A 115,343-nucleotide genomic window follows, 5' to 3' on the forward strand; every position below is an offset into this window, starting at 1 on the left:
TTCGTCTTCTTCATTGATTCAAAGTTAAACGATTGAATAATGATTTTTTCATTTTGTGGTTTATCAAGATTACGTTCTTTTAATGCTTCTGCCACTTGTTTTTCAATCCCAGGGTAAAGCTCTGGAGCCTTTAATTCTATTAATATTCCAACCTTCCCACGGTAACGATCAAGAATCTCATCAAATGTCGGAATGGGTTCCCCTACATATTGTTCCCCTTTCCAGCTGCCCGCATCCAAACTTCTAAGCTGTTCTAACGTTAAATCCCCTACTTTTCCCGTTCCATCTGTTGTACGATCCACTGTTGTATCATGAATCAAGACTAATTCACCATCTTTACTTCTTTGAACATCGATTTCAATATAATCAGCTTTCATATCAACCGCTAGATCAAAAGCAGCAACCGTATTTTCAGGTGCATAAGCTGTTGCACCACGGTGCGCTACATTATCCACTTGTTTTCTTTCACCTACTGTTGGCTCTTCTGCAAACGCCTGACTGATCGGGCTGAATAACAGTGTAAAAGCTACCCCTGTACCTATTAATAATTTGTTTCTCATGTGCTCCATCCCCTATCTAAAATTGAATTCCACTATATTCTAGAAAAGAGATGTTGAACTAGTATGTAGATATATTTATAGCTTTATAAAGAATACGTTAACAAAATTCGATCCTTTTTCTTACGTTTTTTTACAAATTTACTAATGGATAATAGAATAGAAATACGTTAATCATTCATTTTACCTAGAAATTCAAATAGAAACCGCTCCATTGAGTGAGGCTTCTTCGCTTTAGCTTCCCTATTGAGTAAAATGATAACGAAGAATATATCATAAGTTAAAAGGAGTTTATTCATGAACAAAAAAATAAGACATTTCAAATGGTCCTATTAGGGATACTTTCTGCCATCATCATTATTCAAACGACTATCCCATTTTTATGAGACAGCAAGTAAGAACGTAAGAGAATATTATTAGTAGGCGATACCTACACGTGATTTTATATAATTGTTACTTTCAATCTGCTTATATGTAAATTCTGCTGTATCCGATACATTTATTTTAACTCCATCTACTGGCAAAAAATCACGTTCCACACGGTATTCACCTAATCTTTCTCCATCTGGTAAATACGTTGGACATACAATGGTCCATTCAAGTGTTGATTGTTTAAGCAGATCATACACCTTATGATGTTCTTTCGCTGCACGGGTTGACTTCCGCTTTGATTCACTTGATTGATAACGCAGAGAATTTGGCGTGGTTCTACTTTGCAGAATACCCGCAGTTCCTATTGTTATTATTCGTTTCATACCTTCATTTTCCATCGCTTCGATAATAAGTGGCATACTTTCTGATAGAGTGGTTGTGCCATCAGTATTCAGCGCACTAATAACTACATCAATCCCATGCATTGCACATACTAAATCATCTTTATTTAAAACATTCCCTTGAATAATGGTTAAATTTTCATTATTTATTTGAAACTTCTCTGGAGTGCGAACTAATATAGTAACATGATGTCTGTCATGAAGGGCATAAGTCACTATTTGACTTCCAACTCGTCCAGTTGCACCTAAAATTAAAATATTCAAAAGTAAAATCCTCCTTTTTACGAATACAAATATTACACTACACTACAAATGCTATTATTTCGTCTATTTTAACTTAGGCAAGATTACTTTAAGTATATAAATTCAAACTACTTAAATTTTGAATAGCGAACTAATTTTCTTTAATAATGTCGCACAACTAAACTGCTTCTTTTCTAAAAAATCCAACAAACAAGTGGCATCAATCATTCTTGTGGACGCCCCCCTTACAAAAATACCAAAACAATTTGAATGACAAACTAATAAGAATCTCTAAAATTCAAATGCAACGGTCATTCCTATTCCTCCGTAAACTACTTTTTCCCTTAATCATTACGTAAATCATTCGTATATACTTCTACATCATAATAACCTTTTAACCAAAAGACATCTTCTTTGTCTATATACGTGTAAGTCATATACGGTTTCTCAATACTCGGGTCCTCAAATACTTTCGCACGTATTTTAATAAATTCTCCTAGCCCATTAAAGAATAACTCTTTCTGTGGATTAATTAACTTATCCCCTCTGATATACACATACTCCCATATGTCTCTATCTTTTTCTTCTTTATAAAGTATATTTTCCATTGTTTGCTGGTTACTCGATCTTCTACCTACCACCGATACCGAATCAAAATACACCTTTTCTTTCCCATTCTCTATCCGCTCAGCCACTGACCCATCTTTATTCCATTCCTTTATAATTTCTTCTGCCCGATCATTATAATAAGGTACCAGTGTCACTTGTCTAATAATAATAAAAAGAACCAATGTGACTATCAACACATTAAATATATGAAAAATTCGTTTATTTACGGCCTTCCCCTTTTTGTCCTCTTCCTCTTTAATCTGCTTATCCAACAATTTTATGTATCGAGGCCATTTCTTTAATAAAAAAAAGAAACCTAGAAACAACAATATGACTACTAAAAAACTTTCAAACTCATACTCTCCAGTTACACTAAATAATTTACTAACTAAATCGTACATACATTCACTCCTTAGTCTATTTCAGAGAGCCATTCTCTAAGTTAATATATAAGTATATAACTACCCCCAAAAACATTGAAGTTACTATTGCTTCTTTCTTTGTATTTAGTATGACCCAGGTATATTAAAAGGTCCATTCACTCTAAGAAATCCTTCTTCCGTAACCCCCCCTTTGGTTCAATAAGCTCAACCAAAAAAAGCATTAATCCTTCTTGGATCAATGCCCCCCCTATTTTCAATTAGACTTTTCATCATCTAAACATCTTGTTTACTTACACATGGTTCTCTTTCAGTCGGTTAATATCTACTCGAGGCGAAAAGCCAAACATACGGGAATACTCACGACTAAATTGCGATTGACTTTCGTACCCCACTCTAAATGCAACATTAGCTACATCTTTCGGGTCAGCTAATAACAAGCGCCTAGCTTCTTGCAACCGCAATTGTTTTTGGAACTGAATAGGACTCATAGCTGTTACTTCTTTGAAATGTCGATGCAGAGACGACACGCTCATATTGGCGATTTCAGCGAGCTCTTCAATTCGAAAGGGTTCTTCAAAATTTTTGATAATATGGTCGATCACTTCTCTTATTCTAGCCGCATTGCTACCCTCTAGTGCTATTTGTTCAAGTGCCCCTCCATGTGGGCCTTGTAAAATCCAATAGATTATTTCTTTCTTAATTAAGGGAGCAAGGATAGGAATGTGCTTTGGATTTTCTAATAAACAAGCTAATCTTAACACCGCATCTAACAAAGATGGTTCTACTTCGCTAACAAACATAGCTCGTTTTGGATGTTTTCTCTGATTAAACGGAATATCTGTCTCATCAATAACTTCTAACACTTGTTCCGTTGTAAATTCAAGCTTGAGAGCTAAATAGGGAGCTTCTGTTGTGGCCTTTCTTACTTGCCCTGTTACCGGCAAATCAACGGAGGCCACGATATAATGACCCGGACCATACACATATCGTTCCTCCCCCAATAATACTTCCTTCTCCCCTTGGAGAATTATGCAAAAAGATGGCTCATTTACTCTAGAAATAGGTTCAGTAATAATGGATTCACGAATGAGGAATAAAGAGGGAATCGAGGTAGGATGGACACCATCCTGTTTGGATAATCGCTCAATAAGGGAGGAAAGCTCTAGTTTCTGTTTGTAAATTTTCTCTGACATGATTCATTCTCCTTTATCTTCACCTTCAGTCATTATAACTGATATTCATTTATTAGGTAAACAGGGTTAATAGAATTAGGCAAAAACTTGATAGGAATGTGCTAAGTGATTCCTAATTATTATGACATAATAAATTATTAACATAGGCAGCTCGAAAAAAAGACCGTTTATCTTTATATTTGAGGTGAAAAAATGATTAAACAGCAGTTAAATATTATTAAGGAAACTGGATTTGCAAGACCCGCAACCCTCTTAGTAAGTTTAGCTCATAAATATAAATCAGATATTTTTCTAGAGTACAAAGGAGAAACTATTAATCTAAAATACTCAGTCAAGTCTATCATGGATATTCTAGCATCAGGAATTAAACCTGGAAGTAAAATATATATAAAGGCTATTGGAACTGACGAAGTATGGGCCATACAATCCATAGAAGATTGCTTAATTAAAAAGGATATGATCAAAAGTTAAGGAGATTTTCAGCTTACCTATTCCATATTTTTTCATATAAAAAAAGGATCACCTTAGTGTAAGGCCTTCACTTAAAATGCATGATACATTCTGTTATAAAGCTGATGTTGATTTCACTGTGTTTGATAAATAAACGGATAAATTCCGTTTAAATTGGGAAATACCCATATTTCCTTAAGAATAAGCGGAGTTTTTCCGCTTATGTGATCCAAATCTTTGAATTTTAGCTTATTTAGAGCAGTTAACCGGAATTCCTCCGCTTATTTCTGCTTCTTAAGCTTCCTTTATATACATTAGCCGGAATTTCTCCGTCTATTCATTCTCTTACCTATACGAAATCATCAATGAATCATTACAGAGTCAAAGTCAAAAGAAAAACATGGTTTCTTGCAGTCCCATTTGCGTGGTAACAGAACTCTCTGTAACCTTACAAATTGGACTACAGTTTTACGCCTATTTTTATCATTATTCGCGTTATATCAATAAAAAATGACCATCAATTTCACATACAACTTGATGGTCATTTTAATATACATGTTGATTTTTTGTGACAGGGAACAGAACCCCATTTAACCGTAGCGATCCTTTTATAGCAATATCCTATTTAGCGATATACGAATGATTTACTTCCACTTCTATACGTTCCTTTTTAATCACTACTACAAAGAGACTCGCCAATAAACAAAACATTCCAGCTAAAGCAAATGCCCAGGTATAGGAGTTAAACATTTTGTATAGTATTCCTGCTCCTCCTGCAGCTACTGCTGAGCCTAATTGATGGGCTGCGAAAATCCATCCGTATACCACTACACTTTTCTCTATTCCAAAAATTTGCCTTGTAATATTAACCGTTGGTGGGACAGTAGCAATCCAATCTAAGCCGTAAAACACAGAGAAGATGATTAGAAAAATATAGGAACCATCAGAAAGCGCAAATGGGAGAAACAAAAGCGAAGCTCCTCTTAAACCGTAATACCAAAACAACAACCAACGATTATCAAAGCGATCGGAAAACCAACCAGAAAGAGTGGTTCCTATTAAATCAAACACCCCCATTAACGAGAGCATGGAAGCGGCCGTTACAGCAGTAAAACCAAAGCCTATACAGTAGGAAATAAAATGCGTTCCAATCAGCCCACTAGTCGAAAGACCACAGATAAAAAAACTCCCTGCTAGTAACCAAAATTCCTTTACTTTGATCGCTTCAAATAAGATTTGAAAGGCAATGGTTATAGGATTTTCCTTTTTCGCCACCTTTTTTAAAGCTGAAGCCTCTTCTTGCCCATATGGAAGAAGCCCCGCTTCCTGAGGTGAATTCTTCATAAATAATAAGATCATAGCCAGCATTATGAGGCTAAGGATCAGAATTAAACCCATCGCCCATTTCCAGGAATGTGTTTCAATCAGTATTGCAAGTAATGGGAGAAGAATTAATTGTCCTGTTGCTGTGCTTGCTGTTAAAATCCCGAGAGCAAGTCCTCTTCTCTTTTCAAACCATTGATTGGCAATATAGGGACTAAGTACGGTTAAGAACAAACCAGAGCCCAAACCAATAATGATTCCCCAAATTAAAACTAACTGCCATGGCTTCACCATAAAAAAGGTAAGTAAAATACCCACTAACAATGTGGTCATGGCTAAGATCATCATTTTCTTAAGGCCCATCACCTCTATTAATGCAGCCATAAATGGACCTGATATCCCGTATAGAAGAAGACTAATCGCAAAAGCAAATGAAATGGTTGACCGATCCCATCCAAATTCATTTTCAAAAGGTACGATGAACACTCCTGAGGAGGAACGTATGATACCCGCTGTTATGATAGAAAAAAACGCAATAAATAAAATCACCCAACTATAATGAATACGTTTCAAGCCTTCACCCCTCATGTATTAAAAGCTAAATCTAAATCCCAATATTAATTTCGGCTTCTGAATATAAAACGGCTCTTCCAGCCATCTTTACTCGTGTATCCTCATGTTTACAATAAAGTGTGCCACCTCTACTTGATACTTGTCTAGCCACCATTTCCTGCTTTCCTAGTCTATTTGCCCAAAACGGAATTAGGCTACAATGTAAGGAACCTGTTACGGGATCTTCATTTACTTTTAGCTTAGGAAAAAATCCTCTGGAGACAAAATCATATTCGCTTCCTTTGGCCGTAACACAAACACCCAATCCTTCTGGCAATGTTTCTAATGCGGCAAAATTAGGACTTACGTTTCTCACTTCTTCCTCAGATTCTAGGATAAATACAAGATCTCTATTTAAGTAAGCTTCTTTTGGCACAATTCCCAGAGCGCTGATCATTTGCTCCGTAACAGAAATTTCTTCTGAAGGAACAGAAGGAAAATCTAGTTCATATAAATCTTCTTGTTTATTTACGATTAACTCTCCACTGATTGTATTGAACTTCACACGATTCAATTGCTTCTCATAATAATTGAGGATGATAAATGCCGTTGCTAACGTGGCGTGACCACAAAGATTAATCTCTCCTCCAGGCGTAAACCATCTCAGTCGATAAGAACTTACTTCTTCTTTTACTGCAAAAGCCGTTTCCGATAGTTATTTTCAATGGCGATTTTCTGCATAAGTTCATCTGATATCCACTCATTCATGATACATACTCCTGCTGGATTTCCTTCAAAAACTTTTTCTGCAAAAGCATCAACTACGAAGTATTTCATCTCATTTCCCCCAGTGTTATAATCTGTTTAATTATTTATCGATAGTTTACATCTGTTTGTGTATAACACTCAACACCCGTGTATAACACTTAAAGGAGCTTAAGTCATGTACATTGAGATTCAACGTCATGCTGACATATCAATCACACAGCAAATATACGATGCAATCCTTAGATGAAGAACCTAGAGATAAATCTCTATCAATCTTAATAAACTAATAACACAAGAGTTCCCCATTATTTGTTATAATTTTCTAAAAAGTGAAATTCGACTAGAGGTGAATCAAAATGTATTGGACTCCGTTATTTGAAAATGATGTACCAGTCGTCCCTTGCTCTTAATGGAGTGAAGGTGACTACATCTCTCCGTTAGGGGCATTCTCGACCTAATTAAAAGACGGAGGGTACAGAAAATGAAAAATACCTTATTAGGTTCTTTATATTTGATATTAGCTTCAAGTATTTGGGGCGGAATGTACGTTGTGGTAAAAGTGGTAGTAGAGGTGATTCCTCCACTAGAACTTGTGTGGATGCGGTATTTAGTCGCTATTGTTGCACTTCTCATTATCGGCTTGATCACCAAACAGAAATGGCGAATTGAAAAACAGTATTTTTTAATAATCATAGCCATTGGAATCATTGGCAATGCTATTTCAATCGTAGCTCAGGAAACGGGAACGATGCTATCCACAGCACAAATGGGCGCGATTATCACTTCTTCAACACCAGCATTTATGGTTGTATTTGCTCGCTTAATCCTTAAAGAGCGATTAACGTTAAGAAAGGGAATCTCCGTTGGTTTGGCCACCATTGGAGTACTTCTCATCGTTGGAATTGGCGATGTAAATATGTCCAGTTCGCTTGGAGGCATCGCCCTATTTATTGCCGCTCTAACATGGGCGTTCATGTCTGTACTCATCAAGCGATTACCTAGTGATTATTCACAAATTGTGGTAACAACCTATTCCATTTCGGTCGCTCTGTTCGTGCTGACTCCTTTTGTTCTGCCACGGTTACATGAAATGAATATCGCTCAACTGACTGACCCGACCATTTGGGGAGGACTCTTGTATTTGGGGATTATTTCAACCGCATGTGGATTTCTACTTTGGAATCGTGGATTACAGATGCTCAACGCCTCAAGCGGGGGGATATTTTTCTTCTTTCAGCCTTTGGTGGGAACATTACTTGGATGGCTTATCCTTGGAGAGACACTAGGTATAACCTTTTGGATCGGCTCTATCCTAATTCTCACAGGTGTCTTATTTGTTATCATTGAGAAAAAATAGTATGAATAAAACCCCTTCAACTTTACTGAAGGGGTTCGATTTTGAAGTACAAAATTAGAACGAACCTTGCTATTCAAACGGTCATTCACACGCAAATGAACAGGCAATTTGATATGCAATGCTTGGAACATTGTGTCTCCAAGCATTTTTTATATTAATTTGCACTCTACAAAATAATAGAACATCGATTTCACTAAGTTTGAAAAATAAACGGAAAAATTCCGTTTATTTTGGGAAATACCAACATTTCCTGCAATATAAGCGGAGTTTTTCCGCTTATATGAACCTAATCTTTAGATTTAGTTATATATAGAGAAGTTAATCGGAATATATCCGCTTATATCCGCTTCTTGAGCCCCTACTATACACATTAACCGGAATTTCTCCGCCTATTAATTCCTATACCTCCGCGAAAATGCTAATTTGTTTGCTAATTAGATTTTTGTACTATAGTACCGAACCCGTTAAACTTTCTGAAAGGTTATTTTTTGTACAGCAATCAATGGATTTATGAAATCCCAACAATTCACCCGGGAGTTTTGAATAAACTAGTAAACATCTAATATTGATGAGATATTAAGCAACATGATTGATAAAATAGATAATTGTTCAGGTTAGTATTTTAATCAAAATATTGAAACGAGCTTAACATCCCATCCAAATGCGTTATCATACAGTGACATATACCCCTATTCAAAAGTTATAAACCTCTCTTAGTCACTATTTATTTATAACAATAGATAATTTGTAATTTGCATGTTTGTTCAAGCTTATTAAAAATTCGTCTAATTCCTTATTGGACGGAAATTTACATTCTAGAAGATAACAACTATCTCCACTAATTTTATAGTTATTTATTACATATTCTTCTTGTGAATTTATGAAGGTCAGGTATGGTTCATGAAAAGTGCTTTGAGTAAAAATACTTATCATTGCGTGAATAACGTACCCCATCTTTACTTGATTAATGTTAATCGTATACCCTTCAATAATTCCACTATCCTCTAACTTCGCCACTCTTGCTGAGGTGGCTTGACCAGTCAAATGGACTTTTTCACCCAACTGCTTCATAGTAATACGACTGTTTTTAGTTAACTCATCTAAAATAAGCAAATCAGTATGATCTAACACATGAACAACTCCTTTCATTAATCAAGTAAAACGACCAAAAGACTTGAATTCATCTATGTAACTGTTTATGGCACATAGTATAAACTATATCTAGATTTATGAAAAGGAGATAAAAACTATGAATATACAACAAATCCGCAATGCAACAATCGTTGTCCATTATGCAGGAAAGAAGTTTTTAATAGATCCATTTTTAGCCAAGAAAGGAACTTATCCTCCTTTCCCAAATTCATTAAGACAAGATCAAAACAATCCTTTAGTAGGCTTACCGGTTTCAATTGATCACCTCATCCATAATGTAGATGCGGTCATTCTCACCCATTTGCATTTGGATCACTGGGATGATGCTGCCAAAGAAATACTGCCAAAAGAAATGAAAATGTTTGTACAAAATGAGGAAGATGCGAAAGTAATTCACAGTGCTGGTTTTCAAAATACAGAAGTATTACAGGAAAATACACTATTTGAAGACATTCAATTGATCAAAACGAAAGGCGAGCACGGAAGAGGAGAAATCTTAAAGCTTGTTGGGCAAGTGTGCGGCGTTGTCTTTAAACATATTAATGAACAGACCCTATATGTAGCGGGTGATACCGTTTGGTATGAAGGTGTTCAAGAAGTCATTAACACACACAAACCAGATATTATTGTGGTAAATGGTGGAGATAATCAATTCCTAGAAGGCGGATCTCTTGTAATGGGAAAAGAAGATATTTTCGAAGTTTATAAGACAGCTCCTGACGCGAAAATAATCTCTGTTCATATGGAGGCTGTGAATCATTGGACATTATCTAGAGAAGAATTAAAATGCTTTACGAAGGAAAAAGGAATCTCCTCCAACGTTCTTGTGCCAGATGATGGAGAATCTTATACATTTTAAAGTCAGAACCAGTCACATCAACAGGGAAAAAATCCTTGATATGACTGGTTCTTTTTTATAGATTATGTGAAATCACTTTATATTACTAGATATAAACATGGAGGCATCTTGATTCATAAAAATACGGTTTCCATAATGAAAAGTCTTAATATTAATTGATTTAAATCCAGCTTCAGATAATTTTTCTTTCAGATCTTCATGCGAAAAACCGTTATGAACCTTCGGATGATTTATTATGTCATTTTTATCAAAATCAATAATAATTAGCTTCCCACCCTGATTTAATATGTTGAACAATTCTTGTAAAATTTTTTTAGTATCTGGAATATGCAGAAGAACTAGTGACAATAACACGATGTCTGCCTTAAGTTCAGGAGTGTCTTGAGTAAAATCTGAATAAAGGACTGTTGCGTTAGTTATTCCTTTGTGAGAAATCTTAGCTTTTGCAACGTCCAACATTTGTTTTGATGAATCAACCAACAAAATAGAATCTACTAAATCTGTTAGTTCTAGGCTCACCAGACCCGTACCACTTCCATAATCAATTAATGTCTTCGATTGACAATTTTGTAATTCGGGTCTTACTTCCTTAACAATTACTTTAGCCAATTCCATTCTGTCTTCTGTATCATATCTTTGGGCCATTTGTTCAAAAACGTTATTTTCCATATTCCACTCCCCTATCCAATCACATTTAATTTTATTTCTACTCCATAATGATCAGATACGACTGATTTATTTTTGTTATTAAATATGACATTGGAATAAATCACTGGAACTGGGTGACTGGTGAGAATTAAGTCAATTCTTTTTTTCAAAACATTGCCTTCCCATCCAGCAATTTCACCTTCTACCGTCACACCCTCATCTTTATTCTCTGCAAGATGATAGGTGTCAATTAGTCCATGACTGAGTAAATATTCATAGCCCTCCCCATCAACGAAGGCATCGTTATTAAAGTCACCCATAAAAAAAGCTATATTATCCATATTTGCATATTTAAGGAGGTTATCTGCCTGATCTTTGAAGGGTTCTTCTTCATCATGCCACCACCCCATATGACAAGAATAAAAAGAAAGTGGTTTATCGTCGTATTGAATGCTTGCACCAACAATCATTCTTGTCTTCCAATTAGCTGAATCCAAGCTATTTGAGGCATAGAAAGAGTGTTCTTCTATCACAGGATGTTTTGTAATGATGGCCAAACCTTCTTCAAAGTTTTTATACAAATGGGAAAATCCCCAAACAAGTGAGTATTGATCTTCCCCTAGTTTTTTCAGATCGTTTATTAAGACTAAAGCAAAATTATCTTTTCTTATATTTCCGTATACAATTTCTTCTTCCACGGTCTGGTTTACCTCTTGTAATGCTATCACATCATAAGAATGTTCTTTTATCGTTTCGACCAAAAGCGTTATTTTCTCGTATTGATTATCTTCCTGCCATGAATGACAGTTTAACGTTAGTAATTTCATAACTTCTTCCCTCAAAATTATGTATTTGCTGTTGAACTGATGTTTCAACTCTTTAGTAGGGTAACCAAGCTCTCTATTTTGGAAACGCCCCTTGTTTAGATACTCTGATCATCTCACTAGGAAAGTAACTTGTGAATAATAATATCTTTTCCTAAATTTACTATATCGAGGACTACGTATGTTCAATTAAACGATCCTTAAGCAAAGCCCTTCATCCATACTCCTTTTTCAATGATTAGAATATCTTTTGTGTAATGCTTTAACAGCTAGGTGCTCATCCTCTTTTTTTACATATATATCAAATTGTGTATGATCCTTAAACCGATCAACTCGATTATCAAAGCCTCTGTTTGGAATATGGGTTCTATATTTCAGCCCTTCTGCCTTTAATTTTGCAACGATACCGAAATACTCTTCATTACCATATGCAGAATAAATCAATGCCCAATTCTTGTAATATAGAACTCATCCTATGGAAATACCCATGAATATGAATACTAGAATACCGATGGCTATATACATTGATTTCCTCCTCGAGCTAATGTTAGAGATATTATATTCGGTAATCATTTTGTAATTCCTTATTTAACTAACCTTATTTGTTTTTAAAACTCACTAATATCAACAATTACACTTTTCAATATATCGATAGATTTTATTGGATCTACATCGAGCTCTAAACTGTGATTTCCGCCATCAACTATTTTGCATATAAGATTAGGATTATCTTTCAATCTTTCAAAACGTTCCGCAATAAAACAACTATCTTCATCTCCAATAATACAAAGTCCCTTATGATCACTATTAACCATTGCGTTAAATACAACATCTCTTTGCAGCAATGGGGTCAGCCATACTACTTTCGCGTCTTTAAACATCGTATCATTTAAGAGATGACTTAAAGCAATTGTTCCAATTGATTTAGCCACTATATAGTAATTACTATATTTTTTGCTCTTAATTGCATTCCTAATAACTAGCTGTACATCTCTAGCGAAAACCTCTTCACTTAGCTCAGATAACTCCTGCCTATTAAATGTATAGTTAATATGTAAGACATCAAAACCTTTATTGTAGAATACGCCCGTTGTAAATCGTAACAATGGAGCCTGTGTGGTGTAACCCGCCCCAGGTAAGACAATAACTAAATTATTTGTTACTTTCTTTTGCTCTATCAGACTGAATGGAATCATTTTAAAAAACACCTCACTTCTTCTACCTTTTAGGTGTGTATTCTCTACTATCAGATAATATTCCTTCTTCATGAAACTTTGAATATTTATGGCCGTCATCAATATTCATACTGAAGAAAATTTGCTAATATCAAAAGCAAGAGATCTTATTTGTAGAATGATAACAGAGAATATATTATCTAATAAAAAGGAGTTTATTTATGAACAAAAAAAATAAGACATTCCGAATGGTCCTATTAGGGATGCTTTCTGCTATCATCATTATTCAAACGACCATCCCTTTTTTAGGATATATTCCGATGGGACCTCTTAGCTTGACGTTTATTCAGGTTACGGTCATTATCGCAGCAATCGTCCTTGGAACGAAGGAAGGAGCTATTGTGGGAGGCATCTGGGGACTTATCACATTCATCAGAGCATTTGTCGCCCCTACAAGCGTAATTGCACCCATTGTTTTCACGAATCCGCTTGTATCAATTTTACCTCGAATTTTAATTGGTGTAGTTGCAGCATTTGTGTTCCATAGATTACTCAGCGGGAAGCTCAATGAAACAGTAAGAATGAGCATTGCCGGAGTGCTAGGGTCTTTAACAAATACTGTTTTAGTACTTGGACTCATTTATTTATTTTATAGGGAGCCATATGCGAACTTTTTGAAGTTAGACATAGAGCAGCTCTTGCCTGCCCTACTTACCATTGTAGCCACTAATGGAATTACTGAAGCGATTCTTTCAGGTGTGTTGACGCCGATTATTTCAAAACCGTTAGTTAGATGGAGAAAAAAATAGAAACCTCTACTGCTTAAGGCTGTCGACAAACTAATGTGTTTTAAGTTTGTTGGCAGTCTTTTTGTCCAAGTATCACTTTTTTTAAAAATAATGAACATTTTTTTCAGTTTTGTTCATTAATATACATATTCTTCTTAATTAACAATTGTAAGAAACACATATACTTTTATACTAATAATAAATGAATAACAAATATGGAAAGTGAGGAATTTTTCAAATGGAATATACCAAACTTGGTAACACGGGATTAGATGTATCTAGAATTTGCCTTGGTTGTATGGGTTTTGGCGTGAAGGAACGTTGGATGCATCCTTGGGTAATTGATGAAGAGAGCAGTCGCACAGTTATTAAAAAAGCTCTTGAGATGGGAATCAATTTTTTCGATACTGCAAACGTTTACTCAGATGGAACGAGTGAAGAATTTCTCGGACGTGCCCTTAAAGATTTTTCAAACCGAGATGAAGTTGTCATTGCAACAAAGGTTTATTTCCCGTTAGGCAAAGATTTAAACAGCAAAGGTCCGAACAGTAAAGGATTATCCCGAAAACATATTATGAGCGAAATTGATAAGAGCCTCAAACGACTTGGAACGGATTATGTAGATCTATACCAAATTCATCGATGGGATTACAACACCCCTATCGAAGAGACGATGGAAGCCCTCCATGATCTAGTGAAGGCTGGAAAGGTAAGATACATAGGTGCATCTGCCATGTATTCATGGCAGTTTTTGAAGGCGTTACATGTAGCCGAGAAAAATGGGTGGACTAGATTTGTATCCATGCAAAATCACCTTAACCTCATCTACCGTGAGGAGGAACGGGAGATGCTGCCACTATGTAAAGAAGAAAAAATTGGCGTAATTCCATATAGCCCTCTAGCATCAGGTAGATTAACTCGTGATTGGTCAGAAGACACTCTCCGTTCTGAAACGGATGCAACGCAAAAATCTAAGTACGGTTCAACAGAACATAACGACCGTTTTGTTGTCGAACGAGTTGCAGAATTAGCAGATAAACATGGTGTGCCAAGATCCCAAATCGCACTTGCTTGGCTGCTTCAGAAAGAACCAGTAACCGCTCCTATTATTGGTGCTACGAAAATTTCTCATCTTGAAGATTCGGTCGGTGCTTTAACGGTTAAGTTAACCACTGAAGAAGTTGGATATTTAGAAGAACCTTATGTTCCACATCCCGTGGTTGGTGCTTTAAGTTCGAAGTAATATTGTTTCAGCTAGCTTTTCAAAAGTAAAACCCTGATTTCCTACATAAAGCAGGAGATTAGGGTTTTATATGTTATTGGATTTTTAAAACCGTTGATAAGTTTTAACGTTAATTCTATTATTGTACGGGCTCCTTTATTTTTTGATTCCCTCTTCTTTCAATTAAGTTAATTCTTTACGAAACCAAAATACAAACTTTTTTAAAATCCATAACAAAATAAAGTTAGCGCATACAGCTATGAACCAATTCCATTTCTTAAATTCAATTAATGACGTGAAATGTTCCACTATTGAAGTATAGGATGGAAGTGCTGCTGAAAAAATCAGGTAATGTAAAATTCTTCTGTATAAACCCTTTTTCAAAGGATATAAGAGTATAAAAAATACCCCAAAAGAAGGTAACACTATATAGTGAAGAGAAAAACTCATTTTGGTTGCATTGTGAAATTCTCTAAAAGGAAACTCTACCAACTCAAAATGAACTTGAATAAATTCAAATATCCAAGCAAGAGTTTGACTCATTAATAAAGAGATGTGGGCTTCTCTTAGCCTTTCCCTTGGAACATATTTAAGTAAGCAATATATTGAAATGACCCATGAAACTATGATTACAATAATTTCTTTAGTCATGATGAGACCACTGTCAATCTCTTTTTAAACCATTCATAATATTTATGATTTAAAAATAACGTAATTATTAAAGTAATAAGTGTCCAATACCATTTCCATTCATCGTATTCCACGAGCCTAGTTGTCTTCTCTAAAATAACTTCCAATATGGTAAATATACTTGCAAATAGGAAGAAATATAGAAACTGACCAATTTTAGATACGACTTTTGAATAATATAAGCTAAATACAACAGAGGTCATAGGGAATAAAAAGAATTCATACGTAAAACTAGCCTTATTATAATCATTTGCTTTTGCAAGTAGTTGAACAGGATATTTAATCCAACCCATTTCCACTGCAAGCAAACCCGCTGGCCATGTAATCATTCCCATAGATAAAAAAAGTACCCAAGCTTCTCTTGCTTTTTTCTTTGGAACCATTCTCAAGATTATTATCGTACTAGTAGAAATAATTCCTACTAAAATCCATCTATCTAATATCATAAAGCATCACCATTGGAAGAGACTTAAAGATAATTTATCCCAAGTGAGCTCTTTATATTCTTAATATCACCCCTTCTCCTTTTTCAATAATATCCTCTCTTCTAAAAACTCCACTAAAATCACCAAATTTAAAAAGAAGGAGCCTCAGTCAGAACCTGAAACAAAGCCGATGGATTACTCCATCGGCTTGTCGCGAGACCTTTGCCCCATTAGATGGCAATGCCCTTCTATCATTTTATCAGCTTACAGGGAACATAATCATAGCACCTATGCATAGCGCAAGAATACGGAATAAGTACATAGGTACGGAGAATAACCAGAACTGTGGAAGCTTATATTTACCCATACCTAAAATCATAGCAGGCATACCATCGACTGGCATGTACCCTCCGTTCCATCCAGATATTACAACAGCAGTTGCAGCAGCAACAGGATTAAGTCCCAAACTCATGCTGGTAGCAATAGCAATTGGCGCAAAGATGAATACAGAACCCATATTGGAACCAGTAAAAGTAGCACAGGTACTAGTTAGAAGTGCAAAGATAAAGATAAGAATGAATGGGCTTACATTATTGCCCAATGAATTCGCCACAACATCACCGATCATCACTGTGAATCCTGAGTTAGCTAGAGCGTCAGCAACACCGATAACACCAGCCATCATAAGGATTACAGGTGCCCCCATATTATCTCGAACTTCTTTGAAATCAAGCACATTGATCATTAGTAAGAATGCACCTGCAAGGCCAGGGATTACATAGGCAGCATTGCCTATCACACTCATTAACATCATACCAACAACACTAATGATAAATACAGCGATGGTAGAGTATTCTTTCCACGCAGGCAAAATCTCAATCTCAGTCGTAGCCGCCACCTCATCATATTCAGAAGCTTCCGTAATTGGATGATCCGGTAGAAGACGATAAGCAATTAAACTCCATACCAAGAAACCAAGAGCCAGGATGAAATTGACTACAGCAAATTTCGACATTGACAGCCCACCGGTATAACCTGCCGTTTCCAGTACACTGACAGTAACACCATAGAAGAGTGCTACATTGAAAGGAAGTAAAGGGTGATTAGTAGCAAACCCCAAAGGCATCATCAATTTGGATGTAGGCATTTTTTTATTGTAAGGGATAGTAGATATTAAGGATAAAATCAGTACATAATAACCAGTGGAACCAGACCCTACTAAACTGGCACCAAGCATGACTACCACGAGCAAAAGAGCATAACTTTTATAACCGCCCTTATTTACCAAAGCGAGCATAGAGGACTGAACCTTTCCAATCAATCTAGTCTTCATTAGTCCCGCCATTACAACCATAAAGCCTGCGATCATGATAACGCTTGGGTTCACAAAGCCTGCGAAAGCCTCCTGAACAGTGGAAAGACCGACGACTACTAGCAAAAGGCAAGCAAGGATTGGTGGTGCGCCGAATGCCATTTTGTCTGACATAATCAATCCAATCATCAGGATTAAGATACCAAGGGCAAGAATCATTTCGATTGTCATTTTTTGTTTCTCCTCTCTCTTTCAAAACCAAGTTAACTAGATATTTAGTTAACTTGGTTTTATCCCAAAGTGGCTATCAAAATACAATTATGCGATAACTTGATATCTAACTTATTTCTCCAGATGTAGGATTGTAAACCCCTTCATTTTCACGCTTTTCACCATAGATATCTTCAACTGAAAAACTATTATATTTCACACATATTCTATTCTTATATGCGTATACTAAATGCAAATGTCCTTCCGTATCTTGATAAATAGTAGGATATTCAAATTGTGAATTATTCGTTTTATTCTCTGCTCCAATGAAACCTTCTGCATGTTCAATAATTCGGCCGATTGGCCAAGTATTTCCGCCATCTTCAGACACCGAAACCACTACCGGGTTTCTTAATCCTGGCCAAGCTACTTTCCCTTTTTCAGGATTATTAGCAGAGTTTGCATTATACGCTATAGCAATTGCACCGTTATCCAGTTTGATTGCACTTATACTTGAATTATTATTTGGTAAGACGGTTGGCTCAGGCACTGTCCAAGAATCTCCATTATCCGTTGACTCACTTCTATAAATATAATCCGCAAATCTACTTCTCATAAATGCCACTAAATGACCATCTTCTAATTCAATCACATTAGCATGAACTCGTCCGTTACTATCAGGCATGCGTACTTCTTTCCATGTTAGTCCTTCATCATCTGACACTTGAAATACTGTAGGATCATTTGTAAGACCTAGTTCTGAATCTTCACATACCCACGTGCTAAATATCCATCTACCATTACTTAATACTTGAATCGTTTGTCGAACAAATGTACCTGGCTTGCTAAATAATACTTCTGGTTCAGTCCAATTTTCACCGTTGTCGTATGTTTTCTGATATTTAATAATGGACGTAAACTGCATATTATCTTTATCCGGTCGTCGACCTTCCTGAGAAGTATATATTAACCATACTGATTGATCAGGAGCCTGGAAAAATGATGGGTTTTGCTCACTACGTGTATCATCCTGAGAGACAATCTTCGGTTCATTCCACTCCCCCGATTCATGACTAAATTTTGATAAAACAATTGAAATATCGGGACTGCCTTCAAATGAACCTGCAAACCATGCACATAATAAATCTCCATTGTCTAACTTAGTAATAGTTGGTGCATGTGCGGTTGGAAAAGGACCAGATGGAATTAAAGAAAAATCAATATTTGTATATTCATCATGATATAATTTTCCGTTTGGAATGGACTTGTTAATGACTAATTTATTATTACTCATACTAATCACCCTAATCACCTTAACTTTCTAATTAAATTTTTATCAAAATATATATCTCTGGGAACTTCTCAAAATAGCTCTCTACAATAAGTAAGGGGTTACATTTTTCGAATATACTTTCCCTTTTGAAAAGCTTGGACCTGAGATTTCAGGTCCTATCCTTATGGTCTGTGTTTTCTCGGGGAACTTAAAAATATTCCTGAGTGTTAACTGCCCGAATGACCCTTAATCCATTCACACTACACGAGGAATTTTTCTTTAAGCCCCCTTAAAACTCTTTTTACATCAGATTCTTAATTGAAAACTTCTTTTGGAGACAAATCAGCAGCAGATTGGATGGCTGCAAGCATACTTCTTTCATCAGCTATATTTTTACCGGCAATATCAAATGCAGTGCCATGGTCTACAGAGGTGCGAATCACACCACCATTTAAACCAACCGTGATATTAACCCCCTCTTCCAAACCTAATACCTTAATTGGCACATGGCCTTGATCATGATAACAGGCAACAACCAGATCAAAATCACCACGAACCGCTCGGAAAAAGACGGTATCTGCAGGGTGTGGACCGCTTACATTTATTGCTTCAGCCATGGCTTGCTCAATTCCTGGAACTAGTTTTTCTTCCTCTTCCCCTTCTCCAAACAAGCCATTTTCACCCGCATGTGGGTTAATTCCGCAAACCGCGATTCTTGGATTTGTATAGCCTGCACGTGTTAATGTTTCGTGGGCAAGCTTCACCACTTTATACGTCCGTTCTGGAGTAATAGACTGAACCGCTTTAATCAGGCCAACATGTGTGGTCAAATGAATGACCTTTAATTTGGGTGAAGATAACATCATCGAATAATCCACCGTTTCCGTTAATTCTGCAAGGATTTCGGTATGTCCTGGATATAGATGTCCTCCCTTGTGGAGGGCTTCTTTATTTAATGGCGCAGTACAGATCGATTGAATCTCCTTATTCTTCGCCAGTTCAACTGCCGTCTTTAAATATTGAAAGGCAGCATCTCCTGCTTGTGGTGATAATTCTCCAAAAGGCAGGTCAGCAGGTAGTAAATCCAGATCAATACAATCAATTCTACCAAATTCAAATTTGCTTTCAGTCACAGATGCAACCGCCGCAACGGTTAATGATGATTGAGTGATACGAATCGCTCTTTCGATCATTTTCGCATCACCAATCACAACTGGTCTACATATTTCGTAAACAGATGGATGGCTCAAGGCTTTCACGATGATCTCAGGACCCACTCCTGCGGCGTCGCCCATGGTAATCCCTATAATCGGTTTCATCATAATTCCTCCCATGAAGTTTATAAACGGCTTTCAACATGACTTCCTTTGAGCCAAAGTTCCCAGCCTTAGTGACAATAAATAACTCTTTGTCTGTGAATACCCGACCAAGCGGGATACCGGATTCTACTTCGTCCAGTAAAATAAATTCATACGCATTTAATTGAAGGAACACTTGCTGAGCGGTATCTCCTCCAGTTAAAAATAGATACTTTAAATCATGAACACAGATCATTTCTGCCGCAAATTCACCTAATACCATTGAAATGATATTACTGATTTTAACCGCATCGTATCCCAGTTGCTCTCCGATTTTACGAGTTTCAATCACATTATTCGAAGAGTATAACACTACATTTTTCCCTTGCAAAAAGGCCTCTTTAGCCCCAGACAGAATTCGCGTTAATTCCCTAGCTTTTACATCTTCATCCAGCAAAACTTTTGCCGAATCCATTTCCAGTCCAACCGTATCCGAATAGTTCAAAAGATGCTGCAACTGGGACCTCCCTGTTGCACTAACACTGCCAACAACCAAGAGAACAGGTTCATGATGAACAGGCAAAGGAATCGTTTTTGGGACTTGTCTCATCCCATAAGTCTCCGGTAAATAATTCATTAAACCGGCAGAACCCACCCAAACGACGGAGAAATTGGTCTGGTGAATCAACTCTACTAACTTTCTCAAATCAGACTCTTGAGCAGAATCAACCGTAATATAAGAGATCCTATTTTTCTTACATGAAGCTAGTTTATCCATGATCGTGTCATACCCTTGATGGATCTCTTGAAATGTAATATGCTCTACCTTCCGCTTCGATTGATTCTCTATTAATCTTTTAATCTCTGAATCCCTGACAGGTGTTTTTGGATCTTTTGCCACCTCTGTATTCTCCAATTTAACGGAGTTCAGATAATGAACCCCATTGATGACTTTACGCCCATTCACCGGAAAGGCAGGGGCAATAATCACGAAATCCGGGGAAAAAGAATCATAGATGGCATTGATTTCCTCACCAATATTTCCCCTCATGGTTGAATCAATCTTTTTATAGATCAGGTCAATTGGACCGGATTTTATCGTGTCACATACCTTTTTCACTCTTTCGTAAGCCTCAACCTCGCTTACAGAGCGACTATCTGTATTGTAGATAACTGCATCATAATCATTAACTTCCTTAGAATTTTCTTGTACCACAACGGAAACCTTTAAACCAAAACGGACTAATTGCCCCCCACAATCACTTGCCCCCGTTAAATCATCCGAAATGACTGATATTTTCATGATCTGGCGTTATAGCAGCTGGCGATAAATCGCTTCAATATCTGCTAAACTCAATTTCTTCGGATTATTATTTAATAAACGGGTGACTTGTGAGGCTGACACAGAAATTTCCGGTACTTCTCCTTCTTTAACACCATAGGTTTTAAGATCTTGAGGGATTTCTAACACATTGGTCCACTCAATGATTTTCTCCACCACTTTTTCTGCCAATTCGCTATTTGAAAGGCCCTGAACACTGATTCCCATAGGCTCAGCAACTAAAGCCAATCGGTCCGTTATTGCATCCATATTGTATTTCATGACATGTGGAAGGAGCATAGAATTTGCCACACCATGAGGAATTTTATATTTTCCTCCTAATGGATAGGCCAACGCATGTACGGCTGCAGTACCTGCACTCGTTAATGCCATCCCGCCATACATGGACCCGACTAGCATTTTTTCTCTTGCCTCGATCGATTCTCCATTTTGATACGCTTCCACAATGCTCGAAGAGATTAACCTGATCGACTCTAACGCAAACATATCACTGATCGGATTTGCCTTTATTGAAATAAAGGATTCTAAAGAATGGGTAAAAGCATCCATCCCGGTTGCCGCGGTGATTGGCTTCGGTAATTTCACTGTGAGAATAGGATCAAGAATAACAAGTGTTGGAAGTAAATATTTGCTTACAATACCTACCTTTAATTCTTGGTCCGGCAGGGTTACAATCGCATTTGGAGTGACCTCTGCACCTGTTCCGGAGGTTGTTGGAATCAAAATCGTTGGGATCCCTGGATTCGCCACAAGGTCAGTTCCCAATAATTGTTCCACCGAAGCATCATTGGTTTTTAACACGGAGAGAATTTTTGTCGTATCAAGCACACTGCCTCCGCCAATACCAATCAATACATCATAATTCTTACTCACCGTTGCTTCAAATACTTGTTCAATGTTTTCTAATGTCGGTTCTGGCAGAATGTTCGTATTCGTATCAACCGAAATCCCTTTTGCCTCCAATTGGCTAACTATTTGTTCGACAAAGCCCAAATCCACCATCGGCGGCTGTGTAATGATCAGTGCTGATTTAACCTCCACTCCCAGTAAATTCAACTTTTCTCCGAGCAATTGGAGTGAGTTTGGTCCTGCTACAATATTCTGTGCGGTTTGAAATTGATAAATCGTTTGCATTTCCATCCACCTTTCTAATTCTGTTATGTTGTGATTGACCGATCGTTATTGAAATATTGATACTTTTTGTTGTTTATAGAATTCCACCATTTCAGCGACCTTGACTAGCGCATCTCCTGATATCTCTGATACAGGCATCTTTGGTGGTCCTACTGGAACACTATAAAGTTCTACCGCTTTCTTTAGTACAGAAGGCAAGGTACCGTATTTAAAGGTGTCACGAAGAGGCTCTAATTTTTTCTGATTTTCCTCCGCGGCTTCTATATTTCCCTCTAACCAATTGTTGTAAATGGCAACAACCACATCTGGAACCATATTGGCTGTCGCAGCAACTGCTCCTGTTCCACCTGCTTGTAGGGTTTGGAGGATTAAAGAATCTGTACCGGCAATTACTGAAAAATCTTCATCCGTTGTTGCATGGATGTAATTTTCAATGTTGGCAAAGCTGCCGCTGCTATCTTTAATTCCCACAATGTTTGGCACTTTAGCTAGTCTTGCAACAGTTTCAGGTTCAAGATTAACCCCTGTTCTGGCTGGGATATTGTATAAAATAACAGGAAGAGAAGTGCTCTCAGCAACTTTTTCAAAATGAACCGCTATTTCTTCCTGTGTTGGTGCAATAAAGAACGGAGTAATCAAGGATAAAGCATCAGCGCCAAGCTGCTCCATTTTTTTTGATAAATCAATGGTTTCTTCTGTGTTATGTCCACCCGTACCAACAATTACAGGTACTCTTTTATTTGCTTCCTCGATGACAATCCTGGCAACTTCTAATTTTTCCTCTGTATTCAGTAGGTGAAATTCCCCGTTTGTTCCAAGAATGAAGAGTCCATGTACACCTGAATCAATCAAATGGTTTGTTAATTGTCTTGTAACAGATTCGTTAACCTTTTGTTCCATCGTTAATGGAGTTAACATAGCTGGAATGATTCCTTTTAGTTCCATATCCTTACACCTTTCTAAATTAAATTGTTTATTTTTTAAACAGTTTATATTTTAAACAGTTATAATATCGCTTACATTTAGAATTATAGATTAATATGTTTATTTTTACAACTATTGAACTCAACAAAATTATTAAAACACCAAAACTGTTTAATTTTGAAACAGTTTTGGTGTTTTATCTACAGTTCCTTTAATTTTCTCCATAAAGTGGTCCGGTTAATCCCCAGCCTTTCAGCCGTTTTGGTTTGATTCATACCTTCCTCCAGCCAAACCTGCCTGATGATTCTCTGTTCGATTTCCTCTAGAGTACCTGTAATTTCCAGCTGGGACATTTCCGCTTCCTTTAACTTTGTTTTTAAAATATAATGGATATCTTCTTTTTCAATAAAAGGTCCACTTGATAACACCACAGTTTCATTTATCACTTGTTTCAATTGGGTTATGTTTCCCGGCCAGCTATAATTCTCTAACTCCCCAATGGCTTCATTCCGAATCCCGGCAATTTGCTTCCCGTATTTTGTATTAAATTCATTAATAAAAATACGTGCAATATGATCAATATCTTCTTTTCGCTTAGATAATGGCGGAAGACTTAAGGTCAATTGGGCCAGCAGATAATACAAATCATTTAAAAAGGCACCGCTTTCAATCAAGTTCAAAATATTCTCACCTGATGATGCAATAATGCGGGACTTTGAATTATTCTTTATGAGATAGGACAACAATTCCTTCTGATTGGATAAAGCAAGGGAATCGATATTTTTGAGAAAAATCGTTCCATTATTATTAGAGGCAAGCAGGCCTTCTTCTTCACTCAGCAACAAGTTCCACTGTTCTGCCGCTAATAGAGAACAATTAATCGTCATTAGGGGAAAGGAGCGTTTGGAACTGCGATAATGGATATAATGAGCTAATTTTTCCTTCCCTGTCCCTTTTTCGCCGCTGATCCAGATCGATTCTTCTTTTTCACTATATCTTTCGGCTGACTCTATAACCATTTTCATCTGGTTACTTTTTATAAAAGAAGATTTAATCGGGCTGGAATTCATCAGTGAAGAAATAATGTTTATACCATCGGAAAGCGTTTTTTGATTGGACTCCACTCTTTGTAATCGAAACAAAACCAGCGGTATTTCAAATCCTTGTAATTTAGTCCCCTTTACCTTCCAAAAGACGTTGTTGTTTTCAATTAAAGATGTATATTCGCCTTTTGAAGTAACTTCTGTCACGGCCTCTTCAATGTTGATTGAAGCCTTAAATGTTTTATTTAATTGTTCAGTGAAACATGTATTGGAGTAGACACTATTAAATGTTTTATCAAACACCACAAAGCCTTCTTCTTCTTCTTGAAGAATTTGTTGCGCAATCGATAATTTTCTTCTAAGTATGGAAAAATAACTATGCATTTTCTTAGCATTTTGAAAAGCCTTTAGGATGCTTTCTTTTCCCGAAGTAATTAATACTCCATTTAATCCAAGATTTTCTGCTTCCTTCACGGTAATAACATCACCAATAATGACTTCATAGCCATTCTCAAGCAACTGTCTTAAAGTTGGTTTGACTTCCTCTTCTTTTGAAATAACAAAGGGGGAAATATCAATTTCAAGTAGTTGACAAACGGTTGCTGCCCCTTCTGATATTGGTGGAAAACCGACAATCGCGGCCTTACCCGGATAGTCTTTTACAAGGGTTAACACTCGGAGCATATCATATCCGGAAACTTCAATTTCAATCACAGGAATGGATACTTTCTTTTGGATGAGCTCTGCAGTTCCCCCACGGCTAATAATAATATCAAACCCCTGATCTGCTGCACGGCTGGCGAGTTCAACTCCTTTTTCTAAATCGCCAACCTCCACATGTAACTCAAAATCTTGATTACGTCCTAATTCTATGATTGATTCTTTTAACCCCTCATAGGGGGCAATCGCAAAAACCTTCACTTTTATTCACCTTCTGTTGCATTATTAAACAATCTATATCTTTACTATACCAAAAATAATTCAAACTGTTTATTTATTAAATCATTTTAGCAAATCACACGGTACGATCCAAGTTCCATAAAGTTCCATAGTGATGGTTTTCGTGGTTTTTCAAGACAGTCCCCTTGATCATCTATGCTCTTGCAAGGCTTGCTAGTTTACGTCCTCTTATAGTGCTTCTCTCCCCTAAATTTAAAAGCCAGGCAGATGCCTGACTTTTGTGTATTTGCTATATTAATCTCTTGTCTTTTCCCCTAGTTGCCACATGAGCCTTACTCTTATGCTATTTTACTTGTACTTCTTCAACAGTTTGTTCTACTTCCGCTCGTGTTATTTTTTCACGACCTTCTTTCAAAGCGGTTAGGGTTTTATGAGCTAAAGCAAGTGGTAGACGGCAGAATAATAAAATACTTCGCTTATGGAGAGACTTCATATATTCATCTGCCTTTGCTAGGTTTTCATCCGCATATTCGAAAAGCTCCATACGAGTCCAATTATCGGGTACAAAACTTACACCACGTTTGTCTAAATCTTCCTTCTCATTACGCAAAATGTTAACAGCTTGAAGCCCACGACCATAACCGATGGCCAATTCCCTATCAGTCTTTATACCAGCACAGTGCTCCCAAAGATTTGAAAGCATTACTCCAACCAGTCCAGCAACGTAGTATGTATAATCATCTAAATCTTCACGTGTATGGATTTGCCAGTTTGCTTTTGCCCATTTTGCCATACCAGAAGCCATTTCGCGGGCGGCGTTCATAACAATTGGTAGAGTATCCTTTGGACAAGTTTGTAGCCAATCTTCTAGACGAAGAGTAACCTCAGGCATTCTATCTTTTATTGGTCCAAGAATTCGCAAATAATTTTCGTTGTTAAATGGCTGTTTAAATAGTTCACTTACTTGCATTAAGATCATGTATTTTTCATTATTGTCTAATTCTTCATGATCTTCAATTTCATCAATGGCTCGGAAAACTAAATATGCAGATGCAACCGTACTTTTTAACTCCTTTTGTAAAAAGGTAATCGGAATATAAAATGTCCGGCTTGTTTCTTTTAGTACAGATATTGCATCTTTTGAAAAAGTCTTTTCGTTCATTTTAAAATTCCCTCCATCTTTGGTGCTGCCTTTTATAAGCAAAATGTTTTGTTAGAATTTTACCATAGTTAGATTATTCAAGAATGGAATAGAATTTACCTGCTAAAAACAAGTATATTCTACAAACCCGTCCCTTTTCTACAATAAAAGATTCCATAACAAAAGGCATTAATCCTTCTAGAATCAATGCCCCTTTTTTAAAGGATAACATCTGAAAAACTACCTCGCAGTACTTCTTTTCCTTGTAAAAAGACTTCAATCAAGACAATCGTTAAAAAATCTGATGAGCGATTGCCCATCAGATTTATTCAAAGATTACTTATAAAATTTAACTCTATCTTTCATCTATAAAATCAAATCAAACCTCTTCTGAGAATCTCTTTTTTTGGTTATCACTTTGCTAAGTCTTATTGTTTCACATTTTCCATTTATTCTTTGATCATTTCCTTTGTACTTCTCACTGTATCAATTGGACGAACTAGTTTTTCTATTTCTGTACGTTTTGGCTCCAGGAAAGGTGGCAGGGATAATTTTTCCCCAAGCGTTTCATATGGTTCATCACCCATAAAACCAGGGCCATCCGTAGCAAACTCAAATAAAATCTGTGGAGCAACTCTTGCGTATAATGACTCAAAAAAGTGGCGATTAACATAACCAGAATTATTTAACCCAAAACTATTTAACCGCTCAATCCACTCATCTAATACTGCGCGATCTTCTACTCGGAATGCCGCATGGTGCACTGTACCATAACCTTGTCGAGCTTGAGGAAGAATCGCATTATATTCAACAATGACTGAGGCACCATTCCCACCTTCCCCCACTTCAAATAAATGGAGAGATCCTTCCTGATTAGTCTCTTTAAATAATAGTACTTTTTCCATCATTTCTTTAAAGTATTCAAAGTTCGCTATACGAATAAAAACAGGTCCTAATCCAGTAATCGCATATTCCAGTGGTATTGGACCTTTTTGCCAAGGTGTACCAGACTCCACTCCTTTATTGAATTCATCTGAAATCAATTGATACTGTTGATCATCAAAATCAACAAAAGAGAGAGTTTTCTTGCCAAACTGTTCTTTGATCCCAGTATGCTTTACTTCTAGACGATCAAAACGTTTTACCCAATAATCTAATGCTGCATCACTTGGTACTCGGAAAGATGTTTTTGAAATCTCGTTTGTACCGTGTATACCTTTTGGAATACCCGGAAAGTCAAAGAAAGTCATATCTGTACCTGCACTACCTTTATCATCGGCAAAGAATAAGTGATAGGTTTGAATATCATCTTGATTTACCGTCTTTTTAACCAATCGCATCCCTAAAACATACGTGAAAAATTCATAGTTTTTTTCTGCACTACTTGTAATCGCTGTTACGTGGTGTATTCCTTTTAGATGGTTCATAATAATTCCCTCCAAGGTGCTAGATTTATTTTAAAATTAATATCTTTAATTAAAATATCTTGAATTCAAGATTTATAATAATACTTATGAAGTCTTATGTCAATCTCTTTTAAGTTTTTTTATCTACCCGAGCTGTTCGTTCAATCAGTCTTCAACGGTATTGTTATAAAACTGATGTTGATTGCACTGTGCTTGAAAAATAACCGGAGAAATTCCGTTTAAATTGGGAAATACCCCTATTTCCTTAAGAATAAGCGGAGATTTTCCGCTTATGTGATTCAAATCTTTGAATTTTGGCTTATTTAGAGCTGTTAACCGGAATTCCTCCGCTTATCTCTGCTTCTTAGGCTTCCTCTATCTACATTAGCCGGAAATTGTCCACTAAATAAAAAATGACCATCAAATTCACATACAAGTGGATGGTCATTTTAATATATATGTTGGATTTTTGTTCATTAGTAACGGGTGACATTATTGTATTATATTAAAATCATATTTCTAGTAAGCACTGGTCCCTGTCTTCCCTTGGACAATCGCCACACTAGAGCTTGCTCCAATACGGGTAGCACCTGCTTCTATCACGTTTTCTACTACTTCACGGTTACTAACACCACCTGAAGCCTTCACTCCAATTTCTGGACCAACCGTTTCACGCATGAGCTTAATATCCTCAACCGTAGCTCCACCTGTTGAGAAGCCTGTTGATGTTTTCACATAATCAGCTCCTGCTCTTACAGCAAGCTTACAAGCCCGGACCTTTTCCTCTTCAGTGAGCAAGCTTGTTTCGATGATCACTTTAACTAGCGCTTTACCATCTGCTGCCTCCACTACGGAACGGATATCTTGTTCAACAGCAACATCATCTCCATCTTTTAACTTGCCAATATTTATAACCATATCCACTTCATGAGCACCTTTTTGAATCGCATCTTTTGTTTCAAAACTCTTTGTCTCAGAAGTGGTTGCTCCTAATGGAAATCCTATTACTGTACATATTTTTACGTCAGAATCCTTTAAGTACTCGGCTGCCGTTTGGATCCAAGTAGGATTTACACAAACGGAGAAAAATCCATGTGTTTTCGCCTCTTGGCAGATCACTTCCACTTGATCCTTTGTGGCATCAGCTTTTAACAGTGTATGGTCGATCATGTTTGCAATATTTTTCGTCATTTGTCTCACCTTTCCTTTTGGAACCTATTTGTTTATGTTAAATCCTCCGGAGAAAACGCGCCTGGCAATAGTTCTTTAACCGTCAATTCCTCTACGTCTCCTTTTAAGTTCGTTAAAATCACCGTCATATCTGGATGACATAGCTCTGAAATCACTTGGCGACATGCCCCACAAGGTGGAACCGGACGATTGGTGTCTGCCACAACAACAAGTAGATCATATTCTCTGTCTCCATTTGCATAAGCACTAAAAAGGGCTGTACGCTCAGCACAATTACACATCGAATATGCTGCATTTTCGATATTGCAACCATGGTATAGCTTCCCATCTTTTGTTCGTAGGGCAGCCCCCACCTTAAACTTTGAATATGGAGCATATGCCTTCTCTCTTGCTTTCTTCGCTTCTTCAAACATGAATGAATTTTTCATCCTTCAACCACCTTCCATTGAAAATTCGTTGTTTATGAGTTTGAAAAAGTTTTTAAAATAAAATCAAAAGCCACCCCACCGATATACACACCGAATACCCCTAGCACACCTGAAAGCACAGGTGGAGCTGGTAAGGGAAGACGCATAAATTTAAAGACAACTCCTATCGCAATTCCTGCTAATATACTTAATAGTAACTCCTTCATTTTTCATTCTCCTTTTTCGTCAATTACCTACGTTAATGTTGTAGGATGTCTAACCTCTTAAATATAAAAGTTAGGCCCACTTATAGGACCTGTTTATTATTGATAAATAATGTCATAAACCAAAGGGTTCAACTCGACACTGTTTTGCGAAATATGATAAGCATCATAAATTCGATTGATAACTGTAGTAACATCTTGAGTATTGCTATGAATGGTTACAAGTGACTCCCCTTTTCTAACGGAATCACCAATCTTTTTATTTAATACAAGTCCAACAGCAAGATCAATTACTGAGTCTTTTGTTGCTCTTCCTGCTCCTAAAATACTTGAAGCAACCCCAATCTTATCAGCAATGATTTCTGCAATATACCCATGCTCTTTCGCTTCCACTTCGAAAGTAAAAGAAGCGGTTGGAAGCCTTGATGGATCATCGATAATAGAATCGTCTCCACCTTGAGCAGCAATAAAAGTTTTAAACGTTTCAATCGCTTTTCCTGTTTGGATGGATTGCTCTAACATTTTCCGTGCTTCTTCCACATTTTCTGCTTTATCTGCTAGATAGACCATTTTACTTCCAAGTGTTAAACATAGCTCATATAGATCTTCTGGTCCTTGACCCTTTAGTGTGTCAATCGCTTCCTTTACTTCTAGTGCATTGCCGATCGCAAAACCTAACGGCTGATTCATATCCGAAATCACCGCAATCGTTTTACGGCCAGCACCATTACCGATTTGCACCATTGCATGGGCAAGTTCCTTCGCACCTTCTAAATCTTTCATAAATGCGCCTGACCCTGTTTTGACATCTAACACGATCGCATCTGCACCAGAAGCTATTTTTTTACTCATAATCGAGCTTGCAATCAGCGGAATCGAATTAACCGTTGCTGTTACATCTCGTAAACCATACAGCTTTTTATCAGCAGGTGTTAAATTTCCACTCTGTCCAACAACAGCAATTTTATTTTTATTTACCAGCTGATTAAAGGTTTCCCCATCTATTTCAACTTGAAAGCCATTTATGGATTCCAACTTATCAATCGTTCCGCCTGTGTGCCCAAGTCCACGTCCTGACATTTTAGCAACAGGAACACCGACAGAGGCGACTAGTGGTGCAAGAATCAGTGTTGTTGTATCCCCCACTCCACCTGTACTGTGTTTATCGACTTTAATTCCTTCAATCGAAGAAAGGTCAATTTGGTCACCTGACTCCACCATAGCCATCGTTAAATGTACACGTTCTGAAATCGTCATGTCTTGAAAGAAAATTGCCATTGCCATGGCTGACATTTGATATTCGGGGATATCTCCATCTGTATACCCCTTAATCATAAAACCAATTTCTTCTTTAGTTAGCTCATGACCATCACGCTTTTTTTCTATTAAATCTACCATTCTCATGATCTCTCATCCTTAAACATTAGATTTTTAAAATAAGGGGAGGACTCCCCTTTCACCTAAATAAATATGCCTGCAATTGCTGCACTTAGTAAGGAAGCTAACATCCCAGCCACTACTGCACGAAGTCCAAGCTTTGCAATATCCGATCGACGGCTCGGAGCTAGTCCACCTAAACCACCTAAAAGAATCGCCATTGAACTGAGGTTTGCAAAGCCACAAAGGGCGAAACTTACTACAATAACCGTTTTTGGACTTAATTGGTCAATTTGTGGTGCAAATGAAGAATAAGCAACAAATTCATTTAAAACTAGCTTTTGACCAATAAAACTACCTGCCGCTACTGCTTCAGACCACGGTACACCCACAGCAAACGCGATTGGTGAAAACAAGATTCCTAAAATCGCTTGAAGTGATAATCCTTCAAAGCCAAATAATCCACCTAGACCAGCTAAGATCCCGTTGATTAATGCAATTAATGCAATAAAAGCAATTAACATGGCACCTACATTTAAAGCAAGCTTTAATCCGTCTCCAGCACCACGAGCAGCTGCATCGATCACATTAACGGATTCTGTATCTTTTTCCATTTTCAACTCATGAGATGTTGCTGATTCTTCCGTTTCAGGCATCATTAATTTAGCCAAAACCAATCCTGCTGGAGCTGCCATGAAACTCGCAGCTAATAAATATTCTAGCGGTACACCTAAAAGAGAGTAGCCTACAAGAACGGAACCCGCTACAGAAGCTAGTCCACCAGTCATAACAGCAAACAATTCTGATTGAGTCATTTTTTCAATAAATGGTCGAACAACTAGTGGAGCTTCTGTTTGCCCTACGAAAATATTAGCCGCTGCCGACATGGACTCCGCCTGACTTGTACCTAATAGCTTCGATAATCCTCCGCCAATAATTTTAATAAACCACTGCATAATCCCTAGATAATATAAAACCGAAATTAACGATGAAAAGAAGATAATAATAGTTAATACTTGGAAGGCAAAGATAAATCCAAATTGATCAGATCCTGCTAAAGGTCCAAAAACAAAGGAAAGTCCTTCGTTCGCATAATTAATGACATCTTGAATTCTCATTGTGAACCATTGTAAGGCCGAACGCCCGGCTTCCCATTTTAAAACAATAAACGCAAACGTAAGCTGTATCGCTAAACCTCCGAAAATCGTTCGATAATTAATCGCTTTCTTTTTATTGGATAAAAGAAAGGCTATTCCTAAAACAACAAAGATCCCAAAAATTCCCCATAATAAATTCATGTTGGTCACCTCTATAATGTAGTGTAAAACGTTAAATTCTAGAAAGCGCTTACTAGTTTCTATAAAAAATTTTCATTAATAGCTTATTTGAAGGACGTATGTTATCAGACGTCAGACAACTATAAGCAAAAATAGTATGATTAGATGAAAAAGTAACTGACTATTTTCGTCTTTTGTATCCCCTTTCATTTTGGTTAACGACTTCTCTCCCACATTATAAAGGTAAGAGGTCTAACAACTCAATACTTTTTTTTTGTAAAATAACAACCGGTTTGGAAACAGAGACCTATTGTTCACACAAAATTCCAAATTGAAACCCTACTACTAGATTAGAGTGGTCATTTTACTAGGTCAAGAAAAGCACGCAAAACTCCCGTTACATAGGGGTTTCGCGTGCTTTCTTCATGTTCGTGCGTGTTATTCCAACGAAATTTTCACTACATCGTTCAAATATTTCGTTGTATTATACCCAGATATATCAAGTCTTTTAGGGACCATGTTGTTGGCGTCTAACCTTAAGATTTGAACGGTTTCAAAATGACGTGGTTCCTCAATTTCATCATAGGAGAATGAAGTTGTATTCGAGTCGTATATGACTCCATTTTTGTCCACAAGTACTCCTTCTGTCTCCATCCCCATTGAACTAGGTGCATGCTCATCTTCTCCAACAACGTTGATATGAAGGGATTCATATGCTCGATTTTTAACTTCATGATTACTTATAACAATCGTCGTAGGCATTCCCACCTCTACTTTATCGATGCTAATCGTACTTCCTGCATATTCAAAGGTTTGAGGATATTCCTGAGTCACATCAAGTGGGATACGTTTATCGTCTTCATATGTTAAATAAGCAGATGTAAATTGAACACTTATATCTTTTGGAGTTTCCCCTATAAGAGTGTCAAATTGTGCTTGAAAGGTATACCAATTCATGTCTTGCTGTGTGTTCATCGGCACGCCACCAAACATATCCACTTTTAAGATCTTATCATTAACTCCTAGGTTGTCAAAATTAAGGAAATCTACCCGTTTCTCCGTCTGTTCTCTATTAATACTATATTGTAAGGAGGTTGCTGTTGGTGCAACGATTAATTTCTCAAATCGAACGGGGATCCCTTCGATTTCAGTTTGTCCACTTAATGCATATTCAGTGGAAGATTGTTTGGTAACAGGGATTTCGAAGTTCCATTCCCCCGTTTGATATTGATTGTTCCCGTAACCCCAGTATTGATCCGCCACAGAAGAGGCTCGATCGATCTTCAGAAGTTTATTGATCTTCAAATGGATGGTCTCGTTATCCGTATTGAGCGGCAGCAGACTAATTTTTCCCTGAAAAACGTTCTTTTGTCTCTTATTTACCTCCGATTCAAGATCAGGAGGAAAGTATTTCGGATACGTATCATGATTCATGATTTTATACCTGTTCTCCACAATAACCCCATCATCATAATTCATAAAATATTGATTATCTTCATTGGTATCTTCTATTTCATAAAAAACAAGCGTCTGAATATCATCAGCTACTACACCCTTAATCTTTACAATCACCCCGTCGCTTTCCGCTTCAAGATTGACCCTTTGACCTAAGTCACGCTGTAAAAAGGTACGCAGCTGCTCGTCTTCTTCTGTCCATGTATAGTAGAGATTAGGAAAAAACCCTGTTAAAAAGCCAATACCCATGAGTACGGTGAAGATACTCGCGAATACGACACCCACTTTTTTACGTTTTTTATTTTTTTGACGCCTTTGATTCTCTCTTTCTACTAGTCTCCCTTTGACATTCTCCATGAACCCTGGGGGCACATGAACATCTTCCATTCTATCGGTATGGTTTAAGAGGGATAACCTGACATCTTGAAAGGTAGCCAGATCTTCCTGGCATTTTTCGCAATGATAAATATGTATTTCAAAATCGACCCTCTTCGGCCGCTCCATCGTTCTTTCTAAATAATCAATATAATTCTTATGGTATTCTATACAGCCATTAAAGGATTCACCACTCTCCGTTTGTTCCCTAAGAGACCGAATTCCGGAAAACAGATGACCTTTTATTTGATCCTCTGAAATTTGGAGTATTTTTGCCGCTTCCTCCTGAGAAGATCCTTTTACATACCTAAGGATCATGGCTTCTTTTTCATCTTCTTTTAGTTGGTCAAATGCTTGTAGTAATTCCGGACGTGAATCATTTTCCTCTCCACCCTGTGGGCCATGATCCCGGGAAAGCTCTCGGCAGTTTTGTATGAAAAGGGATGTAACCCACATATCGAAGGATGTGTCATGTTTCAATCGCGGCCATTCCTTGTGAACGTTTAAAATAGTCTGGTAAAATAGCTCTTCTATTTGCTGCTGATGAGTAAGATAGAACCGCCCTAGAGCATAGAGTGAGTGTTTATGCTGCTCGAACCAATGGACGACGGATTCTATGCCTTTCTCATTTATCGTCATGATAAAAGTAGAATCTATCTTTGTCGGGATCATACAAGTCCCCCCTCTAACATTTTTTGGAATGCTATATACTTATTCTAATTCTTTAGAGGCTATTTATCTATTCGAAAAACGATAAACGAAAAAAAATTCAATCAAACGTTTGATTGAATTTTTCCCGAAACAGAATAACCTTCCCTATGTACTTGTATCCCTGCTCAATCTTCCTCAATTACCCTAGCTACATCATTCCCGCATTTTTTACATTTGCCTTTTAACACAATACCGAAATTATGCTCTTCTACTGTGAAACCAGTAATGGTTGTTACATCTGAGCAATTCCCACACCAAACATTACTTAGTAGACTCTTTCTCATCTCTTTTGGTATGGCAAGCCACTTTTTGTTTGCGATCATTGAAAAACCCTTTCTATCAAGTGATTGGAATCTTATCGATTTACTTTAAAACCCCTTTTAATACTTGTTCATTTAAGATATTGGCCGTAGATTTCATTACCCTAAACTTTTGATGACTAATCATGTTTCGTGTTTCAGCAGTTAAAGGGACCGTAACGCACACATAATTGGACACTTTCAATAGTTCACTAAGTTCCTTGCTATATTTGGCTCCATATTCTTGTTCTGCTTCTAAGTCCCTATTTTGCTTAGTATAATACACATTCATGTCAAATCTAAAGAGGCTCTTTTCGCAAGAGCTCGCCCGATCCGACCAAGTCCAACAATACCAATCGTACGATGATGCACATCGATACCAAATTGTTCCTCACCTATAGAATTGTCCCACTCCCCATATCGTACAAATGAGTCTAACTCAGTAATCCTTCTTGCATTTGCTAACAAGGAAGCAAAATATAAATCAGCTACAGTATCTGTTAAAGCATCTGGAGCATTCGTAGCGATGATTCCTCTACTCGTTAATTCTTCTAAATCAAAGTTAACATACCATAACTGTTCATAAATCCGTCACACCTATTCAAATATCACCCTGTCCTTTTTAACCACCTCTCTCTATATAAAAAATAAAAGGATGGTGCAAAGGAATGAGTTTTAAAAATGGTGGTATTGAACAATTTGAACAGTATTCTCAATTTTCTTCTTTAAAAGAATTTAATACTCATATGGAAATGTGGTTGGCTGTACATAAGGATGATTTTTCAAAAGGAGAGCTAGTCGGGTTGAAGCGACTCGTTCGTTTTGCTGCGAAGATTCCTGGCGTTTGCAATGCCAAAATTGGGACCGTGTTAAAAGCAATTTATGATGACCACAACGGATATGGCATCTCACGTTCTACGTTCAAACGGATGATTCAAAAGGCAATTAGTTTAGGTCTGTTGATCGTTCATGAAACCGAAAGAAGTAATGGATCTCAGTCTAGTAATCTGTATATATTTCAACCTTTTCCTACAAACGGACTACCCAAGGAAGATGATTTGAACCACCATAATAAAACTAGTAACCTTTCTAAAACTAACAATATAAAAATTAAAGAACGTAAAGAAACGGATTTACTCGAACCTACTGAGAATAAGCCTCTTGATTACACTTACACAAGCGATCGTGTTCCTTACTCCTTCTCTCAAGTTGTCAGATACTTCTTTCCAGAAGCGAAGCAAATTGAGGAATTCTGGAAAATGGCCAAAATTTCCGCCTATCGCAACAATTGCGAAAGTAAAACCAATCTCGTGGTAAATATGGCCGTTCACTGTTTTAAACAAATGATTAGTAAGCTTAAAGTAAGCAGCATACAAAAGCCTATTGCCTATTATTACGGAATCCTGAATAAAAAATTTGAAGAGCTGTATTTTGAAGGGTTATATGAAATGGGGTTTTGATGGAGTAGGGTTCTGATTTCCCTTGAGTGCTTGAAAAAGAGCTGAATGGTAATCAATGTAGGGGGTTAGTTTCCTTAAGCACTTGAAAAAGATCTTAACGGGAACCTAAGTAGGAGTTTAGTTCCCGTGAGCACTCGGAAAAGAGCTCAACGGGAACCTAAGTAGCAGTTTGGTTCCCTTAAGCACTTGAAAAAGAGCTCAACGGGAACCTAAGTAGGCCTTTGGTTCCCGTGAGCACTCGGAAATGATCTCAACGGGAACCTAAGTATGCCTTTGGTTCCCGTGAGCACTCGGAAATGAGCTCAACGGGAACCTAAGTATGCCTTTAGTTCCCGTGAGCACTCGGAAATGATCTCAACGGGAACCTAAGTAGGCCTTTGGTTCCCGTGAGCACTCGGAAATGAGCTCAATGGGAACCTAAGTAGGAGTTTAGTTCCCGTGAGCACTCGGAAATGATCTCAACGGGAACCTAAGTAGCAGTTTGGTTCCCGTGAGCACTCGGAAATGAGCTCAACGGGAACCTAAGTAGGAGTTTAGTTCCCGTGAGCACTCGGAAATGAGCTCAACGGGAACCAAAGTGGCATTTACGTTCCCATGAGCGCTTAAAAATAAATAAAAAACCTCCAATTGCTATTTCTCCCCTAACAATTGGAGGTCTAGTTCCACCTAAACCGGATTAATTTAACGTACGCTTCAAGAATTCTCTTGTACGCTCTTGGGTTGGATTAGAGAAGATTTGCTCTGGAGTGCCTTCTTCTGCAATTACTCCTTGGTTCATGAAAACCACTCGATCGGATACTTCTTTGGCAAATTCCATTTCATGCGTAACGATCAACATCGTCAGACCAGATTCTGCGAGTTCCTTCATGACTTTCAAAACTTCTCCTACCATTTCTGGGTCAAGAGCTGACGTTGGTTCATCAAATAACATTACATCTGGATCCATGGATAGAGCTCTAGCAATCGCCACACGTTGCTTTTGGCCACCCGACAGTTGCTTGGGCTTTGCGTTAATGTATTTATCCATTCCAACAACCTTTAAGTACTTCATCGCTACTTTCTCAGCTTCTTCCTTGGAGCGTTTGAGTACTTTTACTTGTCCTACCACACAGTTCATAAGGACGTTGTGATTGTTAAAAAGGTTAAATTGTTGGAACACCATACCTAAATGCTTGCGGTATGCCGCTACATCGTGCTTGTCATCTAGTATATTTTCACCATGATAAATAATTTTTCCGCCGCTTGGTTTTTCTAATAGATTCACACAACGAAGAAGAGTTGATTTACCAGAACCTGAGGAACCGATAATGGTGACTACTTCCCCTTTATTCACGGAAAAATTAATGTCTTTTAATACTTCATGAGTTCCAAAGGATTTGTTTAAATGCTGTATATCGATAATCTTTTCCATAGTCTCTCCTCCTTCTCTCATTATTTTTGAGCTACTTCTACTTGTGGGTCGTTCCCAATAACCGTATAGCTCTCAGAGCCATCTAATTTCTTTTCAATATAAAGCAAGATTCTTGTCACGATAAAGGTCATCACAAAATAAATCAAACACGCAACAAAGAACGATTCAAAATATCTAAAGTTATTACCTGAAATCGATTTGGTCACGAAAAATAATTCGGTCACGGAAATGACATTCAGGACGGATGTATCTTTAATATTAATGACAAATTGATTTCCTGTCGCAGGTAAAATATTTCGAATGACCTGTGGCAAGACCACATTCCACATCGTTTGTAGATGATTCATTCCGATTGCATGTGCGGCTTCAAACTGCCCTTTTTCAATTGAAACAATTCCACCACGAACAATTTCCGCCATATAGGCACCTGTATTAATCGATACGACAAAAATTGCAGCTACAAACACATTCATATCTATTCCAAAAGCTAATGCTGAGCCATAGAAAATAACCATTGCCTGTACAATCATCGGTGTTCCACGGAAGAATTCAATATATATGGAAAGAATTAGATTAATTAATTTTAATAGTATCTTTTTCGCACCACGTTCAGGTACGGGAATGGTTCGAATAACGCCTGCTAATAATCCAATCATTGCTCCAAAAATCGTTCCAATAAGAGAAATCAAAAGGGTTAAACCAGCACCACGTAGGAACATTGGCCAGTTTTCCGAGATGATTTTTATGATCCACTCAACACTCATCTTTTCTCCTCCTTACCGTATAAAACCGACTGTATGCATATATACAGCCGGTTTCTCTATCTTATTTTGCTGCTGGTTGATTCTTAATAGCGGCATCCATAATGCTTGTGCGATCTTCCTCTGAGATCCCTGCTAAAATTTCATTGATTTTTTCTGTTAAGTCACTGTCTTTTTTCAAACCAACAGCGATTGCTGTATCATCTTCTGATGTTTCGAAGCCATCTTCAAATTCAACCATCACATAGTTTTCATTTGCAGCTGAAGCACTAACTCCTTCTGGACGTTCTGAAACGTACCCATCAATGATCCCTGATTCAAGAGCAACTCTCATTGCTGGAAAGTTGTCCATCGCTGTTTTCTTGTTTACACCTTTGATTTGATCAATCACATTGTAATGGAATGTATTTAATTGCGCTGTAATCTTCGCACCTTTGAAATCTTGGATAGAAGTAGCACCTTCATACTTGCTTCCTTTTTTCACAACCATTACTAAATTTGATTTATAGTAATTAGCTGTAAAATCGATGGTTTCCTTTCTCTCAGCTGTTGGTGACATACCTGCGATGATCGCATCAATTTTACCTGATGTTAAAGCTGGTACTAAGCCATCCCACTCTGTTTTAACAATAACTAATTCTTTTCCTAAACCTTCAGCGACCTTTTTAGCGATTTCCACATCATATCCACCTGCATACTCTGCAGAACCATCAATTTTCACTCCACCGTTAGAATCGTCGTTTTGAGTCCAGTTAAAAGGAGCATAACCCGCTTCAAGACCAACCTTAAATGTATTATCCTCTGATGAGCCAGAATCAGAACCATTACTTGTCCCACATCCTGCTAATAAAAGAACCGATGAAACCAATAAAACTATGAAAAATGATAACTTGCTTTTCATGATGTCTCTCCTCCTGTTATATTATGGTACTAGAACAACAAAAAACGACCTGAGATAAACTCAGGTCGCAATATGCATAGTAGCCCAAAGTCCCCTCTTTTATCCCAAATGAGATAGCACAACTCAATAAACGAAACCGTTTATCGAGACAGTCCTGCAGCTCTTAACTACAGACCCAGCATGTAATACTGAGAGTATTACAAACTTCGGCGACATTTCCTTCTCCTTAGCATCATTGCTTCTCAAACTCCACTAAAGACTGTTAAATATCGCGCCTCTACCTCACCGTTAAAAGTGAGGTCCTATTCAATTATCTTCTTATACTACAATACTATCTCTGAATTCGTCAACCGGGTTTTTCTGGTAACAACGATTCACTAGCGAATGAACCCTTTCATTCTGTTTAATGTCAACTAAGTGCTCCTTTAATTTGCTACACTCTCGCATTTACTCCATATCTACCGTTCACAAAGGAAATTCACCTTATTCTACTTTGACTAACTAAATCCAATTTTCTTTGTAATCCTCAATATATTTTCTTATATTTGTAGGCTTTTTGCCTGTTACTTTTTCATAATCATGACGTATTCCTTTTGCTAGTCCAAGCTTTGTTGGCATATGTACACCAACTACAACATTTACAAATTCTTCATCTTCTCCAATTGTCCTCATATATTGCTTAAATTCTTTAACTGAAGGGTTTGTATATTCTATTTTAACTTTGAATACCTCAGTCATTATCTTTGCAACATCAAAAAAGTCAAGGGCTTCTCCACCTGTAAGGACATAGGTTTTGTTTATATGTTTCCCCTCATCAATTAAGGATAAAGCAGAGACTTCAGCTAAATCTCTTGTGTCAACAAAACTTGTTTTTCCTTTACCAGCCGGTATAAAGATACGGTGACTATCCCTAATTTCCTTGCAAAGAAAGTCGTTTAAATTTTGCATAAAATACCCTGCTCGAACGAATGTATAAGGGATCTTGGAGCTCTTTATGAGCTTTTCCATTTTGTAATGGTGAATAAATGGCATAAATTGCACGTCTTTTAAAGATAGATACGTAATGTGTTTAATCCCTTTTTCTTTTGCCTTGTATAGAAAGATATCAAACTGAAGATTTTGACCTGGTGGGTACATCAAAAAAATACGGTCTACATTTTCTAGTGCTCTATCAAATGTGTTTACATCCGAAAAATCTAGACTCACGTATTCATACGTATCGCCAAAATTAGCTTTACTTTTTTCGGGATTTCGAACCGCACATACTATCGGTATATTCGTTGCCTGTAAATAGCAAGCGACCTGATATCCAACTTTCCCTGTAAAACCAGTTACTAAAATCTTCATGATAGTCCCTCCCGATTTGTATAACTATCAATTCTATCTGAGATTTTATTTAACATATGTATTGTTTTTAGTAATTCATCTTCAGAAAAATCACTCAAAATGTACTTATACAATTCAACATGTTCTTTCTTCTTATCTTGCACCAGCTTTTTACCATTTTTAGAAAGACTTAAAGTGACAACTCTTCGGTCTGTTTCACTTCGATTTCTTTCAATTAACCCTAAACTCTGTAATTTATCGGCAATACCTGTAGCTGCACCTGAAGTCACACTAAAGTGCTCCGAGATATCACTTGTTTTAATTTCACCTTTGTTATGAATCATAAAAAGAAAGATCATTAAACCATGATTTATTTCCCCTTTGTCTCTAGGTTTCATAATAGATACACTCACATCACTTGCTCTATTTATTGACATCAACAATTCTTCAAAGATGTTCACTATCATAATCCCCCTAACGAAAAATACCTTAGTAACTAAGATAATTTATTACTAAGTATATTATTATATAAGGTAAACTTCAAGTGACTGATATGCGAACAACCCCTGCTCATAATGAAAATAAAATGTTAGAGGCATGACATCCATTATGTTCAGAAGCCTAGATATGCTATTATTGATAATGAATATCCACTGCAAAATTTGATAAAGGCGTGTTGTATTTTGAGTTTCGTAACTGGTAGTTTTGAAAGAATGAAGTCACAAAATCAATCTATTGTTTTGAATATGATTCGGTTAAAAGAGCCTATATCAAGAGCTGAGATTGCTAAGTTAACCAATTTAACACCGCCGACTGTCAGTTCTTTGGTAGGTGAATTAATCGAGAAAAATCTGATCACTGAAGAACAATCGACCAATTCGAAGATAGGTGGACGGAAGCCGATTTTACTTCGAATTAATTACACCGCTCATTACATTATTGGCGTATACGCTGCCGCAGAGGTAGTCCGTGTAATACTTACTACAATGGATGGCAAAATTGTTTCCGATTATGTTAAGGATATAACCGAACTTCCTTCTAAATCTGAATTCACAAAATTAATCATTGAGAGTATTCAGTCCATTTTTGATCAAACCGATGTTAAAAAAGATCTAATTCTTGAAATTGGTTTTGCGATGCACGGGTTAGTAGATCCAGAGCGGGGATTAGCCATGTTTTCTCCTCATTTACATCTTGAGAACATCCCTATAAAGGACATATTAGAAGAAGAATTTGATATTCCAGTTATCGTTGAGAATGATGTACGAGCTCTAGCCTTGGCTGAAAGTTGGTTTGGGCAAGGTCAAGGTGTCACTGATTTTATTTGTATAAGTGTTGGTAGAGGCATTGGCTCAGGGATCTTTATTAATGATGAAATCTATACCAGTTCCTTTAATACAGCTGGGGAAATAGGGCATACGATTATAGATATTAATGGACCCAAATGCCAATGTGGAAATAATGGTTGTCTAGAAGCTTACGCATCCGAGTCTGCAATTCTTAACAATGTAAAACAGGAACTCCCTAATCATCCGGATTCCCTTATACAGGAATGGATAAAGAATGGTCATGAACTTTCAATAAAAATGGTATTTAAAGCTAGCAAAGAACACGATCCCTTCGCTATATCTATATTGCAAAGAAGCGGTAACTCCCTTGGTCTAGCAGCAGCCAATATGGTAAATATCCTTAAACCCTCTAAAATCATACTTGAAGGAAGTATTTTCGAAGAAGGAGATATTGTATTATCTCAAGTTATAGAAATGATACAAAAATACACCTTTAAAAGTTCCAACGAGGAAATTAAAGTTGTCCGCTCTACATTAGGTAAAACAGGAATGGCCTTAGGCGCTGTTGCATTGGTACTACGCAAAATGTTTAAAACCCAAACTTAAAAACAGTATCATAAAGCAGGTCGGGGAGTTATTCCTGACCCTGCTTTGTCACCAAGATACGTCTCTTTTAACCTTTCCCTCACCTTTCACGGGAAAAGGCACCTTTTCGTGTGAAAGGTGCCTTCAATCAATATTATTCTGTTGGTAATCAACTTAAAGTTTAACTACATTAGGGTGCCACATATTGTTGATTTCCCTTATTTTTATCAAATCACATTTTGGTTCCCTGTTATACGTTAATAATCCGTTTATCTCTTGTTCCACGTCTGTTAACTGTGTATAACAATAGCCATGTAAAGCTTTTGAATTATATACAGCTTCCATTACCCTTTGGTAATCTTTCAGAAACTCTTCTTTGTCTTTAACGGATGTATATCCCCAACCGTTATCCTCCCCAACTTTAAACCCAATACCACCAAATTCTGTTAACAAAATGGGTTCACCTTTGTGCTCAAATCCGTCTGCATAAATACCTCGGTTGGCTGGCTTAGAACTTAAAAGAGCTTCTTTTGTAGCTAAAACTTCTTTAAAAGCTTCATACTTTGAGGTTTCTATTTCAGATCCGTGGTTATAGTTATGAATTGCACAAATATCCGTTTCCGTAAGCTCCCAACCATCATTTGAGATGACTAAACGAGTAGGATCCAGTGAATGAATAAGGTGATACATGGCTAATGAATGATGTTGCTGCTGTTTGTTTCCTTTGATGAATGGAACTCCCCAGCTTTCGTTTACCGGAACCCAAGCAACAATTGATGGATGATTATAATCGCGTTCAACAATATCAATCCATTCCTTCGTCAGCCGTGCAGCTGCCTCTTCACTATAAGATGGCGATGCCGCACATTCTCCCCATACAAGAAATCCCAATTTGTCTGCCCAGTAAAGGAAGCGGGGATCTTCTACCTTCTGATGCTTTCTACAGCCATTAAAGCCCATCTCTAAAGCCAATTCTATATCCTTCTTTAAATCATCATCAGTAGGAGCGGTTAATAACCCCTCTGGCCAATAGCCCTGGTCTAGTACTAGTTTTTGATAGTATGGCTTGTTATTTAGATATACCATTCCATTTTCAATATGGACCTTTCTCATTCCGAAGTATGAGTCTACTTCATCTAACTTCACCTGGTTTTCGTCATCTATTATACTCACTTGAATATCAAATAAATTAGGATTTTCAGGTGACCAATTCCATCCGTCATGATGGAAGGATGTTCTAAAAATCTGTCGGTTATAGAGATTAATAGAGCGTTTATTGTATGTTTCATATACTTCAATCGTATCCTTAGCAACCTTAGCACCATTAAAACTAATTTCAATGTCTACCTTTTTGTTTAGATAATCACCTAACACATCAAACTCCACAATTATATCCCCTCGGTCAATATCAGGGGTTAATCGTAATTTGGAGATACTAACATTGCTCACAGGCTCCAACCACACGGTCTGCCAAATTCCAGTTGTTCTTGTATACCAGATAGAATCGGAATCTTCCACCCAAAATTGCTTTCCCCTCGGAATTGTTTCATCTGTCGATGGGTCATTTACTCTTACCACAACATTTTCTTTTTCCCCGGTTAAATATTCCGTAATATCTAGTGAAAAGGATACATGTCCCCCTTCATGGAAACCAGCATACTGACCATTAACATATATCCAGGCACGATAGTCCACTGCGCCAAAATGCAAAATTACTTTCTGACCGTTCCACTCTTCAGGTACCGTAAAATCCCGAGAATACCAGACATAATCATGGAAAGATGTGTCATTAATACCACTTAACTTCGTTTGGTAGGCAAAAGGTACATGAATCTTCTCATTAAAAAACTGTCTATTTTGAAACCATTTCTCTTGTACTCCAGTATTTTTATCATCAAATGCAAAATCCCATTCACCGTTCAAATTTAACCATTGTTTTCTAACAAATTGAGGTCTAGGGTATTCATTACGAGGTATAAACATATACTCATTCCTTCCTAACTAATCCTATTTAATTCCAGTTTGGTTTACACCCTTAATAAAGGAGCGCTGCCCAATAATAAATAATAAAACAGCCGGGATCGTGGCAATTGAGGTTAAGGCCATCAATCTGCCTGGTGAAGAAACAAAACTACCTTGTTGCATAATAGCAATTCCGGTAGTAATCGTTCTCATCTCCGGTGAATTCGTTGTTACCAACGGCCATAAAAAGTCGTTATAGATACCCATAAATGTAAAGATAGCTAGCGTCCAAATCACAGGTCGTGCGGACGGTAGTACTACTCTAACAAATACCTGCCATTTGTTAGCACCATCAAGGAAAGCCGCTTCCTCCAATTCTTTAGGAAACCCTCTGAAATATTGATATAAAAGGAAAACCCCAAAGGCGTTTGCAGAATAAGGAAGTATTAAAACTGCATAGGTATCTAGTAAACCTAGTACATTAAATTCCATATATAAGGGTAGAAAAGTAATTACCCATGGAATCATCAAGGATCCAATGAAAATACTAATAAGTAATTTTTTAAAGGGCACATCTAGTCGGGCAAGTCCGTATGCTGCGAGTGTATCAACAATTAGAACAATGAGTGTTCCTGTTATACCAACAAATAGCGAGTTCGCCATCCACTTCATTACTGGTGTATCTGAGTTCCCAACTAACGTATACTGGTAATTCTCGAGAGTAAATACTTCAGGGATCCACTTTATTCCAGCTGTAAAGGCTTCTTGGTCTGTTTTAAAAGAAGTAGCAAGCATCCATAGGATTGGCACGATAAATAATAAACCAATTATTACGGCCACAATACTTATTGAAATTTTAAAACTTCTACTTTGCATGTCATTCTACTCCTTTCTATTTGATATACGAAATTGAACGATTGAAATAGTTATCATAATTAATGCCATCAATAAAGACATGGCTGCTGCATTTCCAAGTTGACGCTGTTTGAATGCTTCATCTACAATATTCATTAATAGCACCTTCGTCTCGGTACCTGGTCCACCACGTGTCATCAAGTATGGCTGGCCATAGATATTAAACGAGGCTATTGTAGAGGTAATTACTACAAATAACATTGTTGGTTTAATGCTAGGCAAGGTAATGTGTATAAAACGTTGCCAGCGTGACGCACCATCAAGTGAACCAGCTTCATAGAGTTCCTCTGATACATCATTTAAAGCATTAATAAAAATGACCATGTTAAATCCAATCGTCCACCATAATGTTGCTTTTACAAGTGAGATCCATGCCCATGGAAGATCTGTCAGCCAAGGAATTATAGGTACATTTAACTTTTGTAAATATTGATTAATCAAGCCACTATTTGTATCTAGTAACCATAACCAAATGATTGCTACAACAGAAACCGAGACTGCATAAGGAATAAAGTAAACTGTACGAAAAATCCCTCTAATTTTCCCCGGTAGTGTATTCACTAACAACGCTAACCCCAAGCCTACTGCCACTAATACTGGAACACTGTAAACAACAAATTGAGCTGTATTTTTTAAGCCTTCAAAAAATAGATCATTTAGATAAGAATTCGGGTCAAAAATCTTTTGGTAGTTTTTTAAACCAACAAATTCATGGACAGGGTTTAATAAATCCCAATTATGTAAACTCATCCATGCTCCATACCCAATTGGTATTAAAAGGAAAACGATGAACAATAACAAGTAAGGGATAACAAACAGACTAGAGGTCAACTTTGATTTCCAACTTGATTTAGTCATTCAATTTCCTCCTCTCGATATGATTTAATAAGTAAGGAAGGTGGCGGGTTCATATTCCACCCGACCACCTCCTTTTAATAATTACTTATTTAGTACTTGTTCCGCCTTCTTGTTTGCATCTTCTAACGCTTGTTTAGGGTCTTTTTTCCCTAGAAGGGCGAGATTTACTTCTGCCCATAAAGGTTCAGATAATTGACCCCAGTTTGCTACAACAGGAGCAAATTTTGCGTATTCAAACTCTGATGCTACGATCGGTTGTTGTTTCATAGCTTTAAATTCTTCATTTTGTTCATAAATAGCCTTTGATGCTGGAGCTTGACCGGATTTAGCCCACTCCATCGTATTTTCAGCAGCAAATTTTAAGAAATCAGTAATTCCATCTAGTTTCTTAGAGTCCGTAACAGAGGCAGGGATAACAAAGTTATGTCCATTTGCATATACTGCTTGTTGCTTTGTACCTAGCTGTGGAACTGGAGCTACGCCATAGTTAATTCCCGCTTTATCCCACTGCTCCATCATCCATGGACCATTTAAATGCATGGCATTCTTACCTTGCAAGAATAATGTGACTTCTCCATCCTGTTGAACATTTTCAGGGGATACTTTTTCCTTATGAATGAGGTCACTATAAAACGATAATGCTTCAACTGCTTCAGGACTGTTGTAATTTGGCTTACCATCCTTCATTAATTCTCCTCCATTTTGGAATAAAATAGTTGGGAAGATAAACTGGTTAGGCCAAAGAGTTGGAACAACAAATCCATATTGATTTTTACTAGAATCCGTTAGTTTATTAGCAGCTGCAAGGAACTCCTCACGGTTTGTTGGGGGTTGCTCTGGATCTAAACCTGCCGCTGTAAATAGGTCCTTATTATAGTACATAACTAATGGATGGATATCCAAAGGAATTGAATACTGTTTATCTCCAATATTCCCAGCACTCCAGGCTGTTTCAGAATAGTCCGATTCTTTCATTCCTGTATTTTCAATCGTATCATTTAGGTCTTTTAATAGGTTCTTATCTGCATAGTTTTTTAGTTGATCTGTATGCATTACCAATACATCTGGTGAGTTCCCTTGACCTGAGAAGGCAAGATCAACGGTCTTATAATAGTCTGACTGAGGAACGATTTGAAAATCCACTTCATATTTATCCTGCGATGTATTGTAGTCTTCAACAATCGCCTTCATCCTAGGACCATCTGCACCAGAGAAAGGTGCCCAATAGGTAATTTTCTCTCCTTTTCCTTCTACGGTTTTACTTGTTTCCTCACCGCTAGAACAAGCAGCCAAAGATCCAAGTGTAAGAGCAGCTGTTAATGCCATCTTAAGCCATTTTTTCTCCATTGTTACTCCCCCATTTTTCTATCATTTTTATAAAAAAACAATAATACATAAATTAATAGTTATTAAAAGTAAGAATTTAATTATCTACTGTTGATGATTTGTTCCTTTGATGTTGGTCCGTCAACCTTTAACTTACCTTTTTCAAAAAAGAGTCTGTCTATATTCATCTGTCGATTTCCACTTGGGACTCCTGGGAATGTATGTGTATGGTAGACTATGTAAAGAGTCTGACCATCTGGACCAACCGTAACACTATTATGTCCAGGACCAGATATGCCACCCTCTACATCCTTTGACAGAACAGGATTTTCTGATGCCTTCTTGAAAGGACCTAGTGGATTGTCGGCTATTGCATATCCAACTCCATAATCTGCACTAGCATAGTAGTTAGCAGAATACATAAGGTAGTATTTCCCATCCTGTTTCATTACAAAGGGGCCTTCATTCCACTGATAATCACCATTTAACCCTTCCCATTCCTGGTCTGGTTCTAACAGTAACTTTGGCTCTCCTATCAAACTTGTAAGCTCGTCATTCATTTCTTGGACATAAATTTGACTAACATGTCGTCCCTTTATAATATTTTCAGAACAGTCTTTAACATAGTAGAGGTAAGGTTTCCCATCATCAATAAAAATATGTCCATCAATATAGGAGCCTTCCTGGTTAATAATCTCCGTACTTATGTCCTTGAATGGACCGGTCGGATTTTTACTAACAGCAACTGAAATCTGTAGACTTCCTTTATGATTCCGGGCACTGTATGTCATATAAAATTGATTGTTATACTTGATCACTTCAGGAGCCCAAAAATCGCCTGTTGCCCATTGGTCAGTCTGTTTGTAAATATCATATACAATTTCTTTTTCTTCCCAATCAACCAAATTATTTGATTGCCATGCTCTAAAGCCATAGGTAGCCTCAGAAGTAGCGTACATGTAGTATTGATTCCCATCCTTTAGTACGAATGGATCTCCTATGTTTGTCATACCTCCGACAGGATTCGTGTAGGTGATTGTCGTTTTGCTATTCATTGAAACAAGCCAACCTCCTACCCCTATCAATACTAAAATCATAAACATAAGCGGTAAGAATTTTGGAATTTTCATTCTCATATCGTTCTGCCAATCCCTCATCTCCTTAAAATACTCACCTATTATCCTTTAAAATATTAGCGAATAGTTTGCTTCTACAACTTAGGTGTATACGCTTTCATGCACATTCAAAAAAAGAGTGAAGGATAAATAAGTTTTTCTATAGTCCCAATATAACCCCTAAAAAAGACCATGTCAACGATTATTAATTAATTTAATTAATAATCGTTTTATAAAAAATATTAAACTTTATACAGTATTAATGGATGCTTTACGAATGTTTAGGTGCAAGTAAAAAGGCTCCCCCTTTCGGAAGAGCCTTTTTACTTGTAGCCCAGAGCTATAGCCACCAATCACTTTACCTTAGCTAATTCTGAGCCATTCTGTTTTCTGTTTGAAAGTTCCCTTTTTGTTCAATCACATGGACTAGTTCCTCAATAATATCGTTTAATCTCATCTGACTAGTATCTTTACCTAATATAATCGTAGTTTGATAACACAATTTTTTCTCCTGTTCAGTCATTCAAATCCCTCATCTCTAACATGGTCTTACACTTATTATTCCCTCTTTTTTGATTTATAATCATAGTTTCGAATTTTCATATCTTCTGCTTTTATAATCGTCAGTCTATTTATAACATCTCTAGGATTAAATCATACATATCTAATTGGCACAAACCCTTTGTTACTTATTGAATCAGTAAGTGGTGACTGTAATCTCAATATAAAAAGATTATTCAGTCGATTTTCGTCATAATATTTTTAATTTTCAGCCCATTAACCGACAATCTTATCGCAAAGGTTGTATTAAACTTAGTTTGTTCGTGAGTCAAATTACTTTTACATAAAGGAGAAATGAGTATGAAAAAGAAACTAGCAATTCTATCGATTTGTTCTGCTCTATCATTTTCTTTATTGGTTGGTGTCGTACCAAACAAAACGAAGGCAACCGCGGAGAATGAACATTACGTAATTGCGTATAAAGGTAAGTTGCCAGGTAATTACTCTGAGACCATCTTGAAGGCCGGAGGGAAAGTGGAAAGAGTGATACCTGAAATCGGAATCATTGAGGTTGCTTCATCTGATCCAACATTTCTTTCAAATGTAAAAAAAGATACCAGCATTCAAGCTGCCGGCAGAGAACTGGAAGCCTACTTAGAAACCGATCCAGATAATAGAATACATTTTACTCCGGGTACCCCTGATGGTAACAAAGTGACATTGGATCCTAATGCAGGCAGCTATTGGGACAAACAATGGGATATGCACCGTTTAACAAATGATGGGGATTCTTATAAGCTAAATGAGGGGAACGCTGATACCGTTGTGGCCGTTATTGATACGGGAATTGACTTTAGCCATCCTGATTTGAAAGAGAATGCTGATCTTGAGGGATCTAGAACCTTTGTACCTGGAACAACAGATGCCTGGGATAAAAACGGTCATGGTACACATGTTGCTGGATCCATTGCTGCTAACGGAAAGGTTAAAGGAGTAGGTCCAAATTTAACCGTTCGAGCTTATCGTGTTTTTGGTGCAACAGGAGGAGCACAACAATCTTGGATTACTGACGCAATAGTAGCAGCAGCAAACGATGGTGTGGAAGTTATAAACATGTCGATTGGCGGCTGGCGCTGGATGGCTCATAACCTCGAGGATAAAGGTGACTCCGCTTCAATGGTTGCTTATCACCGTGCCGTACAATATGCGACTCAAAAAGGAGTTACTGTAGTAGTATCCTCTGGTAACGACTCAAGAGACCTAAACAATATACATGATATGCAAGCCTATTGGAAGGAAACTTACGGCTTAGACATTAAAGGTCCTTCCCGTGTAGTACCAGCGCAAATTCCTGGAGTGATCACCGTTTCATCATCTAGTCAGTGGACTACAGATAACATTGCCTTTTATTCTAATTATGGAAATCCAATTGATGTTGCTGGTCCTGGTGGGGATAACGGTCCACTATACGATAGCTTATATCGCAAAGATCCAAAAGGAGACTATTTAAATAAGCGCGACTTTACCTATCGTACCTTATCAACCTACCCTTCCTATCCTGTAGGAGCGAATGGTGGGACAAATGCAACAACTCAATTTAGTGACGGCAAATGGCATGGATATTCCTACTTACACGGAACTTCCATGGCAGCTCCTAAAGTTGCTGGTGTAGCTGGAGTCATCAAAGCCGCTCATCCTGAGTACTCCCCTGCTCAAGTAGCAGCAGCCATCAGACAAAGTGCTCTTGATTTTGGTAAAGTTGGAGTAGATCCACTTTATGGAGCTGGCGAAGCTAATATCTATAACTTCTTATCGAATGATAAATAGGAAAAGGAAAGGCCACTGAGATGATCTCAGTGGTCCTTCTTTTTGTTCTCTATCCGCCTGTCTATGTTTATTAATCATACTCCTCATAATCTTTCTTACGTAGCACTTCTTTCGGAATTTCTATCCCCCTGGATCCTCTAATATCCACTCCCTCTTCTTCTGCTGGATAATAAACGATAAAACTCTCAGGTTTTACTTTTGCTAATCTTTTTGGTAATTCCTCGAGTTCAGGATGCCAAGCAATCGTCCCTTTTCTTGCACTCATAATGACGACTATATCGTCCGGTGCTAACATAGATTCGTAATTTTCTTTTAAGGAGGACCAACCATTCAATTTTCTAATCTCAGTAGGAGGATCTGGTTTTATTTTCTTTATATACTTTTCATAGGTTTCTATTGAATCATTAATGACTAAAACTAATAAAGAAGCACTTAATCGACCGGTTAACATTTTTATTCGTTCTAATGCTTCAACAAACCCCGGCTTATGATCTTCACCATATGGAATGATCAAGATAATTCGTCTTGTAGTTTTTAATGGATGACCTAACTTTGTTACTAATACCGTTTGATTGGTTTGATTAACAAAACGATCAATAATATTTCCAAATAATTCGTTGGATTTTCTTTTAGCATTCCATCCAATAACAACCGTGTTAATCCTTTCTTCTGCGATAGCCCTAATAATTCCATTTGACACATTCTGGTCTACTCTTGTTATGGGACGTACAGGAATCTCGGCACCGGATGCATACATAACCACATGATCCAACATCTTTTCGGCATTTGCTACTTCATCATGCGCTGCTCTTATCTCCTTTTCAACTACCGTTAGAGGATATAAAGGCTGGTCATTTGTATTCGAATGTTTAATCAAGTTTGCTAGATCTATTAACGATTCCATTGTATGTGGATTGGCTAATGGTATAAGAATACGCTCAGGTCCTTGCTTTCTCTCAATAGGTTGTTGTTCTTCTTTTAATGCTAATTTCCTGCCGTATTTTTCAACAAAATAAGGTCCTGCAATACAAGTTAACAAAATCATGATAATTACTGCATTAACCGTTGCTTGGTCCAATAGCCCCACTTCAAATCCAACTAATGTAGATGCAAGTGTTGCTGCTGCTTGTGGGATGGTTAAACCAACCATTACATTACGCTCTGTCTTCGTATAGTTATAAACCTTACTAATAATTACAGGCGCAGATGCTTTCCCTATAAATACTGCCACAACAATAACTACTGAAATGATCCACGCTTTTGGATTGTTAAATAATACACTTAAATCCATTAACATCCCTACAGATAACAAAAAGAATGGGATGAATAAGGCATTTCCCAAAAATCGTATGCGATTCATTAAAGTTCCTTGATCAATCACGAAACGATTTAAAGCCAAACCTGCTAAAAATGCCCCAATGATTGGTTGCATGCCAGCAACGATTGCTAAGAAGCATGAAACAAAAAGAATAACCATTACATAAGTAAAATTAGTTACACCTTCATTTTCTGCATTTCTAAAAAACCACCTTGATAACCTTGGAGTTCCCCATAATATTAGAAAAACAAAAACAATCAATGAGATAATCATTTTTATCCAAAATTGAAGCGACAATTGACCTTCTGCAGCACCTGTGATTACGGCTAATACTAATAAAGCGAAAGTATCTGTTAGAAGAGTGCCTCCAACGGCAGTTGTTACTGCCTTGTTTTTAGAAATCCCCAATCTGCTCGCAATCGGATAAGCTAACAAAGTATGAGACCCAAGTATGGAGCCTAACAGGATAGAAGCTGTTAAACTGTAATCAAAGATAATACCGACAACTGTTCCTAAAACAAGTGGAATACAAAAGGATAATGAGCCAAATAGAATACTTCTTTTACGATATTTTTTAAAACCATCAATATCTAACTCTAAACCTGCAATAAAAATAATAAACACCAATCCAATTGTACCTAACAAAACAATGGTTTGATCTCTCTCTAATAGATGAAATCCATACGGTCCAATAATAACCCCTGCTAGAATGGGACCGATTATGCCCGGTATCTTTAATTTTTTCATTAGTAATGGGGTTAAAAAGAAAATAACCATTGCTAATGCAAAAATAATAATTGGTTCTTCAATTGGAAGTTTAATCAAAAAATCCCCTCCAAAATTTATTTTAAAATTTATGGGTCTTTCCAACATAAACAATTGTATGTATCTAATATCATATTATGCTTTGCATAGAAGATCTCGTGTTAACACTAATACATACCAGGCTGGGAACAAAAATAAGAGGTAGCCTTAGTCAGACTCCCTCCTATTCGTTTTATGTATTGAAATAACTATTCCCACATTTTAATGCATTCAAACCTTAGAAATTACTATTTAACCACTCTACAGTGTAATTGAACAATGAAATTCTAAACAGAAAAATCCTTACACTTCATAAAAAGAGAAAAGAAGCCTAATTAGGCTCCCTCTTATTCATTCAGTATTTTTTCTACCATCAATATTCTTTTTCAAAGTTATCAAGCAATGCACGCACTTCATCAGTTGATTTCGTGTTCATCAACTGATTTCTTAATTCACCAGCTCCACGGAATCCTTTGACGTAAATTTTGAAAAAGCGATGAAGCCCTGTGATTGAACGTGGCACTAATTCAGCATATTGATCTTGAAGATCAAGCTGCAGTCTTAAAAGATCTAGGTATTCTTTACTGCTATGCTCTTTTGGCTCTTTTTCAAAAGCAAAAGGATTTTTAAAAATCCCTCGTCCGATCATAATGCCATCAATACCATATTGTTCAGCAAGCTGGAGGCCCATTTGACGGTCAAGAATATCTCCATTGATCGTTAGTAGCGTATTTGGTGCAATACGATCACGTAATTTTTTGATTTCCGGAATGAGCTCCCAATGTGCATCCACTTGGCTCATTTCCTTTCTTGTACGTAAGTGAATAGAAAGATTCGCAATATCCTGTTTCAAAATATGGGTGAGCCACTCCTCCCACTCCTCAACCTTCTTATCGCCAAGTCGTGTTTTCACACTAACAGGCAGTCCGCCCGCTTTTGCAGCTTGTATTAGTTCTGCCGCCACGTCTGGACGCAGAATCAGACCACTACCTTTCCCTCTCGATGCCACATTCGGTACAGGGCAGCCCATATTAATATCAATGCCTTTAAACCCAAGCTCTGCCATGCCAATACTCATTTGACGGAAATATTCGGGATTATCTCCCCAAATATGTGCCACCATTGGCTGTTCATCTTCTGTAAAAGTCAAACGGCCACGCACACTTTTCATGCCCTCTGGATGACAATAGCTATCCGAGTTGGTAAACTCTGTGAAAAATACATCCGGTCGACCGGCTGCACTTACTACGTGACGAAACACAACATCTGTCACATCTTCCATCGGTGCAAGCACAAAAAATGGTCGTGGTAATTCACGCCAAAAATTATCTATCATTTCAAACTCAAATCCTCTCACTATAAATACATCATTAAACGCTCGTTTAAAAAATATTAAGCCAAATGTTCCGCTTCTTTTACACTTATATCATGCTTCATAACTTTTGATCAAACACAAGTATATTTGGACATTTGTCATTTGTGAAAATCGACCATGTTTATTTTAACGAAAATCGGTCCTGAATGGTATTTTTATATACAAAAAAGCAGCTGGTATAGTTTTCTATATCAACTGCTTTTCTGTTATATCAACTTTTCAAGCTTGCGACCGCTTCACCGTTTCCAGAGTGTATGTGGATGTTGGTGGGTTAACACAGTGTGTGTACTTCTTCTATATAATCTTTATCTATGAAATCTAACCTTTAGTTCAAGAAGGCACTTGTGCACTTTTATTTATTCATCTTCTCCTGCATCTATTTTCCAGCTATTTTGCATCTTCCGAATATAAATAATCTGACCAATGTGATATGCGTTATGAGTTGACACATTTCCGAGTACTGCCCACCATTTCACATGTTCCGGAAAACCATTAACTTCACTCTCAACTTTTTCTTCAGATAACAACTCTTGCCAACGTAAAAGCACCTCTAATAGTTGTTTTTTCAAATCAGCAAATGTATGATTTTCAGGAATTATAAAGCTTTTATTATTATTTCCTATGGAAGACACAGCATCAACGTGAGATTTTTGGTACCTTGTTTGCCATGTTTGATTCCAATATAGTAGATGCTGCACAATTTCAGCAATACTATTACTTTCTTCGTTTGGCTTCCAAAATGCTTGTTCCTCAGACAATCTTTCTACTGAATCTGAAAATGGTATGTACCAACTAGGGTCATTCGCATTTGCCAACAATTGATCTGATAAAACATCTTTTGCATGAACCATAACTAACACTCCTAATATTAACAAACTAGTTTTATAAATCTCTATACAATGTCATCTTATTATATTCTCCATTGTATATTAATTGTCCTGTTCTTATTGCTAACCTGCACTTGCATTGGGGTCCCCCCGTGCTACTTATTACCGCTGGAAGAATAGAGGAGTGCGTAAACCAAGTGAGTTAGAGCTGCAAATCAAAGAAATTTGTGAAAGGCATAAGTTCCGTATTGGTTATCGTACGGTAAGAGCTTGGCTTAAAAGAGATTATAATATGAAGGTTAATCGTAATACTGTACAAAAGATTATGCAGAAATACAATTGGCAATGTAGAGTTAAACCAAAGAGAAAAGGTGTTTTTTCTGTTGTCTCAAACCTGTGGGTCAGTTCATTTAGTCTTCCTATGTTTTTTCTTATTATTTATCTGTTTGTTCTTGCTTCTTTTTCAAATACTCCGCACGTATTTTTTCAAGTTGCTGCTTTTTATCAAATTTGGCAGGCTTGTGTTTTTCATGATACTTTGTCACAGCTACCTTACCTTTGGTATCCAATTGATATTTCCCCACTACGTTCACCTACTTCCTTATTGAATTATACTGCTTCCTTAGTTTAATATCTGAAAAAGCATCCTCTTCTATAGAGATGCCCCCGTACTATCTATAATAAATCCTTTTTAAACTAATTTCTTTTTAAACAAAATTCTATCTTTATTTGGACCGTCGTAATCCTTATGAATAGAAATTCCTTCTACTATTAAATCTCCCGGTTCAACATCAAATCCCATTTTAGTATGATAAGCAATAGAAACTTTATTAACAGGAGAAGTTACACAACGAACCACGCCTACACCTTTTTGTTTTACAGTATTAAAAAATTCATTATAAAGTTGTTTTCCAATCTTAAGATTTCTATATTCTGGATGTACTCCAACAAAATGAATATATGCAACTTCCGAATTGGTTTGAGATAAAAACCCAATTAGAAACCCAATTATTTGTTCATCTTTTTCTACTATAAAACTTGTATCTTGGAAATAGTCAAAAAAAAGCTTTGGTAACATATCAGCCATTTGTCTGCCACCCCACCAAGCGTTTAATAGCGGTGAGATTACGTAATAATCTGAACTTTTTACTGAACGAATCTTCATGTTATCCCCTTACCCCTAGTTTTTTTAGCACCCTTTTAATATTAACATAATCTGGATTTCCTTATTAAATAAACCTGCAACGTTTATACAATAAGGAAAAAGATCGCCGTAGCAATCCCCTATTTGTAACTCTAGCCCTCTAATGTTTATTTACAATTCTTTAAGCTTCATTTAATGTTTTTAACGACTTCTAAATCAGGTGGAAGTTCTTTAATTTTATTTTCGTCGAAGGCTGATTTCAGTTTTTTTGGGTTTTTCATATAGTGGTATTCAATTTTCAGCTCCTTAGGTATAGTGGTAGAGGCAATTCCATCTTTTAGAAAAATATAAAAATAAACAATACCGCCGGGGCTAGAAAACTTTCCACAAATCATATAAGATTCGATGTCTTCCCAGCCAATCTCAACGTTTTTTTTATCTTTCCCAACGATGATACCTGTTTCATTCACAGTTATAAGTAATGTTGGATTTATGAATTGTTTAAACGAATAAACAATAAAATATAAGAAAAACATCTCAAATAATGAGAAAATAAGCAGCCCTAGCAAATTAAGCCCATTAAACTCTTTTCCTAAAATAATATAAATCAATACCCCTGTCATAAGGAGCAATGGAACAAGAACAATCAAATTTACAAACATATAAATTCTTGAGTTATAAAACTTTTTATCTCCCAACTAATCACTTCCTTTTTTTAAAAAATACGAAACACTATGTAAGAAAGTTTCAAACTTTACCTTTTAGCTAACCCCCCTAAAAATAGGCATCAATCCTTCTTGGATCAATGCCCCCGTTTCTTTAAGTACATTTCTCACAATTTAAATAATAACCCACCCTTACTGGTGTATTTTAATTCAGTGAAAATTCTTGAAACCCCTTCCGTTTTCATTCGTAAATAACTGAAAAGGAGCGAGAACAATCATTAAAAATAAAAATTGGACTGTGCTATTTATTTTACTCTCAACATCCTTCTTCTTAGGTGGGGTATCATTAAGACCGCTATTTGAATATTCACCAATCTTTGGTTCAGCTCTAGGTTTTCTATTTTTAGTAATAGCATTATGTTTTTCATTAAAAAGGTACCAACAATAGTAAGTTTAACTTGATACAGATAGGTAAGGGTTTGAAGTTATCGCTCCCTTTTCCCCCTGTTCACACCGTACATGCGACTTTCACCGCATACGGCGTTCCAACTAAACCAATTTATTCTTTCTATGTATTAAAGCAGACGAGTGCTGTTTTTCCAGTTTTAGATAATTTCATTTTGACATTTTAATCGTAGTTTATTTACTTTTTCTTTCTGCTTATTATTAAGCTTTAAAGATTGTAAAAGATTATCTATTTTTACTTTGTCTTTTAGATGTATCAACTGATGAATTGCTTTATGAACAATAATCAAATTTGAATATTTATCATCTTTCGACAGGTAATAGGGGTTTATATGATGACATTGCCATTCATGAAGCCCTAACTCCTTACCTAAAATGGCACACTTTCCATATTGGGCAATAAACTTACTAATCCTGTTGTCATTATACTCAATTGATCTGTTTGGAATGTAGTTTCTCATGATGTAAGAAAGCATTGTTTTATCAATAGCTTTTAGACTATTGTGTATTTTAGCTCTACCTTCGGCAGTAAAGTTACAAATTGTTTGTGAGAAACACAGTGGAGTTTTCCACCGTTGGGCATGTATAGGGACAAATACCATTTGTTTTATCTTAAATAGTCTTGCCTTATAGCCCTTGTATCTTTTCTGTAAGGTTTTAGTCATATCATGAAAACTTGCCTCGGTTCTAAGATTCTTTAATTGATTATATAACGATTTTCGCAGATGAGCGTTTAACTCATTCAGATTGATAGTAATGTTAGTGGCGAAAGAGTAATAGTTTTGGATTCCCATGACGACAGTATTGAAATTCCAAACAGTTTGAATGCAAGGCTTTCTTTTGACTACTTTTATAGCTTCCTTAATCTTTTGGAAGGCATTTTCTTTAGCCTTCCTCGACATATCGGACCTTGCTACATAACCAAATCTTGTTTTTCCTTTCCTAACAGCCTTTATTGAGAATCCAAGAAACTCGGAAGAGTTTTTCTTTAAATTTTTTACCCTCGATTTCTCTTCGCTTGTTTCCAAATGAAGTCTTTTTCTCAATAAATCTCTCAATGCATAGTTCATTTTAATTGCCTGTGACCTAGTTCTGCACATTACCTTAAAATCGTCCGCATAACGGACGATGAAGCACTCTTTTAAAGCCGTTTTCTTTAAATGCTGATATTTACTTCCATTTGTTGAGTAAGTATATCTGCTTTCAAACGTTTCCCATTGGTTACTTATCCACCAATCCAATTCATTCAATACAATATTTGAAAGTAAAGGTGAAAGGATTCCTCCTTGCGGAGTACCTTTTGTAGGAATACCTTCTCCTTCAATCTCTGCTTTTAATAGCTTAGATATAATAGAAAGAAGTGATTTATCCCTTATTCCTAATGACCACATTTGTTTAAGAAGTTTGCCATGATTCACATTATCAAAGAAACCTTTAATATCCACATCAACACAATGATGGAGCCCAGTTTGATTGATAAGGAATTCCAGTCTAGCTTTAGCGTGATGAGTGCTGCGGTTCGGCCTAAATCCGTAACTATGTTTATGGAATTTGGCTTCACAAATTGGCTCTAAGATTTGAAGTATGCATTGTTGAAAGATTCTATCCCAAATCGTCGGAATTCCCAAAGGTCTGGTTTTCCCTTTTCCTTTTGGGATGAAGACACGCCTTACTGCTTGTGGTTCATACCTTTTGAACATGGATTGAACCTTTGCGATTACATCTTCAACTGTTAAATGTAAGATATCGTTAATAGTTAATTTATCTGTTCCCGCAGTTTTGCTACCTGTGTTTCTTTTGATGTTTCGGTAGGCAAGTCGTATATTATCTTTAGAACACATTAATTCTGTTAAGTCATAGAAATGATGACCACTGACACTTTGAGCGTATAGTGAATCCAAACAATCTTGCATACTATAATACTCACTGTGCCTCAGTTTCTTCCGTTTCAATAAGTTGGTTACCCCTTTCGGAGTTAAACCTCTATTAGTCTCACGAGAACCTTATTAATCGATAAAGAACTGCCTTACTTGGTTGAATAAATCTTTATTAGTCTAGTGGCTATCCCTCCATGTGGATTAGACATTTCATTGGTACTGTGCCACCACTTTCACTGATATAAAGGTAAGTTATACAACAACTAATCTCATTGTTGTTTTCCCTCCCGACGATTCATTGGAAGTAAGTCCTCCACGTTATCAGCTTACAACGTTGAATTATATCTATTATGGAATGAACTTAGGTGCTTCCTCTGAGCCTGTTAACATTCATACGCCTAAAACGTATCATGGATTTTCATATTAGTTATTTTTACTCATCCACATCTAACATCACAATTTGGTGATATACACATTTCTATGTATTGCAGGTATAGACCCGTACATTCAGAAGTTTGTCAGCTTAACCTTTTATTGTAGGTTTCTTCGCATACTCACCATATTCAATCAACTCAAGCATCATGATTTACACCACCCCCTCGGGTAGGCTTTCGACAGCTATATTACGCTGATACGGTAAATTCTTACGCCTTTTCACCGAGCTCTTAACACTATTATTCTTACTAATTCAAGTGCTAATCGGCTAAGAGAGAACCCTTCCGAGCGTTACCTCATCATTTGATTCTTCGATATAATCCTTCAGTTCCAAAAGGAACTGCCTAACCTTTACCAGAGAGATGTAACCATCCTCCATTTAAGCTAGGAACATTTCGCACAACTACCCTGCCACGTTAATCTGGTAATGAGGTGATTATCATGAACAGAACATTCCAGTTAGTTCAAAAAGTTACAGGGTTTGTTTTACTAATACTAATTATCTTCTCTTTACTAATGGGGAAATTTAGTGTCGGTTTAATCTTTTGTTATATAGGTATCTCTATTTATAATGGGATACGTGCATTTGAATACTTAAATGCAAACCAGTTAAAAAAAGCACTTCTTTACTCAATTCTTTCGATTGGATTCTTCTTAATTTTTATATTTAGTCTTTAAATAGTTCTAATAGCTTTGTGAACAATAAGCATGAACACAATAAATGAAGTATTTCATCTTCTACAAAACTTCTCCGTTTGTTATAGAAGGATGTTTACAAAGGGTCATTAGTGTAATATAAGTTTCACGTAGTACTTAAACGAAATGAAAAACGCCTCAACCCAATGATATCAATAGGTTGAGGCGTTTCTATTATATCAACAAGCAGTGTAAAATTTGCAACGTGCTTAAGGGCTTTCGGTAGATAGCCACCCAAACTCATCATATATGAATTCTTAAACGATAAATAATTTTTTACATTATTAGGAAAGATAAATATTAGGATTACTTTTCAATTAAAGGAGGAAGAATCCCTTATGCATAGTGACAATAACATTAAACTAACGTCTGCTGAAATTTCACAGTTATGGTCTGCTTACATGAGTGATAGCCTGGCAATTTGTGTACTTAAATACTTTCTAGAAAAAGCAGAGGACCCTGAGATTCGTCCTGTAGTTGAATATGCACTGAAGTTAGCACAAGCACACATAGAAAAACTTACACTAATCTTTAACGATGAGAAATTTCCCATTCCATACGGATTTAATGAAGAAGATGTTGACCTTACAGCTCCAAGATTATTTTCGGATGCTTACTTTCTTTATTATCTTCAACAATGGAGTTCATTAGGGTTAATTTCTTATAGTCTAGCGTTGAGTTTAGCATCACGTACTGATGTGTTTGATTATTTTTCCGAATGTACTGAGGATTCGAAGAAACTCCTCAAAAAAACAAGAAATATTTTACTAACTAAAGGTCTCTACATACGCGCACCATATGTCACGACACCTGAAAAAGTCGATTTTATTCAAAAGCAAAACTTTTTAACAGGTTGGTTTGGAGAACGTAGAGCACTTACTACGTTAGAAGTATCGAATCTTCATGCTAATCTACAAAGAAATGTCTTAGCTAAGACTACATTCATTGGCTTCAGTCAAGTGGCAAAATCAAAAGAAGTGGCTCGCTTTATTACAAGAGGAAAAGAAATTGCATCAAAGCATATTGAAATTTATAGTTCGATTTTAATTGAAAATGACATTCCTGCTTCAGTATCTTGGGATAACCAAGTTTTAAACTCAACCGTTTCCCCTTTTTCCGATAAACTAATGTTATTCCATGTAAATGCACTAGCCGTAGGCGCTATTGGATATTATGGAACAAGTTTGTCAACTAGTTCCAGACGTGATTTATCTACACATTACCTCCGAATTTTAGGTGAAGTCCTAAAATATATCGAAGACGCTGCAAATATAATGATTGAAAATGGATGGATGGAACAACCACCTAAAGTAATGGACCATGATAAATTAGCTAATAATTAGAAGGAATTATAATGACGAAAAAAGACCAACTTGAAAATGTCCTTTGGAGCATTGCATTAACAGGACTCCCCCAAATCTTAAACGGAAAGTACCTCAAAGGATCACTTTTCATTTCTATAGGATTTTTGATTAACATACAATCAAAATTTAACGAAATAATCCTGTTAAGCTTTTATGGTGATATTCAATCAGCTATTGATACAACGAATTATCAATGGCTGATGTTTTATCCCTGTCTATATATGTTTGCGATGTGGGATGCTTATAAAAGCGCTGGCGGTGGAAAAGAACCCTTTTCGTATTTGGATTTGGTTGCCATTAGTATTTTTATTTATAGGCTTAAGCATAGGTATACTATGTAAAACCATTCTTCAAAAAACCATCAAATTTCATAAAATCTAATGGTTTTAATGAAGAAAAAGTCCCTTTGGTAGTTCTTTTAATAACGCAGCCCTTCTTCAACTATCCTGCCCCTATAGTGAAATAAAAGAGCATCCCCACTGCTGACCTTCAGTAAACGACAGGCTTACATAAATTACTACTTTGCGGAAAAAATATAGTATAATATTTAAAACATAAAAAAATAATATGGTTATCTAATTAGTCTTTTTCTAATTCTTGGAAAAAGGTGACATAATCCTTATTACGATAACCTGACTAGTTAGCACATATAGGAGAATTTCAAGTTAAGGCGATGGCTCATTTTTGGTCCCTTGATGAAAAACCATTTTCCATACACCCTCAGTAAGCTCCCATATAGAACTAGGTAAGGAATGCTGGTTAGTATTTACATTGAACATACGGTATGTAGCTAACACAATATCATCTGATTAAATACTCCAATTCCTATAAAGCTAACCTGCAACTTTTGTTCATTAAGATCCCGACACCAAGAACGGTAGCGGGATCTTAAACTTGCACCCATTAGTTGAAGAGGACAATTAATATTAATTTGAGATAAAAGGTGCTTTTTGTATATACTTTAGATTTTCAATTTGGTTAATGATAAAGGTCGCTATATCTCGATTAGTTATTTTAGTACCTGGCATATCAGTAAGATTTTCTTTTATAAACACTTTTTCTGTGCCATCAACTATAAATGGAAGCCTAATTAGAGTCCATTTAATTTGTTTATTACGGTTAAGAATATTCCATTCTCTTTTCTTATCTATCATCATATTAGAGTAGATGATTTCAAACATCTTTGCCCCAACTCTATTTAAGAAGCTCTTTTTATCCCCCTTAATAGTTAGAGAACCACCCGTAACACCAATATAACGATCAATTTGTATATCAGCCATTACCTCAAGTATTTTTTCAGTTACACTGCTATAAATTGGTTTCTCTTTGAGTGGCTGACCAAAAGTATTAATAACTACTTGACAATCTTTTAGTAGTTTTTTAATATCCTCTAAATTTTGTACATTCCCTTCTACTATCTCAATCCTAGCGTCTCTGAAAGTTAACTTTTCTGGGTCTCTAACAAGCATACGAACTTGATACCCATTCTCTAACGCTCTAGAAGCAATATGACGCCCCACTTTCCCCGTCCCACCGATTATAGCTATCTTATAAGAATTAGCCATTATACACCTCCAAATAAACATAATATATGAATACGGTGAAATGCCCTTTTCGTTTCATAGTATTTCGTTATTTAGCTAACCTACACCTTTACTATATAAGAAAAAGAGACCTCCCTTATGGAAGAATCGGCCCCATTAATTTAAGTGCATTTGTTCACAAACTTCTTTCGGGAATGTTGCACGTATCTTCAATAAGGGGTAGTGTCAGGAAAATGCGGATTTACAACGCTAAGAAAATTCTAAATTAAAAAGCCCAACTTCTCTGCAAAACAAAATTGAGAAAGTGAGCTTTTCAGTTACTTCATTATTTTTATTTGAACTAATATAAAACTTCTAAGTTGATTTTTTAGCTCAGCTATTTATTGAATTCATTAACCGGAAGTAGTATTCAGGTTTTTGAGTCTTATTTAGGTTATACCAGGAATGTAATGTATCTGGTGCAAATACATCTAATTTTTTCAGAACTTCCATCGCAAATTCCAGAGGAGCTATTCCTGATGCAGTAACTAAATTCGCATCAGATATCGCTGATCCAACCTCATAGAACTTTTCTCCTTTATAGTTAGGACATACCATTTTAGTGTATTCTAAATTATTACTTGTATGCTTTCTAGTATCTAAGTATCCCATATTCGCAAGGGCCTCAGTTGCACCACAAATTGCAGCAACAATAGTGCCAAGCTTTAAAACTTGGCCAATTCTTTCCAAGATAGGTTGATGAATTTCTTCACTCCAAGTAGTCCCTCCTGGTAAAATTAAAAGATCTTTACTCTCAAGAGTACATTCATCAAGGGAAATATCTGGTTTTATGCTCAGTCCTCCCATAGTAGTAATCATTTCTTTATTAGCTCCTACTGTAATTAACTTTAAAGGTGCTAAATCTTTTTTGAAATATCTTCCTGAGTTTAGTTCAGCAATTAAATATCCATATTCCCAGTCCGACATTGTATCAAATACATATAGAAAAACTTTTTTTGTTTGCATCCAATAACACTCCAATCACAATTAATATAGCTATTATAATAAAACTTCCCTGACAGTTAACGTCAGGGAAGTTATCATACTTGATGAAATTTAATTAATTCCGACAGAACTTCAATAAGTCTTTTCTTAAGACTTATTGGCTCAATAACTTTAATAGATTTATTGTACGGTAAAAGTAAATAAGGTACATATGTATGTATCATATCTTTTTCAAGAAGAAAAACTGCTTGATTTGAAGTCCGTTCTTGTAAATAATGTCCTAAAAACCAATGTTGGCAAATATCAGCCAATACACTTTTATCCCCATTAATAACCAAAGAAATAATCCCTTTCTTATCTTCTATAGTTGGAAGAAGACTTTTTATAAAAAAGTCACGTGCTGAAAAATTTTCTGGCCTGTTAAACTTATTTTCGGTTAGCATTAGACTTTCAATTCGATCTACTCTAAAACTACGGATATCATTCCTAAGATGACAAAATCCAATCACATACCACTTATTATTCCAATAGATAATTCTGTACGGATCGACCAATCTATAATTTAATTGCTTTGCGCCACTTTTATGGTAAAGAATTTTTACTGAGTACCCGTCAGCTACGGCCTGCTCCAACTCCTTCAAAAAAGGTTCCATAGAAAGTGAACTTAATCGGCTTATTACTTCAAGACTAGTAAAATGTTGGTTTATCTTTGTTTCCTGCTCTTGATTTGAGTATTTACTTAGTTTTGAAATGGCCCTATTTAGTGCTTCACCTCCATAATATCCGGCTTCTTCTGCAAAAACAGCAGCGTGAAATAGTGAGGTTTGCTCCTCAAAATCAAAAAAAAGAGGAGCCTCAATAAAATTGTTCAATAAAGTGTATCCACCGTTATGTCCTGGTTCTGAAATTATAGGTACGCCACTTGTTGAAATTGTATCAATATAACGATATACAGTCCTTATATTCATCTCTAACTTTTCTGAAATTTGTTTTGCTGTAATTTTTTCACCTGAACGAAGCATCCATAGAATCGCTAACATATTGTCAATTTTAGGCATATAATTCCACCTCTATATGAAATTTATTTTCTATATATATATTTCCGATTTTTGATATAACTCATCAACTGTTCCTTTCCGATAGTTTCTATAAAAATAGGATCTCCAACTATATCATCTTGCCCGATAACGAACCAAGATTCCTTCCATTCTCCGTTATTAGAGCCAACTAGTGATTGCTCTTCTGTAACCTGATTGTTCATTCTCTAGTTGTGAATTTGCAAAGATGGTAAAACCATTTTATCCAATGGATATCTCTCTTTTTATTAATAAGTCTAACAACTTATACAATTTATTCATAAGGTCCTCCTACACAGTTTGCATCTATCCAGAAAAGAAAAACTTCTTTAACTATCCTGCTTCTTTAGTCGAATAAGAAAAAGGCTGCATTCTTATCAGCCTGATATTAATTATTATTTTTGGGTATTATTTTAAGTTTAGCTATTAGAAGTATAGTAATAAATAAAAAGACATAGATGCTGGTAAGAGTTAAGTTAAGTTCTTGATAATTAATATGATAGATGATATTAAACAAATTATTGCAGGTAAAATCATTACAATAGATTGATGCGCTCGATACATATGAGCATGAACTGCTCCTACCATGAGAAGTAATAACAATACACTTGACCCTACTGCTAAGTATCTGTTCCAAATACCACTTAAAATTCCTATAGCTACCATAACTTCAATTAGCCCAATTACAGACATAAACCATAAAGGATATTGATAATGCTGCCAATGTTCAACCTGAAATGGGATACGTAACAGTTTTATGAATCCACCGACTAAAATAAAAACTGCTAAAATTACTTGCATTACTATAAATATCACATTCTCACTCCTTTTAAAGACTTTATTTAAAGGTACTCTTATTTAATTATAATATGGATATTTATTCCATATTATAATTCTATCATTTATATTGCTTAAAATTTATCTTTCTAATTTAACTAACCTGCACCTATTGTTATATAAGCAAAAACATCCCTTATTTAAGGAATTCCCCCTTCAGTTTAATAAGTAATTCCTTCTTACGATTAGTTAAAGGCTGTTTTCGTAAAGTTTGTTGTTTTTGTTTAAAATAATTTGTTGATAAAAGTGTAAATTTACACTTAATGTTGTATAATAATGGTAAGAGAGGAGAGTGTGAAAATATGGAATTTATAGAATCAATAGACCCATTTATAATGCAGTTATTCATTGTTCCTTTAATAGTTATTGGGTTAGGTGTCTTAGTATCTGCCTTTACTAAGAAAGGAGTGATTGGACCCTTCATAACCTTATTTCTGAATCTTTTATATGAAACTTGGTATATGAAACACTATTACCCTGAACACGAAATCAGTTATACATCTTGGAATTTTATTTTCCCTGCAATCTCATTAGTGATTTCTTGGGCGGTAGTGTTCGTGATAAAGCAAGACAGCAAACAAAATTAGACTTCCTAAATGTAGGAGTCTTTTTTATGCACTTCTTACCTAACTAAACTCCCCTTTTCTACTATAAGGGAAAAGATCTTCGCAGCAATCCTTACTTTTAACTCTCGTCCCCATTGGCTGAAGAACGTTCTCTATTATATTTAAGTAATGAATACACATATGTATCATATGCCTCTCCATTTTGATACATATAATCCCTTAGAACACCTTCTTTTAAAAATCCCATTTTGGTTAACAACTTATTAGAAGCTTCATTATCTGTAAAGACAACTGCACCTATCCTAGTTAAACCGAATTCATCAAATCCGTGTTCAATTACTTTAGATATGGCTTCAAAGGTGTATCCCTTTCTCCAATGATTAGGATGTACCTCATAACCTATCTCTGCTCTTTTATGCTTTGGGGACCAAGCGTTAAATCCAATAGTACCAATTAATCCTTGAGTTCCTTTTAGTTCTATTCCCCAACGAATCCCTCTATTCTCCTTAAAACTATTAGCAAAGAAGTTAACAAATGCTTCTGCTTGTTCTATATTTTCTAACGTATCTTGCCCGTAATAACGTGTTACATTTACATTTGAAAAACAAGCAAATATCGCCTCTGCATCCTCCTTTGATATTTCTCTTAGCACTAATCTTTCTGTCTCTAATGTAGGAAACATTTATCCCTCTCCCTCTTCTTATTATCCCTTTATAGCAACAACTCTTTTTTAATTATCCTGCTCCTATTTTTCAATAATTCAAGTAGCAAAAAATAAAAGGACGTGACATAAGTTCACTTCCTTCTAAACAATATCTTTATAATTAGCTATAGTTTTTTCTACTGATAGTAGTTCTTTTAATTGTTCATCATAGTATGTATAAATTATTTTATCTTGATTGTTCAATTTATAATGTGAAATCAAGAAATTAATTCTAGAAATAACTTCAATTAAATTTAAAGGTTTTGCTGAAGTTATCTTGTTACCATCTTGGATTAAACAAACTTCAAAATAATTCATTGAACTATCTTTCGTATAGTCCTTTATTAAGATTTTCAATTCCAAGGGAACACCTCCACTTCTAGAATTCTACCTCTTATATATTAACATAAAATGGAATTTAAAGTTAGGATGCTTATTCCATAAACCTGTCCCGTTTGTACAAAAAGAGAAAAGAGTGCTACCTATTATAGATCGCACCCTAGTCCATATATCATTGCTAAAACTATCATATGCAGCCAAATATCTAAGGAATGCCCTCTATCCTAATCCCTCTAGGATCATCCCGTTAATTTAAGTTAATTGTTTCATATGTTGAGTGTTTGCAAAATTGTTTTTGCAGTATTTATGAACTCATTACTAAGCTTGATTGTTACTCTACACTAACCTACTTTAGGTTAAAAAAGTGAGTCACATTGAAAGATTTTATTCGATTAATAATTTAGTAAATTTCCTCCCAACATAAACAAAAGTGGAATCATAGCTAATAAAATTATTCCAATTACAACTGTTGATACAACTATTTCTTTAGAACTAACCAACTTTAAATCATGTAATTTAAAAAGTATAACGGTGTTGATTGGTACATTTAATAGTAGAGCTGTACTTAAACCAGGAGCGTATGTTTTCATTAATAATGTAGTTATTAGATGCGGAAAAATTGCATTAAAAATCATGGAGCCCATAAATCCAATGAATGCCCACTTAAATATATTTGATTCTAAAAAATTTAAATACAGAAAAGCCACTAAATATGCAAGTGCAGTAATGATTAACACTGCAAAATGAAATTCATTAGGTGTTACTGTTTTTTGAAAGGATGAATCAAACTGAGACCATTTTGGTAACCATAAGGCTTCTTCTAAATTATGTAATGTAATTGCTAAGCAAAAGAATATAGCATAATAGCTTTTCACATTAATCCCTCCTGTTTAATTATTTGTTTAATAATCCTGTTCCTTTACTTTAAGTACATCATTTCACAAACTAGAAAATCAAGCTTAATATAGTTGTCACATGAAGTCTTAGAGCGTGAGCCATTAAGTCATAACGTCGACATTCCCCTTTTCTACATCTCTACAAATTGGTGTGATACGTGGTGTTTACAAAGGCCGATTAGTGTTAATAGAAGTTTCACGTAGTATTCCATCAAATAAAAAAAACGTCTCGACCCAGTGATACCAACGGGTCGAGACATTTTAGATTGATTCACCAAGTAGCTTTAATAGTGAATTATGGAATATTATCTCTCAGCAACTGTAACGTACTATAAAAAGGCACGTTATGAAATCACAAAGGGTACGATCCATTATTTAAATGAGCAGAGTAAGTATATACGAGTAGTCAATTCATTTAATCAACGGGAAGAGACTGAGATAAAACACAATATCGATTAATTCACAATGTTTTAAAATTAGGAGCGACCTGCAATACAAATTGCTGAGTTAGTAACTTGGTTTGTCGTTAAACACTTCTATTCCTTAATGCTTCTCTGTCCACATTTTGTGGTGGTTGCTCAAGCCATCTGTTTTTAATCATTAATTTCACACCATCATTTGCATATTGAAGTATTTCAGCCATTAGTCTTGTGTAATGTCCGCCCAAATCTTTTCTAAGACTAGCTCCTATTGCAGCCCCATATCCCGCTACACTAATTGCGGTCAGGCTGTTTGAGTGAAACATCATTAACTTATCTGAAAATGGTGGATCGATTGATTCCGATATAGTTGAATCCCAAGAACTCGGTAAGGGAACACCGTCTTCAATTAATATTTCTCGAAACACGGTCTCATGCTTTGCAGCTATTTCTACGCCTCTCTCCATATATTTTCTCACTTCAGGCAATTGAGCAACTTGAGAAAACCCTGTAACATACGTTCTTCCAATTGAGTTCATCTCAGTGTTTTTAGAAATATGAGCTAATTCCACCACGGTAAGTGGGCGATGCTTCCCTAATAACCCTGATAAATAGGAATCATCTTGAAGATATTCCGCTTTTCTCATTGGTGGGATGGTTGGAGAACGAATAAATGCCCCTTTTTGAAGTAGCAAGTCACAGGAATTGTTATATAGTTGCATAAACCTTTGAGAAACAATTGAAAAAAGATCTCTGACATCATTTCTTGCTAATACTTCAAGTAATGCAGCGGCAGCGGCAGTTCCAGCGGCAGCCATATATTTTATATAGCGTAAGGTAAAAAGGTCTGAATAAAGCCTTCCCGCTTTTAAGTTTACATCTTCTTGAGTGAATCCTATCGGGAGCGCATGATTCTCCATTTCAAATATTTTTTTAACCTCGTATACAACAAAATTACAATCAGTTAAGGCAGTTTGGATTATGTTTGTGGAGTCTTGATCTTCATTTACACTTTGAAAATGCTGAATTATGCAAATAGCCATGGAATTTTGCATATAAGCCCCCCATAATGCCGCAACTTCTGAAGAAACAAGTTTTGGTTTATGCTCCATTTTTTCTCAATACTCCTTTAGTTTTTTACATAGTATGTACAAAAATGAATATATTATTTTCAAATTAATTTCCAAACGCCGATTTAGGGAGTCAGATAGTAGCGTAATACCAATGAAGTTGGGTAATGCCGATGGAGGAAAGGCTAGCTACCATTTATCACTCTTACTAGGGACACATTAACTACACACAGTGGTAGGAAAAAATAATAATGGATACAAGACTAGTTAGGATAGCAGAATTAGCAATATCTGAACCTAAAAGATTAGCAATATCTGTGAATGATAACTAGGAGGAGCCGTGTGCGTTAATAGCGCAAGCACGGTTTTGTGAGGGGGGAAACTCAATTCCTTCAACCATTTGGCTTTCGGCCAGCCACCTATCTGTCTACGCTTAAAGACTAGAGTTACCTCTAGTCCTCCAAAACTCGCTACGAGCGAATGGAAATTTCTTACTCGGCGGGAATCCCACCCGCTATATGATACGACCTAGGCTCGGCCGCACACCTGCCAAGTTAGTTCTATAGTAAAAAAAGCATCCCTTCTTAAAGGAATGCCCCGTTTATTGAACAAATTTAAGCTATTTTAATGCTATGTAAATCTCAATTTCACCATCGGGGTAATATTTCTCAAAATCATAGGAGTATGCCCTACCCAATGTGCCAGCATTTTCACGTTCCCATATTTTCCTCCAAGTGTTGACAACCCCCTGAACTTCTCCTGTATCTACTTTGAAGATTTCATATTTTGTGTGATTCGGTAATTCCAGTAAAGGTTCACTGTTATTGTCTTCAATAGCGATACTTAAAGAATAATCCCCTTTATAGTCACTCTCATAGTTATGATACACTCCGTATTTAGTGACTACTTGGTTAGTCAGATCATTTGATGCCTGCTCCCACAATTTTGTAATCTTATGGAGCAACAGGTCATCATTAAAATTATTAGTTCGCACACTGTTTATAATTTTTAATTTCATATGTTTCCCCTTTCAAACTAAATTGTATTTCAAGATAGATTCTAGAAAAGTAATGATAATTCCTTTTTATTGCCAATTATTATTCAACAAACATGCTTCGTTTGTTCAATAACAGATTTTGTAAAGTCAAAAATAAAAGGCCATAATCCTTTAGATCAAGACCCTTTTTGTAGAAGCTAAGTTTATGACTATCCCTTTTCTTCAATTTCTTTTTCACGAAATACGCAGTAAATTAATATAGCAGATAGAAACCAATAAGGCATATTAATCCTTCCTGGATCAATGCTCCCGTTACTTGAATAACTTATACCAATACAAAGTGGTTTCTATATTTGGATTATATGACTGTTTCAATGTGTCAACTCCACCTAGTATGAATCCTTGTTTCACATAAAACCTGCACGCTCCAAGATTATCATCTTGAGCCTCTAGAGACATTCCGATAAGTTTTCTTTGTTTTGCCCACTCTTCCGCTTTAGTTAAGAGCAACTTCCCGATTCCATACCCTCTAAATTCTTTTTTTGTAGCGATATTTTCAATATAACAGAAGCGATTCCAAGCCTTAATTATTCTAATTTGCCCAATGCAATTATGATTCTTATAAGCTAAAAATAGAGCTTTATCTTCACGGTTTATATATCGGCTCCAATCAAGTTTATCATCTGGGAAACGAATTTCTTTAGTTTCATCAAATAGTTCCTCTTCAAAAGACCATTTTCCTGATTGAAAACTGGGTACAACCTTACCAAACACCTTAAAATAATCACTTGTTTTATTGATGTCCTCAATTAATTCATCCTTTAATGGAGAAATTATGATTTCTTCTTCAATATTCATTTTGACACCTTCCCATTCTGAAAAAGAATTTTACTAGCACGAGCCTAAACCACAAACAACCAAACTCTTATTCAATAAAACTGTCTTTTATAAAATTAGAAACAGACAAAGGAGTGGGTATTCCTCCTTAATTAGATAGACCAATTTATGAAACTAAGTTTCTTTAACTTGAATCATTATTTTGGTGACATACTCTTCCTTATTATTTTTTACAATTGAATCGTAGATAAATTCTTCAAAAACATAATCTCCTAAGGATAAATCTAACCGTTCCATTTCTGAAAAAAGTCGCTTGTATGTATCATTAATGGTTGTCTCATCCCCGATATGATATCCAATGAGAAAGTCCCCTTTTACCGCTTGAAAATAAGGATAGCCTTCTTTCGGATTCGGTTGTTCAATATATAAATAACTATAATTAGAGAATTCTCCCTTTAGTACATTTTCCCGTTTGGTCATACTGCCAATTGGATATCCTGAATCGAGCTGAGAAGTGCTCAATTCATTAATAAAATCTGATACGACTTCTATAAATTCTTTATCAGTTACATCTTCAATGTTTCTACTTAGATAAAGAGTTGCTTCAGGTAATTGTTCAAACGTCACTTGGTGAAAATCAAGATGAAATGCTTGTTCCATTAACGCTATATTAGCATCGATCATTTTTTCCTTCATCTCAATATCTCTCCGCTTTTTTACAATTTCCTCCTTCTTTTGATACATCAATGACAGAAAGCTTTCAGGAGATTTATTTTGCATGTATGTTTGAATATCATTTAATGACATTCCAAGATCCTTTAATAAATCAATAACAAAAAACAACTCAATTTGATGAATGGAGTAAAAACGATACCCTTTTTCATTTTTTAATATGGGTGATAATAGTCCGATTTGATCGTAATAAAATAATGTTTGTTTATTTACTTTGCAAAGCTTTGCAAATTCACCTGTCGATAAATATTTACTGTCTTTTTTGCTCATTTATACATACACCGCCCTTGACTATATAGTTACTATATAGATTAGGATGAAAATTGTAAACAATAAGAGGATTTACCGTAATCACCCTTTTTAAGGAGAATGTATATGAAGGCCTATAAAGTCACCTTAGGATTATTGCTATTGAATTTATTTATTGCATTTTTGGGGATTGGTTTAGTCATCCCCGTTTTACCAACGCTAATGAATGAGCTAGGCATCACTGGAACAACTGTTGGATATTTAACAGCGGCTTTTGCCATTGCTCAATTAGTTGTTTCACCGATGGCAGGAAAAGCTGCAGATCAGTTTGGAAGAAAAAAAATGATTATCATAGGGTTATTTATCTTTGGTGCTTCAGAATTTTTGTTTGGAATGGGAAAAGAAATTGAAATTCTTTTTATATCTCGTATGCTTGGAGGGGTTAGTGCAGCATTTATTATGCCAGCAGTGACCGCATTTATTGCAGATATAACAAATTTAGAAACTCGTCCAAAAGCACTTGGTTATATGTCAGCCGCAATAAGTACAGGTTTTATTATTGGTCCGGGAATTGGTGGATTTTTAGCGGAGTTTGGTACACGTATTCCGTTCTTTTTTGCAGGCGGACTAGGTGCATTGGCTGCTGTTCTTTCGATTTTCTTATTATCTGAGCCAGACCGGTCAGAGGTACATAATGAGAAAGAAACAGAAGGTCAGGTTAGTGTCAAAAGAATTTTTGCACCGAAGTACTCTTATGCGTTTCTTTTAATATTTATTACATCCTTCGGTTTAGCTGCGTTTGAATCATTCTTTAGTTTATTTGTGGATCATAAATTTCATTTTCAACCATCAGATATAGCTATTGTTATTACAGGTGGAGCCATTTTTGGTGCTGTTTCACAAGTCATTTTGTTTGATAAGCTAACTCGTATTTGGGGAGAAATTAAGCTCATAAGATACAGTTTAATTTTGTCAGCACTGCTTGTTTTTTTAATGACGGTCGCACATTCGTATTTCACTATATTACTGGTAACATTTATTGTTTTTGTAGGGTTCGATTTATTTCGACCAGCAGTTACCTCTTATCTATCCAATAATGCCGGGAATGAACAAGGGTTTATTGGTGGAATGAACTCCATGTTTACCAGTTTAGCAAACATTAGTGGTCCAATTATTGGCGGAGTGTTATTTGATCTAGATATTAACTACCCTTACTACTTTTCTACTGTCATATTAGCGTTAGGAATCGTATTAACTTGGTTCTGGACCAAATCAACCAATGATTCTCCTAATGAAGTGAAGGCTAGTGTTGCTAACCAATAAGGAGACTAGATCTTTGGCATCCGAGGAAGCTCAATCTTTTTGAGCTTCTATTTTATGTAAAACCTAGCAGAAGTATAATAAGCGGAGATTTTCCGGTTAGATACAAAATGAAGCTCATTTCAGGGCAAATAAGGGGAGATTTTCCGGTTATGCAAAGGAAAACTACCCATTTTCACCTTTTTTGAGCCAATAGGCGGAATATCTCCGTTTATTAGGACCATTTTTTATTTTATTTACAGCTTAGTCGGAATTTTTCCGTCTATTTTCAGATAGGGTGCTTAACCTAATCTCCCAACCGATAAGAGCGTTCCCTCATGGTCCCAGATTCGGGAAACAGCATTTTTTATCGATCAACTGAGAAAAGATAAAAATTAAAAGAAGCCTTTTATTAGGCTCCTTCTACATTTAGAACGATCTGCGCAACCGCCTCACAATGTGTCGTATGTGGAAACATATCAACAGGCTGAACCTCAACCGTGCGATACCCACCATCCTCAAGCACTCTCAAATCCCTTGCCAAAGTAGCTGGATTACAAGACACATAAACAACCTTCTTCGGCTTCATCTCAATAATGGTTTGTAGCAATGCATCATCGCAGCCTTTACGTGGCGGATCCACGACAAGTACGTCCGCAACGATCCCTTCCTTATACCAATTAGGGATTACAACCTCTGCCTCACCTACCGCAAACTCTACATTATCAATCCCATTTAAATCAGCATTACGGTTCGCATCCGCAATAGCCTCAGGGACAATTTCAACCCCGTACACCTTCTTCGCCTTTTGTGCGAGAAACAGCGAAATCGTGCCTATTCCACAATAAGCATCAATCACGGTTTCCTCACCAGTCAATTCAGCATAAGAAAGGGCTTGGTCATAAAGTACCTTCGTTTGCTCTGGATTCACTTGGTAAAACGATCTTGAGCTAATCGCAAATTTGACATTGCCAATTAAGTCATAGATGACCTCTTCTCCCCATAACACACGGGTTTCGTCACCAAGGATGACATTGGTTTTCTTTGAGTTAACATTCTGGATGATCGACTTAACCCCTTCAACACTTTCGAGGATCTCTTTAACGATTTTTTCCTTGTTTGGGAGCTCCGAGGTACGTGTCACAAGTACCACCATGACTTCCTTCGTGACTTGTCCATGGCGAGCCATGATATGCCGTAATGTTCCTTTATGACGCTGCTCGTTATAGGCCGTGACTCCATATTTCGTACAGATTCTTTTTACTGCCTGAACGACCTCATCATTTTTTTCCTGCTGGATCATACAAGCTTCCATATTGATGATTTCATGGCTGCGCTGCTGATAAAAACCCGCAATCAAGCCACCTTCACGCTCACCTACAGGAACTTGTGCTTTATTTCGATATCTCCAAGGCTCACTCATGCCTAATACCGGATGAACCTTTACATTTTCTAGCTTGCCGATGCGGGTCAGGACGTCTCTTACTTGCTTTTCCTTCGCTAACAGCTGTCCTTCATAGCTCAAATGCTGAAGTTGACAGCCTCCACACTCTTTATAAATGGGGCATGGGGCGTCCACACGGTATGGGCTTTGTTCAAGGATTTGCTCTAAACGACCGAACCCATATCCCTTATTGACCTTAATCACCTTGATTTTTGCTTTTTCACCAGGCAGTGCATTTTTGACGAATAACGGATAGCCATCTACTTTCGCTACTCCTGCACCGTCATGGGTTAAATCTTCGAATACAACTTCTATATAATCATTTTTTTGGACGGGTATTGTTTTTGTCATTGGTTACTTCCTTTATCCTTTTTCGATATGAAAAATTGTATCATAACTCCCTCTCAGTTACGAAATCACAAAAAGAAACTAACCACCTGTGCAGTGATTAGTTTCCTGAAACATTCCAACCTTCCGCTGGTCGGTCCTGCTCACGTATTTGATCAATCGGAACAAACACTTCTAAATGACGGTATAGATTCACAAACTCCGCAGGTAGAAGACCTCCGAATTCTCCATCCAGATTGAGCTGAACTTTTTCCTCGGAGTGAACTTTGATACGGTTAGCCTTTGTATAAAGAACATGTGGGTCATTTACATGCTCCCCGCGTACAGCTAACGTGGCGATGCGGATAAATTCAGCAAGGTTTGTCTTCTTTAAAATTAATAAAGTAAACATACCATCGTTTATCGAAGCATCCGGAGCCAGTCGCTCAAAGCCACCTACTGAATTAGTTAGCCCGACAAGAAACAGCATGACCTCTCCTTCAAAAAGCTTGCCATCGTATTCAATACTTAAATCTGTTGCACGAATAGAAGGAAGCATTTCAATTCCTTTTAAGTAATAAGCCAGTTGCCCAAGCATCGTTTTTAGTTTGCTTGGTACCTCATACGTTAGCTCCGTTAAACGGCCACCACCAGCAATATTAATAAAATACTTGTCATTGATACGTCCAATATCAACAGGAATCGTATCTCCCTTAACGATAATATCAGCTGCTGCTTCAATGTCCCGTGGGATATGCAGAGCTCTTGCAAAATCATTAGTGGTTCCAACTGGAATGACCCCAAGCTTTGGACGATACTCTTGCTCAGCAAGTCCGTTCACCACTTCATTAATCGTCCCGTCTCCACCTGCTGCTACGACCAGATCGTACTTTCGAGCGACGGCAATTTTAGCCGCTTGGGTCGCGTCACCTGCACCTGTTGTTGCATGACAAGAAGTCTCATAACCGGCCATTTCTAGCTTTTGCAGTACCTCTGGCAATTGCTTTTTAAAGGCTTCTCTTCCCGAGGTAGGATTATAAATAATTCTTGCTCTTTTCATTTTCATCATCCTATTTCAAAAAATAAGGTTCTTTTTCTATTAGTATGTATACTCAGATGCCGATTCCATCATTTAACATTAATATCATATCTCACTGCTTACATTCCTGCAAATTTGTTGACAATCTATCATATCATGGAGATAGGTAAAAGTAAAAATCTCCACTCTAACCGCACCGATAAAAATATGGTAAAATTTAGACATAATAACAATTAAATGTAAGGAGGAATTCTATGGAGTATGAACTACTTATCATAGCCTATTTACTTGGCTCCATTCCAACCGCATTATTAGTGGGAAAATGGCTCTATCAAGTGGATATTCGAACGCTCGGTAGCAACAATCCAGGTGCTACTAATACCATTAGAGTTCTTGGAAAAAAGGCAGGAATCATTGTTCTCCTCGTGGATGTCGGGAAAGGGGCCCTTGCGACGTATTTACCAATTCTGCTTCATTCCGATTTCGATCCTTTGTATGCAGGATTACTGGCGGTAATCGGGCATTGTTTTCCAATCTTTGCAGGGTTTCGCGGAGGAAAAGCCATTGCGACCACTGCTGGTTTTTTAATCGTTTATAATCCTGTTTTATTTCTAGTCACATTTCTTACCTTTTTCATCGTTATTTTTGTATCAAAATATGTATTTTTTGGTTCGATATCCGTTGGGATCGCCATGCTGATATACTCTTTATTTGAGGAAGGCTATCATATTGATCTTATTTTTTTCTTATTTTTGCTTCTCCTATTCTTTTTGCACCGTACCAATATCCGTAATTATTTAAATTCTACGGAGTTAAAAATTAATGATAAAAAGCTTAAGGATGACCGAATCCCACCTAAACCTATAAAATGAAGTTCAGAAAAATTCAATCAAACGTTTGATTGAATTTTTTATAACTATTTCAAACTAATGAATTATTATACGAATGACCATTTTAAGGGATCCTTAGTATAACAATTTTGTTAACCCTTTCACGATTTATTTCGAACAAATAAATATCGTCACTTCTGCATAATAATGATAGAATATTTTATATATTTTAACCATTAGTTTTTCACTATAACAAAGGGGGAAAAATACATATGGAAAATGAAGTATATCAGGCTATATCCATTGCTATTTACATGGCTGGAATGCTATTGATCGGTTGGTATTCCTACCGAAAAACTAGTAATCTAACAGACTATATGCTTGGTGGAAGATCATTAGGCCCTGCCGTGACCGCACTCAGTGCTGGTGCTGCGGATATGAGTGGTTGGCTCCTCATGGGATTACCTGGTGCGATCTACGTCAATGGACTCGTAGATGCTTGGATTGCGATTGGTCTTACAATCGGCGCTTACCTAAACTGGGTCCTTGTTGCTCCAAGACTTCGCTCGTATACTCAGGTAGCAAATGATTCAATTACCATTCCAGGTTACTTAGAAAATCGTTTCAAAGATCAAACCAAACTTTTGCGTATCGTCTCAGGTGTTGTTATTCTCGTATTCTTTACATTCTACGTGTCTTCCGGAATGGTTTCTGGAGGCGTATTCTTTCAGAGTTCTTTCGGAGTTAGCTATCATACAGGATTATTCCTCGTATCTGCGGTTGTTATCGCTTATACATTATTCGGTGGTTTTTTAGCCGTTAGTTACACCGATTTTATCCAAGGTGTTATGATGCTACTCGCACTTATTTTTGTCCCTATTATAGGTGTATTTTCAACTGGTGGACCTGCTGAAACGTTCGAAACCGTTCGAATGGTCAATCCAAACTTTTTGGATTTATTAAAAGGTGCTACCTTCATTGGAGTCGTCTCTGCTATGGCGTGGGGATTAGGATACTTTGGACAGCCACATATTATCGTTCGCTTTATGGCCATCACAACGGTCAAGGAAATAAAAAGTGCTCGCCGTATCGGGATGACCTGGATGATTTTCTCTCTCATTGGAACCATTCTTACAGCAATGATTGGGATTGCTTATTTTAAGAAAAATCCTGAGTTAACCCTTTCTAACCCTGAAGCCGTCTTTATTGAACTTGGACAATATTTGTTTCATCCGATCATTGCCGGTTTCCTTTTAGCTGCTGTCTTAGCCGCGATCATGAGTACGATTTCATCTCAGCTCATTGTTACTTCCAGTGCTCTTATTGAAGATTTATACAAAGTACTATTAAAGAAAGAAGCGACCGACAAGCATTATGTCTTATTAGGAAGATTAGCAGTTTTAACAGTGGCTGTTATTGCCCTATTATTAGCCCTCGATCAAGACAATACGATTCTTTCACTTGTCGCATACGCTTGGGCAGGATTTGGTGCGTCCTTTGGTCCTGTCATTATCCTCAGTCTCTTCTGGAGAAAGATGACGAACTGGGGTGCCATTACAGGTATTATCACGGGTGCCATTACAGTGATTGTTTGGAAACAAGCTGAAGGTGGAATCTTTGATTTATACGAAATTGTTCCTGGCTTCATCCTCAATGCGATTGTGGTGATTATTGTCAGCATCCTGACATATAAACAAAACGATCAAATTGAAAAAGAATTTAATGAAAGTATTGCCTTGTTAAAAGAAGAGAAATAACGATTACTGAACAACTCATTCGACAGCGAATGGGTTGTTTTTTTGTCGGAAATACTCTTTTCCTGGGAAATACATACTTATTTCCACTAAACTTGTCTATTCATGTTGTTCATAAAAGTGACATAGTTCACACTTCGGTCAATAAGCTTTTAACAAACTGTGAACTTATGTGTATCCCTATGGTTATTACTATGGTCACATCGTATATTATGAGTGTAATGATTAATCAAAATCATTTTTGAAAGGCGGAATCATTTATGTTTAATCAATTTTTAAGAGAAAACAAGATTTCTGCAGCGCTTCTTACTCTATTACGTGTGTATCTCGGTTACGCTTGGATGTCAGCTGGCTGGGGCAAAATAACTGGTGGTTTTGATGCTGCTGGATTCTTAAAAGGTTCTATCGCTAACCCTGTCGCTGGTCCAGATGGAATTGTGTATAGCTGGTATGTTTCTTTCCTTGAAGGTGTGGCACTACCGAATGTGGATCTATTTAACTTCCTTGTACCTTGGGGTGAATTTTTAGTTGGTTTAGGATTAATCCTTGGTTGCTTTACAACTGCTGCTATGTTCTTTGGTCTAGTCATGAACTTCTCTTTCATGCTTGCTGGTACTGTATCTCATAACCCTACAGACATTTTAATGGGTGTGATTATTCTTACCGCCGGATTCAATGCAGGACGTTACGGTTTAGATTATTGGGTGGTTCCTTTCCTTCGCAAAACATTTATTAAAAAGAATGCAACGATTCTTCAGCAAAAGGCGTAATAATTGAAATCTAAAAAATGGGCATTGTTAACAATTCGTTCAAAAGATTTCAACCAATTTGTGAAATGTTTCACAAAATGATTCTTTTCACTATTACAAGATTGTATATTATGAGTGTAATCATTTATTAAATCCATTTTGAAAGGCGGAATCATTTATGTTTAATCAATTTTTAAGAGAAAACAAGATTTCTGCAGCGCTTCTTACTTTATTACGTGTGTATCTCGGTTACGCTTGGATGACAGCTGGCTGGGGCAAAATAACTGGTGGTGGTTTTGATGCTTCTGGATTTTTAAAAGGTTCTATTGCAAACCCTGTCGCTGGTCCAGATGGAATTGTGTATAGCTGGTATGTATCTTTCCTTGAAGGTGTCGCTCTACCGAACGTGGATCTATTTAACTTCCTTGTACCTTGGGGTGAATTTCTAGTTGGTTTAGGATTAATTCTTGGCTGCTTTACAACGGCTGCTATGTTCTTTGGTCTAGTGATGAACTTCTCTTTCATGCTAGCTGGTACTGTATCTCATAACCCTACAGATATTCTAATGGGTGTGATTATTCTTACTGCCGGATTCAATGCAGGACGTTACGGCTTAGATTACTGGGTGGTTCCTTTCCTTCGCAAAACAGTTTTCAAAAAAGGGGCAGACCTTCTCCAACAAAAAGCCTAACTAAAACTCATAAATTAAAAGACATAACCTATTTTATATGTTTAATAGGTTATGTCTTTTGTTATTGTTTTACTACCGCATTTTTTGCACTATTGTTTAAAATTAATTGTTCAATTGCATAGGCAACTCCATGCTCATTATTAGAATGTGTATGGAACTGTGCGATTTCTTTGACGGTGGGTACAGCGTTCGCCATCGCTACGCCACAACCTGCATACTCAATCATGGTTAAATCATTCTCGCCGTCTCCAATACAAATCACTTCTTCACGAGCAATTCCTAATTTTTCAACAAGGAGCTTTACGGCATTTCCTTTACTCACACTCGGATGTAAAATTTCATAAAAGTAAGGAGTACTTCTCACCATCGTATATTTTCCCTTAAGCTCTATAGGAATCGAAGCAATCGTTTCATCTAAGCGCTCAGGATCTCCAGCAAACATTACTTTAGGAATTAAAATATCTGATGGTACTTCTTCCATTTCACGATAATGTAATGGCACACTATTCACAAACGATTCTAAAACGGTATATGGACTAATATCCTTATTCGGAGTGTAAATGCTTTGAGAATCAGAAAAATGCATGGATGTCTCTAGCTCCTGACTGACTTTGTAGAGTGTCATTAAGTCTTCATGTGTCAATGATTTTTCTAACAACACTTCCTTTGTTTCTGAATGCTGAACAAGTGCCCCGTTAAATGTAATAACAAACTCGTTATGAAGATCCAGTTCTTCAATGAAACCATGCACCCCTCCGATAGGTCTTCCTGTGCAAATAACCACTTTGACCCCTTTTCGTTTAGCTGCTTGGATTGCTTCATTTACTTCCTTTGTTATCTCCTTTCGATCATTTAGTAAAGTTTTATCAATATTAATAGCAAGCAATTTATACATGTTAATCATTCACTCCAGTGCTATATATCTACAAAAATAGATTTCCAATCCCCTACAATAAAACAAAACTGATTAAAATCGTTAAATTTGATACTGTCCCAATCATTTTTTATCATATAAACTTGTTGAGATGATAAAACAAGGGATAGTTCCGTCCCAGAACTATCCCTTTAAAACCTATGCTTCAACTTTTGTGAAGAATTGTGGTAAATGCTCTTTGTGTGCTTCAAGCATTTCATCTAAGATTTCTTTAGCTACTTTATCTCCAGGTACAAGAGGGTTAATAGTCATCGCTAGTAAAGCCGTTTTGTAATCCCCAGTAACCGCAGCTTCAGCGCTCACTCTTTCAAAGGATTTGATTTGTTGAACCAATCCGTTAACAGCCACAGGAAGTTCTCCAACTGCAATTGGTTTAGGGCCATCTTTTGTGATGACACAGTTTACTTCAACAGCTGAATCATCAGGAATTCCTTGGATGGCTCCGTTGTTTCTAGTATTAACTGGTTGAATGTCGCCTTTGTCATTGTAAATAGAATTGATTAAACTACAAGCAGCATCACTATAATAAGCACCGCCACGCTTTTCTAATTGAGGTGGCTTGATGTCTAGATTTGTGTCTTTGTATAACTCAAACAGTTCTGTTTCTAAAGCTTTTACTACTTCTGCACGCGTTCCTTCGTTCTCCGCTGCACGTTTTTCATCTGCTAACATTTCATCTGTTTTGTAGTAATAACGGTGATACGGACAAGGGATCACGCCTAAACCACGAGCGAAATCAGCTTCCCAAGCAAGGTTACGAATGTTTTTCATTGTCATTTCGGCAGTTGGATTCGCTAACGCTTCAACGACTTCTTCTTTTACACTCTTTCCGTCTAAGAATACATCTAAGCCAAAGACCATATGATTTAAACCAGCAAAATTAACTTTAACTCGGTCTGAATCTACATCTAATATCTTAGCAATATTCATTTGAATACCGATTGGCACATTACATAACCCAACTACTTTTTTGATATTGGAATAACGAAGAACGGCTTCGGTCACCATTCCTGCTGGGTTTGTGAAGTTAACAAGCCATGCGTCTGGACATAGCTCTTCAATGTCCTTACAAATATCTAGAATAACAGGGATCGTACGAAGACCTTTGAACAGTCCACCTGGTCCATTTGTTTCTTGACCGATCACATCATATTTAAGTGGAATTCTTTCATCTTTAATACGAGCATCTAATAAACCTACTCGGAATTGAGTAGTAACGAAATCTGCATCTTTTAGTGCCTCACGTCTATCTAAAGTTAAGTGAACTTCAATTGGAAGTCCTGCTTTTTCTACCATTCTTTTTGCTAAATTTCCGACAATCTCTAACTTTTCTTTCCCAGCCTCGATATCAACAAGCCATAGTTCACGTATAGGAAGTTCATGATAGCGCTTAATAAAACCTTCAACTAATTCTGGAGTATAACTTGAACCTCCACCAATTGTAACAATTTTAATGCCTTTACTCATTTTACATCCTCCTAAAATAGTAAATGACTTACTAACTCCTATTCTAGTTGGAAAAGATTAGTTTGAATATACATCTTGATGAAAGAGATTTGTTTCCCGTTGAAAAATACTTGTTCCTTAAAAATTACACTGTGTTTTTTTCTTGCATAAATAGAAAAGAGGATCCCTGCTCGTATATGGAGCAAAAATCCTCTTCTTCGTTAGGGTCTATTTTTTTACCTTTTTTGAATCTCTTGTTGTAACAGCTTGTTTACTAATGGTGGATTCGCCTGACCCTTTGTTGCTTTCATGATTTGACCAACAAGGAAACCAATCGCCTTTTCCTTCCCATTTTTAAAATCATCAATGGATTGCGGATTGGCATCAAGAACTTCAGCAATGACTTTTAGGAGAGCACCTTCATCAGAAATTTGTACAAGACCTTGATCTTTGACAATTTTCTCAGCACTTCCGCCTTTTTCAACAAGCTCTTTAAATACCTTCTTCGCAATCTTAGAAGAAATGGTTCCATCGCTAATGAGCTTGATCATACCAGCTAGTCCTTCAGGAGTTAGGGCTACGTCAGCAAGCTCCTTTTGCTCTGCATTCAAGTAGGCCGATAACTCACCCATGATCCAGTTGGAAGCTTGTTTCGGATCGGCACCTGCTGCTACAGTCGCTTCAAAGAAATCTGCCGTTTCTTTTACCACCGTTAATACAGCCGCATCATACGCAGGTAATCCCCACTCTTCGGTATAACGCTTCTGTCTTGAATCTGGAAGCTCAGGAATTTCTGCAGAAATGCGAGCCTTCCAATCCTCATCAATATACAGATCCGTTAAATCTGGTTCAGGGAAGTAACGATAATCTTCCGAACCTTCTTTTACCCTCATTAATAAAGTGGTATTCGTTGCTTCGTCATAACGACGTGTTTCCTGCTGAATCTCTCCTCCAGCTCTGATCACTTCTTCCTGACGCTTCGCTTCATATTCGATTCCTTTGCGAACGAAGTTAAAAGAATTTAAATTCTTTAACTCGGTCTTTGTCCCAAACTCCTCTTGTCCCACTGGACGAATCGAAATATTCGCATCACAACGTAAGGAGCCTTCCTCCATCTTACAATCAGATACGCCTGTATACTGAATAATCGATTTTAATTTTTCTAAATAAGCATAAGCTTCATTTGCTGTACGAATATCCGGCTCAGATACGATTTCAATAAGAGGGGTTCCTTGACGATTGTAGTCACATAGGGAATACCCATTTCCGTGGTTTAGCTTTCCAGCATCCTCTTCTAAGTGGATTCTTGTAATGCCGATTTTCTTTTTATAACCATCTACTTCTATTTCGATAAACCCATGTTCACCGATCGGTTGGTCAAATTGAGAAATTTGATAGGCTTTCGGGTTGTCTGGATAAAAGTAGTTTTTACGATCAAACTTTGTATGGGTTGCGACCTGACAGTTCAGGGCCATACAAGCCTTCATTCCGTAGTCAACAACCTTCTTATTCAGTACAGGTAAAACCCCAGGATACCCAAGGTCGATTACCGTTGTATTCGTATTTGGTTCCGCACCAAAATGATTGGGACTTGCAGAGAAGATTTTTGATTCTGTTTTTAACTCTACATGGACTTCAAGTCCAATTACCGTTTCGAATTCCATTCTTATCCCCCTTACAGACCTGGCTTTTGCTTGTGGAAGTCTGTCGCCTGCTCAAATGCATGAGCTACACGGTAGACAGTTGCTTCGTCAAAGTGCTTACCGATAATTTGTAAACCTAATGGCAGTCCTTGATCAAAACCACATGGCACAGAAATTCCAGGTACCCCAGCAAGATTTACTGGAATGGTTAAAATATCATTAGCATACATCGTTAGTGGATCACTTGTTTTTTCACCAATTCTAAAAGCAGGTGTTGGTGTTGTTGGTCCAACGATTACATCATATTTCGCAAATACATCCTCAAAATCCTTTTTAATCAATGTACGTGCCTTTTGTGCCTTTTTATAATACGCATCATAATAGCCTGAGCTTAAAGCAAAGGTCCCAAGCATAATTCTGCGTTTCACTTCATCTCCAAAGCCCTCTGCTCTTGAGTTTTTGTACAGGTCCATTAAGTTGTTCGAATTTGGCGAACGATAGCCATATCTGACTCCGTCAAAGCGTGCTAGGTTTGCTGACGCTTCGGAAGAACTTAATAGGTAATATGTTGAAAGAGCATACTTCGAGTGAGGCAAAGAAACTTCCTCCCAAGTGGCTCCTAGCTTTTCAAGTGTTGCAAGAGCTTTAAGGACAGATTCACGAACCTCTGGGTTCACACCTTCTCCGATATATTCCTTTGGAACACCGATCTTCAGCCCTTTTACATCACCTGTTAAGGCGTTCACATACGAAGGAACCTCAACATCCGCAGACGTCGAATCCATTGGATCCACACCAGCAATGGCCTGTAAAACGTAGGCATTGTCTTCGACGGTTCTAGTAATTGGACCAATCTGGTCGAGTGAAGAAGCAAAAGCAATTAACCCAAAACGAGATACTCGTCCATAAGTAGGCTTTAAACCAACCACTCCACAAAAACTAGCAGGTTGACGAATCGATCCACCTGTATCGGAACCTAGTGAAAATGGAACCTCACCGGCTGCTACGGCTGCTGCTGACCCACCTGAAGATCCACCAGGAACGGTCTCAATATTCCATGGGTTTTTCGTCTTTTTAAAACTAGAGTTTTCCGTTGACGATCCCATGGCAAACTCGTCCATATTTAATTTCCCAATCGTAATCGTTTCTGCTTCCTGAAGCTTTTTCACAACGGTAGCATCATAGATTGGATTAAAATTATGTAGAATTTGGCTTGCGGCTGTTGTACGTAAATCCTTCGTTACAATATTGTCTTTAACTCCAATTGGCATACCAAACAGCAAACCTTTTGCTTCGTCCGTTCCTAGCTTTTCATCTAGTTTTTTGGCTTGGCTTCGTGCTCGCTCTTCATCTAATGTTAAAAAGGCAGCGACTTGGGTATCAACTTCTGCTATTCTTTTATACGACTCTTCTACAAGATCTGAAACACTAATTTCTTTTTTATGTAACTGTTCATGAAGATCAGATACTTTTTGATCGAATAAGCTCATATGGTCCCTCCTTACTCAATAATCGGCGGAACTTTGATTTGTCCGTCCTGTTGATCTGGTGCATTTTTTAAGACAAGCTCTTGTGGCAAGCCTTCTTTTGAAACATCTTCTCTTAATACATTCTTAATATCTAAAACATGGGATGTCGGTTCCACATTTTCTGTATCAAGCTCGTTCAATTGCTCCGAGAATGTAATGATGGCATCTAGCTGTTTTTGAAAATTCACAGCTTCTTCTTCAGTAATAGCAAGTCTCGCTAAATGCGCCACATGCTTTACCTCTTCAATGGATATTCTTGACATCCTCTCACCTCCATAAATTTTTTTGAACTTTTCACACAATAATACACTGATGATATCAAAGTTTTAGGCTTTGGGCAAAGGGATATTAAAAGCGGAAGCGCCTTGATTAGCTCCGACAGGCATAAGACGGAGACCGCAAGAGGTCCTGACCTCTGGAGGGCTTTGGCTTATGACCAAGGAATAATGGCATTAAATTATTCCACCGATGAGCTAGGCGCTGGAGCTAGACACTGTTCAAAGTTCAGTATTTTATCTTTCTTAATCTTTATTGAAAAAAGCAGTACACATTTCGCGACTGCCAAGTTAATTGCCAAATAGCTTTTCGAAGAATCCCTTTTTCTTTGGAGTAGATTCTATGATTATTTTCTTTTCAACATAAATGCTTTCCTTATCGATTGCGTAATCATAGGCAAGAACAAGCCCCAGTTCCGAGTCATATTCTTTATTTGTCACAAGCGTATACTCAACACCATACTGATCGGCTACCTTTTTATACTTAGACAAATACTCGTAGGTCATATTGCCATTTAAATAGAGATGCGCTTTTTTATTTTCTTTTAGAGCTGCCTCCACCTCTGGATAGATGCCTGGTTCAATCAGCTGTGATTGTTTTAGGGCAATAACAACACGTTCTCGTAAGCTTCCTAAATATCGGCGTCTTTCATCTGGATTGATTTCCTTTTTTCCGTGAATCCCTTGCTGAAGATATTCATCAATATCAGGTCGCATATATCATCCCTCCTCCTTAAATTTGTATGTAGATCCCCCAATAATGGTTCATATCTAAAGTATAACCCAATTGCAAGGACAAAAAAATTCCTCCCCTTTCATAAGAAAGAGAAGGACGAAATGGAGGTTTACAAATAAAGGTGTAAATCAAGTTTGAAGCCTCTTACTTTGTTGCAGTAAACTGCTCTTCTTCCGTTGACCCCTTTAAAGCCGTTGTGGAAGAAGTACCACCAGAAATCACCATTGAGACTTGGTCAAAGTAACCTGTACCCACTTCTCGTTGATGTCTTGTAGCCGTATAGCCATTTTCTTCGCTAGCAAATTCTGCTTGCTGAAGCTCTGAATACGCCGCCATTCCACGATCCTTATACCCACGAGCAAGTTCAAACATACTGTGGTTTAGGGCATGGAAACCAGCTAACGTAACAAACTGGAATTTGTAGCCCATCTTACCAAGCTCGATTTGGAACTTTGCAATCGTGTCATCATCGAGCTTCTTTTTCCAGTTAAACGATGGAGAACAATTATATGCTAAAAGCTTTCCAGGGAATTTCTCATGAATCGCTTCGGCAAATCTTCGTGCTTCTTCAATATTTGGCTCCGATGTTTCACACCAAATCAAATCTGCGTAAGGTGCGTATGCTAACCCTCTAGCAATGGCTTGGTCAAGTCCAGCCTTCGTACGGAAAAATCCTTCTGGCGTTCTTTCACCGGTAATAAACGGAGCGTCCACTGGATCCACATCACTCGTAATGAGATCCGCTGCATTGGCATCTGTTCTTGCGACTAGTACAGTTGGAACACCCATTACATCAGCAGCAAGACGTGCCGCAATAAGGTTACGTACAGCGGTTTGCGTTGGCAGGAGTACCTTTCCACCTAGATGACCACATTTTTTCTCAGAAGATAGTTGATCTTCGAAGTGAACACCCGCCGCTCCTGCTTCAATCATACCTTTCATCAATTCAAAACAGTTCAGTTGTCCACCAAACCCAGCCTCCGCATCCGCGACAATCGGTGCAAACCAATCGATCGAATCGTCCCCTTCCGAGTGAGTAATTTGGTCTGCCCTTTGTAACGCCTGATTAATTCTCTTTACCACACTTGGTACAGAGTTGGCTGGATACAAGCTTTGATCTGGATACATATGTCCAGAAAGATTGGCATCTGCTGCCACTTGCCAGCCGCTTAAGTATATGGCCTTCAAGCCCGCCTTCACCTGTTGAACCGCTTGATTACCCGTTAATGCACCTAGTGCATTGACGAAGTCTTCTTCTTTCACAAGCTTCCACAGCTTTTCTGCTCCCCTTCGTGCCAATGTATGTTCAATATCAATCGATCCTCTTAATTTAATAACTTCTTCGGCAGAATACGGTCTTTCAATCCCCTTCCAACGCGCATCCATTTCCCAGCTTTCCTGTAACTCTCTTACTCTTTCATTTGTCATTGTAAAAACCTCTCCCTTCGTTTATGTCCTCATTGTTATAATACAGTTATCTTTACATGTTGTATTATATAACAGAGTTTTGGAGATAGGAACCACTTTTTCTAAAATTTTCAGATTATTTTTTCGACAAAATCTCCAAAGCGGAAGCGGTTTGTTCAGGGGCGACACGATTCACTTTCTAATTGACCGGTTGTAGTTGGATTTTTGCGATTTCCAGGATATATTTGCGATTCTGAAAATATTTTTGCGATTCTGAATTTTTATTTGCTATTCCAGAAATTTATTTGCGATCGTCAAATTTTTTTGCGGTTTTCCCATGCGTTCATGTCATAACCTGCTTCTTATGACTTCTCACTCTCGTTCCCCCTTCACATGCACGTCATAACTACACTTACCCCTTGCCCCAGAGGTACCCAACACACCAAAAAGCACCACCCCAACTCTGGAGTCGTGCTAGCAAACTAATCAATACAATTCAGATGTTGTTTTCGCCTGTAAATGCAGCAACAAGTAATCAGGGCCGCCCGCTTTTGAGTCGGTTCCTGACATATTGAAGCCTCCGAATGGCTGATATCCGACAATGGCACCTGTACAGCCGCGGTTAAAGTATAGATTTCCGACGTGGAAGTCTTCGCGGGCTTGTTGGATATGCTCACGGTTGGTTGTTATAACCGCTCCCGTTAATCCATATTCCGTGTTATTGGCTATTTCAATCGCTTCGGTAAAGTCCTTCGCCTTTGTAAATCCAACAACTGGGCCAAAGATTTCTTCTTGCATTAATCGTGCATTCGGGGCTAAGTCAGCAAATACGGTAGGCTTAATGAAAAAGCCTTTAGAATTATCTCCCCCTCCTCCAGCGACTAGGCGACCTTCCTTTTTTCCAATATCAATATAACTCATGATTTTATTAAAAGCGCTTTGGTCTATCACAGGTCCCATATACGTGCTTTGCTCTTCCGGATTACCAAGAGTTAATTGATGGGTTAACTCCACCACACGCTTTAATACGGTATCGTACACATCCTCCACGATGACGGCTCGGGAGCAAGCAGAACATTTTTGACCAGAGAAGCCAAATGCTGAGGCAACAATGGATTGTGCCGCTAATTCAAGATCGGCTTCCTTATCAACGACGATCGTATCTTTTCCACCCATCTCAGCGATTACTCGCTTTAACCAGATCTGACCTTCATTCAATTTAGAGGCACGTTCGAAAATTCGAAGTCCCACATCTCTTGATCCAGTAAAGGAGATAAAACGGGTATCCTTGTGATCAACCAAGTAGTCACCCACTTCCGCTCCACTACCAGGTACAAAGTTGAGTACTCCCTTTGGTAATCCCGCTTCTTCCATGACTTCCACAAACTTCGCTGCCACCACAGGAGTAGTGGAAGCCGGTTTTAAAAGAACCGTATTCCCAGTAACGATCGCGGCTACAGTTGTTCCAGCCATGATGGCTAACGGAAAATTCCAAGGAGAGATAATGATTCCAACACCCAATGGAATATAGTCATACCGGTTAAATTCATTTGGACGGCTATTTACCGGTACACCGTCTTTCAGTAGCAGCATTTGACGCGCATAATATTCTAAGAAATCAATTGCTTCAGCTGTATCCGCATCTGCTTCTCTCCACGGTTTCCCCGCTTCCTTTGTTAACAAAGCCGAGAATTCGTGTTTACGACGGCGGATGATGGCAGCTGCTTTAAAGAGTACATCAGCACGTAGTTCTGGCTTTGCTTTTCTCCAGGTTTTAAAGGCCTCAACAGCCGCTTGCATCGCTTTTTCTGCTAGTTCACGATTGGCCTTAGCCACGCGTCCAATGACTTCGGTTTTATGTGAGGGATTATATGAAATAATTTTATCTTCTGTAGAGATTCGCTCGCCACCAATGATCAAGTCATAGTCTTGGCCAAGATATCCTTCCACTGTTTGTAAGCCTAATAAAAATCCTTCGCGTTCATGTTCATTAGAAAAGTCTGTGAATGGTTCATGTTTATACTGTTGTACCAATTCTTCCGCCTCCTTATGTATGAAAACGTTTCACAACCCATTTTAGCATGGAAACGAAAGCACCTACAAATGAACAGAAATAAAGACAAGGTCTTCACCTTGTCTTAAGAATTATTGATAAATATGAACAAATGGTTCTTTGTCTCCCGCCTCTTTCACGATCAGACCTTCTTGTCCGTTAACCGAAGTGATGTTCACCTCGACTGAATAGTAGTCAGGGAAATGTTCCATCACTAAGCCTGTTACGTATTGCGTGAAGCCAACTGCCTCTGCTTTTCCGTAAAACTGGATCGGGATATCGATTTTCAACTCTTGAAGTTGATCTCCTACATAAAACGCCTGACCAATGACACCGTTAAAGTTCGGAAAGTACGTTTCTACGTCCTGTTTAAAATTTAAGAAGAAGGTAACATCGTCACGATGCGCATTTGTCGCTTCCGTTGACGGAAACAGGAAATAATTTTCGTTTACACTTTGCCAAGCGCCCAATTTTGAACTTCCTTTATCTGCTGATGCGTAAGCGATAAAACTCCCTGGAACAACAGAGGATCGACTTTTCTGTTTAAAAAGGGCAATCGTAATGGGGACATTCGCTAAGCTCTTCATCCCACGAAGTCTAGTCAGTACTTCACCAGCAATTCTTTTTCCTTCTTCTTCAAGTTTGGCTTGAGAAATTTCGGATTCAAACGTAGCACCGTACGCTTCCTTTTGATAATAATGGACAGAGTTTAATGCCAACCCGATCACCACTCCTCCGAGACGAACCGTTCCGTCTTCATCCTTAAGAAGATAGTTGTGCTCTAATAGATGCGCTAAATAAATCGGGTTTTGTTCATTATTCGCTGTGATATCTCCACCTTCAGGAATTTGCGGATTCAAACCAATGTTTTCCTCTTCTTTTAAACCAGCATCTTGTAGCTGCGCCGCGGTCATTTTCCGGTTCAGCCATAAACCAACCGTCTCCCGGTCAAGATTTTGCCCTTCCTTAAAAAGGTACTTATCTGGCCCAAAGGACGTTTGCGCAAGCCTCATTAACCCTGTTTCAAACTCACTAATATCGTATCTTGTGTTTAAGTTATTGACGATTAACCCTCTTGCTTGTGAAGGCTCAAAAGGCAGGATCGTCCGATAGTATTGATCAGAAATCTGATACTTCGGTATAATGGCCTTTTCCTTTGTATCATCGTTTTCCTGTACCACCTCTTCTTGCTTCTGAAGGTTAGGAGCACAGGCCGTTAAACTCAAGAGAACGGTAAGAGCAACCATTAGAATCTTCCTCATGGTATCACCTCTTTTTCTTCAATTCTTCGACTAATCTCTCTTCATTCCATACTTCAATTCCAAGCTGTTCTGCTTTAGTTAATTTGGATCCAGCATCTTCCCCAGCGACTACTAAATCTGTTTTCTTACTTACGCTTCCTGCGACTTTCCCACCAAACGCTTCAATTCTTTCCTTCGCCTCATTACGAGAAAGCTGTTCGAGCTTTCCTGTTAGGACAATGGTTTTCCCAGCAAAGAAATGATCGATGTTTTCAACAGCCACCTTTTTCGGACCATGATAAACGGTGTTAACTCCGGCTTCTTTTAGCTCTTGAATTAACTCTTTCACTTCTTCAAGCTCAAAATAAGCGACCACCGATTCGGCCATTTTTTCACCGATTTCGTTGATGGCCGTTAACTCTTCAGCGGTTGCCAACGCCAGACGGTCAATCGTTTCAAATTCTTGAGCAAGAGTTTTTGCCGCCTTGGCTCCTACATGACGAATCCCTAACCCAAATAGCAGCTTTTCAAGAGAATTGGCTTTCGAAGCTTTAATCGCATCGATCAGATTGTTAACTGACTTTTCTCCCATTCTCTCCAATTGAATTAACTGATCATAGGTAAGTTTATATATATCCGCCACATCTTCAATCAATTTTTCGGCAAATAGCTGACTGATGACCTTTTCACCAAGACCATCAATATTCATCGCAGTTCTTGATACGAAGTGAATCAATCCTTCTCTGATTTGTGCCGGACATTTTGGATTAATACAACGTAGGGCAACTTCCTCTTCAAGCCTCACTAACTCACTTTCACATTCCGGACAATGAGTCGGCATACGGAACTCTTCCTCTGCTCCTGTTCGCTTCTCAACAAGAACATTTACGACCTCCGGAATAATATCTCCTGCTTTTTTGACAACTACCTGATCACCGATTTTGATATCTTTTTCACGAATCAAATCTTCATTATGTAAAGAGGCACGTTGTACGGTCGTTCCTGCCACACGAACAGGCTCTAAAATGGCGGTTGGCGTAACAACTCCTGTTCGACCAACACTCAATTCAATTGCCTTTAGTGTGGTTACAACCTCTTCGGCAGGGAATTTATAAGCAATGGCCCAACGTGGACTTTTTGCAGTAGTTCCTAGCTCCTCTTGCTGTGCGAGAGAATCGACCTTAATTACTATCCCATCAATATCATACGGAAGATTTGGTCGCTGCTCCGTCCACTCATTGACGTATGTAATTACTTCTTCTATCGAAGAGCATTTTCTTCTTTCCTTATTGGTTTTAAAGCCAAGGCTTTCTAATAAGTCTAGTCCTTCACTATGTGAGACGACACCGGTCTCCCCAACATCCGCGATATTGTAGAGGAAGATATCCAGGTTACGAGAAGCAGCAATCTTTGGGTCCAGCTGTCGCAGTGAACCAGCCGCTGCATTACGAGGGTTTGCTGCCAACTCTTCCCCACGTTCTGTCTTCAATACGTTTAATGCTTCAAATGATTTCCGCGGCATATATACTTCTCCACGAACCTCGATAGACACAGGATCCTTTATTCGAAGGGGAATGGATTTGATGGTACGTAGATTAGACGTAATATCCTCCCCAATGGTTCCATCTCCTCTTGTGGCTCCTTGAACAAATAATCCATTTTCGTAACGGAGCGATACCGCTAGACCATCAATTTTCAATTCACACACATAAGAAATTTGATCTCCAACCGCTTGGCGTACACGTCGGTCAAAATCCAGTAAATCCTGTTCTCCAAAGGCATTGCCAAGACTAAGCATAGGTGATTGATGCTGTACCTTTTCAAACATATCTAAGACGGCTCCACCTACACGTTGTGTAGGGGAGTCCGAACTTCTTAGTTGAGGAAAAGTGTCTTCCAGATTGATTAATTCTCTTAATAATTGATCATATTCAGCATCTGAAACGGTTGGTTGGTCTAATACGTGATATTCGTAATTTAACTGATTTAACTGGATATGCAGCTCTTGTACTCTTTTTTCCGCAGCTTGTTGATCCATGTACTCAACCCTTCCATCAGAACTATTTTAAAATAGAAAAATATTTTTCAATCAAACGTTTGATTGAATTGCCTTCGTTCCATTTGTATCAAGGCTTCAAGGAATTTCAATCAATCGTTTGATTGATTGAAATTCTTCAACCTTTTGTTATAGGAGCAAACTTCGCTAACAGTCGTTTGATCCCAACTGGTTTAGGAAATGCGATATCAAGCTCGATTCCTTCTCCTTCACCTTTTACGCTAACAACAGTACCTGTGCCCCATTTTCCATGTACAGCCTTGTCTCCCACTTTCCAACCAAGCTCTTCTCCACCTGTTGAGTTTGTCATTGGACGAAGTACTGGCTTACGTACAGCTGCTGCTTGTCTAGCGGCAAATGGACTTGCTGACTGTGATTGTAATGTCGGCTTTTTCGGCTCTAGGCCATCGATTAGATTAGCCGGAATTTCTCCGATAAATCGAGAAGGTGGGTTCATATTCGTACGCCCAAACAATGTCCTCATTTGCGCATTCGTTATAAACAATTCTTCCTCTGCTCTTGTAATTCCTACGTAAGCCAAGCGACGCTCTTCCTCCATCTCCGCTTCTTCCATAAGAGAGCGACTATGAGGGAACACCCCTTCCTCTAGCCCTAGAAGGAACACAACCGGAAATTCAAGACCTTTTGCTGAGTGCAAAGTCATTAACACGACGGTATCGACTTGCTTTCCGTCTTCATCCAACTTATCAATATCTGCAACAAGGGCAAGATCCGTTAAGAAGGCAATCAGACTTCTATCTTCATTTCCTTCTTCAAAGTTTTTCGTAACGGACAAGAATTCGTCTAAGTTTTCTAGTCGACTTTGTGCTTCAATCGATTTTTCCGCTTTTAACATCTCATAATAGCCTGTTTTCTCTAACACTTCTTCTACAAGCTCTGTCACCGATAAATACTCTTGCATATGCGTGTAGTTATTAATTAAATCGTAAAACTCTCGACAAGCCTTCGTAATTTTCGGGCTTAATCCAATCAACTCTATTGATCCAAGTGCTTGGAACATAGACATATCATGCATGTCCGCAAAGTTGGCAATCTTATCCACGGAGCTCGATCCGACCCCTCTTTTTGGAACATTAATCACACGTGTCAAGCTGATATCGTCATCTGGGTTTGCAATCAAGCGTAAGTAAGCAAGCGTATCTTTGATTTCTTTTCTGTCATAGAACTTCACCCCACCGACGATGGAGTATTCAATATTTGACTTGAGTAACACTTCCTCCATTACACGGGACTGGGCATTTGTTCTATACAGAATAGCGAAGTCGGAGTATTTTCGTTTTCCGCTTTGAATAGCTTCCTTAATTTTCCCTGCTACGAACTGTGCTTCACTTTGCTCACTGTCTGCACGATAATAGAAAATCTTATTTCCTTCTGGATTTTCCGTCCAAAGATTCTTGTCTCTTCGATTTAAATTGTTTTTAATCACTTCGTTCGCTGCAAAAAGAATTCGCTTGGTAGAGCGATAGTTTTGTTCTAGAAGAATAACCTCTGAACGCGGATAGTCCTTTTCAAACGAAAGGATATTGGCGATATCTGCCCCACGCCAGCGATAAATCGACTGATCCGAGTCACCGACCACACATAGATTTTGGAATCGTTGAGCCAAAAGTTTAACCAGCATATATTGAGCACGGTTTGTATCTTGATACTCATCCACATGAATATATTGGAACTTTCGTTGATAGAACGTTAGTACCTCTGGAACACGTTGAAAAAGCTGAATCGTCGTCATGATCAAATCATCAAAATCGAGGGCTTGATTTTTACGCAATCGCTTCTGATAAAGCTCGTACACATCAGCAACAATTTGATCCATATGACCGCTCGCATTTTTCGCAAATTCTTCTGGCCCAATCAGTTCGTTTTTCGCTGAGCTAATAGCCCCCAGAATCGCACGTGGATCATACTTTTTCGGATCAAGGTTTTTTTCTTTTAAAATGGTCTTAACGACGGATTGTTGGTCCGTTGTATCAAGAATTGTAAAATTACGATTGTATCCTAGTCGGTCAATATCTCTTCTTAAAATACGCACACACATCGAGTGAAAGGTAGATACCCAGATTTCATCGGCCACTCCGCCCATCATGGAATAAATACGTTCCTTCATTTCGCGCGCCGCTTTATTCGTAAACGTAATCGCCAAAATATTGTACGGATTCACTTGTTTTTCTACCATCAAATAGGCAATACGATGCGTAAGTACTCTCGTCTTTCCACTACCCGCACCAGCCATCAATAACAGAGGACCATCAGTCGTTTTCACCGCTCGCTGTTGTTCTGGATTTAATCCACTTAATAATTTATCTGTTAAGTATTGCACTATATTTTCACCACCATACAAACATATGTTCTTATTCTTATTTTACCTTTATACTACTTTTTAATCAATTTAATTTCGACCGTTTGAAGGGCTTCCTCTAAATTGTCATAAACAGCATTTCCCACAATAATAACATCCGCTAGTTCAGCCATTTCCTTCGCCTGATCTAATGTATGAATACCTCCACCGTAAAACACGGTTGTTTCCTGTGTTGCTTGGCTAACTGCCTTCACGATCTCAGGGTCGCCATAGGTTCCACTGTATTCTAAATAAAAAATAGGCAAATGAAACATCTTTTCCGCAATTTGCGCATAAGCCACCACATCTTCCTTGGTTAAGGAGGTTTGGGCGTGAGTTAATTTGGCTGCTTTACAATTTTCGTTCAAGATACAATATCCTGCAACAAGAATTTCATCCCAATTCATAATCTCCCCATATTCCTTAACCGCTTGATGATGTAATTCAACAATCCATTTGGAATCAGGACTATTTAGGACCGTAGGGATAAAATATAAATCAAATCCAGGTGTAATCGACTCAAGGTTTGAGATTTCTAACACACAAGGCACCGTGTATCTTCTAATTCTTGCCATTAAATCCAGTACCTTTTCATCCGTTACTCCATCAGTTCCACCAACAATGACGGCATCTGTACCTGACTCACATATTCTCTCTAGTGCTTCATCTGAGATGTCCTTATCAGGATCTAATTTAAAAGCATGACGCCATTCTCTTGCATCGTACATGCTGTAACCTCCCATCTAACTATCACATTACACCATTATAGCACTAGCGAAAGTTTCTAAAAAATAAAACCGAAGATTTCTTATTATGAAAAAGCACTTGAAGTCACGATCGTGGTTTTTTTAATGATTGATTGACCTTTTTGCAAACTTTAAAAGCTTATTTTGTCTTGCTGTCATCACAGGGGAAGGACGATTTCAGAATAAGCGGAGATTTTCCGGTTAGACTCCTGAATAGAGCTTGGTTTGGGGTAAATAAGCGGAGGTTTTCCGCCTAAGTAAAGAAAAATCACCCATTTTCATGTTTTTTGAGTCAATAAACGGAATATCTCCGTCTATTTTAGCTATTTCCCGTGCATTTTCCTGATTAAGGGGAATTTCTCCGCTTATTTTTTAAACTGCCTTTTGTAAAAGGGAAATTCAAAAAAGGATTAGAGATATTTGCATCTCTAATCCTTTTATTCTCCAACTATTTTTTATTCCGAAATGGTTCCTGCTTCTTCCTCCTTTACACGCTCTAGCGCCATTTCATACGCATCGTTTCCGTAATTCAAGCAACGCTTTACACGTGAAATGGTTGCTGTACTAGCACCTGTTTCTGTTTCGATTTTATGATACGTTTTCCCTTCACGTAGCATACGGGCTACTTCTAACCGTTGTGCTAATGATTGGATTTCGTTTACCGTACATAAGTCATCAAAAAACTTATAGCACTCTTCTAAGTCCTTTAGCGTTAATACCGCCTTAAATAACTGGTCAAGCTCTTTGCCTCTTAATTTATCAATTTGCATTATCTAGACTCCTTTATGATTGTATCGTAACGGTTTGTGCCAATCCTGGATTTGTTGGAACGATATTGATCCATGTTTTCCCTGGAACAAACTTGACTTCTTCACCATTTAAAAAAGGTAGAATTCTTCCATCCACGTTTTTCCACTCTACCTGAAGAAGCTTTCCTTGCTGTAATAAATACCCTTTTCCACCAGAGGTTAAATCAATCTCTCTTCTTCCAGAGTCATCGAGTACCGTGTGCTCCATCTCAGCAATAAACACATTGTCGAGAAGAACCGGCTCCTCTGAATCTAAATCTATCGTTTGTTCATCATTTGAATATCTCGCATATTTTTTGCTGCTGTTATCGTATTTGTAGTCGACCTTAAAAAGATTACTCTTTAAGTAGGCAACTGTCACATGCTCAGCAGCCTCACCAGTAATACTGGTTAACTCGTCTTCCTCATAAAAAGGTAGCGCCTCTGGAGCATCTGTCATGTCATAACCGACTTGTTCTGCTCCCTTTACAATATTTTCGTATGAAATATAACTGTTATGTGGTGCCTGCCTAAAGCTCGCACGTTTAAACAGCGTACCGTCATACTGCATTCCATTTAAATTGTCGATCACACCACTCGTAAGCATCTCCTGTGCCTCAGGGCTGTACCCATGGGCGACATATAATGCATCATAGCCACTCGCAAGGTCAATATAATAATCCCTTGCACTTCTTACTGGCCCAATATTTTCAGGATGTTCGCTTTGAAAAATGGCCAGAAATCTCGTTACATTGCCCTCAGCTAACACTTCGTAAACGATGTCTGCCTGGTTCAGTGCGGACTGCGGTCTTGCTTTTGGATCATTGTTGATCATCACACCAAACGCTCGACCAGAAGGTTCTTCAGATAGTTCCACACCAGATAAAGGAGCTTCAAAGGTTTGGACCGCTTCCTCGACAACTGTATCTCCCTCTTCGACTGGTTTTTCACTTTCCTGTTGAACCTCTTCTACTTTATTACAGCCAGTAAGTAAAAAGGCAGATGCCAACCCGACTGTTATCCATTTCCTTAGCATCATTACACCCCTAATAATCTTTTTCTATGCTCATTCTATGATGTCCTTTTATATTTTAACGCATTATCGTTGGAAAGAGTATCATTTTGTTCATCACATCGTACATCCCCTGCTGCGTGATTCGGATATACGGCAGATGAGTAGATGAGAAGAAAAGCAAGGTATAGAAAGGATCAGAGTACGCGTATCCTTTCGTTTTCAAATACGCAAGCAATTCTTTATCTTCCTCCACTAGTTTTTCTAGGGAGTGGTCACTCATTACTCCACTTAATGGCAGTGGAATTTCCAACACGATCCTTCTTTCTTCACTGATGACAATTCCTCCACCCAATTCAACCATGCGTTGGAAAGCGTTCATCATTTCGTACTTATTTTTTCCAATTAAAATAATGTCTCCAGTATTGGAGTACGAGCTAGCTAGCCCCTGCACCTTGTTAGAGAATCCTTTTAACATCGTGTTGATTCTCCATTTGCCATGTTTATCAATCAGCATGAAGAAACACTCATCATGGTCATACGAAAGCTCATCGTAATTGGCATCAATAGATACAGAATACGGCTTGGTAATCACCGCATTCTCCATCTTTATCCCAAATGGCATAGAGAACTGAAAATCATCCATGGATAGTTCCCAGTCCAATTTTAACGGTTCAAATCCCATCTCCACCCAATTAAGTGACTCATAAGCATTTGTATCCATTCCGTCTCTTTTCACCCACTGTCCTTTGGCAAGAACTGATACAGGAGTTGGATGATGCTCATCTGTTAAAAAATTAATATTTGCTACTCTTCCTGTCGCAATATTTCCATGTAAGTGTTCTACATTGTAGTAGCGTGCTACATTGATCGTCCCCATATTGTAGGCATCAATGACTGGTACTCCTTTTTCAATAGCGATACGAATCATTTCATCAATGATTCCTTTTTCGTAAAAGTGAGCAGACGCCCCGTCCGTAGTAAACATAAATTTATCGTACATCGTGATTCCCAGTTGATGAATTTCATCTAGTAGAACAGGTAAATCTGGACGGATCGATGAATGTCTTAAAGAAACCATATACCCCTGCATGAGACGATTATAAATTTCTTCTCCTGTCATCGCTTCATGATCACAGTCCGCACCAAACAGCATCATCTTTGCCAAAGTTTTTTCAGATGCTCCTGGAAAATGACCCTCCACTTTCTTTCTCATTCGTTTGGTTTCTTGCATCCAATGAAGCATCATATCATCACCATCAAGAAGCTTCGGCCAACCGGTAAGCTCTCCTCCTTGAATGACTGCATCGTGTTCAAGCCAGGATTTCACATTACTATGTGAAAATATTTGTTCCTCTTCTCGAATCTCTGTTTGGGCATCAAATCGGCACCACCAGTACATGGAGGTTGGAGATTTACGCATCTCCCTCATGAATGAGAACGCTTTATTTTTTTCCATTTGCAATGCAAGCACCATATTGTCATTGATTAGTGTGGTCGTTCCACACTGTGATGCATAGTGCGCAAGCGAATGGGGATTATATATTTGAAAGGGATGGGCATGTGGCTCAATATAGCCTGGCACCAATAATAGACCTGAGCAATCCACGATTTCACAGTGCTCTACATTGTCAGGATATTTGTCGCCCACGTAAATAATACGGTCGTCATATATCCATATATTCGCTGTCATCCACGTACGAAATGTTTGATTTAAGTACTTGGCATTAGTTAATAGAATAGTCGGAGAAACATTTCCATCTAGAACGGAAATATGTTCTCTAATATGTTTATTTTTCCATCGATATCGCTGATCCAGCATGTATGTCCCTCCTTACGCAGTGTTGTTATCTTAGAAAAATTTTGTCATATTACGGGTAACAATAGTTGAAATATCAAAAATCTACCATTGATTTGTAAGATTCTTTCACACAGTTTTTTAAAGATCTTGTTAGATATACAACCTAATCTACGCAAAATGAAAACCCTTACATTTTATAGGTTTGGTTTTTATAGTATCATATTTCACTGTTTAACGCAGTAAAGAAGTACTAAATTTTTTAAAAAATTGTAAAGGAGTGACAATTCCATGAATGTAAAGCCCAATATTGGAATCCTAAATGCTCTTATCCGTATTACCATTGGATTAAGTGTCTTAGCATGGAGTACAGCAAAACATACCAAAATGCCTTGGAGAGATTCCTATGTATTGCTAGGAATTTTAGGTGCTATGAAGGTAGCAGAGGGGATTGTTCGTTTTTGTCCAATCGTTGCGCTATATGAGAGAGAGCAAAATTTGAGAAGCAATCAAAATCAAGCTTCTAATGAAAAATCAATGACGGAACAGTTTTTACCATACAGCACCCAATAAAATATCCCCCTCTATTCCTTTAGAGGGGGAATCACACTATTGAAAGGAGTCATCACTGTATGTTTTGGGAATATGTTAGCGATATGTCCTTTGTTTTGGTCGCATTAATTGGAAGCATCGTTGCGCTTCTATTTGTTTATATCAAGAAGTCTGGCAAGCGGCAAACGTAATCGCTTTATGACCAATGTCTTTTCTGTAAAAAATGCCATCGCTCGATACATTTGATAATTCGGCATACACACGGTCTTGTGCTGCCTGAAGACTGTCTGCTTTAGCAGCTGCAAGCAATACACGTCCACCTGCCGTAATAATCTTTCCTGCTTCATTCTCGTCTGTTCCAGCGTGGAAAACCTGTGCGTTCTTCACTAGATCAAGACCTTCGATGACACTGCCCTTTGTAGGTTCTTCAGGGTAGCCTTTTGCCGCGCAAACGACACCAACCACTGCATCAGATGACCACTTGATCGTTGGCTGCTCTCCGTTTAACACTGCAAGTATCACTTCGACTAGATCCGATTCCATTCTTGGCAGAACTACTTGTGTTTCTGGATCACCGAATCGGGCATTAAACTCAATTACCTTAGGTCCCGCAGTCGTTTGAATCAGACCCGCATAAAGAATTCCACAGAAGCTTCTTCCTTCTGCTATCATGGCTTCCGCTGCAGGCTTTAGGACCGTTTCCACTGCTGTTTGAACATCTTCATTGCTGATTTGTGGAACGGGAGAATAAGCACCCATTCCACCCGTGTTTGGTCCTTGATCACCATCATAAGCACGCTTATGATCTTGAGCAATTTCCATTGGCACGACCACGTCACCATTCACAAATGCCATGAGAGAAAATTCTTCTCCCTCTAAAAACTCCTCAATCACTACTTTCGCAGAAGCGGCCCCAAACTTGCTGTTCACAAGCATTTCTTTCAGGCTGTCAACCGCTTCTTCCAATGTTAGAGCCACGGTCACTCCCTTGCCTGCTGCAAGACCATCTGCCTTGATCACAATAGGAGCTCCTTTTTCCTCCACATACGCTTTTGCCTCTTCAAAGTTTGTGAAGGATTGATAGGCAGCTGTTGGAATTTGGTACTTCTCCATCAGCTCTTTGGCAAATGATTTGCTGCCTTCAATCACAGCGGCTTTTTGATCTGGGCCAAAAACGGCTAGCCCTTCCGCGCGAATTCGATCGGCAAGTCCTGCTTGTAACGGTGCTTCAGGTCCAATGATAGTAAGACCGATTTCCTCTTTTTTTATAAAATCAATTAGCTTGTCTTGTTCGTCTTCAGAAATATCCACACGCACTGCTACGTCTGTCATTCCTACATTCCCTGGAGCGACGAACACCTTTTTCACAGAAGGACTTTGGCTTACCTTCCAGCAAATAGCGTGCTCACGCCCTCCACGACCTACTACTAGAACGTTCATGGTTTGTACCCCCACTCGAAAATTAGTGTTTAAAATGTCTAACTCCAGTGAATACCATCGCAATTCCGTACTCATCTGCTTTTTTCACTGAATCTTCATCACGAATGGATCCACCTGGTTGAATAATCGCTGTAATTCCAGCCTTTGCCGCTGCTTCAACGGTGTCATCCATTGGAAAGAATGCATCCGAAGCAAGTACCGCACCTGTTGCCTTTTCTCCAGCTTGTTCTAAAGCAATTTTCGCTGCACCTACACGGTTCATTTGTCCAGCACCAATTCCAAGTGTCATGTCAGCATCGTTTACCACGATCGCATTCGATTTCACATGCTTAACAACCTTCCAGCCAAGCTTTAGTGCTTTCCATTCCTCTTCACTAGGCTCGCGCTTGGTTGCTACCGTTACAGTCGCATTTTCTAGTGTAAAACGGTCTTGATCTTGAACAAGTAGTCCGCCTTCAATCGACACATGCTTGTTTTCTACCTTTGCTTTTTCATCAAACGGAATCGTTAGCAAGCGAAGATTCTTTTTGCTTGTTAATACTTCTAGGGCTTCCTCTGAATAAGAAGGAGCAATGATAATTTCTAAGAAAATTTCATGAAGCTTTTCAGCTGTTTGTTTATCTACTTCACGATTCAAAGCGATAATTCCACCAAAGATTGATACAGGGTCAGCAGCAAACGCCTTGGTGAATGCATCATAAACATCCGATCCTGTTCCTACACCACAAGGGTTCATATGCTTAACGGCAACTGCAGCAGGCTCCGTAAATTCCTTTACGATTTGAAGGGCTGCATCTGCATCATTAATATTGTTATATGATAACTCTTTGCCATGAAGCTGAGTGGCATTAGCAATCGAGAAAACAGAGCCAAGTGGCTTACGATAAAAAGCTGCCTTTTGATGCGGATTTTCTCCATAACGAAGACTTTGCTTTAATTCATAAGTAACCGTCATTTTTTCTGGGTTTTCTTCACCAGCAAGATCAGTCATATATTCAGCGATCATCGCATCGTACGCAGCTGTATGTCTAAATACCTTGGCAGCAAGCTTACGACGAGTGGCTTTCTCTACATCACCTGTAGATTTTAGCTCAGCTAGAACCACTTCGTAATCAGTAGGGTCTACTACCACGGTTACGAACTCATGGTTTTTCGCTGAAGCACGAAGCATCGTTGGTCCACCGATATCGATGTTTTCGATCGCATCTTCAACCGTCACATCAGGCTTCGCAATCGTTTGTTGAAATGGATAAAGATTCACACAAACGATTTGGATTGGATCAATTTTATGCTCAGCTAGTTGCTTTTGGTGGTTTTCATCTGAAAACTTGGCTAAAAGGCCTCCGTGAATGTATGGGTTAAGTGTTTTTACCCGGCCCTCAAGAATCTCTGGAAACCCTGTTACATCGCTTACGCTAATAACCGGAACACCGGCTGCCTGTAAAGCATTCTTAGTTCCCCCAGTAGAAATTAACTCATATCCTAATTCGCTTAAATGACGGGCAAACTCAACAACCCCAGTTTTATCAGATACACTAATTAATGCTCGTTTTTTCACTTTCCGTTCTCCTTTCGCCCTTTAAAAGCTCGCTGATTACTGCTGGATAGAGCTTGTGCTCCACCTCATGAATTTTTTTCTGTAAACTTTCCTTTGTTTCTCCCTCATCCACCACTACTGCTTGCTGTGCGATAATGGGACCCGTATCCATCCCTGCATCCACATAATGTACCGTAACTCCGCTTTCTTTCACATTGGCAGCTAACGCTTGACCGATCGCATCTTTACCTGGAAAAGCCGGCAGCATGGATGGGTGGATATTGATGATTTTTCCTTCAAAATCAGTTAACAAAGTTGGACCAATTAATCTCATATATCCTGCTAGTACGACAAGATCAATGTTTTTCTCTGTAAGAAGAGCACAAATCTCTTGCTCATACTCCGTTTTCGAAGGATAGTCCTTTGCCCGAAACACAAACGTCGGAACGCCTGCCTCTTCTGCTCTTTGAATGGCGTATGCACTTGGCTGGTCACAAACTAACAGCTGCACCTTGGCCTCAAGCTCGCCAACTTGAATCGCTTCTAAAATCGCACCAAAATTACTGCCCGAGCCTGATGCAAATACAGCAATATTTTTCATACTGTCCTCCACTTACCCGATGTGTATTCCCTCTTGGCTTGATACTGTTCCGATTGCATAAGCTTTTTCTCCACTTTCGTTAAAGAAGCGAATCACGTCATCTGCAATCTCCTTATTCACTGCTACAACCATACCCGTACCCATATTAAAGATATTATACATTTCCTTACGGTCAAGCTCACCATACTTTTCAAGCAAGTTAAAAATGGCTGGTACCGTCCAGTTTGACTCTTCTAAGTCTGCTCCTAATCCTTCTGGAAGCATACGTGGAATGTTCTCTACAAAACCTCCGCCAGTTATATGAGCCATTCCCTTGATGTCAAACTTTTTCAATGCTGCTAGTAGAGGCTTCACATAAATTTTTGTTGGCTGTAGCAATTCCTCACCAAGAGTGTGTCCAAGTTCATCCACGTACTGAGTAAGGTCAAGTCCTGCTTTTTCTAGCAATACTTTACGAACTAATGAAAAGCCATTGCTGTGTAGACCACTTGAGGCAAGTCCAATTAGCACGTCACCCGGTTGAATGAAAGCACCATTAACTAAAGCAGACTTTTCACAAGCACCAACTGAGAATCCAGCAAGATCATATTCTTCTTCGCTGTACATACCAGGCATTTCAGCTGTTTCTCCACCAACAAGCGCGCAACCCGCTTGTTCACAACCGTCCGCAATTCCTTTAACAATCGCTTCAATCTTGCTAGGCTCTGCTTTTCCGCAAGCAATATAATCTAAAAAGTAAAGCGGCTCTGCCCCTTGAACCACGATATCGTTCACACACATGGCCACTGCATCAATCCCAATGGTGTCATGCTTGTCGAGCATGAACGCAAGCATCAACTTTGTTCCAACGCCATCCGTTCCAGAGACGAGCACCGGCTCCTTCAGGTTTAGACTCGAAAGGTCGAACATCCCACCAAACCCACCTAAGCCTCCAAGCACGCCTGGACGAATGGTACGCTCTACATGCTTTTTCATACGGGAAACAGCTTCGTATCCAGCCTCAATATCTACCCCTGCTTGTTTATAAGCATTTGCCATTGTAAAAACCCTCCATAGAAAAGCGCAAGCGTCTTAAGTAGACGCCGGTGCTAGTCATTTTTCAAGTAAAAATAGATTTCCGTAGAAAAGGCAGCATGTGCTGCTGCCATTATTTAACCGTTTCTAGTGTTAGTTCCGTTGGATAAATTTCCGTTGGGTATTTACCGGTAAAGCAAGCTAAGCACTGTCCGCATTGATCCTCACGTGGATCCTTTCCGATTGCTTCAAGCATTCCCTCCACACTCAAGAATGTGAGCGAATCCGCACCAATCATCTCTCGAATTTCTTCAGGCGAAAGTTTAGAAGCAATTAACTCTTCTCTTGTCGATGTATCAATTCCATAGAAACATGGGTTTTGAATCGGAGGAGAACTAATCACGACATGTACTTCCTTCGCTCCCGCTTCCTTCAACATCGTGACGATTCTACGGCTTGTTGTCCCTCGAACAATCGAATCATCCACCATAATGACACGCTTGCCCTCAACCACTCCACGAACGGGAGAAAGCTTCAACTTCACTCCCTGCTCACGCAAAGTTTGAGATGGCTGAATAAACGTACGGCCCACATAACGGTTTTTAATTAAGCCCATTTCATAAGGAATGCCAGATTGTTCTGCATACCCAATTGCTGCTGAAATACTAGAATCAGGCACACCTGTTACGACATCCGCTTCAATCGGTACTTCCAAGGCAAGCTTTTTACCCATTGCCTTTCTTGCCGTATGAACATTAATTCCTTGGATATTACTATCCGGTCTTGAAAAATACACATATTCCATCGTACACATTGCTTGGTTCGATGCAATGGAATACATTTCTGAATGAATGCCATTTGCATTAATGGTAATTAACTCACCTGGCAATACATCACGAACGAACTCTGCGCCCACTACATCAAAGGCACAAGTTTCTGAGGCAACCACATATGCGTCACCCAATTTGGCAATGGATAATGGTCGCATGCCGTTCGGATCAAGGGCAACCATTAACTCATCTTCCGTCATAATTAAGAAGGCGTATGCCCCTTTTAACATCGTTAAAGCCGTTTTTACACGATCTTTAATCGATGAAAATCCACCGCGGCGAATTAAATGTGCTAGCACTTCTGTATCGGAACTCGTTTGAAAAATACTTCCTTGTCCCTCCAGTTGAAGCTTAAGCTGATTCGCATTCACTAGGTTTCCATTGTGCGCAAGAGCAAGACTGCCCGTCTGTGAGTTAAAGAGAAGCGGTTGAACATTCTCATAACCGCCTCCTCCAGCTGTTGCATAACGAACATGCCCAATCGCCGCACTTCCGGTCATTTCTTCCATCGCCTTAGCCGTAAAGATCTCGGCAACAAGACCTTCCCCTTTTAAGCCCTTCAATCTCTTTTGATCAGAAACGACCATTCCCGTTCCTTCCTGACCACGGTGTTGAAGGCTATGCAATCCGTAATACGTGAGTTGTGCAGCGTCCGGATGTCCCCAAATACCAAAGATACCACACTCTTCATTTAACCCCTTTAGCTCAGCAAGCATGGGATTGCCCCTTTCCAAGCCTTTTCTAGCGTAGAAACTGGTTGTGTAACGACCAATTCATCACCACAAGTTATTTTTAAATCAGAAGTATCTGTTACTGTACCGATATATTTTGCCTCTACTAAGCTTTCAAATTGTGCTTGGTTTTCTTTCTTCACCGTTAAAACGAAGCGAGATTGTGACTCACTAAATAGTGCCGTTGTTGCTTCGCCTTGAAGGGTTACTTCTGCTCCTAGTTCTGAGCTACCCATTAAGCTTTCAGCAAGTGCTACTGCTACTCCACCTTCAGACACGTCATGAGCAGATGCTACCACTCCTGCACGAATCGCTGAAAGAACTTGCTTTTGAGCTTTCTTTTCTACCTCTAGGTTAAGCTCAGGCGCTTTACCAAAGATGTTGTTGTTTGTCAGCTTTTGAAGCTCACTTCCACCAAATTCAGGCTTTGTTTCCCCGATTAGATAGATTAAGTCTCCCGCATCTTTAAAGCTTTGCGTAGTAATATGATCGATGTCCTCGATTAATCCAACCATTCCAACTACCGGTGTTGGATAAACAGCCGTTCCACTTCTTTCATTGTAAAGTGATACGTTCCCACCGATTACTGGTGTGCTTAAAACGTTACACGCTTCACTCATTCCATCCACCGATTTTTCAATCTGCCAGAAAATTTCTGGCTTCTCTGGATTTCCGAAGTTTAAGCAGTCCGTGATCGCAAGTGGTACCCCACCAGAAGCAACAATATTACGTGCCGCTTCAGCAACTGCGATTTTTCCGCCTGTTTCTGGATCCAAGTAAAGGTAGCGAGAGTTACAGTCCGTTGTCATCGCTAATGCTTTTCTCGTTCCACGAATACGAACCACCGCTGCATCGCTTCCTGGTGCTACCACCGTACTTGTACGAACCATATAATCGTATTGATCGTAAACCCACTCTTTGCTTGCAATCGTCGCTTGCTTAAGAAGGTTCACTAACGTTTCGTTATGATCTTTAACTTCTGGCACTGTGTTCTCCATCGCTTGGAACTCACGGAAGTACGCAGGTTCAGCAGATGGCTTGTGGTACACTGGCGCTTCCTCAGCAAGTGCATCTGCAGGAACATTGGCTACTACTTCACCGTTATGAATTAAGCGAAGCATTTTATCATCCGTCACCACACCGATCGCAACTGCATCTAAATCGTACTTACCGACGATATCAGCAATTTCTTGTTCACGGCCCTTTTCAACAACGATTAGCATACGCTCTTGAGACTCAGAAAGCATCATTTCGTAAGCCGTCATGCCTTTTTCACGCTGCGGTACAAGATCCATATTCATTTCAATCCCTGAGCCGGCTTTACTTGCCATCTCCGCTGATGAGCTAGTAAGACCCGCAGCTCCCATGTCTTGAATCCCAACAAGAGCATCACACTGAACAAGTTCAAGACAAGCTTCTAATAAAAGCTTCTCCATAAATGGATCACCTACTTGAACCGCTGGGCGTTTCTCATCTGATGTCTCCGTTAGTTCTTCTGATGCGAACGTTGCACCGTGGATTCCATCACGACCGGTTTTAGCTCCCACGTACATTACCGTGTTACCAACCCCATGCGCTTGACCTTTTTTAATATCCTTATGGTCAATTAAGCCGACACACATCGCGTTAACAAGTGGATTTCCTTCGTAGCAAGCATCAAACTGAATTTCTCCACCAACAGTAGGAATTCCGATACAGTTTCCGTAGCCTGCGATTCCAGCAACTACTTCTTTAAATAAATATTGAACACGGCTCGATGCATCTAACTCACCGAAACGTAGAGAATTTAACAATGCGATTGGTCTCGCACCCATAGAGAACACGTCACGGATAATTCCGCCAACCCCTGTTGCCGCTCCTTGGTAAGGCTCGATCGCTGATGGGTGGTTATGACTTTCAATCTTAAAAACGACCGCCTGCTCGTCACCGATATCCACGATCCCTGCGCCTTCTCCAGGACCTTGAAGAACACGAGCTCCTGATGTTGGGAACTTGCGAAGAACCGGCTTTGAGTTCTTGTAGCTACAATGCTCTGACCACATAACAGAGAATAACCCTGTTTCTGTGTAGTTCGGCGTGCGTCCAAGAATGTCTTCTACCATTTGAAATTCTTCGTCAGACAAGCCCATTTGTGAATAAATTTTCTCTTGTTTAATTTGCTCCGGACTTGGCTCAAGCTTTAACAACATGTGAGTCCCTCCATTGTTTAACGATCGATTGGAATAACTTTACTCCGTCTGCTCCACCTAATAGCTCATCAACAGCTCTTTCAGGGTGTGGCATCATTCCTAGTACATTTCCTTGTTCGTTCATAATTCCAGCGATATCCTCTAAGCTACCGTTAGGATTATTCGTATATGTGAAAACGATCTGCTTGTTTTCTTTTAATCTAGCTAATGTTTCTTCATCACAATAATAGTTTCCTTCACCATGAGCGACAGGAATTTGGATCGTTTCTCCTTGCTTATAGCTACCGGAGAACATCGTTTCATTGTTTTCCACACGAAGCGGGGCATTTTTACAAATGAACTTTAAGCTTTCGTTGCGGCGCATAGCCCCTGGTAAAAGACCTGCTTCTAGTAAAATTTGAAATCCGTTACATACACCGAGTACCGGCTTCCCAGCTTCAGCTGCCTTCACAACTTCCTGCATGACATTACTAAAGCGAGCAATAGCACCCGTTCTTAGGTAGTCACCGTACGAAAATCCACCTGGTAATAGAATGGCATCAAATCCGTCTAAGCTTGTAGCGTCATGCCATACGTATTCTACTTCTTCTCCTAGTTCATCTTTAATCGCATGATACATATCGATGTCACAGTTTGATCCAGGAAACACGATTACCGCAAATTTCACTGTGCAACACACTCCTCAATCTCATAGCGATAGTCTTCAATAACCGTGTTAGCAAGGATTTTTTCACATACTTCTTTTACTACTTCTTCTACATCACGATCTGATTTTTCTACTGTTAATTCCATATATTTTCCGATACGAACATCTGATACCGCCTGATAATTTAACGAATGTAGTGAATGAACAACAGCTGTTCCTTGTGGATCTAATACACTCTCTCTTAACGTTACAAACACTTTAACTTTATACATGTTGTGGTCCTCCTAATTTTTCAAGTATGGTTTCATATGCATCCGTTAAACTTCCTAAATCGCGGCGAAATACATCCTTATCAAACTTTTCATTTGTGACTGCATCCCACAGGCGGCATGTGTCAGGCGAGATTTCATCAGCAAGTAATAATTCTCCTGCAGCATTCTTCCCGAATTCTAGTTTGAAATCGATTAAGCGAATTCCTAGCTCTTTGAAAAAGCTTGATAAAGTCGCATTTACAGTCAGTGCTTTTTCCTTTAATTGCGCTACCTCTTCAGGAGTGGCAAGCTTTAATTCGTCTACATGATCATCTGTGATAAGCGGATCACCTAATGCATCATCCTTTAAGTAAAACTCCACTAATGGCTTTGACAGCTCCTTGCCTTCTTCTACTCCAAGGCGTTTTGAAAAGCTTCCAGCTGCCACATTACGAACGACTACTTCAAGGGGAACAATCTCCACCTTTTGAACAAGCTGCTCAGTCTCAGAAAGGCGCTTTACAAAATGAGAAGGAATACCCGCGTCATGAAGCTTTAAAAATAACAAACTAGTAATCTCGTTATTCAAGCGACCTTTCCCATCGATTGTTGCCTTCTTTTCACCATTAAAAGCAGTAGCTGAATCCTTGTACTCAATCCAAACAATTTGTTCATCATCCGTTTTGTACACCCGTTTCGCCTTGCCTTCGTATAATAAGGAACCTTTTTCCATTAGTAATCGTACCTCCTGAATCGGAATATTGGCAATTTTTTGAGTAGAAGCGCCGCTGGGACGCTTCTTTTTATAAACCTAATCTTTCAAAAATGGTATCTACGTACTTGATATGATAGTTGTAGTCGAAGCAATCATCGATTTCTGCTGGGCTTAACTTGCTAGTAATAAGTTCGTCACTTTCGATTAGTGAGCGGAAATGAACTTGCTTTTCCCAAGCTTCCATTGCTCTTGGTTGAACCGTATCGTATGCTTGTTCACGAGTTAATCCTTTGTCAATTAAAGCTAGAAGGACACGTTGTGAATAGATTAATCCAAGTGTACGATCCATGTTTCTCTTCATATTTTCAGGGAAAACCGTTAAGTTTTTCACAATGTTTCCAAAACGGTTCAACATGTAATTTAGTGCAATCGTTGCATCTGGAAGAATGACTCTTTCAGCAGATGAGTGTGAAATATCTCTTTCATGCCAAAGCGAAACATTTTCGTATGCTGTCATCATGTATCCACGAATTACACGAGCAAGTCCTGTCATATTTTCAGATCCAATTGGGTTTCTCTTATGCGGCATTGCCGAAGATCCCTTTTGACCTTTTGCGAAAAATTCTTCTACTTCACGCGTTTCACTTTTTTGTAATCCACGAACTTCAGTTGCAAATTTTTCAATCGAAGTAGCAATAAGAGCAATCGTGCTCATATAGTGTGCATGACGGTCACGCTGTAGTGTTTGAGTAGAAATTGGAGCTGGCTTAATTCCAAGCTTTTCACAAACATATTTTTCAACAAATGGATCAATGTTTGCGTACGTTCCAACTGCACCAGAAATTTTTCCGTACTCAATGCCTTCTGCTGCCTGTTTGAAACGGTCTAGGTTACGCTTCATTTCTTCGTACCAAAGAGCAAGCTTTAAACCAAATGTCGTAGGTTCTGCGTGTACGCCGTGTGTACGTCCCATCATTACCGTATGCTTATGCTCTTGAGCCTTATTTTTTAAGATCTCAACAAAGTTCTCTAAGTCTTTTAAAAGGATATCATTTGCTTGCTTAAGCATATAAGACAGTGCAGTATCAACCACATCTGTAGAAGTTAGTCCGTAATGTACCCACTTGCGCTCTTCTCCAAGTGTTTCAGAAACAGCTCTTGTAAAAGCAACGACATCATGACGTGTTTCTTGTTCAATTTCATTAATACGATCAATATTGAAAGAAGCATTTTGACGGATTTTTTCAACATCCTCTTTCGGAATTTCACCAAGCTCTACCCAAGCTTCACAAGCAAGGATTTCTACTTCCAACCAAGCCTTAAAGCGATTTTCCTCTGTCCAAATAGCTCCCATTTCCGGGCGTGTGTAACGATCAATCATGTTTTATCCTCCGATCAATTCTTCAGTTTTACTCCAGATCCCACTGTCTTCAATCTCTGCTAGTGCCTCTTCTACGTTTTCACGAAGCAAGGTAATATGCCCCATTTTCCGCTTAAACTTCGGTTCGAGCTTTCCGTAAAGATGAATTTTCCAACCCGTTACAGAAGGAATGGCTTGAATCACAGCTTCTTGATGCTCTCCTAAAATATTTACCATCACTGCTGGTTTTAAGAGAGTCGTACGTCCTAACGGCAAGTTACATACCGCACGCACATGCTGTTCAAACTGTGAGGTTTCACACGCTTCAATTGTGTAATGACCTGAATTATGTGGACGTGGTGCCAGCTCGTTGATATAAATATCGTCATCTTTTGTAAGAAACATCTCAACTGCTAGAGTACCGACCAACTGCAGAGCTGAGGCAAGCTTTTCAGCAAGCGCTAATCCTTTTTCAGCTGCTTCCACACTTATTCGAGCCGGAACAATTGTCTCATGTAAAATATTGTCTCGATGTATATTCTCTCCAATTGGGAACACTTCAGTCTGCCCACTTGCACTGCGAACAACGATTACTGAAATTTCCTTTTCAAAAGGAATCCACTTCTCTAACACACATGAACCATGTTCTAGTAACTTTTCAACCAATGGCAGATCCTTTTCTGTCTTGATGACCAGTTGACCTTTGCCATCGTATCCACCAGTAGCTGTCTTTAAAACAGCAGGAAATCCAAGCCTTTTTATATTATCATAAATGTCTTGTACAGAATGAATGACCGCATAAGGAGCGACCTTCACTCCCGCCTTTTCAATAGCCGCTTTTTCGGTGATTCGATTTTGAGTGATTTCTAGCAATTGAGTTCCCTGTGGTACATACGCATGCTCTGCCAGCCATTTTAAAGCTTCTGCATCGATATTTTCAAACTCATACGTGATCACGTCACTCACACTTGCCAGTTCTTTAATTGCCTCAAGATCGTTATACCCTGCCACGATGCTTAGATCAGATACTTGACCACAAGGAGAATCCTCCGCAGGATCAAGAACAGCCACTCGGTACCCTTGAGCTTTTGCCGATAAGGCCATCATTTTGCCTAACTGTCCACCACCGATAATCCCAATCGTTTGTCCTGGCAAAATCACTGGATTAGACAAGTTCATCACTACTTTCCAAAACGGCTTGTTTCGTTGCTTCTCTTTTCTCTTGAAGCTTTAAGGCAATCTCTTCGTTAAATGCTCCTAATATTTGAGCGGCAAGCAATCCCGCATTCGTCGCACCCGCCGTTCCAATCGCCACTGTTGCTACCGGAACACCTCCTGGCATTTGTACAATCGAGAGTAGGGAGTCTAAACCGTTCAACGCCCTTGATTGCACTGGAACACCAATCACCGGTAAAGTTGTTTTTGCTGCCACCATTCCAGGAAGATGGGCTGCTCCACCTGCTCCTGCAATAATTACCTTTATTCCGCGATCTCGAGCTGTTTCTGCATATTCAAACATCAAGTCTGGAGTTCGATGTGCAGATACCACCTTCTTTTCGTACGGTATATTTAAAT

The 115,343-nt window shown here is 38.0% G+C and carries 108 protein-coding genes, 3 pseudogenes and 1 riboswitch (2 of these 112 cut by a window edge); of the genes and pseudogenes, 20 read left to right on the forward strand and 91 right to left on the reverse strand.

The features are described 5' to 3' along the window. The 4 genes from M3175_RS18535 to M3175_RS18550 all read right to left on the reverse strand — a co-directional run. On the reverse strand, positions 1-560 hold the 5' portion of the coding sequence (locus tag M3175_RS18535) for a glycerophosphodiester phosphodiesterase (protein WP_251522317.1). 271 nt of this gene lie to the left of the window's left edge; the window shows 560 of its 831 coding nt (coding positions 1-560); it begins with the start codon at positions 558-560; the stop codon falls past the left edge of the window. A 413-nt stretch (positions 561-973) separates the two neighbouring features. Further along, positions 974-1,594 carry an NAD(P)-dependent oxidoreductase gene (locus M3175_RS18540; RefSeq protein WP_251522319.1) on the reverse strand — a complete coding sequence of 207 codons (621 nt, stop codon included), beginning with the start codon at positions 1,592-1,594 and terminating at the stop codon, positions 974-976. Positions 1,595-1,917: 323 nt separating this feature from the next. Continuing rightward, positions 1,918-2,583, reverse strand: coding sequence for a hypothetical protein (locus M3175_RS18545; protein WP_251522321.1), 666 nt, complete (start codon positions 2,581-2,583; stop codon positions 1,918-1,920). Positions 2,584-2,855: 272 nt separating this feature from the next. Beyond that, positions 2,856-3,758 carry an AraC family transcriptional regulator gene (locus M3175_RS18550; protein WP_251522323.1) on the reverse strand — a complete coding sequence of 301 codons (903 nt, stop codon included), beginning with the start codon at positions 3,756-3,758 and terminating at the stop codon, positions 2,856-2,858. A 192-nt stretch (positions 3,759-3,950) separates the two neighbouring features. Between M3175_RS18550 and M3175_RS18555 the strand changes: the two genes are divergently transcribed. Further along, positions 3,951-4,229: an HPr family phosphocarrier protein gene (locus M3175_RS18555; protein WP_251522325.1), complete on the forward strand. Its 279-nt coding sequence runs from the start codon at positions 3,951-3,953 to the stop codon at positions 4,227-4,229. A gap of 600 nt (positions 4,230-4,829) precedes the next feature. Here M3175_RS18555 and M3175_RS18560 read toward each other — a convergent pair. Then, on the reverse strand, positions 4,830-6,104 hold the full coding sequence (locus M3175_RS18560) for an MFS transporter (RefSeq protein ID WP_251522327.1): 1,275 nt from the start codon (positions 6,102-6,104) through the stop codon (positions 4,830-4,832). A 31-nt stretch (positions 6,105-6,135) separates the two neighbouring features. Next, a pseudogene (locus M3175_RS18565) lies at positions 6,136-6,920 on the reverse strand (PhzF family phenazine biosynthesis protein). 412 nt (positions 6,921-7,332) lie between these two features. Between M3175_RS18565 and M3175_RS18570 the strand changes: the two are divergent. Continuing rightward, entirely contained in the window at positions 7,333-8,208 is an 876-nt protein-coding gene (locus M3175_RS18570; protein ID WP_251522329.1) for a DMT family transporter, read from the forward strand. Positions 8,209-8,928: 720 nt separating this feature from the next. Here the strand turns inward: M3175_RS18570 and M3175_RS18575 are convergent. Continuing rightward, positions 8,929-9,339, reverse strand: a complete 411-nt coding sequence (locus M3175_RS18575; RefSeq protein ID WP_251522331.1) for an Lrp/AsnC family transcriptional regulator — start codon at positions 9,337-9,339, stop codon at positions 8,929-8,931. A 118-nt stretch (positions 9,340-9,457) separates the two neighbouring features. Between M3175_RS18575 and M3175_RS18580 the strand changes: the two genes are divergently transcribed. Continuing rightward, complete coding sequence (locus tag M3175_RS18580) at positions 9,458-10,219, forward strand: MBL fold metallo-hydrolase (protein WP_251522333.1); 762 nt, start codon at positions 9,458-9,460, stop codon at positions 10,217-10,219. A 72-nt stretch (positions 10,220-10,291) separates the two neighbouring features. Here M3175_RS18580 and M3175_RS18585 read toward each other — a convergent pair whose 3' ends face one another. From M3175_RS18585 to M3175_RS18600, 4 genes are all read right to left on the reverse strand, one after another. After that, positions 10,292-10,888: a class I SAM-dependent methyltransferase gene (locus M3175_RS18585; protein ID WP_251522335.1), complete on the reverse strand. Its 597-nt coding sequence runs from the start codon at positions 10,886-10,888 to the stop codon at positions 10,292-10,294. A gap of 11 nt (positions 10,889-10,899) precedes the next feature. Next, entirely contained in the window at positions 10,900-11,694 is a 795-nt protein-coding gene (locus M3175_RS18590; protein WP_251522337.1) for an endonuclease/exonuclease/phosphatase family protein, read from the reverse strand. A 228-nt stretch (positions 11,695-11,922) separates the two neighbouring features. Next, positions 11,923-12,135: a hypothetical protein gene (locus M3175_RS18595; protein ID WP_251522339.1), complete on the reverse strand. Its 213-nt coding sequence runs from the start codon at positions 12,133-12,135 to the stop codon at positions 11,923-11,925. A 164-nt stretch (positions 12,136-12,299) separates the two neighbouring features. Further along, positions 12,300-12,959 carry an alpha/beta hydrolase gene (locus M3175_RS18600; protein ID WP_251522341.1) on the reverse strand — a complete coding sequence of 220 codons (660 nt, stop codon included), beginning with the start codon at positions 12,957-12,959 and terminating at the stop codon, positions 12,300-12,302. Positions 12,960-13,087: 128 nt separating this feature from the next. On the opposite strand from M3175_RS18600, the gene M3175_RS18605 reads away from it, so the two are divergent. Further along, positions 13,088-13,675 carry an ECF transporter S component gene (locus tag M3175_RS18605; protein WP_251522343.1) on the forward strand — a complete coding sequence of 196 codons (588 nt, stop codon included), beginning with the start codon at positions 13,088-13,090 and terminating at the stop codon, positions 13,673-13,675. 217 nt (positions 13,676-13,892) lie between these two features. After that, positions 13,893-14,897 (forward strand): aldo/keto reductase, encoded by a 1,005-nt coding sequence (locus tag M3175_RS18610; protein WP_251522345.1) that lies wholly within the window; start codon positions 13,893-13,895, stop codon positions 14,895-14,897. Between the two features lie 162 nt (positions 14,898-15,059). Here the strand turns inward: M3175_RS18610 and M3175_RS18615 are convergent, their stop codons facing one another. The 21 genes and pseudogenes from M3175_RS18615 to M3175_RS25185 form a co-directional block, all read right to left on the reverse strand. Beyond that, entirely contained in the window at positions 15,060-15,527 is a 468-nt protein-coding gene (locus M3175_RS18615; RefSeq protein ID WP_251522347.1) for a CBO0543 family protein, read from the reverse strand. Beyond that, positions 15,524-16,012: a CBO0543 family protein gene (locus M3175_RS18620; RefSeq protein WP_251522349.1), complete on the reverse strand. Its 489-nt coding sequence runs from the start codon at positions 16,010-16,012 to the stop codon at positions 15,524-15,526. The genes M3175_RS18615 and M3175_RS18620 overlap by 4 nt, the downstream gene beginning before the upstream one ends. Positions 16,013-16,250: 238 nt before the next feature. Then, complete coding sequence (locus M3175_RS18625; protein WP_251522351.1) at positions 16,251-17,534, reverse strand: SLC13 family permease; 1,284 nt, start codon at positions 17,532-17,534, stop codon at positions 16,251-16,253. Positions 17,535-17,640: 106 nt separating this feature from the next. Then, positions 17,641-18,807, reverse strand: a complete 1,167-nt coding sequence (locus M3175_RS18630) for a sialidase family protein (protein ID WP_251522353.1) — start codon at positions 18,805-18,807, stop codon at positions 17,641-17,643. A 293-nt stretch (positions 18,808-19,100) separates the two neighbouring features. After that, complete coding sequence (gene pdxA / locus M3175_RS18635; RefSeq protein ID WP_251522355.1) at positions 19,101-20,105, reverse strand: 4-hydroxythreonine-4-phosphate dehydrogenase PdxA; 1,005 nt, start codon at positions 20,103-20,105, stop codon at positions 19,101-19,103. Then, a complete protein-coding gene (locus M3175_RS18640; protein WP_251522357.1) occupies positions 20,053-21,387 on the reverse strand; it encodes a four-carbon acid sugar kinase family protein in 1,335 nt (444 codons plus the stop codon). The genes pdxA and M3175_RS18640 overlap by 53 nt, the downstream gene beginning before the upstream one ends. A 9-nt stretch (positions 21,388-21,396) precedes the next feature. Further along, the gene (locus M3175_RS18645; RefSeq protein ID WP_251522359.1) at positions 21,397-22,560 is read right to left on the reverse strand and encodes an iron-containing alcohol dehydrogenase; all 1,164 of its coding nucleotides are present in this window, start codon (positions 22,558-22,560) and stop codon (positions 21,397-21,399) included. Positions 22,561-22,605: 45 nt separating this feature from the next. After that, a complete protein-coding gene (dapA, locus tag M3175_RS18650; RefSeq protein WP_251522361.1) occupies positions 22,606-23,505 on the reverse strand; it encodes a 4-hydroxy-tetrahydrodipicolinate synthase in 900 nt (299 codons plus the stop codon). A gap of 179 nt (positions 23,506-23,684) precedes the next feature. After that, positions 23,685-25,448, reverse strand: coding sequence for a sigma-54-dependent Fis family transcriptional regulator (locus M3175_RS24975; RefSeq protein WP_251522363.1), 1,764 nt, complete (start codon positions 25,446-25,448; stop codon positions 23,685-23,687). A gap of 322 nt (positions 25,449-25,770) precedes the next feature. After that, positions 25,771-26,589: a squalene/phytoene synthase family protein gene (locus M3175_RS18660; RefSeq protein WP_251522365.1), complete on the reverse strand. Its 819-nt coding sequence runs from the start codon at positions 26,587-26,589 to the stop codon at positions 25,771-25,773. A gap of 428 nt (positions 26,590-27,017) precedes the next feature. Beyond that, positions 27,018-27,995 carry a ring-cleaving dioxygenase gene (locus tag M3175_RS18665; RefSeq protein ID WP_251522367.1) on the reverse strand — a complete coding sequence of 326 codons (978 nt, stop codon included), beginning with the start codon at positions 27,993-27,995 and terminating at the stop codon, positions 27,018-27,020. Positions 27,996-28,493: 498 nt separating this feature from the next. Further along, entirely contained in the window at positions 28,494-29,165 is a 672-nt protein-coding gene (deoC, locus tag M3175_RS18670; RefSeq protein WP_251522369.1) for a deoxyribose-phosphate aldolase, read from the reverse strand. 32 nt (positions 29,166-29,197) lie between these two features. Then, positions 29,198-29,593, reverse strand: coding sequence for a cytidine deaminase (gene cdd / locus M3175_RS18675; protein WP_251522371.1), 396 nt, complete (start codon positions 29,591-29,593; stop codon positions 29,198-29,200). Between the two features lie 32 nt (positions 29,594-29,625). Then, complete coding sequence (locus tag M3175_RS18680) at positions 29,626-29,799, reverse strand: XapX domain-containing protein (RefSeq protein WP_251522373.1); 174 nt, start codon at positions 29,797-29,799, stop codon at positions 29,626-29,628. Positions 29,800-29,895: 96 nt separating this feature from the next. Beyond that, entirely contained in the window at positions 29,896-31,200 is a 1,305-nt protein-coding gene (locus M3175_RS18685; protein WP_251522375.1) for a pyrimidine-nucleoside phosphorylase, read from the reverse strand. Between the two features lie 56 nt (positions 31,201-31,256). Then, on the reverse strand, positions 31,257-32,471 hold the full coding sequence (locus M3175_RS18690; protein WP_251522377.1) for a NupC/NupG family nucleoside CNT transporter: 1,215 nt from the start codon (positions 32,469-32,471) through the stop codon (positions 31,257-31,259). A gap of 417 nt (positions 32,472-32,888) precedes the next feature. Continuing rightward, a complete protein-coding gene (locus tag M3175_RS18695) occupies positions 32,889-34,952 on the reverse strand; it encodes a sigma-70 family RNA polymerase sigma factor (RefSeq protein WP_251522379.1) in 2,064 nt (687 codons plus the stop codon). A 164-nt stretch (positions 34,953-35,116) separates the two neighbouring features. Beyond that, positions 35,117-35,314 (reverse strand): hypothetical protein, encoded by a 198-nt coding sequence (locus M3175_RS18700; protein ID WP_251522381.1) that lies wholly within the window; start codon positions 35,312-35,314, stop codon positions 35,117-35,119. Positions 35,315-35,354: 40 nt separating this feature from the next. After that, on the reverse strand, positions 35,355-35,582 hold the full coding sequence (locus M3175_RS18705) for an NAD(P)-dependent oxidoreductase (RefSeq protein ID WP_251522383.1): 228 nt from the start codon (positions 35,580-35,582) through the stop codon (positions 35,355-35,357). Further along, complete coding sequence (locus M3175_RS18710) at positions 35,579-35,758, reverse strand: NAD(P)-dependent oxidoreductase (RefSeq protein ID WP_251522385.1); 180 nt, start codon at positions 35,756-35,758, stop codon at positions 35,579-35,581. The genes M3175_RS18705 and M3175_RS18710 overlap by 4 nt, the downstream gene beginning before the upstream one ends. 6 nt (positions 35,759-35,764) lie before the next feature. Beyond that, a pseudogene (locus M3175_RS25185) lies at positions 35,765-35,878 on the reverse strand (hypothetical protein); the annotation flags it as partial. 80 nt (positions 35,879-35,958) lie between these two features. On the opposite strand from M3175_RS25185, the gene M3175_RS18715 reads away from it, so the two are divergent. After that, entirely contained in the window at positions 35,959-36,750 is a 792-nt protein-coding gene (locus tag M3175_RS18715; protein ID WP_251522387.1) for a hypothetical protein, read from the forward strand. Positions 36,751-37,426: 676 nt separating this feature from the next. Here the strand turns inward: M3175_RS18715 and M3175_RS18720 are convergent. The 5 genes from M3175_RS18720 to M3175_RS18740 all read right to left on the reverse strand — a co-directional run bounded on the left by M3175_RS18720 (position 37,427) and on the right by M3175_RS18740 (position 41,610). After that, complete coding sequence (locus M3175_RS18720) at positions 37,427-38,161, reverse strand: amino acid ABC transporter ATP-binding protein (RefSeq protein WP_251522389.1); 735 nt, start codon at positions 38,159-38,161, stop codon at positions 37,427-37,429. A gap of 20 nt (positions 38,162-38,181) precedes the next feature. Further along, positions 38,182-38,925: an amino acid ABC transporter permease gene (locus tag M3175_RS18725; RefSeq protein ID WP_251522391.1), complete on the reverse strand. Its 744-nt coding sequence runs from the start codon at positions 38,923-38,925 to the stop codon at positions 38,182-38,184. A 61-nt stretch (positions 38,926-38,986) separates the two neighbouring features. After that, a complete protein-coding gene (locus tag M3175_RS18730) occupies positions 38,987-39,823 on the reverse strand; it encodes a transporter substrate-binding domain-containing protein (protein WP_251522393.1) in 837 nt (278 codons plus the stop codon). A gap of 106 nt (positions 39,824-39,929) precedes the next feature. Continuing rightward, positions 39,930-40,111, reverse strand: a riboswitch (Lysine riboswitch). Between the two features lie 213 nt (positions 40,112-40,324). Next, the gene (locus tag M3175_RS18735; RefSeq protein ID WP_251522395.1) at positions 40,325-41,170 is read right to left on the reverse strand and encodes an SDR family oxidoreductase; all 846 of its coding nucleotides are present in this window, start codon (positions 41,168-41,170) and stop codon (positions 40,325-40,327) included. Then, entirely contained in the window at positions 41,167-41,610 is a 444-nt protein-coding gene (locus M3175_RS18740) for a MarR family winged helix-turn-helix transcriptional regulator (protein WP_251522397.1), read from the reverse strand. Before M3175_RS18740 ends, M3175_RS18735 begins: the two co-directional genes overlap by 4 nt. Before the next feature lie 222 nt (positions 41,611-41,832). Here M3175_RS18740 and M3175_RS18745 point away from each other — a divergent pair, with 222 nt between their 5' ends. Next, on the forward strand, positions 41,833-43,044 hold the full coding sequence (locus tag M3175_RS18745) for an ROK family transcriptional regulator (RefSeq protein ID WP_251522400.1): 1,212 nt from the start codon (positions 41,833-41,835) through the stop codon (positions 43,042-43,044). Positions 43,045-43,197: 153 nt separating this feature from the next. Here the strand turns inward: M3175_RS18745 and M3175_RS18750 are convergent, their stop codons facing one another. The 6 genes from M3175_RS18750 to M3175_RS18775 form a co-directional block, all read right to left on the reverse strand. Then, a complete protein-coding gene (locus M3175_RS18750; protein WP_251522402.1) occupies positions 43,198-45,006 on the reverse strand; it encodes a glycoside hydrolase family 2 protein in 1,809 nt (602 codons plus the stop codon). A gap of 24 nt (positions 45,007-45,030) precedes the next feature. Continuing rightward, positions 45,031-45,861, reverse strand: coding sequence for a carbohydrate ABC transporter permease (locus M3175_RS18755; RefSeq protein ID WP_251522404.1), 831 nt, complete (start codon positions 45,859-45,861; stop codon positions 45,031-45,033). A 6-nt stretch (positions 45,862-45,867) separates the two neighbouring features. Then, complete coding sequence (locus tag M3175_RS18760) at positions 45,868-46,758, reverse strand: carbohydrate ABC transporter permease (protein ID WP_251522406.1); 891 nt, start codon at positions 46,756-46,758, stop codon at positions 45,868-45,870. A gap of 81 nt (positions 46,759-46,839) precedes the next feature. Then, complete coding sequence (locus M3175_RS18765) at positions 46,840-48,105, reverse strand: ABC transporter substrate-binding protein (RefSeq protein ID WP_251522408.1); 1,266 nt, start codon at positions 48,103-48,105, stop codon at positions 46,840-46,842. A gap of 80 nt (positions 48,106-48,185) precedes the next feature. Beyond that, entirely contained in the window at positions 48,186-49,214 is a 1,029-nt protein-coding gene (locus M3175_RS18770) for a glycoside hydrolase family 43 protein (protein WP_251522410.1), read from the reverse strand. Between the two features lie 352 nt (positions 49,215-49,566). Further along, positions 49,567-49,722, reverse strand: a complete 156-nt coding sequence (locus tag M3175_RS18775) for a hypothetical protein (RefSeq protein ID WP_251522412.1) — start codon at positions 49,720-49,722, stop codon at positions 49,567-49,569. A gap of 338 nt (positions 49,723-50,060) precedes the next feature. Here M3175_RS18775 and M3175_RS18780 point away from each other — a divergent pair, with 338 nt between their 5' ends. Further along, a complete protein-coding gene (locus M3175_RS18780) occupies positions 50,061-51,527 on the forward strand; it encodes a S8 family serine peptidase (protein ID WP_251522413.1) in 1,467 nt (488 codons plus the stop codon). Between the two features lie 70 nt (positions 51,528-51,597). Here M3175_RS18780 and M3175_RS18785 read toward each other — a convergent pair whose 3' ends face one another. From M3175_RS18785 to M3175_RS18795, 3 genes are all read right to left on the reverse strand, one after another. Beyond that, positions 51,598-53,670: a cation:proton antiporter gene (locus M3175_RS18785; RefSeq protein ID WP_251522414.1), complete on the reverse strand. Its 2,073-nt coding sequence runs from the start codon at positions 53,668-53,670 to the stop codon at positions 51,598-51,600. Between the two features lie 352 nt (positions 53,671-54,022). Continuing rightward, on the reverse strand, positions 54,023-55,006 hold the full coding sequence (locus tag M3175_RS18790; protein WP_251522416.1) for a tRNA dihydrouridine synthase: 984 nt from the start codon (positions 55,004-55,006) through the stop codon (positions 54,023-54,025). 374 nt (positions 55,007-55,380) lie between these two features. Next, a complete protein-coding gene (locus M3175_RS18795; RefSeq protein ID WP_251522417.1) occupies positions 55,381-55,875 on the reverse strand; it encodes a DinB family protein in 495 nt (164 codons plus the stop codon). Positions 55,876-56,035: 160 nt separating this feature from the next. Here M3175_RS18795 and M3175_RS18800 point away from each other — a divergent pair. Beyond that, positions 56,036-56,206: pseudogene (locus M3175_RS18800) on the forward strand (helix-turn-helix domain-containing protein); the annotation flags it as partial. A 79-nt stretch (positions 56,207-56,285) separates the two neighbouring features. On the opposite strand, the gene M3175_RS24985 reads toward M3175_RS18800, so the two are convergent. From M3175_RS24985 to ltrA, 4 genes are all read right to left on the reverse strand, one after another. After that, a complete protein-coding gene (locus M3175_RS24985; RefSeq protein WP_285852349.1) occupies positions 56,286-56,420 on the reverse strand; it encodes a hypothetical protein in 135 nt (44 codons plus the stop codon). Between the two features lie 122 nt (positions 56,421-56,542). Further along, complete coding sequence (locus M3175_RS18805) at positions 56,543-57,016, reverse strand: GNAT family N-acetyltransferase (protein ID WP_251522419.1); 474 nt, start codon at positions 57,014-57,016, stop codon at positions 56,543-56,545. Positions 57,017-57,183: 167 nt separating this feature from the next. After that, positions 57,184-57,693 carry a hypothetical protein gene (locus M3175_RS18810; protein ID WP_251522421.1) on the reverse strand — a complete coding sequence of 170 codons (510 nt, stop codon included), beginning with the start codon at positions 57,691-57,693 and terminating at the stop codon, positions 57,184-57,186. A gap of 572 nt (positions 57,694-58,265) precedes the next feature. Beyond that, entirely contained in the window at positions 58,266-60,077 is a 1,812-nt protein-coding gene (gene ltrA / locus M3175_RS18815; protein ID WP_503328612.1) for a group II intron reverse transcriptase/maturase, read from the reverse strand. 801 nt (positions 60,078-60,878) lie between these two features. Between ltrA and M3175_RS18820 the strand changes: the two genes are divergently transcribed. The 3 genes from M3175_RS18820 (at position 60,879) to M3175_RS18830 (ending at position 62,838) form a co-directional block, all read left to right on the forward strand. Then, entirely contained in the window at positions 60,879-61,115 is a 237-nt protein-coding gene (locus M3175_RS18820) for a hypothetical protein (RefSeq protein ID WP_251522423.1), read from the forward strand. A 356-nt stretch (positions 61,116-61,471) separates the two neighbouring features. Continuing rightward, on the forward strand, positions 61,472-62,476 hold the full coding sequence (locus M3175_RS18825; protein ID WP_251522425.1) for a DUF3231 family protein: 1,005 nt from the start codon (positions 61,472-61,474) through the stop codon (positions 62,474-62,476). 11 nt (positions 62,477-62,487) lie between these two features. After that, positions 62,488-62,838 (forward strand): hypothetical protein, encoded by a 351-nt coding sequence (locus M3175_RS18830; RefSeq protein ID WP_251522427.1) that lies wholly within the window; start codon positions 62,488-62,490, stop codon positions 62,836-62,838. A gap of 585 nt (positions 62,839-63,423) precedes the next feature. Here the strand turns inward: M3175_RS18830 and M3175_RS18835 are convergent. The 5 genes from M3175_RS18835 to M3175_RS18855 all read right to left on the reverse strand — a co-directional run bounded on the left by M3175_RS18835 (position 63,424) and on the right by M3175_RS18855 (position 66,914). Further along, positions 63,424-64,062 (reverse strand): NAD(P)-dependent oxidoreductase, encoded by a 639-nt coding sequence (locus M3175_RS18835; protein ID WP_251522429.1) that lies wholly within the window; start codon positions 64,060-64,062, stop codon positions 63,424-63,426. A 351-nt stretch (positions 64,063-64,413) separates the two neighbouring features. Beyond that, entirely contained in the window at positions 64,414-65,046 is a 633-nt protein-coding gene (locus tag M3175_RS18840) for a type 1 glutamine amidotransferase family protein (protein ID WP_251522431.1), read from the reverse strand. A 74-nt stretch (positions 65,047-65,120) separates the two neighbouring features. Beyond that, positions 65,121-66,083 carry a helix-turn-helix transcriptional regulator gene (locus M3175_RS18845; protein ID WP_251522433.1) on the reverse strand — a complete coding sequence of 321 codons (963 nt, stop codon included), beginning with the start codon at positions 66,081-66,083 and terminating at the stop codon, positions 65,121-65,123. Positions 66,084-66,106: 23 nt separating this feature from the next. Beyond that, positions 66,107-66,286: a hypothetical protein gene (locus tag M3175_RS18850; RefSeq protein WP_251522435.1), complete on the reverse strand. Its 180-nt coding sequence runs from the start codon at positions 66,284-66,286 to the stop codon at positions 66,107-66,109. 286 nt (positions 66,287-66,572) lie between these two features. Beyond that, complete coding sequence (locus M3175_RS18855; RefSeq protein WP_251522510.1) at positions 66,573-66,914, reverse strand: DoxX family protein; 342 nt, start codon at positions 66,912-66,914, stop codon at positions 66,573-66,575. Between the two features lie 359 nt (positions 66,915-67,273). Between M3175_RS18855 and M3175_RS25705 the strand changes: the two genes are divergently transcribed. Further along, a complete protein-coding gene (locus tag M3175_RS25705) occupies positions 67,274-67,525 on the forward strand; it encodes a DUF2651 family protein (RefSeq protein ID WP_503328613.1) in 252 nt (83 codons plus the stop codon). 97 nt (positions 67,526-67,622) lie between these two features. On the opposite strand, the gene M3175_RS18860 is transcribed toward M3175_RS25705, so the two are convergent. From M3175_RS18860 to M3175_RS18890, 7 genes are all read right to left on the reverse strand, one after another. Next, positions 67,623-68,186, reverse strand: a complete 564-nt coding sequence (locus M3175_RS18860; protein ID WP_251522437.1) for a GNAT family N-acetyltransferase — start codon at positions 68,184-68,186, stop codon at positions 67,623-67,625. Positions 68,187-68,309: 123 nt separating this feature from the next. Further along, entirely contained in the window at positions 68,310-68,570 is a 261-nt protein-coding gene (locus tag M3175_RS18865) for a hypothetical protein (RefSeq protein ID WP_251522439.1), read from the reverse strand. 368 nt (positions 68,571-68,938) lie between these two features. Further along, positions 68,939-69,421, reverse strand: a complete 483-nt coding sequence (locus M3175_RS18870; protein ID WP_251522441.1) for an HXXEE domain-containing protein — start codon at positions 69,419-69,421, stop codon at positions 68,939-68,941. A 547-nt stretch (positions 69,422-69,968) separates the two neighbouring features. Further along, positions 69,969-70,973 carry a DUF3231 family protein gene (locus tag M3175_RS18875; protein ID WP_251522443.1) on the reverse strand — a complete coding sequence of 335 codons (1,005 nt, stop codon included), beginning with the start codon at positions 70,971-70,973 and terminating at the stop codon, positions 69,969-69,971. Positions 70,974-71,550: 577 nt separating this feature from the next. Beyond that, entirely contained in the window at positions 71,551-71,949 is a 399-nt protein-coding gene (locus M3175_RS18880) for a GyrI-like domain-containing protein (RefSeq protein ID WP_251522445.1), read from the reverse strand. A gap of 291 nt (positions 71,950-72,240) precedes the next feature. Beyond that, the gene (locus M3175_RS18885) at positions 72,241-72,786 is read right to left on the reverse strand and encodes a GNAT family N-acetyltransferase (RefSeq protein WP_251522447.1); all 546 of its coding nucleotides are present in this window, start codon (positions 72,784-72,786) and stop codon (positions 72,241-72,243) included. Positions 72,787-72,939: 153 nt separating this feature from the next. Next, the gene (locus tag M3175_RS18890) at positions 72,940-73,767 is read right to left on the reverse strand and encodes a MerR family transcriptional regulator (protein WP_251522449.1); all 828 of its coding nucleotides are present in this window, start codon (positions 73,765-73,767) and stop codon (positions 72,940-72,942) included. Positions 73,768-73,872: 105 nt separating this feature from the next. On the opposite strand from M3175_RS18890, the gene norA reads away from it, so the two are divergent. After that, positions 73,873-75,069: a multidrug efflux MFS transporter NorA gene (gene norA, locus M3175_RS18895; RefSeq protein ID WP_251522451.1), complete on the forward strand. Its 1,197-nt coding sequence runs from the start codon at positions 73,873-73,875 to the stop codon at positions 75,067-75,069. A 388-nt stretch (positions 75,070-75,457) separates the two neighbouring features. Here norA and rlmD read toward each other — a convergent pair whose 3' ends face one another. Both rlmD and M3175_RS18905 read right to left on the reverse strand, forming a co-directional pair. Then, positions 75,458-76,840: a 23S rRNA (uracil(1939)-C(5))-methyltransferase RlmD gene (gene rlmD / locus M3175_RS18900; protein ID WP_251522453.1), complete on the reverse strand. Its 1,383-nt coding sequence runs from the start codon at positions 76,838-76,840 to the stop codon at positions 75,458-75,460. A 97-nt stretch (positions 76,841-76,937) separates the two neighbouring features. Then, complete coding sequence (locus M3175_RS18905) at positions 76,938-77,876, reverse strand: diacylglycerol kinase (RefSeq protein ID WP_251522455.1); 939 nt, start codon at positions 77,874-77,876, stop codon at positions 76,938-76,940. A 233-nt stretch (positions 77,877-78,109) separates the two neighbouring features. On the opposite strand from M3175_RS18905, the gene plsY reads away from it, so the two are divergent. From plsY to M3175_RS18925, 4 genes are all read left to right on the forward strand, one after another. Beyond that, the gene (gene plsY / locus M3175_RS18910; protein ID WP_251522457.1) at positions 78,110-78,727 is read left to right on the forward strand and encodes a glycerol-3-phosphate 1-O-acyltransferase PlsY; all 618 of its coding nucleotides are present in this window, start codon (positions 78,110-78,112) and stop codon (positions 78,725-78,727) included. Between the two features lie 230 nt (positions 78,728-78,957). Further along, the gene (gene putP, locus M3175_RS18915) at positions 78,958-80,442 is read left to right on the forward strand and encodes a sodium/proline symporter PutP (RefSeq protein ID WP_251522459.1); all 1,485 of its coding nucleotides are present in this window, start codon (positions 78,958-78,960) and stop codon (positions 80,440-80,442) included. Between the two features lie 257 nt (positions 80,443-80,699). Then, positions 80,700-81,209, forward strand: a complete 510-nt coding sequence (locus tag M3175_RS18920; RefSeq protein WP_251522460.1) for a DoxX family membrane protein — start codon at positions 80,700-80,702, stop codon at positions 81,207-81,209. Positions 81,210-81,366: 157 nt separating this feature from the next. Then, positions 81,367-81,879: a DoxX family membrane protein gene (locus tag M3175_RS18925; RefSeq protein ID WP_251522462.1), complete on the forward strand. Its 513-nt coding sequence runs from the start codon at positions 81,367-81,369 to the stop codon at positions 81,877-81,879. Between the two features lie 61 nt (positions 81,880-81,940). On the opposite strand, the gene yidA is transcribed toward M3175_RS18925, so the two are convergent. From yidA to M3175_RS19000, 15 genes are all read right to left on the reverse strand, one after another. Then, the gene (gene yidA, locus M3175_RS18930) at positions 81,941-82,774 is read right to left on the reverse strand and encodes a sugar-phosphatase (RefSeq protein WP_251522464.1); all 834 of its coding nucleotides are present in this window, start codon (positions 82,772-82,774) and stop codon (positions 81,941-81,943) included. 177 nt (positions 82,775-82,951) lie between these two features. Continuing rightward, the gene (locus M3175_RS18935) at positions 82,952-84,280 is read right to left on the reverse strand and encodes a 6-phospho-beta-glucosidase (RefSeq protein WP_251522467.1); all 1,329 of its coding nucleotides are present in this window, start codon (positions 84,278-84,280) and stop codon (positions 82,952-82,954) included. Positions 84,281-84,495: 215 nt separating this feature from the next. Then, positions 84,496-85,923, reverse strand: coding sequence for an Asp-tRNA(Asn)/Glu-tRNA(Gln) amidotransferase subunit GatB (gene gatB / locus M3175_RS18940; protein WP_251522469.1), 1,428 nt, complete (start codon positions 85,921-85,923; stop codon positions 84,496-84,498). 11 nt (positions 85,924-85,934) lie between these two features. Then, complete coding sequence (gene gatA / locus M3175_RS18945; protein WP_251522471.1) at positions 85,935-87,392, reverse strand: Asp-tRNA(Asn)/Glu-tRNA(Gln) amidotransferase subunit GatA; 1,458 nt, start codon at positions 87,390-87,392, stop codon at positions 85,935-85,937. A gap of 11 nt (positions 87,393-87,403) precedes the next feature. Further along, the gene (gene gatC / locus M3175_RS18950; protein WP_251522473.1) at positions 87,404-87,694 is read right to left on the reverse strand and encodes an Asp-tRNA(Asn)/Glu-tRNA(Gln) amidotransferase subunit GatC; all 291 of its coding nucleotides are present in this window, start codon (positions 87,692-87,694) and stop codon (positions 87,404-87,406) included. Between the two features lie 303 nt (positions 87,695-87,997). Continuing rightward, positions 87,998-88,423 (reverse strand): YueI family protein, encoded by a 426-nt coding sequence (locus M3175_RS18955; RefSeq protein ID WP_251522475.1) that lies wholly within the window; start codon positions 88,421-88,423, stop codon positions 87,998-88,000. A gap of 163 nt (positions 88,424-88,586) precedes the next feature. Beyond that, positions 88,587-89,870, reverse strand: a complete 1,284-nt coding sequence (gene aceA / locus M3175_RS18960; protein ID WP_251522477.1) for an isocitrate lyase — start codon at positions 89,868-89,870, stop codon at positions 88,587-88,589. A gap of 465 nt (positions 89,871-90,335) precedes the next feature. Next, positions 90,336-91,883: an L-glutamate gamma-semialdehyde dehydrogenase gene (pruA, locus tag M3175_RS18965; protein ID WP_251522479.1), complete on the reverse strand. Its 1,548-nt coding sequence runs from the start codon at positions 91,881-91,883 to the stop codon at positions 90,336-90,338. Positions 91,884-91,994: 111 nt separating this feature from the next. Further along, on the reverse strand, positions 91,995-93,164 hold the full coding sequence (locus tag M3175_RS18970; RefSeq protein ID WP_251522481.1) for a CamS family sex pheromone protein: 1,170 nt from the start codon (positions 93,162-93,164) through the stop codon (positions 91,995-91,997). A gap of 4 nt (positions 93,165-93,168) precedes the next feature. Next, entirely contained in the window at positions 93,169-95,181 is a 2,013-nt protein-coding gene (gene ligA / locus M3175_RS18975; protein WP_251522483.1) for an NAD-dependent DNA ligase LigA, read from the reverse strand. 136 nt (positions 95,182-95,317) lie between these two features. After that, a complete protein-coding gene (gene pcrA / locus M3175_RS18980; RefSeq protein ID WP_251522484.1) occupies positions 95,318-97,540 on the reverse strand; it encodes a DNA helicase PcrA in 2,223 nt (740 codons plus the stop codon). A gap of 53 nt (positions 97,541-97,593) precedes the next feature. After that, a complete protein-coding gene (gene pcrB / locus M3175_RS18985) occupies positions 97,594-98,286 on the reverse strand; it encodes a heptaprenylglyceryl phosphate synthase (RefSeq protein WP_251522486.1) in 693 nt (230 codons plus the stop codon). Between the two features lie 473 nt (positions 98,287-98,759). Next, positions 98,760-99,074 (reverse strand): YerC/YecD family TrpR-related protein, encoded by a 315-nt coding sequence (locus M3175_RS18990; protein WP_066057816.1) that lies wholly within the window; start codon positions 99,072-99,074, stop codon positions 98,760-98,762. A gap of 13 nt (positions 99,075-99,087) precedes the next feature. Further along, the gene (locus tag M3175_RS18995) at positions 99,088-100,128 is read right to left on the reverse strand and encodes a DUF3048 domain-containing protein (RefSeq protein ID WP_251522488.1); all 1,041 of its coding nucleotides are present in this window, start codon (positions 100,126-100,128) and stop codon (positions 99,088-99,090) included. Between the two features lie 55 nt (positions 100,129-100,183). After that, positions 100,184-101,926, reverse strand: a complete 1,743-nt coding sequence (locus M3175_RS19000; RefSeq protein ID WP_251522490.1) for an adenine deaminase C-terminal domain-containing protein — start codon at positions 101,924-101,926, stop codon at positions 100,184-100,186. Between the two features lie 267 nt (positions 101,927-102,193). Between M3175_RS19000 and M3175_RS19005 the strand changes: the two genes are divergently transcribed. Together M3175_RS19005 and M3175_RS25190 are read left to right on the forward strand one after the other, a co-directional pair. Next, the gene (locus M3175_RS19005) at positions 102,194-102,475 is read left to right on the forward strand and encodes a YgaP family membrane protein (protein WP_251522492.1); all 282 of its coding nucleotides are present in this window, start codon (positions 102,194-102,196) and stop codon (positions 102,473-102,475) included. A gap of 83 nt (positions 102,476-102,558) precedes the next feature. After that, positions 102,559-102,645 (forward strand): EYxxD motif small membrane protein, encoded by an 87-nt coding sequence (locus M3175_RS25190; RefSeq protein ID WP_371321711.1) that lies wholly within the window; start codon positions 102,559-102,561, stop codon positions 102,643-102,645. Here M3175_RS25190 and purD read toward each other — a convergent pair. From purD to purE, 12 genes are all read right to left on the reverse strand, one after another. Beyond that, positions 102,617-103,894, reverse strand: coding sequence for a phosphoribosylamine--glycine ligase (purD, locus tag M3175_RS19010; RefSeq protein ID WP_251522494.1), 1,278 nt, complete (start codon positions 103,892-103,894; stop codon positions 102,617-102,619). The two genes, M3175_RS25190 and purD, sit on opposite strands and share 29 nt — an antisense overlap. Positions 103,895-103,916: 22 nt before the next feature. Further along, a complete protein-coding gene (purH, locus tag M3175_RS19015) occupies positions 103,917-105,452 on the reverse strand; it encodes a bifunctional phosphoribosylaminoimidazolecarboxamide formyltransferase/IMP cyclohydrolase (RefSeq protein ID WP_251522495.1) in 1,536 nt (511 codons plus the stop codon). After that, positions 105,430-106,032, reverse strand: coding sequence for a phosphoribosylglycinamide formyltransferase (gene purN / locus M3175_RS19020; RefSeq protein ID WP_251522496.1), 603 nt, complete (start codon positions 106,030-106,032; stop codon positions 105,430-105,432). Before purN ends, purH begins: the two co-directional genes overlap by 23 nt. Before the next feature lie 12 nt (positions 106,033-106,044). After that, the gene (gene purM, locus M3175_RS19025; RefSeq protein ID WP_251522497.1) at positions 106,045-107,070 is read right to left on the reverse strand and encodes a phosphoribosylformylglycinamidine cyclo-ligase; all 1,026 of its coding nucleotides are present in this window, start codon (positions 107,068-107,070) and stop codon (positions 106,045-106,047) included. Positions 107,071-107,179: 109 nt separating this feature from the next. Next, entirely contained in the window at positions 107,180-108,592 is a 1,413-nt protein-coding gene (gene purF, locus M3175_RS19030; RefSeq protein ID WP_251522498.1) for an amidophosphoribosyltransferase, read from the reverse strand. After that, entirely contained in the window at positions 108,577-110,796 is a 2,220-nt protein-coding gene (purL, locus tag M3175_RS19035) for a phosphoribosylformylglycinamidine synthase subunit PurL (RefSeq protein WP_251522499.1), read from the reverse strand. Before purL ends, purF begins: the two co-directional genes overlap by 16 nt. Beyond that, entirely contained in the window at positions 110,780-111,463 is a 684-nt protein-coding gene (gene purQ / locus M3175_RS19040) for a phosphoribosylformylglycinamidine synthase subunit PurQ (RefSeq protein WP_251522500.1), read from the reverse strand. Before purQ ends, purL begins: the two co-directional genes overlap by 17 nt. Then, on the reverse strand, positions 111,460-111,714 hold the full coding sequence (purS, locus tag M3175_RS19045; protein WP_119706435.1) for a phosphoribosylformylglycinamidine synthase subunit PurS: 255 nt from the start codon (positions 111,712-111,714) through the stop codon (positions 111,460-111,462). The genes purQ and purS overlap by 4 nt, the downstream gene beginning before the upstream one ends. After that, positions 111,707-112,426 carry a phosphoribosylaminoimidazolesuccinocarboxamide synthase gene (gene purC, locus M3175_RS19050; RefSeq protein WP_251522501.1) on the reverse strand — a complete coding sequence of 240 codons (720 nt, stop codon included), beginning with the start codon at positions 112,424-112,426 and terminating at the stop codon, positions 111,707-111,709. Before purC ends, purS begins: the two co-directional genes overlap by 8 nt. A 70-nt stretch (positions 112,427-112,496) precedes the next feature. Continuing rightward, the gene (gene purB, locus M3175_RS19055; RefSeq protein WP_160548542.1) at positions 112,497-113,789 is read right to left on the reverse strand and encodes an adenylosuccinate lyase; all 1,293 of its coding nucleotides are present in this window, start codon (positions 113,787-113,789) and stop codon (positions 112,497-112,499) included. A gap of 3 nt (positions 113,790-113,792) precedes the next feature. Then, positions 113,793-114,947 (reverse strand): 5-(carboxyamino)imidazole ribonucleotide synthase, encoded by a 1,155-nt coding sequence (gene purK, locus M3175_RS19060; protein ID WP_251522512.1) that lies wholly within the window; start codon positions 114,945-114,947, stop codon positions 113,793-113,795. Then, positions 114,934-115,343: the 3' portion of a 5-(carboxyamino)imidazole ribonucleotide mutase gene (gene purE / locus M3175_RS19065; protein WP_251522503.1), read on the reverse strand. 79 nt of this gene lie beyond the right edge of the window; only the last 410 of its 489 coding nucleotides appear in the window; its start codon lies beyond the right edge, outside the window — the gene reads right to left on this strand; it ends in the stop codon at positions 114,934-114,936. Before purE ends, purK begins: the two co-directional genes overlap by 14 nt.

Origin of the sequence: Robertmurraya korlensis (genome assembly GCF_023715225.1) — a bacterium.
GTDB lineage: Bacteria > Bacillota > Bacilli > Bacillales > Cytobacillaceae > Robertmurraya_A.

What these genes read in the sequence shown, in the direction of transcription:
- M3175_RS18780 (WP_251522413.1), top strand. Translation starts at nt 50,061, where the DNA reads ATGAAAAAGAAACTAGCAATTCTATCGATTTGTTCTGCTCTATCATTT.
- M3175_RS18645 (WP_251522359.1), bottom strand. Translation starts at nt 22,560, where the DNA reads ATGCAAACGATTTATCAATTTCAAACCGCACAGAATATTGTAGCAGGA.
- M3175_RS18990 (WP_066057816.1), bottom strand. Translation starts at nt 99,074, where the DNA reads ATGCAAATTGATAAATTAAGAGGCAAAGAGCTTGACCAGTTATTTAAG.
- M3175_RS18795 (WP_251522417.1), bottom strand. Translation starts at nt 55,875, where the DNA reads ATGGTTCATGCAAAAGATGTTTTATCAGATCAATTGTTGGCAAATGCG.
- M3175_RS18665 (WP_251522367.1), bottom strand. Translation starts at nt 27,995, where the DNA reads ATGAACCATCTAAAAGGAATACACCACGTAACAGCGATTACAAGTAGT.
- purB (WP_160548542.1), bottom strand. Translation starts at nt 113,789, where the DNA reads ATGATTGATCGTTACACACGCCCGGAAATGGGAGCTATTTGGACAGAG.
- M3175_RS18685 (WP_251522375.1), bottom strand. Translation starts at nt 31,200, where the DNA reads ATGAGAATGGTAGATTTAATAGAAAAAAAGCGTGATGGTCATGAGCTA.
- M3175_RS18970 (WP_251522481.1), bottom strand. Translation starts at nt 93,164, where the DNA reads ATGAGGAAGATTCTAATGGTTGCTCTTACCGTTCTCTTGAGTTTAACG.
- M3175_RS18545 (WP_251522321.1), bottom strand. Translation starts at nt 2,583, where the DNA reads ATGTACGATTTAGTTAGTAAATTATTTAGTGTAACTGGAGAGTATGAG.
- yidA (WP_251522464.1), bottom strand. Translation starts at nt 82,774, where the DNA reads ATGTATAAATTGCTTGCTATTAATATTGATAAAACTTTACTAAATGAT.
- M3175_RS18715 (WP_251522387.1), top strand. Translation starts at nt 35,959, where the DNA reads ATGAGTTTTAAAAATGGTGGTATTGAACAATTTGAACAGTATTCTCAA.
- dapA (WP_251522361.1), bottom strand. Translation starts at nt 23,505, where the DNA reads ATGGAACTAAAAGGAATCATTCCAGCTATGTTAACTCCATTAACGATG.
- norA (WP_251522451.1), top strand. Translation starts at nt 73,873, where the DNA reads ATGAAGGCCTATAAAGTCACCTTAGGATTATTGCTATTGAATTTATTT.
- M3175_RS18840 (WP_251522431.1), bottom strand. Translation starts at nt 65,046, where the DNA reads ATGCAAACAAAAAAAGTTTTTCTATATGTATTTGATACAATGTCGGAC.
- M3175_RS18640 (WP_251522357.1), bottom strand. Translation starts at nt 21,387, where the DNA reads ATGAAAATATCAGTCATTTCGGATGATTTAACGGGGGCAAGTGATTGT.
- rlmD (WP_251522453.1), bottom strand. Translation starts at nt 76,840, where the DNA reads ATGACAAAAACAATACCCGTCCAAAAAAATGATTATATAGAAGTTGTA.
- M3175_RS18585 (WP_251522335.1), bottom strand. Translation starts at nt 10,888, where the DNA reads ATGGAAAATAACGTTTTTGAACAAATGGCCCAAAGATATGATACAGAA.
- M3175_RS18705 (WP_251522383.1), bottom strand. Translation starts at nt 35,582, where the DNA reads ATGAATGTGTATTATACTAAGCAAAATAGGGACTTAGAAGCAGAACAA.
- purM (WP_251522497.1), bottom strand. Translation starts at nt 107,070, where the DNA reads ATGGCAAATGCTTATAAACAAGCAGGGGTAGATATTGAGGCTGGATAC.
- gatA (WP_251522471.1), bottom strand. Translation starts at nt 87,392, where the DNA reads ATGAGCTTATTCGATCAAAAAGTATCTGATCTTCATGAACAGTTACAT.
- pdxA (WP_251522355.1), bottom strand. Translation starts at nt 20,105, where the DNA reads ATGAAACCGATTATAGGGATTACCATGGGCGACGCCGCAGGAGTGGGT.
- M3175_RS18690 (WP_251522377.1), bottom strand. Translation starts at nt 32,471, where the DNA reads ATGAATTTATTATGGGGAATTTTTGGGATCTTTGTTGTTTTAGGAATA.
- M3175_RS18835 (WP_251522429.1), bottom strand. Translation starts at nt 64,062, where the DNA reads ATGGCTAATTCTTATAAGATAGCTATAATCGGTGGGACGGGGAAAGTG.
- pcrB (WP_251522486.1), bottom strand. Translation starts at nt 98,286, where the DNA reads ATGTACGATGCAAGAGAATGGCGTCATGCTTTTAAATTAGATCCTGAT.
- M3175_RS18630 (WP_251522353.1), bottom strand. Translation starts at nt 18,807, where the DNA reads ATGAGTAATAATAAATTAGTCATTAACAAGTCCATTCCAAACGGAAAA.
- M3175_RS19000 (WP_251522490.1), bottom strand. Translation starts at nt 101,926, where the DNA reads ATGCTGGATCAGCGATATCGATGGAAAAATAAACATATTAGAGAACAT.
- purD (WP_251522494.1), bottom strand. Translation starts at nt 103,894, where the DNA reads ATGAACGTTCTAGTAGTAGGTCGTGGAGGGCGTGAGCACGCTATTTGC.
- gatC (WP_251522473.1), bottom strand. Translation starts at nt 87,694, where the DNA reads ATGTCAAGAATATCCATTGAAGAGGTAAAGCATGTGGCGCATTTAGCG.
- M3175_RS18875 (WP_251522443.1), bottom strand. Translation starts at nt 70,973, where the DNA reads ATGGAGCATAAACCAAAACTTGTTTCTTCAGAAGTTGCGGCATTATGG.
- M3175_RS18725 (WP_251522391.1), bottom strand. Translation starts at nt 38,925, where the DNA reads ATGAGTGTTGAGTGGATCATAAAAATCATCTCGGAAAACTGGCCAATG.
- M3175_RS18660 (WP_251522365.1), bottom strand. Translation starts at nt 26,589, where the DNA reads ATGAACGAAAAGACTTTTTCAAAAGATGCAATATCTGTACTAAAAGAA.
- M3175_RS18555 (WP_251522325.1), top strand. Translation starts at nt 3,951, where the DNA reads ATGATTAAACAGCAGTTAAATATTATTAAGGAAACTGGATTTGCAAGA.
- M3175_RS18825 (WP_251522425.1), top strand. Translation starts at nt 61,472, where the DNA reads ATGCATAGTGACAATAACATTAAACTAACGTCTGCTGAAATTTCACAG.
- M3175_RS18830 (WP_251522427.1), top strand. Translation starts at nt 62,488, where the DNA reads ATGACGAAAAAAGACCAACTTGAAAATGTCCTTTGGAGCATTGCATTA.
- M3175_RS25190 (WP_371321711.1), top strand. Translation starts at nt 102,559, where the DNA reads ATGTCCTTTGTTTTGGTCGCATTAATTGGAAGCATCGTTGCGCTTCTA.
- purS (WP_119706435.1), bottom strand. Translation starts at nt 111,714, where the DNA reads ATGTATAAAGTTAAAGTGTTTGTAACGTTAAGAGAGAGTGTATTAGAT.
- M3175_RS18890 (WP_251522449.1), bottom strand. Translation starts at nt 73,767, where the DNA reads ATGAGCAAAAAAGACAGTAAATATTTATCGACAGGTGAATTTGCAAAG.
- M3175_RS18720 (WP_251522389.1), bottom strand. Translation starts at nt 38,161, where the DNA reads ATGGAAAAGATTATCGATATACAGCATTTAAACAAATCCTTTGGAACT.
- gatB (WP_251522469.1), bottom strand. Translation starts at nt 85,923, where the DNA reads ATGGAATTCGAAACGGTAATTGGACTTGAAGTCCATGTAGAGTTAAAA.
- M3175_RS18920 (WP_251522460.1), top strand. Translation starts at nt 80,700, where the DNA reads ATGTTTAATCAATTTTTAAGAGAAAACAAGATTTCTGCAGCGCTTCTT.
- M3175_RS18570 (WP_251522329.1), top strand. Translation starts at nt 7,333, where the DNA reads ATGAAAAATACCTTATTAGGTTCTTTATATTTGATATTAGCTTCAAGT.
- M3175_RS18590 (WP_251522337.1), bottom strand. Translation starts at nt 11,694, where the DNA reads ATGAAATTACTAACGTTAAACTGTCATTCATGGCAGGAAGATAATCAA.
- M3175_RS18580 (WP_251522333.1), top strand. Translation starts at nt 9,458, where the DNA reads ATGAATATACAACAAATCCGCAATGCAACAATCGTTGTCCATTATGCA.
- cdd (WP_251522371.1), bottom strand. Translation starts at nt 29,593, where the DNA reads ATGAAAAATTCATTCATGTTTGAAGAAGCGAAGAAAGCAAGAGAGAAG.
- purK (WP_251522512.1), bottom strand. Translation starts at nt 114,947, where the DNA reads ATGAACTTGTCTAATCCAGTGATTTTGCCAGGACAAACGATTGGGATT.
- M3175_RS18935 (WP_251522467.1), bottom strand. Translation starts at nt 84,280, where the DNA reads ATGAGTAAAGGCATTAAAATTGTTACAATTGGTGGAGGTTCAAGTTAT.
- purL (WP_251522499.1), bottom strand. Translation starts at nt 110,796, where the DNA reads ATGTTGTTAAAGCTTGAGCCAAGTCCGGAGCAAATTAAACAAGAGAAA.
- M3175_RS18605 (WP_251522343.1), top strand. Translation starts at nt 13,088, where the DNA reads ATGAACAAAAAAAATAAGACATTCCGAATGGTCCTATTAGGGATGCTT.
- purC (WP_251522501.1), bottom strand. Translation starts at nt 112,426, where the DNA reads ATGGAAAAAGGTTCCTTATTATACGAAGGCAAGGCGAAACGGGTGTAC.
- M3175_RS18995 (WP_251522488.1), bottom strand. Translation starts at nt 100,128, where the DNA reads ATGCTAAGGAAATGGATAACAGTCGGGTTGGCATCTGCCTTTTTACTT.
- M3175_RS18770 (WP_251522410.1), bottom strand. Translation starts at nt 49,214, where the DNA reads ATGAAAATTCCAAAATTCTTACCGCTTATGTTTATGATTTTAGTATTG.
- M3175_RS18805 (WP_251522419.1), bottom strand. Translation starts at nt 57,016, where the DNA reads ATGAAGATTCGTTCAGTAAAAAGTTCAGATTATTACGTAATCTCACCG.
- M3175_RS18695 (WP_251522379.1), bottom strand. Translation starts at nt 34,952, where the DNA reads ATGATCCCGACAAAGATAGATTCTACTTTTATCATGACGATAAATGAG.
- M3175_RS19005 (WP_251522492.1), top strand. Translation starts at nt 102,194, where the DNA reads ATGAATGTAAAGCCCAATATTGGAATCCTAAATGCTCTTATCCGTATT.
- purF (WP_251522498.1), bottom strand. Translation starts at nt 108,592, where the DNA reads ATGCTTGCTGAGCTAAAGGGGTTAAATGAAGAGTGTGGTATCTTTGGT.
- M3175_RS18925 (WP_251522462.1), top strand. Translation starts at nt 81,367, where the DNA reads ATGTTTAATCAATTTTTAAGAGAAAACAAGATTTCTGCAGCGCTTCTT.
- M3175_RS18775 (WP_251522412.1), bottom strand. Translation starts at nt 49,722, where the DNA reads ATGACTGAACAGGAGAAAAAATTGTGTTATCAAACTACGATTATATTA.
- M3175_RS18730 (WP_251522393.1), bottom strand. Translation starts at nt 39,823, where the DNA reads ATGAAAAGCAAGTTATCATTTTTCATAGTTTTATTGGTTTCATCGGTT.
- M3175_RS18845 (WP_251522433.1), bottom strand. Translation starts at nt 66,083, where the DNA reads ATGCCTAAAATTGACAATATGTTAGCGATTCTATGGATGCTTCGTTCA.
- M3175_RS18615 (WP_251522347.1), bottom strand. Translation starts at nt 15,527, where the DNA reads ATGACTAAAGAAATTATTGTAATCATAGTTTCATGGGTCATTTCAATA.
- M3175_RS18600 (WP_251522341.1), bottom strand. Translation starts at nt 12,959, where the DNA reads ATGAAGAAGGAATATTATCTGATAGTAGAGAATACACACCTAAAAGGT.
- putP (WP_251522459.1), top strand. Translation starts at nt 78,958, where the DNA reads ATGGAAAATGAAGTATATCAGGCTATATCCATTGCTATTTACATGGCT.
- M3175_RS18735 (WP_251522395.1), bottom strand. Translation starts at nt 41,170, where the DNA reads ATGAAGATTTTAGTAACTGGTTTTACAGGGAAAGTTGGATATCAGGTC.
- M3175_RS18680 (WP_251522373.1), bottom strand. Translation starts at nt 29,799, where the DNA reads ATGAAGGAGTTACTATTAAGTATATTAGCAGGAATTGCGATAGGAGTT.
- purN (WP_251522496.1), bottom strand. Translation starts at nt 106,032, where the DNA reads ATGAAAAATATTGCTGTATTTGCATCAGGCTCGGGCAGTAATTTTGGT.
- M3175_RS18880 (WP_251522445.1), bottom strand. Translation starts at nt 71,949, where the DNA reads ATGAAATTAAAAATTATAAACAGTGTGCGAACTAATAATTTTAATGAT.
- M3175_RS18755 (WP_251522404.1), bottom strand. Translation starts at nt 45,861, where the DNA reads ATGCAAAGTAGAAGTTTTAAAATTTCAATAAGTATTGTGGCCGTAATA.
- M3175_RS18550 (WP_251522323.1), bottom strand. Translation starts at nt 3,758, where the DNA reads ATGTCAGAGAAAATTTACAAACAGAAACTAGAGCTTTCCTCCCTTATT.
- M3175_RS18905 (WP_251522455.1), bottom strand. Translation starts at nt 77,876, where the DNA reads ATGAAAAGAGCAAGAATTATTTATAATCCTACCTCGGGAAGAGAAGCC.
- M3175_RS18610 (WP_251522345.1), top strand. Translation starts at nt 13,893, where the DNA reads ATGGAATATACCAAACTTGGTAACACGGGATTAGATGTATCTAGAATT.
- deoC (WP_251522369.1), bottom strand. Translation starts at nt 29,165, where the DNA reads ATGACGAAAAATATTGCAAACATGATCGACCATACACTGTTAAAAGCT.
- M3175_RS18700 (WP_251522381.1), bottom strand. Translation starts at nt 35,314, where the DNA reads ATGATCGCAAACAAAAAGTGGCTTGCCATACCAAAAGAGATGAGAAAG.
- M3175_RS18750 (WP_251522402.1), bottom strand. Translation starts at nt 45,006, where the DNA reads ATGTTTATACCTCGTAATGAATACCCTAGACCTCAATTTGTTAGAAAA.
- M3175_RS18620 (WP_251522349.1), bottom strand. Translation starts at nt 16,012, where the DNA reads ATGATATTAGATAGATGGATTTTAGTAGGAATTATTTCTACTAGTACG.
- M3175_RS18760 (WP_251522406.1), bottom strand. Translation starts at nt 46,758, where the DNA reads ATGACTAAATCAAGTTGGAAATCAAAGTTGACCTCTAGTCTGTTTGTT.
- M3175_RS18885 (WP_251522447.1), bottom strand. Translation starts at nt 72,786, where the DNA reads ATGAATATTGAAGAAGAAATCATAATTTCTCCATTAAAGGATGAATTA.
- M3175_RS25705 (WP_503328613.1), top strand. Translation starts at nt 67,274, where the DNA reads ATGCAGTTATTCATTGTTCCTTTAATAGTTATTGGGTTAGGTGTCTTA.
- M3175_RS18765 (WP_251522408.1), bottom strand. Translation starts at nt 48,105, where the DNA reads ATGGAGAAAAAATGGCTTAAGATGGCATTAACAGCTGCTCTTACACTT.
- M3175_RS18625 (WP_251522351.1), bottom strand. Translation starts at nt 17,534, where the DNA reads ATGACAATCGAAATGATTCTTGCCCTTGGTATCTTAATCCTGATGATT.
- M3175_RS18860 (WP_251522437.1), bottom strand. Translation starts at nt 68,186, where the DNA reads ATGTTTCCTACATTAGAGACAGAAAGATTAGTGCTAAGAGAAATATCA.
- M3175_RS18955 (WP_251522475.1), bottom strand. Translation starts at nt 88,423, where the DNA reads ATGCGACCTGATATTGATGAATATCTTCAGCAAGGGATTCACGGAAAA.
- M3175_RS18820 (WP_251522423.1), top strand. Translation starts at nt 60,879, where the DNA reads ATGAACAGAACATTCCAGTTAGTTCAAAAAGTTACAGGGTTTGTTTTA.
- aceA (WP_251522477.1), bottom strand. Translation starts at nt 89,870, where the DNA reads ATGACAAATGAAAGAGTAAGAGAGTTACAGGAAAGCTGGGAAATGGAT.
- M3175_RS18850 (WP_251522435.1), bottom strand. Translation starts at nt 66,286, where the DNA reads ATGAACAATCAGGTTACAGAAGAGCAATCACTAGTTGGCTCTAATAAC.
- ligA (WP_251522483.1), bottom strand. Translation starts at nt 95,181, where the DNA reads ATGGATCAACAAGCTGCGGAAAAAAGAGTACAAGAGCTGCATATCCAG.
- plsY (WP_251522457.1), top strand. Translation starts at nt 78,110, where the DNA reads ATGGAGTATGAACTACTTATCATAGCCTATTTACTTGGCTCCATTCCA.